The sequence below is a fragment of the Paenarthrobacter sp. genome (assembly GCF_031180005.1).
Taxonomy (GTDB): Bacteria; Actinomycetota; Actinomycetes; order Actinomycetales; family Micrococcaceae; genus Arthrobacter.
In genome coordinates this window covers 1-111,405 of sequence record NZ_JAPSHI010000015.1, presented here as the reverse complement: position 1 = coordinate 111,405, position 111,405 = coordinate 1, and the positions used below count along the sequence as shown (strand labels likewise).

The 111,405-nt window shown below is 62.4% G+C and carries 96 protein-coding genes, 5 tRNA genes, 1 pseudogene and 1 riboswitch; of the genes and pseudogenes, 58 read left to right on the top strand and 44 right to left on the bottom strand.

What is annotated here, in order from left to right; genetic code table 11:
* Positions 1–156: 156 nt before the first annotated feature.
* From RIF72_RS12705 to RIF72_RS12700, 5 genes and pseudogenes are all read left to right on the top strand, one after another.
* A tRNA-Thr gene (locus RIF72_RS12705) sits at positions 157–229 on the top strand.
* Complete coding sequence (locus tag RIF72_RS20135; protein WP_375164224.1) at positions 205–537, top strand: helix-turn-helix transcriptional regulator; 333 nt, start codon at positions 205–207, stop codon at positions 535–537. The genes RIF72_RS12705 and RIF72_RS20135 overlap by 25 nt, the downstream gene beginning before the upstream one ends.
* Entirely contained in the window at positions 538–798 is a 261-nt protein-coding gene (locus RIF72_RS20130; RefSeq protein ID WP_375164223.1) for a HipA N-terminal domain-containing protein, read from the top strand.
* Positions 732–1,088 (top strand): annotated as a pseudogene (locus tag RIF72_RS20125) (HipA domain-containing protein); the annotation flags it as partial. The gene RIF72_RS20130 and the pseudogene RIF72_RS20125, both read left to right, overlap by 67 nt.
* Positions 1,007–1,288 carry a hypothetical protein gene (locus RIF72_RS12700; RefSeq protein ID WP_309075236.1) on the top strand — a complete coding sequence of 94 codons (282 nt, stop codon included), beginning with the start codon at positions 1,007–1,009 and terminating at the stop codon, positions 1,286–1,288. The pseudogene RIF72_RS20125 and the gene RIF72_RS12700, both read left to right, overlap by 82 nt.
* A 10-nt stretch (positions 1,289–1,298) precedes the next feature.
* Here RIF72_RS12700 and RIF72_RS12695 read toward each other — a convergent pair whose 3' ends face one another.
* From RIF72_RS12695 to RIF72_RS12675, 5 genes are read right to left on the bottom strand one after another with little or no spacing between them, the layout of a single operon-like run.
* Positions 1,299–2,798 carry a carboxyl transferase domain-containing protein gene (locus tag RIF72_RS12695; RefSeq protein WP_309075235.1) on the bottom strand — a complete coding sequence of 500 codons (1,500 nt, stop codon included), beginning with the start codon at positions 2,796–2,798 and terminating at the stop codon, positions 1,299–1,301.
* Entirely contained in the window at positions 2,799–4,016 is a 1,218-nt protein-coding gene (locus RIF72_RS12690) for a CoA transferase (protein WP_309075234.1), read from the bottom strand.
* 21 nt (positions 4,017–4,037) lie between these two features.
* Positions 4,038–5,267 (bottom strand): amidohydrolase, encoded by a 1,230-nt coding sequence (locus RIF72_RS12685; protein ID WP_309075233.1) that lies wholly within the window; start codon positions 5,265–5,267, stop codon positions 4,038–4,040.
* Between the two features lie 48 nt (positions 5,268–5,315).
* The gene (locus tag RIF72_RS12680) at positions 5,316–6,047 is read right to left on the bottom strand and encodes a hypothetical protein (RefSeq protein WP_309075232.1); all 732 of its coding nucleotides are present in this window, start codon (positions 6,045–6,047) and stop codon (positions 5,316–5,318) included.
* A gap of 49 nt (positions 6,048–6,096) precedes the next feature.
* Complete coding sequence (locus tag RIF72_RS12675; protein WP_309075231.1) at positions 6,097–6,843, bottom strand: DUF5058 family protein; 747 nt, start codon at positions 6,841–6,843, stop codon at positions 6,097–6,099.
* A gap of 273 nt (positions 6,844–7,116) precedes the next feature.
* Between RIF72_RS12675 and RIF72_RS12670 the strand changes: the two genes are divergently transcribed.
* Positions 7,117–8,565, top strand: a complete 1,449-nt coding sequence (locus RIF72_RS12670) for an amidase (RefSeq protein ID WP_309075230.1) — start codon at positions 7,117–7,119, stop codon at positions 8,563–8,565.
* On the opposite strand, the gene RIF72_RS12665 is transcribed toward RIF72_RS12670, so the two are convergent.
* The 8 genes from RIF72_RS12665 to RIF72_RS12630 form a co-directional block, all read right to left on the bottom strand.
* Positions 8,546–9,502 (bottom strand): Lrp/AsnC family transcriptional regulator, encoded by a 957-nt coding sequence (locus RIF72_RS12665; protein ID WP_309075229.1) that lies wholly within the window; start codon positions 9,500–9,502, stop codon positions 8,546–8,548. The genes RIF72_RS12670 and RIF72_RS12665 overlap by 20 nt on opposite strands.
* Positions 9,503–9,643: 141 nt before the next feature.
* Positions 9,644–10,483, bottom strand: a complete 840-nt coding sequence (locus tag RIF72_RS12660; RefSeq protein ID WP_309075228.1) for an aldo/keto reductase — start codon at positions 10,481–10,483, stop codon at positions 9,644–9,646.
* 137 nt (positions 10,484–10,620) lie between these two features.
* A complete protein-coding gene (locus RIF72_RS12655; protein WP_309075227.1) occupies positions 10,621–11,061 on the bottom strand; it encodes a hypothetical protein in 441 nt (146 codons plus the stop codon).
* A gap of 8 nt (positions 11,062–11,069) precedes the next feature.
* Entirely contained in the window at positions 11,070–11,723 is a 654-nt protein-coding gene (locus RIF72_RS12650; protein ID WP_309075226.1) for a bacterial proteasome activator family protein, read from the bottom strand.
* A gap of 91 nt (positions 11,724–11,814) precedes the next feature.
* Positions 11,815–12,006 (bottom strand): YbdD/YjiX family protein, encoded by a 192-nt coding sequence (locus RIF72_RS12645; RefSeq protein ID WP_309075225.1) that lies wholly within the window; start codon positions 12,004–12,006, stop codon positions 11,815–11,817.
* Between the two features lie 15 nt (positions 12,007–12,021).
* Positions 12,022–14,292 (bottom strand): carbon starvation CstA family protein, encoded by a 2,271-nt coding sequence (locus RIF72_RS12640; RefSeq protein ID WP_309075224.1) that lies wholly within the window; start codon positions 14,290–14,292, stop codon positions 12,022–12,024.
* A gap of 146 nt (positions 14,293–14,438) precedes the next feature.
* Positions 14,439–14,987 (bottom strand): PadR family transcriptional regulator, encoded by a 549-nt coding sequence (locus tag RIF72_RS12635; protein ID WP_309075223.1) that lies wholly within the window; start codon positions 14,985–14,987, stop codon positions 14,439–14,441.
* Positions 14,988–15,035: 48 nt separating this feature from the next.
* Positions 15,036–16,019: an NAD(P)H-quinone oxidoreductase gene (locus tag RIF72_RS12630; RefSeq protein WP_309075222.1), complete on the bottom strand. Its 984-nt coding sequence runs from the start codon at positions 16,017–16,019 to the stop codon at positions 15,036–15,038.
* A gap of 101 nt (positions 16,020–16,120) precedes the next feature.
* Between RIF72_RS12630 and RIF72_RS12625 the strand changes: the two genes are divergently transcribed.
* From RIF72_RS12625 to RIF72_RS12615, 3 genes are all read left to right on the top strand, one after another.
* Positions 16,121–16,208: transfer RNA gene (locus tag RIF72_RS12625), tRNA-Ser, on the top strand.
* Between the two features lie 217 nt (positions 16,209–16,425).
* Positions 16,426–17,211: a VOC family protein gene (locus RIF72_RS12620; RefSeq protein ID WP_309075221.1), complete on the top strand. Its 786-nt coding sequence runs from the start codon at positions 16,426–16,428 to the stop codon at positions 17,209–17,211.
* A 211-nt stretch (positions 17,212–17,422) separates the two neighbouring features.
* Positions 17,423–21,943: an ExeM/NucH family extracellular endonuclease gene (locus tag RIF72_RS12615; RefSeq protein WP_309075241.1), complete on the top strand. Its 4,521-nt coding sequence runs from the start codon at positions 17,423–17,425 to the stop codon at positions 21,941–21,943.
* Positions 21,944–22,024: 81 nt separating this feature from the next.
* Here RIF72_RS12615 and RIF72_RS12610 read toward each other — a convergent pair whose 3' ends face one another.
* The gene (locus RIF72_RS12610; RefSeq protein ID WP_309075220.1) at positions 22,025–23,974 is read right to left on the bottom strand and encodes an FAD/NAD(P)-binding protein; all 1,950 of its coding nucleotides are present in this window, start codon (positions 23,972–23,974) and stop codon (positions 22,025–22,027) included.
* 60 nt (positions 23,975–24,034) lie between these two features.
* On the opposite strand from RIF72_RS12610, the gene RIF72_RS12605 reads away from it, so the two are divergent.
* Positions 24,035–26,245 (top strand): prolyl oligopeptidase family serine peptidase, encoded by a 2,211-nt coding sequence (locus RIF72_RS12605; RefSeq protein ID WP_309075219.1) that lies wholly within the window; start codon positions 24,035–24,037, stop codon positions 26,243–26,245.
* 64 nt (positions 26,246–26,309) lie between these two features.
* Positions 26,310–26,397, top strand: a tRNA-Ser gene (locus RIF72_RS12600).
* A 37-nt stretch (positions 26,398–26,434) separates the two neighbouring features.
* On the opposite strand, the gene RIF72_RS12595 is transcribed toward RIF72_RS12600, so the two are convergent.
* Together RIF72_RS12595 and RIF72_RS12590 are read right to left on the bottom strand one after the other, a co-directional pair.
* Positions 26,435–27,865 (bottom strand): MFS transporter, encoded by a 1,431-nt coding sequence (locus RIF72_RS12595; protein WP_309075218.1) that lies wholly within the window; start codon positions 27,863–27,865, stop codon positions 26,435–26,437.
* A gap of 143 nt (positions 27,866–28,008) precedes the next feature.
* Positions 28,009–30,174 carry a RecQ family ATP-dependent DNA helicase gene (locus RIF72_RS12590; protein WP_309075217.1) on the bottom strand — a complete coding sequence of 722 codons (2,166 nt, stop codon included), beginning with the start codon at positions 30,172–30,174 and terminating at the stop codon, positions 28,009–28,011.
* Between the two features lie 125 nt (positions 30,175–30,299).
* Here RIF72_RS12590 and RIF72_RS12585 point away from each other — a divergent pair, with 125 nt between their 5' ends.
* The 4 genes from RIF72_RS12585 (at position 30,300) to RIF72_RS12570 (ending at position 33,981) form a co-directional block, all read left to right on the top strand.
* The gene (locus tag RIF72_RS12585; protein ID WP_309075216.1) at positions 30,300–31,718 is read left to right on the top strand and encodes a phosphomannomutase/phosphoglucomutase; all 1,419 of its coding nucleotides are present in this window, start codon (positions 30,300–30,302) and stop codon (positions 31,716–31,718) included.
* An 8-nt stretch (positions 31,719–31,726) separates the two neighbouring features.
* On the top strand, positions 31,727–32,179 hold the full coding sequence (locus RIF72_RS12580; RefSeq protein WP_309075215.1) for a hypothetical protein: 453 nt from the start codon (positions 31,727–31,729) through the stop codon (positions 32,177–32,179).
* Between the two features lie 22 nt (positions 32,180–32,201).
* Entirely contained in the window at positions 32,202–32,672 is a 471-nt protein-coding gene (locus tag RIF72_RS12575; RefSeq protein WP_309075214.1) for an Rrf2 family transcriptional regulator, read from the top strand.
* A 151-nt stretch (positions 32,673–32,823) separates the two neighbouring features.
* Positions 32,824–33,981 carry a globin domain-containing protein gene (locus RIF72_RS12570; protein ID WP_309075213.1) on the top strand — a complete coding sequence of 386 codons (1,158 nt, stop codon included), beginning with the start codon at positions 32,824–32,826 and terminating at the stop codon, positions 33,979–33,981.
* A 116-nt stretch (positions 33,982–34,097) separates the two neighbouring features.
* Here the strand turns inward: RIF72_RS12570 and RIF72_RS12565 are convergent, their stop codons facing one another.
* A complete protein-coding gene (locus tag RIF72_RS12565) occupies positions 34,098–35,924 on the bottom strand; it encodes a phosphoenolpyruvate carboxykinase (GTP) (RefSeq protein WP_017198121.1) in 1,827 nt (608 codons plus the stop codon).
* A gap of 283 nt (positions 35,925–36,207) precedes the next feature.
* Between RIF72_RS12565 and RIF72_RS12560 the strand changes: the two genes are divergently transcribed.
* Positions 36,208–36,281, top strand: a tRNA-Arg gene (locus tag RIF72_RS12560).
* A gap of 223 nt (positions 36,282–36,504) precedes the next feature.
* Here the strand turns inward: RIF72_RS12560 and RIF72_RS12555 are convergent.
* Positions 36,505–37,233: a FadR/GntR family transcriptional regulator gene (locus tag RIF72_RS12555; protein WP_091465427.1), complete on the bottom strand. Its 729-nt coding sequence runs from the start codon at positions 37,231–37,233 to the stop codon at positions 36,505–36,507.
* Between the two features lie 324 nt (positions 37,234–37,557).
* Between RIF72_RS12555 and RIF72_RS12550 the strand changes: the two genes are divergently transcribed.
* The 12 genes from RIF72_RS12550 to RIF72_RS12495 all read left to right on the top strand — a co-directional run bounded on the left by RIF72_RS12550 (position 37,558) and on the right by RIF72_RS12495 (position 51,859).
* Entirely contained in the window at positions 37,558–39,195 is a 1,638-nt protein-coding gene (locus RIF72_RS12550) for an ABC transporter substrate-binding protein (RefSeq protein WP_309075212.1), read from the top strand.
* A 106-nt stretch (positions 39,196–39,301) separates the two neighbouring features.
* Positions 39,302–40,258: an ABC transporter permease gene (locus RIF72_RS12545; protein WP_309075211.1), complete on the top strand. Its 957-nt coding sequence runs from the start codon at positions 39,302–39,304 to the stop codon at positions 40,256–40,258.
* Positions 40,259–40,261: 3 nt separating this feature from the next.
* Positions 40,262–42,373, top strand: coding sequence for a dipeptide/oligopeptide/nickel ABC transporter permease/ATP-binding protein (locus tag RIF72_RS12540; protein WP_309075210.1), 2,112 nt, complete (start codon positions 40,262–40,264; stop codon positions 42,371–42,373).
* Positions 42,370–43,176, top strand: a complete 807-nt coding sequence (locus tag RIF72_RS12535) for an ATP-binding cassette domain-containing protein (protein WP_309075209.1) — start codon at positions 42,370–42,372, stop codon at positions 43,174–43,176. Before RIF72_RS12540 ends, RIF72_RS12535 begins: the two co-directional genes overlap by 4 nt.
* Positions 43,177–43,213: 37 nt before the next feature.
* Positions 43,214–44,131, top strand: coding sequence for a dihydrodipicolinate synthase family protein (locus tag RIF72_RS12530; protein WP_309075208.1), 918 nt, complete (start codon positions 43,214–43,216; stop codon positions 44,129–44,131).
* 17 nt (positions 44,132–44,148) lie between these two features.
* Complete coding sequence (locus RIF72_RS12525; protein ID WP_309075240.1) at positions 44,149–45,135, top strand: ROK family protein; 987 nt, start codon at positions 44,149–44,151, stop codon at positions 45,133–45,135.
* A gap of 11 nt (positions 45,136–45,146) precedes the next feature.
* Complete coding sequence (locus RIF72_RS12520) at positions 45,147–45,833, top strand: N-acetylmannosamine-6-phosphate 2-epimerase (RefSeq protein ID WP_309075207.1); 687 nt, start codon at positions 45,147–45,149, stop codon at positions 45,831–45,833.
* Between the two features lie 243 nt (positions 45,834–46,076).
* On the top strand, positions 46,077–47,534 hold the full coding sequence (locus RIF72_RS12515; protein ID WP_309075206.1) for an NAD(P)/FAD-dependent oxidoreductase: 1,458 nt from the start codon (positions 46,077–46,079) through the stop codon (positions 47,532–47,534).
* 70 nt (positions 47,535–47,604) lie between these two features.
* Positions 47,605–48,396 carry an ABC transporter ATP-binding protein gene (locus RIF72_RS12510; RefSeq protein WP_309075205.1) on the top strand — a complete coding sequence of 264 codons (792 nt, stop codon included), beginning with the start codon at positions 47,605–47,607 and terminating at the stop codon, positions 48,394–48,396.
* Entirely contained in the window at positions 48,393–50,429 is a 2,037-nt protein-coding gene (locus RIF72_RS12505; protein ID WP_309075204.1) for a YhgE/Pip domain-containing protein, read from the top strand. Before RIF72_RS12510 ends, RIF72_RS12505 begins: the two co-directional genes overlap by 4 nt.
* Positions 50,426–51,079, top strand: coding sequence for a TetR/AcrR family transcriptional regulator (locus RIF72_RS12500; protein ID WP_309075203.1), 654 nt, complete (start codon positions 50,426–50,428; stop codon positions 51,077–51,079). Before RIF72_RS12505 ends, RIF72_RS12500 begins: the two co-directional genes overlap by 4 nt.
* Before the next feature lie 144 nt (positions 51,080–51,223).
* On the top strand, positions 51,224–51,859 hold the full coding sequence (locus RIF72_RS12495; protein WP_309075202.1) for a hypothetical protein: 636 nt from the start codon (positions 51,224–51,226) through the stop codon (positions 51,857–51,859).
* Positions 51,860–52,393: 534 nt separating this feature from the next.
* Here the strand turns inward: RIF72_RS12495 and RIF72_RS12490 are convergent.
* Genes RIF72_RS12490 through RIF72_RS12465 form a run of 6 tightly spaced genes read right to left on the bottom strand, consistent with a single transcriptional unit; the run spans position 52,394 to position 60,714 of the window.
* Positions 52,394–53,812 carry an FAD-binding oxidoreductase gene (locus RIF72_RS12490; RefSeq protein WP_309075201.1) on the bottom strand — a complete coding sequence of 473 codons (1,419 nt, stop codon included), beginning with the start codon at positions 53,810–53,812 and terminating at the stop codon, positions 52,394–52,396.
* Between the two features lie 37 nt (positions 53,813–53,849).
* The gene (locus RIF72_RS12485; protein ID WP_309075200.1) at positions 53,850–55,454 is read right to left on the bottom strand and encodes an ABC transporter ATP-binding protein; all 1,605 of its coding nucleotides are present in this window, start codon (positions 55,452–55,454) and stop codon (positions 53,850–53,852) included.
* Positions 55,451–56,308, bottom strand: a complete 858-nt coding sequence (locus tag RIF72_RS12480; RefSeq protein ID WP_309075199.1) for an ABC transporter permease — start codon at positions 56,306–56,308, stop codon at positions 55,451–55,453. Before RIF72_RS12480 ends, RIF72_RS12485 begins: the two co-directional genes overlap by 4 nt.
* Positions 56,305–57,333, bottom strand: a complete 1,029-nt coding sequence (locus RIF72_RS12475) for an ABC transporter permease (RefSeq protein ID WP_309075198.1) — start codon at positions 57,331–57,333, stop codon at positions 56,305–56,307. Before RIF72_RS12475 ends, RIF72_RS12480 begins: the two co-directional genes overlap by 4 nt.
* 1 nt (position 57,334) lies before the next feature.
* On the bottom strand, positions 57,335–59,020 hold the full coding sequence (locus RIF72_RS12470) for an ABC transporter substrate-binding protein (protein WP_309075197.1): 1,686 nt from the start codon (positions 59,018–59,020) through the stop codon (positions 57,335–57,337).
* Positions 59,017–60,714 carry an amidohydrolase gene (locus RIF72_RS12465; protein WP_309075196.1) on the bottom strand — a complete coding sequence of 566 codons (1,698 nt, stop codon included), beginning with the start codon at positions 60,712–60,714 and terminating at the stop codon, positions 59,017–59,019. The genes RIF72_RS12470 and RIF72_RS12465 overlap by 4 nt, the downstream gene beginning before the upstream one ends.
* Positions 60,715–60,893: 179 nt before the next feature.
* Between RIF72_RS12465 and RIF72_RS12460 the strand changes: the two genes are divergently transcribed.
* A complete protein-coding gene (locus tag RIF72_RS12460) occupies positions 60,894–61,580 on the top strand; it encodes a TetR/AcrR family transcriptional regulator C-terminal domain-containing protein (protein WP_309075195.1) in 687 nt (228 codons plus the stop codon).
* A 125-nt stretch (positions 61,581–61,705) separates the two neighbouring features.
* Positions 61,706–63,184 carry a gamma-aminobutyraldehyde dehydrogenase gene (locus tag RIF72_RS12455; protein WP_309075194.1) on the top strand — a complete coding sequence of 493 codons (1,479 nt, stop codon included), beginning with the start codon at positions 61,706–61,708 and terminating at the stop codon, positions 63,182–63,184.
* Positions 63,185–63,258: 74 nt separating this feature from the next.
* Here RIF72_RS12455 and RIF72_RS12450 read toward each other — a convergent pair whose 3' ends face one another.
* Positions 63,259–64,224: an EamA family transporter gene (locus RIF72_RS12450; protein ID WP_309075193.1), complete on the bottom strand. Its 966-nt coding sequence runs from the start codon at positions 64,222–64,224 to the stop codon at positions 63,259–63,261.
* A gap of 21 nt (positions 64,225–64,245) precedes the next feature.
* On the opposite strand from RIF72_RS12450, the gene RIF72_RS12445 reads away from it, so the two are divergent.
* Positions 64,246–65,163, top strand: a complete 918-nt coding sequence (locus RIF72_RS12445) for a LysR family transcriptional regulator (RefSeq protein WP_309075192.1) — start codon at positions 64,246–64,248, stop codon at positions 65,161–65,163.
* A gap of 123 nt (positions 65,164–65,286) precedes the next feature.
* Entirely contained in the window at positions 65,287–65,613 is a 327-nt protein-coding gene (locus RIF72_RS12440; RefSeq protein WP_309075191.1) for a hypothetical protein, read from the top strand.
* Here the strand turns inward: RIF72_RS12440 and RIF72_RS12435 are convergent, their stop codons facing one another.
* Positions 65,614–66,138: a histidine phosphatase family protein gene (locus RIF72_RS12435; protein WP_309075190.1), complete on the bottom strand. Its 525-nt coding sequence runs from the start codon at positions 66,136–66,138 to the stop codon at positions 65,614–65,616.
* Between the two features lie 493 nt (positions 66,139–66,631).
* Positions 66,632–67,498: a winged helix-turn-helix domain-containing protein gene (locus RIF72_RS12430; RefSeq protein ID WP_309075189.1), complete on the bottom strand. Its 867-nt coding sequence runs from the start codon at positions 67,496–67,498 to the stop codon at positions 66,632–66,634.
* A gap of 674 nt (positions 67,499–68,172) precedes the next feature.
* Between RIF72_RS12430 and RIF72_RS12425 the strand changes: the two genes are divergently transcribed.
* The 3 genes from RIF72_RS12425 to RIF72_RS12415 all read left to right on the top strand — a co-directional run bounded on the left by RIF72_RS12425 (position 68,173) and on the right by RIF72_RS12415 (position 71,563).
* Positions 68,173–68,913: a response regulator transcription factor gene (locus RIF72_RS12425; RefSeq protein ID WP_309075188.1), complete on the top strand. Its 741-nt coding sequence runs from the start codon at positions 68,173–68,175 to the stop codon at positions 68,911–68,913.
* 3 nt (positions 68,914–68,916) lie between these two features.
* The gene (locus tag RIF72_RS12420) at positions 68,917–70,413 is read left to right on the top strand and encodes a HAMP domain-containing sensor histidine kinase (protein ID WP_309075187.1); all 1,497 of its coding nucleotides are present in this window, start codon (positions 68,917–68,919) and stop codon (positions 70,411–70,413) included.
* Between the two features lie 108 nt (positions 70,414–70,521).
* A riboswitch (cyclic di-AMP (ydaO/yuaA leader) is annotated at positions 70,522–70,707 on the top strand.
* A gap of 1 nt (position 70,708) precedes the next feature.
* Entirely contained in the window at positions 70,709–71,563 is an 855-nt protein-coding gene (locus RIF72_RS12415) for a hypothetical protein (RefSeq protein WP_309075186.1), read from the top strand.
* A gap of 105 nt (positions 71,564–71,668) precedes the next feature.
* On the opposite strand, the gene RIF72_RS12410 is transcribed toward RIF72_RS12415, so the two are convergent.
* The 6 genes from RIF72_RS12410 to upp all read right to left on the bottom strand — a co-directional run bounded on the left by RIF72_RS12410 (position 71,669) and on the right by upp (position 76,514).
* Positions 71,669–73,060 carry an aminotransferase class V-fold PLP-dependent enzyme gene (locus RIF72_RS12410; RefSeq protein ID WP_309075185.1) on the bottom strand — a complete coding sequence of 464 codons (1,392 nt, stop codon included), beginning with the start codon at positions 73,058–73,060 and terminating at the stop codon, positions 71,669–71,671.
* Positions 73,061–73,113: 53 nt separating this feature from the next.
* Complete coding sequence (locus tag RIF72_RS12405; RefSeq protein ID WP_309075184.1) at positions 73,114–73,800, bottom strand: HAD-IA family hydrolase; 687 nt, start codon at positions 73,798–73,800, stop codon at positions 73,114–73,116.
* Positions 73,801–73,845: 45 nt separating this feature from the next.
* Positions 73,846–74,223, bottom strand: coding sequence for a VOC family protein (locus RIF72_RS12400; RefSeq protein ID WP_309075183.1), 378 nt, complete (start codon positions 74,221–74,223; stop codon positions 73,846–73,848).
* Positions 74,224–74,280: 57 nt separating this feature from the next.
* Positions 74,281–74,751 carry a hypothetical protein gene (locus tag RIF72_RS12395; RefSeq protein ID WP_309075182.1) on the bottom strand — a complete coding sequence of 157 codons (471 nt, stop codon included), beginning with the start codon at positions 74,749–74,751 and terminating at the stop codon, positions 74,281–74,283.
* A 17-nt stretch (positions 74,752–74,768) separates the two neighbouring features.
* A complete protein-coding gene (locus tag RIF72_RS12390) occupies positions 74,769–75,239 on the bottom strand; it encodes a hypothetical protein (RefSeq protein WP_309075181.1) in 471 nt (156 codons plus the stop codon).
* A 639-nt stretch (positions 75,240–75,878) separates the two neighbouring features.
* The gene (gene upp / locus RIF72_RS12385; RefSeq protein ID WP_017198151.1) at positions 75,879–76,514 is read right to left on the bottom strand and encodes a uracil phosphoribosyltransferase; all 636 of its coding nucleotides are present in this window, start codon (positions 76,512–76,514) and stop codon (positions 75,879–75,881) included.
* A gap of 22 nt (positions 76,515–76,536) precedes the next feature.
* Here upp and RIF72_RS12380 point away from each other — a divergent pair, with 22 nt between their 5' ends.
* Complete coding sequence (locus tag RIF72_RS12380; protein ID WP_309075180.1) at positions 76,537–77,073, top strand: nucleoside deaminase; 537 nt, start codon at positions 76,537–76,539, stop codon at positions 77,071–77,073.
* A gap of 34 nt (positions 77,074–77,107) precedes the next feature.
* Here the strand turns inward: RIF72_RS12380 and RIF72_RS12375 are convergent, their stop codons facing one another.
* The 3 genes from RIF72_RS12375 to RIF72_RS12365 all read right to left on the bottom strand — a co-directional run bounded on the left by RIF72_RS12375 (position 77,108) and on the right by RIF72_RS12365 (position 79,513).
* Positions 77,108–77,938, bottom strand: a complete 831-nt coding sequence (locus RIF72_RS12375) for a glycosyltransferase family 4 protein (protein ID WP_309075239.1) — start codon at positions 77,936–77,938, stop codon at positions 77,108–77,110.
* 171 nt (positions 77,939–78,109) lie between these two features.
* Positions 78,110–78,508, bottom strand: a complete 399-nt coding sequence (locus RIF72_RS12370; protein ID WP_309075179.1) for a 6-carboxytetrahydropterin synthase — start codon at positions 78,506–78,508, stop codon at positions 78,110–78,112.
* A 3-nt stretch (positions 78,509–78,511) separates the two neighbouring features.
* Positions 78,512–79,513 (bottom strand): zinc-binding alcohol dehydrogenase, encoded by a 1,002-nt coding sequence (locus RIF72_RS12365; protein ID WP_309075178.1) that lies wholly within the window; start codon positions 79,511–79,513, stop codon positions 78,512–78,514.
* Between the two features lie 127 nt (positions 79,514–79,640).
* On the opposite strand from RIF72_RS12365, the gene RIF72_RS12360 reads away from it, so the two are divergent.
* The 9 genes from RIF72_RS12360 to RIF72_RS12320 all read left to right on the top strand — a co-directional run bounded on the left by RIF72_RS12360 (position 79,641) and on the right by RIF72_RS12320 (position 88,092).
* A tRNA-Ser gene (locus tag RIF72_RS12360) sits at positions 79,641–79,730 on the top strand.
* 505 nt (positions 79,731–80,235) lie between these two features.
* A complete protein-coding gene (locus tag RIF72_RS12355; protein WP_309075177.1) occupies positions 80,236–81,903 on the top strand; it encodes a 4-alpha-glucanotransferase in 1,668 nt (555 codons plus the stop codon).
* On the top strand, positions 81,900–83,156 hold the full coding sequence (locus RIF72_RS12350; RefSeq protein ID WP_309075176.1) for a hypothetical protein: 1,257 nt from the start codon (positions 81,900–81,902) through the stop codon (positions 83,154–83,156). Before RIF72_RS12355 ends, RIF72_RS12350 begins: the two co-directional genes overlap by 4 nt.
* On the top strand, positions 83,153–83,683 hold the full coding sequence (locus RIF72_RS12345; RefSeq protein WP_309075175.1) for a deoxycytidine deaminase: 531 nt from the start codon (positions 83,153–83,155) through the stop codon (positions 83,681–83,683). The genes RIF72_RS12350 and RIF72_RS12345 overlap by 4 nt, the downstream gene beginning before the upstream one ends.
* Positions 83,680–84,243 (top strand): dCTP deaminase, encoded by a 564-nt coding sequence (locus tag RIF72_RS12340; RefSeq protein ID WP_309075174.1) that lies wholly within the window; start codon positions 83,680–83,682, stop codon positions 84,241–84,243. Before RIF72_RS12345 ends, RIF72_RS12340 begins: the two co-directional genes overlap by 4 nt.
* Positions 84,224–85,129, top strand: a complete 906-nt coding sequence (locus tag RIF72_RS12335; RefSeq protein ID WP_309075173.1) for a methyltransferase domain-containing protein — start codon at positions 84,224–84,226, stop codon at positions 85,127–85,129. The genes RIF72_RS12340 and RIF72_RS12335 overlap by 20 nt, the downstream gene beginning before the upstream one ends.
* Positions 85,126–86,112: a hypothetical protein gene (locus tag RIF72_RS12330; RefSeq protein WP_309075172.1), complete on the top strand. Its 987-nt coding sequence runs from the start codon at positions 85,126–85,128 to the stop codon at positions 86,110–86,112. Before RIF72_RS12335 ends, RIF72_RS12330 begins: the two co-directional genes overlap by 4 nt.
* On the top strand, positions 86,105–86,593 hold the full coding sequence (locus RIF72_RS12325) for an NUDIX domain-containing protein (protein ID WP_309075171.1): 489 nt from the start codon (positions 86,105–86,107) through the stop codon (positions 86,591–86,593). The genes RIF72_RS12330 and RIF72_RS12325 overlap by 8 nt, the downstream gene beginning before the upstream one ends.
* Positions 86,590–88,092 carry a hypothetical protein gene (locus RIF72_RS12320; protein WP_309075170.1) on the top strand — a complete coding sequence of 501 codons (1,503 nt, stop codon included), beginning with the start codon at positions 86,590–86,592 and terminating at the stop codon, positions 88,090–88,092. The genes RIF72_RS12325 and RIF72_RS12320 overlap by 4 nt, the downstream gene beginning before the upstream one ends.
* 190 nt (positions 88,093–88,282) lie before the next feature.
* Here RIF72_RS12320 and RIF72_RS12315 read toward each other — a convergent pair whose 3' ends face one another.
* Positions 88,283–89,299 carry an NINE protein gene (locus RIF72_RS12315; RefSeq protein ID WP_309075169.1) on the bottom strand — a complete coding sequence of 339 codons (1,017 nt, stop codon included), beginning with the start codon at positions 89,297–89,299 and terminating at the stop codon, positions 88,283–88,285.
* A gap of 369 nt (positions 89,300–89,668) precedes the next feature.
* Between RIF72_RS12315 and RIF72_RS12310 the strand changes: the two genes are divergently transcribed.
* From RIF72_RS12310 to RIF72_RS12285, 6 genes are all read left to right on the top strand, one after another.
* A complete protein-coding gene (locus RIF72_RS12310) occupies positions 89,669–90,217 on the top strand; it encodes an SRPBCC family protein (protein ID WP_309075168.1) in 549 nt (182 codons plus the stop codon).
* A gap of 104 nt (positions 90,218–90,321) precedes the next feature.
* On the top strand, positions 90,322–90,942 hold the full coding sequence (locus RIF72_RS12305) for a hypothetical protein (RefSeq protein ID WP_309075167.1): 621 nt from the start codon (positions 90,322–90,324) through the stop codon (positions 90,940–90,942).
* Positions 90,943–91,062: 120 nt separating this feature from the next.
* On the top strand, positions 91,063–91,797 hold the full coding sequence (locus RIF72_RS12300) for a YcnI family protein (protein WP_309075166.1): 735 nt from the start codon (positions 91,063–91,065) through the stop codon (positions 91,795–91,797).
* A 104-nt stretch (positions 91,798–91,901) separates the two neighbouring features.
* On the top strand, positions 91,902–92,543 hold the full coding sequence (locus tag RIF72_RS12295) for a DUF4232 domain-containing protein (RefSeq protein WP_309075238.1): 642 nt from the start codon (positions 91,902–91,904) through the stop codon (positions 92,541–92,543).
* 55 nt (positions 92,544–92,598) lie between these two features.
* Positions 92,599–97,539, top strand: coding sequence for an ATP-dependent helicase (locus RIF72_RS12290; RefSeq protein WP_309075165.1), 4,941 nt, complete (start codon positions 92,599–92,601; stop codon positions 97,537–97,539).
* Positions 97,532–98,362: a DNA-formamidopyrimidine glycosylase family protein gene (locus tag RIF72_RS12285; protein WP_309075164.1), complete on the top strand. Its 831-nt coding sequence runs from the start codon at positions 97,532–97,534 to the stop codon at positions 98,360–98,362. Before RIF72_RS12290 ends, RIF72_RS12285 begins: the two co-directional genes overlap by 8 nt.
* 181 nt (positions 98,363–98,543) lie before the next feature.
* Here the strand turns inward: RIF72_RS12285 and RIF72_RS12280 are convergent, their stop codons facing one another.
* Positions 98,544–99,806: a ricin-type beta-trefoil lectin domain protein gene (locus tag RIF72_RS12280; protein WP_309075163.1), complete on the bottom strand. Its 1,263-nt coding sequence runs from the start codon at positions 99,804–99,806 to the stop codon at positions 98,544–98,546.
* Positions 99,807–100,149: 343 nt separating this feature from the next.
* Between RIF72_RS12280 and RIF72_RS12275 the strand changes: the two genes are divergently transcribed.
* Genes RIF72_RS12275 through RIF72_RS12265 form a run of 3 tightly spaced genes read left to right on the top strand, consistent with a single transcriptional unit; the run spans position 100,150 to position 103,741 of the window.
* Positions 100,150–102,033, top strand: a complete 1,884-nt coding sequence (locus tag RIF72_RS12275) for a glycosyltransferase (protein ID WP_309075162.1) — start codon at positions 100,150–100,152, stop codon at positions 102,031–102,033.
* A gap of 47 nt (positions 102,034–102,080) precedes the next feature.
* Positions 102,081–102,518 carry an STAS domain-containing protein gene (locus RIF72_RS12270; RefSeq protein WP_309075161.1) on the top strand — a complete coding sequence of 146 codons (438 nt, stop codon included), beginning with the start codon at positions 102,081–102,083 and terminating at the stop codon, positions 102,516–102,518.
* Positions 102,509–103,741 carry a glycosyl hydrolase gene (locus RIF72_RS12265; RefSeq protein WP_309075160.1) on the top strand — a complete coding sequence of 411 codons (1,233 nt, stop codon included), beginning with the start codon at positions 102,509–102,511 and terminating at the stop codon, positions 103,739–103,741. The genes RIF72_RS12270 and RIF72_RS12265 overlap by 10 nt, the downstream gene beginning before the upstream one ends.
* Before the next feature lie 21 nt (positions 103,742–103,762).
* Here RIF72_RS12265 and RIF72_RS12260 read toward each other — a convergent pair whose 3' ends face one another.
* Positions 103,763–104,392: a hypothetical protein gene (locus tag RIF72_RS12260; protein WP_309075159.1), complete on the bottom strand. Its 630-nt coding sequence runs from the start codon at positions 104,390–104,392 to the stop codon at positions 103,763–103,765.
* Between the two features lie 61 nt (positions 104,393–104,453).
* Between RIF72_RS12260 and RIF72_RS12255 the strand changes: the two genes are divergently transcribed.
* Positions 104,454–105,908, top strand: a complete 1,455-nt coding sequence (locus RIF72_RS12255) for a PLP-dependent aminotransferase family protein (RefSeq protein ID WP_309075158.1) — start codon at positions 104,454–104,456, stop codon at positions 105,906–105,908.
* Between the two features lie 110 nt (positions 105,909–106,018).
* On the opposite strand, the gene RIF72_RS12250 is transcribed toward RIF72_RS12255, so the two are convergent.
* Positions 106,019–106,501, bottom strand: a complete 483-nt coding sequence (locus tag RIF72_RS12250; RefSeq protein ID WP_309075157.1) for a DUF4188 domain-containing protein — start codon at positions 106,499–106,501, stop codon at positions 106,019–106,021.
* An 88-nt stretch (positions 106,502–106,589) separates the two neighbouring features.
* Between RIF72_RS12250 and RIF72_RS12245 the strand changes: the two genes are divergently transcribed.
* Positions 106,590–107,165 (top strand): TetR-like C-terminal domain-containing protein, encoded by a 576-nt coding sequence (locus RIF72_RS12245; RefSeq protein ID WP_309075156.1) that lies wholly within the window; start codon positions 106,590–106,592, stop codon positions 107,163–107,165.
* Between the two features lie 9 nt (positions 107,166–107,174).
* Here the strand turns inward: RIF72_RS12245 and RIF72_RS12240 are convergent, their stop codons facing one another.
* A complete protein-coding gene (locus RIF72_RS12240; RefSeq protein ID WP_309075155.1) occupies positions 107,175–107,867 on the bottom strand; it encodes an SRPBCC domain-containing protein in 693 nt (230 codons plus the stop codon).
* Entirely contained in the window at positions 107,860–108,495 is a 636-nt protein-coding gene (locus RIF72_RS12235) for a helix-turn-helix domain-containing protein (protein WP_309075154.1), read from the bottom strand. The genes RIF72_RS12240 and RIF72_RS12235 overlap by 8 nt, the downstream gene beginning before the upstream one ends.
* A gap of 152 nt (positions 108,496–108,647) precedes the next feature.
* Between RIF72_RS12235 and RIF72_RS12230 the strand changes: the two genes are divergently transcribed.
* The gene (locus RIF72_RS12230; RefSeq protein WP_309075237.1) at positions 108,648–109,580 is read left to right on the top strand and encodes a pseudouridine synthase; all 933 of its coding nucleotides are present in this window, start codon (positions 108,648–108,650) and stop codon (positions 109,578–109,580) included.
* A gap of 67 nt (positions 109,581–109,647) precedes the next feature.
* Here the strand turns inward: RIF72_RS12230 and RIF72_RS12225 are convergent, their stop codons facing one another.
* Positions 109,648–110,187 carry an O-acetyl-ADP-ribose deacetylase gene (locus RIF72_RS12225; RefSeq protein ID WP_309075153.1) on the bottom strand — a complete coding sequence of 180 codons (540 nt, stop codon included), beginning with the start codon at positions 110,185–110,187 and terminating at the stop codon, positions 109,648–109,650.
* 54 nt (positions 110,188–110,241) lie between these two features.
* Here RIF72_RS12225 and RIF72_RS12220 point away from each other — a divergent pair, with 54 nt between their 5' ends.
* Positions 110,242–110,886: a VTT domain-containing protein gene (locus tag RIF72_RS12220; RefSeq protein WP_309075152.1), complete on the top strand. Its 645-nt coding sequence runs from the start codon at positions 110,242–110,244 to the stop codon at positions 110,884–110,886.
* Positions 110,887–110,900: 14 nt separating this feature from the next.
* Here the strand turns inward: RIF72_RS12220 and RIF72_RS12215 are convergent, their stop codons facing one another.
* Positions 110,901–111,206, bottom strand: coding sequence for a hypothetical protein (locus tag RIF72_RS12215; RefSeq protein WP_309075151.1), 306 nt, complete (start codon positions 111,204–111,206; stop codon positions 110,901–110,903).
* Positions 111,207–111,405 lie beyond the last annotated feature (199 nt).

The window sequence follows — 111,405 nt, the reverse complement described above, 5'->3', positions numbered from 1 at the left end:
CTTCCGGCTGCCGGGAAACCACCGCCTGAACCCGGTCCGACGCGTGGGTGAACATCCCCGCAACGGCCGCCACCGCCCTCGTTTTGACCCGGGTACGCTGCCTCTATTACAGTTATGTCTTGCGTGACCGCCCGGGAAACCGGTGATGAACGCGGTGCTTCCTTAGCTCAGTCGGTAGAGCGTTTCACTCGTAATGAAAAGGTCATCAGTTCGATTCTGATAGGAAGCTCGGTAGAGAACCCCCGGAAATCAAGGATTTCCGGGGGTTCTTCTTTTCCGCTCTCATACGCTGAGGCGACCCCCTTCTACCGCGCTGTCGACGGGCCTTCCTTAGGCCGCGCGATCAGCGAGTTACGCAAAGAAGCCGGACTGACCCAGCAGGAGCTTGCGGGGCGGCTAAAGGTCACTCGGGGAACGATTGTCCGGCTGGAGCGAGGAGAAGCCGTATCCCTCGTGGTCGCCATGAACGCCATCAGGACTCTCGGCCGGGACGTGGCACTGGTACCCCGGTTCTCGAAACTTCAGATCCGCCCATGAATCCAAGGAAAAAACTCAACGTCGCCGGAGGGACAGGTACGCTCGCACCTCGCAAAGGAAAACAGCCTGTCGACACCCGACGCCTTCGGTCTGCTGCGCGTCCTCGGGGCAGACTGTGCCGGGGCAGTCCAGGTTCTCCCGCCCGGCGAAGCACCTGAGGTCCCGGGCGCAGTCATTCCCATGACCGGGCACCCGACGGCAGCCGCATACACCAGGAAGACTTCCCCCAGGCATTGGCGCTCGGAAGCGAAGCGAAGCTAAATATGAAGGCACTTCGGCCCCACCCTCCCCGGCTGACCTGGTTGGCCAACGCGGCCGCTCCTCACACCCGCGATGAGTCCGCATTCCGAAGGGCACTGCTCAGAGCTGTCACTTTCAACGTGGCGATCGGAAACGGCGATGCACACTCGAAAAACTATTCCTCACGCTCCTCGACGGCGGTGAATTGCGCCTTGCCCCGCTATACGATGTGGCTACCACCTTGCTGCTCTATGCACCAAGCAACAACGCGGGCCACACCGTTGGCGGGCAGATCCGGCTGGGCTATATAACTCTGGAACACGTGATTCGTGAGGGTGTGGTTTGGGGCATGGACGATGAGGACTCGCGACAAACAGCAGTGTCGGCATTGGAAGCGCTGGGGGCCGCGGCTCACAGTTCCAAAACACCGGAACGCTTGGATTTCCTGCGAAAACTGGTTCCTGCACGAGTGGATGATCTATTGAGCGGCGGCCCGGCCAGGCGGCAATGACCCGAGCATTCTAGCCAATCAGGGCCCGGTACCGGGAGCGGCGCCCCTGGCCATCCGTGCGGCCCCGGTTGGCCAGGACTTGAAGTTCGACGGCGATCACGTCACCCAGGCGGCGGCAGAACTCACCCGGTTCGGCCGCAGCATCCGGGTCCTCCTCCATCACCATGTCCACCACGCCACTGGCCGCGAGCGCAGCAGCGGTAATGCCCTGACTTTCTGCGAGCGCCGCGGCGTGCGCAGTAGTCCGGTGCATTATTGCGCTGGCGCCTTCGGGTGGGAGCGGGGCGAGCCAGGCGTTCCGTGCGGCGATGGTCCGGTCGGCGGGCAGGAGGGCGAGTGCCCCTCCCCCGGTGCCTTGCCCCAGCAGGACTGACAGCGTAGGGGTTGCCAAGCCGAGGAGGTCGTATAGGGACCGGGCGATCTCGGCGGCGAGCCCACCTTCTTCGGCGTCCTTGGACAACGCCGCGCCAGGCGTGTCGATGATCGTAACAAGTGGAATGCGGAGTTCCTTGGCCAAACGCATCCCGCGCCGGGCATCGCGCAATGACGCCGGCCCCATCGCATTGTTCCGTTGATGGCCCACCACCACACAGGATGTGGTTCCGAACCGGGCAAGAGCCACCAGCATTCCGTCGTCCTTGGTGCCATCCCCCGCACCGCGCAGCAACACCACGCTGCGAGCGGAGTGTTGAAGAAGTTCGCTTGTGGATGGCCGCTGAGTGTCCCGCGAGCGGACTACGGAGTCCCAGGCAGTTCCCTCAGCGGATTCGGAGAGTTCGCCGATGCTGGTTGCCTGCGCACCAACGAAGTCCTCAGTCGGCCGCAAAAGGTCCAGCACCCGTCCGAAGTAGTCACGGGCCCCTTCGGGCGGAACCACGGCATCAACCAGCCCATGATCGAACAGGTTCTCCGCGATCTGAACCCCGGAGGGGAAGGGTTCACCGTGCAGGGCCTCATAGACACGCGGTCCAAGGAATCCCAACAGTGCCCCCGGCTCCGCAGCGGTGACGTGCCCCAGTGATCCCCACGACGCCATGACCCCGCCGGTGGTCGGATGCCGCAGGTACACCAGGTACGGCAGTCCTGCAGTGCGATGCGCCTGCACTGCGGCCACGATTTCCACCATGGCCAGGAACGCATTGGTTCCCTCCTGCATGCGGGTCCCTCCGGACGCCGGCATTGCCACCAACGGCAGCCCAAGGTCTGTGGCGCGTTCGACGGCGGCTACCAGCCTTTGCGCTGCATCCCGCCCGATTGAGCCGGCAAGGAATGCAAAGTCGGACACCACGACGGCGATGCGATGGTTCCGTATGCGTCCTTCGCCTGTGAGGACAGATTCGTCGCTGCCGGATTTCTCCCGGGCCGTGGTCAGGTCGGCAGCGTACCCGGCGTTGGCAGAGCCAGCCACCCCCCGAACCGGACCATCCCAGGAAACGTATGTCCCGGCGTCGAGCACGTGATCCAGCAGTTCGTGGGCACCGAGCCGCCGGTGCGTGGCAGTGGCCGCCATTCAGTCCACCTCCGTTGAGGCCAGCCACTCCCGGACACCGTCGCCGTGCTGGTTCAGTAGCGGCGGGGCGGTGTGGGAGCGGCGGGTGGATTCGGCGCCAGCGGCATTGTCGAAGAAGCGAAGCGGTGGCCCCGGCAAAGTCACAGATCCCAGGCGTGGATGCTCGACGTCTACCAACAACCCTTGGGATACCAGTTGCGGCCATTCATAGACTTCCTTGAGGGTGCGCACTTTACCGGCAGGAACTCCGGCGGCTTCAAGCTTGGCGAGCAGCGGCTCTGCGTCATAGTCTGCGAACACGGTCTCCACCACTTCAATGATGCGGGTCCGGTTACGGACTCGGTCGGCGTTGGTGTTGAGGCCGTTGGTGTCGATGCCGAAAGCGGAGGTAAAAGCAGCCCATAGCTTTTCGCTGCCGACACTGATCTGGACACTCCCATCCCGGCATCGGAACAGGCCGTACGGTGCGATGGATGGGTGATGGTTGCCCTGAGCCTCAGGTTCCTCCCCTGCGACTGTGACCTTGGTGCCTTGGAACGCGTGGACCCCAACGAGCGACGCCAGCAGCGAGGTTCGAACCACTTGCCCCCTGCCGGTGTGTTCACGCTCCAACAGGGCGGCCACCACCCCGTACGCCCCATACATGCCGGAGAGCAGATCTGCGATGGGCACCCCAACGCGCTGTGGATCGCCAGGACCGGATCCCGTCAGCGACATTAGCCCGGCCTCGCCTTGAAGAATCTGATCGTAGCCGCTGCGGTGCGACTCCGGGCCGTCGTGGCCGAAGCCCGTGATGGACAAGATGACCAGGCGCGGGTTGATGCTGTGCATGGCATCAGTGCTGAAGCCTAGCCGTTCCAGGACACCAGGCCGGAAGTTCTCCACCACAACATCGGCCCGCTCCAGGAGCTGGCGGAGGACGGTTCGGCCGTCCTCGCTCTTGAGGTCCAGTGCCAGGGATTCCTTGTTGCGGTTGCAGGACATGAAGTACGTCGCCTGCGGCTCGTCCGCGGGTCCCACGAAGGGCGGTCCCCAACCCCTTGTGTCATCGCCGGAGCCCGGGTTCTCTATCTTGATGACCCTCGCTCCGAGGTCTCCCATCATCATGGCCGCGTGCGGGCCTGCGAGCGCCCGGCTGAGGTCCACCACCAGCCTTCCTGCGAGGGGACCCTCGGATGCGTGGAGAACCGGGGCTGTTTCTGTCAGTGCTGAAGTCATGGAGTTTCCTTGATATGAAGTTCAGTTGCCCAGCCGGGACAGGAGGACGGCGACGGCGGCAGAGACTCCCCCTGCCAGCGACCCTTCCAGCTCGGGAGCGAAGAACGGCGAGTGGTTGACGGGGACGGGACCTGGCTCTTCGTGGCCGGCTATGGGGGTGCCGCCGAACATCCAGAACACGGAAGGCACTCCAATGGCGGTGCCCAAGTGCCCAAAGTCCTCGCTGCCCATCATCGGTGGGGTGATTTCGACAGCTTCGGTCCCCAGTGCAAGCCGCAGGGCCTCCACAACCGAAGGAACGGCGTCGGGATCGTTGAAGCACTGCGGGAAGCGGTACATTTCCTCGATGTCCGGTTGCGGCGCTCCGGAGGCGGCGGCTTCAGCCATGATGATGCGGCGGACTGCTGCGAGAACCTGGCTGCGGACGTCCTCGTCGAAGGTACGGATGTTGAGGGTGAACTCGGCCGACGCCGGGATGATGTTCTCCTTAAGACCAGCGTGGAAAGTGCCTACGGTCACGACGGCGGACTTCCGCGGGTCCAGCTCACGGGACACGATGCTCTGCAACCGGGTGACCATATGCGCGGCCATGACGATGGGATCGATGGAATCCTGCGGCTGCGAGCCGTGCGACTGCTGGCCGTGGACGGTGACCCTCAGCGAATCCGCCATCGCGGCCACCGGTCCGCTCGAAATGGCGACCGTACCCACAGGCCGGGGCATGACGTGCTGGCCGAAGACCACTTCCGGCCGCGGGGCCTTGTCCCACAGCCCGTCGTCGAGCATCGCAAGTGCACCGGCGGCAGTCTCTTCACCGGGCTGGAAGATCAACACCAGCGTCCCCGACCAAGCGTCCAGGTTGCCGGCAAGCACTTCGGCTGCGCCCAGCAGGCTGGCTACATGGGCGTCATGGCCGCAGCCATGCATCACCGGGACCGTAGTGCCGTCCGGCAGGGTGCCTGTGTCGGTGCTGGCATATTCCAAGCCTGTGGCTTCCTCAATGGGCAGGCCATCCGAGTCCGCCCGGAACGCCACCACGGGACCAGCACCGTTGCGCAGGATTCCCACAACACCAGTGCCCCCGCAACGGAAATGCTCAATGCCAAGGCCGTCCAGTTGTTCCTCGATCAGCGTGGCGGTGGCAAACTCCTGCATGGACAGTTCCGGATGTGCGTGGAGGTGCCGGTAGAGGGCATGGAGCTTGGTGGTCTGTTCTGAGTCGAGTCGGAGGGCGGTCACTGTTGAAGTCATGGGTCTTGTCTTCCTCTTGGATGCTGTATTCGAGCTGGCGTGGCTTGGCTACTCTTCACGGATTGCAGGTGCCGCAGGGGATTGCGCCCCACGGAAGAACCACGCCAGCATGATGGTGCCTAGGACAGCGATGGCGGTGGATACCATGGCGAGCGAGGGCACCAGCGGCAGCACTACGAAGACCACCACGGCCGAAACCAACAGGGCGAACACAGTGGTGCGGGGCTGCTTCATGGACACGATGGCCTGCACCAGGACGGCGCCCAACACGGCGGGCAGTACGTAAAGACGCGTGACGAGCAGTACCGATGGCGGGATGACGCTGATCAGCCAGGTGCCCAACAATCCCACGAAGAGTGCCAGCGAAAACAGATGGACCACTGCTGCTCCGCAGATGGCAACGACGGCGGCAAGTTCGGCTCGTTTGCTGCCTGCCTTGGCACCGATATTGGTTTGTGCGATCAGTGCCGCGGGGAGCAATTTGCTGGAAATGTTGCCGATCATGAACGCTTGGTACATGCCGGCGGGTCCTAAAACCGGGTAGTACGTGAGGGGTTCCACGATCCAAATGATGCCGAAAGTGGCGGCAACGGCGGCGAAAGCGATCCACAACTGGGCGGCACCTATGTCCAGGCCGCCGAAGAACACCAAGTACAACGGACCTGCAAGGGAGATCAAGAGACCGGCGATCATGGTGATCTGGCCCCAGCGGGAGGTTGTGCGGTTGAAGTCCGCCATGCCAGTGCTGCTGGAGGTGGGAGCGGAAGTGATGGAAGACATTGTGATGATCCTTTCGTGCTCAGAGAAATGACGGCGGCAGTCGTTTGCCTCAGGCGCCGACAGCGAAGTAGGCAGCGACAAGGCCGAAGACGATCGAAAAACCGAGCCCCCATTCCCGGAGCCAGCTCCTGCCGAGTCTCTTGGCCAGCAGAAGGCATATCCCCATGACTGCCGCGGAGACAACGAAGGAAAGGACGTGTGTCCCTGACTTGGGCAGTTCAGTGAGCCCGAGGCAGGAGAACGCTCCAATAAGTGCTGCCGCTGGAACAATCGCCATGGCGGCCGGATTCACGGAGCGGATCTTGGCGTCGCCCTTGCGGAGCAGCGGTGTCAGGATCAAGGTAGCGAGCATCCACATGGCGCCCCCGATGCTCATGACGAAGAACGCCACAGCAAAAACGCTCTGGGTGTAGCTGGCATCACCCAGCTTGGCCCCCATCGTGCCAGCGGAAACGCTTGCCGCTGATACCTCGTAAGCCGCTGACCCTATGAGGCCGATCCGCACAAGAACTGCCGGCGCACCAAAGAGGCCCAGTAATGCAATGGCAACGAGGCACACCGCCAGGGAGGGACCGATGGCCGATACAGCGCCGGAACGGAAGGACGTCTTGATGTCCTGCGTGCTCATGTCCACGGAGGGGGCCGCCCGTCTGGCGGCTTTCATGAAGATAACGGACTGAATGATGATCACGCCGAAGACGCCTGCCACGCAGATCCACAGGACTGGGTTGTTGGCGACGGCCATGATGTTGGTGGGGTCGTTGGCGAGCGGTTGAAGAGCCAGGGGTTGGTGCAAGGGAACCTCCCAGGTGTTGGCCCCTCGACAGGTCCTTAACCGGACTACTCTGTGCGGCTTGGGTATGCTGGGGGCTAATCCTTACCACCGACCAGATCGGCCAGTGGATTACTAACACCCTCCGCTATGAGCCGCATCACACACAATAGCTGACGGAATCAGCCGAAAGTTTGGCCGAATCAGTCAAAGCTTGCCCTTGGTTGTTTCGAGGCTTCCGTCGCCTTCTGTGACCGGGCACACTTTCAGGCAGTAGCAATCCAGCAAAGGAGCACCATGCCTGACACCCTTGGCGAGCTGTCCGCCGTCGAACTCTCCGCAGCAATCCGCGACAAAAAGGTTTCGGCGCGCGAAGCCCTGGCCGATCACTTGGAGCGTATTTCCGAGGTTAATCCCGCGATCAACGCCGTGGTAACCCTCGACCCTGAGGGTGCCCAGGCCTTGGCGCTTCGCGCGGACCAACTCACGGCTTCAGGGGCCGCGTTGCCGCCCCTCCACGGCCTGCCCATGACACACAAGGACACCAATAACACCGCCGGGATGCGTACCACCCAGGGCTCTCTCGCCCTGCGTGATTTTGTTCCCGCCGCCGACGACCTCATCATTGCGCGCTTGAAGGCGGCCGGCGTGGTGAGCACCGGAAAGTCGAACGTTCCCGAGTTTGGTGCGGGCTCCCACACTTTCAACGATCTCTTCGGAACCACTACCAACCCTTACGCTCCCACCCTGAGTGCCGGCGGCAGCAGCGGCGGAGTGGCCGCCGTCGTCGCCGCCCGGGTCCAGAGCATCGGCGACGGCAGCGACATGGGCGGATCGCTCCGTATCCCGGCGTCCTTCTGCAATGTGGTGGGCTTCAGGCCGTCGACGGCGGTGATCCCCATGCCGTCCGACGCCAACGCCTATGCGTGGCTGGGGAGGACTGGACCAATGGCCCGAAGCGTGGAGGACATTGCGTTGTTCATGTCAGTCACGGCAGGCAAGGATCCGCGCGTGCCGCATCCGGCAGGGCTGGATCCCGAAGTTTTCCGTGCCAGCCTGGAGGCCGACATGCGGGGAGTCCGGATCGGCTGGTCCCGCGACTTTGGCATCGGCGTGCCCGTGGAAGCCGAAATCCTGGAGCATTTGGAACGTCAACTGGCGGTCTACGAGGACCTTGGAGCAGTCGTCGAAGAAGCCACCCCGGACTTCAGCGAAGCGGACCTGGTGTTCGGCAACACCCGTGCCTTGGACTTCGCCGCGGGCCTTGGGCCGATTCTGGAGCGAGCTGGCCATGTCATCAAGCCTGAGGTGCACTGGAACGTGGAGAAGGGATTCGCCCTCACGGCGCGGGATTTGATTGAAACCGCAGCCGCCCGCAGCCGGTTGGAATTGAGCGTCCAGGATTTCTTTGGCCGGTACGATCTCTTCGCCAGCCCCTGCGCCCAGGTACTCCCCTTCGACGCAACGCTGAGGTACCCCTCTGACATTGCAGGGGTACCTTCGGAGACATACCTGGACTGGATGCGATCGGCTTGCCTCCTTTCCGCGACGGGACTTCCCGTACTCAGCGTTCCGGCCGGTTTCAGCTCTACAGGCCTGCCCATCGGCCTCCAGCTCGCCACCAACCACTACGCGGATATGCAGTTGCTCCGTTATGGCCGTGCTTTCGAGCAGCAGACCGGCTACGCCGCCGTTGCCCCCGTGATGACGGCTGAAGCGGCGCCGCTTACGACGGTGAGCGCATAACCCGCCCCCCGCGTTTGCGGGCGTCGAGAAGGATGGAAACGTCTACGCCCGCAGCGCTCTGAGCCCACTCCGAGTCGGTGATGAAACGGTAGAGGGACGTCATGTCCTCCACGGTCACATCCGCCATGATCTGATAGTCACCGGCGATTGCCACGGCGTAACGGACAGTGTGAAGCTCGGCAAGACTTTGCCCAACGTGCTCAACATGCTGCGGCGAAGCCCGTATCCAAAGGAGCGCTTCAACACCCAAGCCGAAAGATGACGGTTCAACGATCGCCCTCAAATGAACTTGGTTATTGGCCAACAACCATTCACTGCGTCGGCGGGCAGTGGCTTCCGAGACTCCGACTCTGCGTCCCAGTGCTTCGTAGCTCATCCGCCCATCAGCACAAAGTGCATCAACGAGCTCGTTGTCCTGCCGGCTCAGGTCTTGCCGCGGGACCAGGACGCCGGAGTCTTGCGTGAGACCCGAGCGGAGGGCCTCCGCCTTGTCTGCGGGCAGAATCTCCGGCCGCCACCCCCGGATGGTCCGGAAATAGCGGAGCACAGGGTAACTGGTGGAATCCCGCAAGCCGAGGGTAGATGGCAGCTCATCGGACAAGACGTCGCCCATGCGTGCCGGTTCAGTGAGGATTTCTGCCACGCAATCACCGGTTCCGGTGGTGGTGTAGACAAACGTCGTGTCTGCCCGCTGCGACAGAGCATGGGCAGCCGCCCGCACCGTTCCCGGCATGCACCGCATCTCCACCAGCACCACCGCTTGCTTTGGCCTGATTCCCACCACGGCTACCGCTCCGGACTCCAAGAGCTGAGAGCCCCGGCGCGCAACAGTGCGCTCCGCTTCCCCTAAAACGGCAGCGATCTTCCGCCAAGGGCATCGCGGATCCAGTTGCAGCGCAGCAACAATCTGCCGCTCCAATGCGTCAAAAGCCACCATGCCAACTCCGTCCGTCCGCGTCGATCAATTTCAACACAGACTTCGGCGCGCTTCGTCACTATGGCCGAGTATCGCCGTCGAGCGTTAACGGCAGGTGCCCCGCCCCAAAGAGGGACGGGGCACCGCGGTAAGGCTCGGGAGTTAGGCGAAGTCGGAGACTGCCGGGTCCGGACCGATGCGGCCTTCAGCGCCGCGGTCCAGGCCGTTGATGGCCTCGACGTCGGTGGCGTCCAGCGTGACGTTGAGAGCTGCGAAGTTCTCCTGGATGCGGGACTCGGTGACGGACTTGGGGATCACCACGTTGCCGATGGCCAGGTGCCAGGCGATGATGACCTGGGCCGGGGTGGCATCATGCTTGGCGGCGATCTCAGCCACGGTAGCGCTTTCGAGGAGCTCGCCACCTTGGCCCAGCGGGGACCAGGCCTGCGTCAGGATGCCCTTGGACGCATTGAATTCGCGAAGGTCAGCCTGGTTGAAGAAGGGGTGCAGTTCCACCTGATTGATGGCCGGAACAACGCCGGTTTCATCGATGATGTGCTGCAGTCCCTCCTTGGTGAAGTTGGAGACGCCGATGGACTTGACCCGGCCCCTCTTCTTGAGCTCGACGAGGGCCTTCCAAGTATCAACGTACTTTTCCTGCTTGGGCTGCTGCCAGTGAATCAAGTACAGGTCCAGCGTCTCGAGGCCGAGACGATCCATGGACTCCTCGAAGGCAGCGAGCGTGGATTCGTAGCCTTGGTCGGCGTTCCACAGTTTGGTGGTGATGAAGATTTCCTCGGCGGAAAGGCCCGAGGACGCAATGGCACGGCCGACGCCTGCCTCGTTGCCGTAGATCTTGGCGGTATCGATGTGGCGGAACCCGGCCTCGAAAGCCTGGCGGACCACCTTTTCGGCTACATCGTCTTCAACCTGCCACACCCCGTAGCCGAGCTGGGGGATGGTGTTGCCGTCGTTGAAAGTAAGTGTTGGTGACGAAGTCATGTCTGCCATCCTTCCAGCACCCGCCCCCAAAAGCGCCGAATGTAACGCAGATAAGCTATCCGCTTAACTTGTTGCTTGGGGGGAATAAAGGCGTGCGCGGGTAGTTGCGAACGCGTTGCATTTAGGTTGGCTATAGTTCAGGCGACGAGTTGGCGCTCCGCGTCAGCAACCTGTTCAAAAACAGACTCCGCCCGCCGCCGAACCGACAAAGCACCCACTGGGACGGGTCCAACAGCCAACCTCAACATGGCCGCGGCCTCTGCCGTGGTGGCGAGGGAATTTCCTGCTTTGGACAGAGCCCGGTGCACGCCAGCAAGCCCTCCCGGGACGTCCAAGCCGTCGCTGGGAGACCTTTTCTGCGCCTCGACGCAGATGATCCTGACCCGGGGCGATAATTCGGCGAGGTCATTGGCTATTTGCACGAGCTCGTTGTAGAGCTGCTCATCATCCACGCCCTCAAGAACCTGGTGGTACCGATCCAGTCCCCGATGAAAACGGTCATGGGCACGGCGCCACAGCCCCTTGCCGAGCTCCAGATCATCCTTCCGCCCTTGCCGGACGGCCCCAAAGAAACCCACCCGGGAACTCAGAGGTACTGACCCGGACCGTGGTCGGGGTCTTCCCTGCGGCCCTGGGCAGCAGCGCCGGGCGTACCGGGTGCAGCCGCCCGTTGGGGCTGTCCGTTCTCACCAATGATGATGCCCGGCGCAATCACCGTACCCGGCGGGAGTTGACGGAGCTGCATCTGCGCGGCTGCGTGCTCTTTGGCAGCCTGCTGAGCGGCGATCGCAGCCTGGATGCCATGGAACAAGCCCTCCAGCCAGCCAACGAGTTGTGCCTGGGCGATGCGAAGCTCCGCATCGGAAGGCGCCTTCTCGTCAGGGAAAGGCAAGCTGATTCGTTCCAACTCCTCAATAAGTTCCGGCGCCAACCCGTCTTCGAGTTCCTTAATGGAGCGCTCATGAATCTCCGCCAGGCGGCCGCGTGCAGCGTCATCCAAAGGTGCGGCCTTCACCTCTTCAAGGAGCTGCCGGACCATGGTGCCGATCCTCATCACCTTGGCCGGCTCGTCAACGAGTTCATGAAGGCTACCTCCCTTGGGCTTGGCATCCTTCTCCACCTCTTCCGCCAAAGGTTGCTGTCCCGTGGGCTTCTCAAGACCCTCGTCCAGCATGGTTCCCTCCACGGGGGTGTCGTCCGAAGCCTCATCCGTGGGCTGAATGTTGTTCAGATCGCTCATTCGTTCATACTCTCATGTGGTTCACGCGAACCCCTGTCCGAGCCTTGATTTTGGACTTCGTCCGTAGCGAAATTTCGTCCTGGGTGCGACCTCAGCAGCACCTGCCCTGAGGGTTGCTGTCCTGCCGGTCCATCCGGTCCCGCCAAAACTCACGTTCAGTCATGGCGGGACCGGAATGGGCCGTAGTTTCAAAATGCTCCAGGTACTTCTGGTACGCGTCCGCCCCCATGAGCGAGCCGATGTAGGTGGCGAAGCCCCGAAGGCCCTTAACGACCGTGTTCATCAGTGCTGGCGTTCACTAGTGGTGGCCGACCTTCTCTGTCCGTTTCTCTGCAGGTAGGGCGTTCCATTCTGCGAGCAACGTCTTCTCGGCAGTCGTCGGGAAGAGCCCCGCCGGTGCGTACACCTTGGAAGGAACAGGCGGGTCTTCGTGGTCCTGACCGCCGCCGGTGCGGACTGCTTTGATGGTTGCCAAGAGGGCGGCGACGATCACGATGATGCTCAGGGTCACGAAGATGACGGAAAGCACGCCCTGGATCATGGTGTTGCGGACCACGGCCTCCATGGCTGCGACGGTCTTGGCCGTACCAAACTCCGTCTTGCCGTCAGCCAGTGCTTTGGAGAACGCTTGATTGTTGGCGAAGTAGCCCACAGCCGGGACTGGCGAGAAGATCTTGTGGAAGCTGGCAGTGATGGTCACTACGGCCGCGAAAGTCAGCGGAACTGCCACGATCCACAGCCATTTGAACACTCCACGCTTGGCCGTGATGGCAAGGCACACAGCCAGTGCAATGGCTGCCAGCAACTGGTTGGCGATGCCGAACAGCGGGAAGAGCGTGTTGATCCCACCGAGCGGATCGGTGACGCCCATCAACAGCACAGCCCCCCAGGCACCCACCATGATCGCCGTGCAGAGCCAAGCTCCGGGCCGCCAGGAGGCTTCCTTGAACTTGGGAACAAAGTTGCCGATAGAGTCCTGCAGCATGAAGCGGGCAACACGGGTGCCTGCGTCCACTGCGGTAAGGATGAAGAGGGCCTCGAACATGATGGCGAAGTGGTACCAGAAAGCCATCATTCCGGGTCCGCCGATGAACTGCTGCATGATGTGCGCCAAACCGACTGCCAGCGTGGGAGCGCCACCTGAACGGGAGATAATGCTTTCCTCACCCACGTCCTTCGCAGTCTGCGCCAGTAGGTCCGGGGTGATGTTCACATTGGCCAGGCCAAGGCTGTTAACCCACTGCGCCGCGGATTCCACGGTCCCGCCGGTAAGGGCCAGGGGCGCGTTCATGGCGAAGTAGATGCCACGGTCGATCGAGATCGCAGCCACCAGGGCCATGATGGCCACGAAAGATTCCATCAACATGCCGCCGTAACCGATGAAGCGGGTCTGCCGTTCCTTCTCAATCAGCTTGGGTGTGGTTCCCGAAGAGATGAGCGCGTGGAACCCGGACAGTGCGCCGCAGGCGATAGTGACGAACAGAAACGGGAACAGGGCGCCGGAGAACACGGGGCCGTTCTCCCGGCTGGCGAACTCGCTGAACGCAGGGACTGTGATTTCCGGGCGCACCACGATGATGGCTACCGCGAGCATCACGATCACGCCGATCTTCATGAAGGTGGAGAGATAATCGCGCGGAGCCAGCAGGAGCCAGACCGGCAGGATTGCGGCGATGAAACCGTATACGATGATGCCCCAGGCAATGGTGACCTTGTCCAGGTGGAAGAAGGCCGCACCCCACTCGGTGCCCGCGACGGCGCCGCCACCAATGATCGCTGCCATCAGGAGCACGAAGCCGATGATGGACACCTCCATCACCTTGCCTGGCCGGATAAAGCGCAGGTAGACACCCATGAACAACGCGATGGGAATGGTCATACCCACCGAGAACACGCCCCACGGGCTTTCACCGAGGGCGTTGACCACCACCAAGGCGAGGATGGCCACAATGATGATCATGATGAGCAGCGTGGCCACGAGGGCTGCCGTACCGCCAATGACGCCGAGCTCCTCGCGCGCCATCTGGCCGAGTGATCGGCCACCGCGGCGCATGGAGAAGAACATGACCAGATAGTCCTGTACCGCCCCTGCAAGAACGACGCCGATGATGATCCAGATAGTGCCTGGAAGGTAACCCATCTGGGCCGCGATAACAGGTCCCACCAACGGTCCGGCACCGGCAATGGCCGCGAAGTGGTGGCCGAACAACACGTTCCTGTCAGTACGGACGTAGTCCTTGCCATCGGCTTTGTACTCGGCCGGGGTAGCGCGGCGATCGTCCGGTTTGAGCAGGTAGCGCTCAATGACTTTGGAGTAGAAGCGGTAGCCGATCAGGTACGTGCAGACAGCGGCGAAAACGAACCAGATGGCGTTGACGGTTTCACCGCGCACCAGTGCGAGCATGAACCATGCCACTGCTCCCAGCAGGGAAATGGCAACCCAAAGACCGATCTTGGCGGGAGTCCACCTGCGATCCTCCGCTTCGCGCACCTCGTCATCCACAGCCGGTTCGGGCAGCGTAGTATCCAGTCCTTCCGCGAGCCCTGCCTGGTTAGGAATCTTTCCCATATCTCCTCCTTGAGAACTGCTGCGCTGCCGTGGCACGGACGCGCGTCACGGGCAAGCTAGCAAGGAGGTTCCCCGGTGCATGGCGAAACTCACCGCAGAATGGGTCAACTGCGGTGAACGGTAGCTATTGTGCGATCAACGGTTATCTAAGCAATTCCGGTCGCGCCGTTACTGCGGCCTTGCACCATGCGGGCCTCACAGAGATCCAACCAGCGAACTTCCGCTTCTGCCTGGAAAATCAACGAATCGAGCACCAGCAGCCAAGCAGTATCCGACGATCTTTGGTTGGCAGAAACCGCCTTTCTCGCCTGCGTATGCTCTTGCAGGGCCTTGACCGAGACCTCGCGCTGGGACTGGATCACCACAGAAGTATCCACATCAGGAAGCGTCACTGCGAGCGCCAGCTTGATAGCAATTTCGTTCCTTGGTGGATTGCCCCGGTCCACTGCACCAGCGAACCAGGCCTCCACCTCCTCCGCCCCCGCGTCAGTGATGCTGTAAATCACGTGGCCGCCGCCGTCGTCGCCGTCCTTGCTGACTAAACCGTCGCGCTCAAGCCTGTCCAGGGTTGTATAAACCTGGCCGATGTTCAACGGCCAGGCGGCACCGGTACGGTCCTCGAATTCGACCCGCAGCTCATAGCCGTACCGCGGCTGGTCCTGGAGCAGGGCCAGCAGGCTGTGCCGGATGGACATATGGCTCCTCGCTGCAGTTGGGCGGCTAAATACAGTTTGGCGCGCGTTTCAGAGGAGCAGGAGGACCTTGCCCACATGCTCCCCGGAATCGAAATACTCGTGCGCTTCCCGAACATTCTCCAAGGGGAAGGACTTTGCGACGAGGGGCCTGATCCTGCCGTCGGTGAGCATGGGCCACACGAACTCGCGCACGGCGGACATGATGATTCCCTTTTCGGCGACCGGTCGGGGCCGGAGGGCTGTTCCGATAACGGCTGCACGTTTGCTGAGGAGTTGGCCCAAGTTGATCTCCGCTTTTGTTCCGCCTTGCAGGCCGATGACGATGAGTCGCCCGTAGTCGGCGAGCGCCTCGACGTTCTGTTGCAGGTATTTGGCACCCACGACGTCGAGGATCACGTCGGCGCCTTTTCCTCCGTTGTGCGCCTTGAGGCTTTCAGCGAAATCTTCTTCGGTGTAGTTGATGGCGATATCGGCGCCGAGGAAGGCCTTGGCCGTGCCGACTTTCTCGTCACTTCCGGCCGTGGTGGCCACCTTTGCGCCATAGGCTTTGGCCAGCTGGATTGCCATGGTGCCGATGCCGCCTGTAGCCCCGTGGATGAGTACGGTCTCTCCGGGTTGCAGCTGTGCCGTCATGATCAGGTTCGAGTACACGGTGGCGGCAACTTCTGGCAGGGCGGCGGCTGTAACCAGGTCCACGCCTTCGGGGATGCGGAGTACCTGCTCTGCGGGGACGGCGACCTGTTGGGCGTAGCCACCGCCGGACAACAGTGCCACTACTTTGTCTCCGACGGAGAATGCTTTGGTGACACCGGGGCCGAAAGCTGCAATGCGGCCGGAGATTTCCAGGCCGGGAACTTCCGATGCTCCTGGCGGCGGCGGGTAGAAGCCGCGCCGCTGCTGGACGTCCGCACGGTTCAAACCCGCAGCCACTACGTCGATCAGGACCTCGCCCTCGCCCGGCACCGGTGACGGGACCTCGCGGACTTCGAGGACTTCGGGTCCGCCTGGCTCTGAGATGTAGACGGCTTTCATGAAGAACTCCCGGTTTCTTGCTAGTTTTCCAGCCCCGGGGCAGGGGCTGGAATACGTGATGTTTTGGAACAGCCAACTCCCTATGAAACACTACTAGGCGAGGAAGGTTGTCCGAGCGGCCTAAGGAGCTGGTCTTGAAAACCAGTGTGCGGTAACCCCGTACCAAGGGTTCAAATCCCTTACCTTCCGCGAATAAGATGCCCCGGGTTCCAGGACCCGGGGCATTTTTTGTGTCCTGGTCCCTGTGTTGTGCACGTGCGCCTGCAGCGATACCGCCCGGAACTGAGAACTGACAACCGGAAAATCATTGAAAAGTGTCAGAGGCCCCGCATAGTGTTCTTCCTGTCTTCACACCACAGACATCAGCCGCAGTTTTGACCGCGGCATAACAACAGGAGTCTCACCTATGCCCACGCCTGACATCACTCCCGGTTCCCCCTGCTGGATCGACCTCATGACGTCCGATACGGAGAAGGCCAAGACCTTTTACACGGCACTTTTCGGCTGGACCTATGAAACCGGAGACCAAGAGAAGTACGGCGGCTACATCACAGCTTCCAAGGACGGCCGGATGGTAGCGGGCATCATGGAGAAGCAGGCGGACATGGGAGCCATGCCGGACGTCTGGTCCACTTACCTCCGCACGGATGACATCAAGGCGACCACCGAGGCCGCTGCCGCCAATGGCGGCCAGGTGTTCCTGGAGCCCATGGAGGTCCCTGAGCAAGGCAGCATGGCCATGTACGGTGATGCCTCAGGCGCCGCTATAGGCGCCTGGCAGTTCGGTGAAATGAAGGGCTACGAGGTCGCGGCGGAGGCAGGAGCTCCCGCTTGGCATGAACTGCTGGCCAAGGACTACGATTCCGCGGTCACGTTCTACCAGCGTGTCTTTGGCTGGGACACGGAGGTCATGAGCGACACTCCCGAGTTCCGTTACACGACCCTCGGCGCCGGTGACGACGCCAAGGCAGGCATCATGGACGCGTCTGGATTCCTGCCCGAACAGATCCCCTCCATGTGGAGCGTTTACTTCGCGGTGGAGGATACGGATGCCGCCGTGGAGCAGGCCTCGGCCCTCGGTGCCACGGTCATGCAGCCCGCCGAGGACACACCGTTCGGGCGTTTGGCCACGTTGTCCGACCCCACGGGAGCTGTTTTCAAGGTCATTCAGGACTCGGGGCAAACCGCCTAACCGGCCGCTTTCCGGATCCGCTTTCAGGATCCTTGTCCGGACCCTCATTGTTGACCCAGGGTCAACCCTCTATTCATCCGTTCGTGTTCAGCTAGGCCCGAGGCAGCTTTACCCGGGAGTAACTTCCGGTACCCGCCCACTTCATAAGACAGTGGGCGCCATTCATGGAGCCCACAGGGCTTACTGATGAAAGTTCGAGCGGATGAAAATTATGCATTGGAAATCGTTGGCGGGCACTGTCCTGTCGGCTGGGTTAATCACCGCCCCGTTGACGGCCGTGCCGGCCTTTGCAGCTGATGAGCTCGCCGTCGGCCCTTCCCCGGTGGTGATCAACGAGGCCTATCTCAGCGGTGGCAGCAGCGGTGCCGCCTTCAAGAACAAGTTCGTTGAACTTTACAATTCCTCGGACGCACCGGTCAGCTTGGCGGGCTGGTCGCTGCAATACCGGGCAGCCACGGCTACAGCAGCACCCACAGGAATCACTCCCCTGACGGGCAGCATTCCCGCGAAGGGGTACTTCCTGGTCCAGGGTGCCACCAATAGCGGTACTTCCACGGCACCGGCGCTTCCCACGGCCGATGTGCAGGCCACAGGAACGCTAAATCCCAGCGGAACCACTGGAACACTCGTCCTGGCCAAGCAGGCCACTGCTGTCTCTCCGCTTCCGTCGGGGTCGGTGACGGGCAACGCCGCCATCGCTGACCTCTTGGGCTATGGCAGCTCCAACACCTTTGAGAATGCCGCTGCCACCGCACCTACCAGCAACGCAGACGTCAAAAGCTTGAACCGCGCCAACGGTGTGGACACCGACTCCAACGCCGCCGACTTCAGCCTCAGCACAACCATCACCCCCACTGCCTCCAACGGTGGCGGAACCCCGCCGGTGGACCCCCAACCGGAGCCCGGCGTCAAGACCATAGCCGAGATCCAGGGCACCGGTACGGCCAGTCCCTTTGTCGGCAGCACCGTAACTACCAGGGGCAAGATCACCGCTGTCTACGCAACTGGCGGCTTCAACGGCTACTACGTCCAAACCGCCGGAACCGGCGGTGAAAGCGCGGGGGCGGCAAGGACGGCGTCGGACGCTATGTTCGTTTATTCGCCCTCGACGACGTCAGCGGTCCAGCCCGGCGACTACGTGCAACTCACCGGTGTCGTCAGCGAATTCGCCAACCAGACCCAGCTCACCGTTGAGGCGGCAGGGTTGCAGAAGCTCACCGAGGCTGCACCGGAGGTGAAGTCCACGCCGTTCGCGCTGCCCGCCAATGAGGCCGCAAGGGAAAGCCTGGAGGGCATGCTCCTGGCTCCCCAAGGTGACTTTACGGTCACGGACAACTACTCCCTGAACCAATACGGCGAGATCGGTCTCGCGGCCGGTACGTCGCCCTTTGTACAGCCGACGGCGGTGGCTACCTACGGTTCGGCGGAGTACGCCGCTGTGATGGCGGATAACGCTCTGCGCGGCATCAAGCTCGACGACGGCGCGTCCACCAACTTCCTCAAGGACGCCACCACCAAAGCCCAGCAGTTGCCGTACCTGACCGCGTCGGATCATGTACGCGTTGGCTCCCCGGCGCAGTTCCGGACCGACGTCATCCTGGGCTACGGCAACAACTCCTGGAAGTTCCAGCCACTTACCGCCCTGACCGCGGCCAATGCTGAGTCGGTCCAGCCGGCGAGCTTCACCGCTACCCGGCCTGAAGGTCCTGCGGAGGTAGGGGGCAATCTCAAGCTGGCTTCCTTCAACGTACTGAACTACTTCCCCACCACAGGCGACCAGCTCGCCGGCTGCGTCTTTTACACCGACCGAGACGGCAACCCCATCACGGTCAAGGAAGGCTGCAACGCCCGCGGTGCTGCCAACGCCGAGAACTTCGAGCGCCAGCAAAGCAAGATCGTCGCCGCCATCACCAAGTCCGGCGCCGACGTCGTATCCCTTGAAGAGATCGAAAACTCCGCACAGTTCGGCAAGAACCGCGATGACGCCCTCTCCAAGCTGGTGGACGCCCTCAACGTCAAGACCCCCGGGGTCTGGGACTATGTGCGCACACCCGCCAACGCTCCTCCGCTCAGCGACGAGGACATGATCCGCACCGCGTTCATCTACAAGAAGGCAGTGGCCGAGCCCGTGGGTGAGTCCATCATTCACAACGACACCGTGGCCTTTGCCAGTGCGCGCAAGCCCCTCGCACAGCTCTTCAAGCCGGTTGGCGGAGACGATGACAAGAAGTTCATCGCGATCGTGAACCATTTCAAGTCCAAGGGCTCCGCCGCCACCCCGGATGACACGGACAAGGGCCAGGGCGCCTCGAACATTGCCCGCACCAAGCAGGCTGAATCGCTCCTTGCCTTCTCCAAGGATCTCCAGGCCTCCAAGGGCACGGACAAGGTCTTCCTGATCGGCGACTTCAACGCCTACGCCAAGGAAGACCCCATCAACGTCCTCACCGCAGCCGGCTACACCGACCTCGAGGCGGGTACAGGCAAGCACTCCTACCTCTTCGGCGGCATGGTGGGCTCCTTGGACCACATCCTGGCTTCCCCGGCCGCCCACAAGGTGGTCACCGGAACCGACATCTGGAACATCAACTCCGTGGAGTCCGTCGCGCTGGAGTACAGCAGGTATAACAACAATGTGACCAACTACTATGCCGGGGACGAGTTCCGGGCCAGCGACCACGATCCTGTGGTGGTGGGCCTGAACCTTACTGCTGACCAGCCGGCGACAGTTGACTTGCAGTTCCTGGGTATCAACGACTTCCACGGCCGGATCGATTCGAACACAGTCCTTTTCGCCGGAACGGTCGAGAAGCTCCGCGCTGCGGCTGCCCCCGGCGCTACCGCTTTCATTTCCGCCGGTGACAACATCGGCGCTTCCCTCTTCGCTTCGTCGGTAGCGAAGGACCAGCCAACCATCGACGTCCTGAACGCGCTCGAGCTGCAGGCTTCGGCAGTGGGCAACCACGAGTTCGACGGCGGTTGGGCAGACCTGCGCGACCGCGTCGCAGCAGGCGGCACCAACGCGAAATTCGCCTACCTCGGTGCGAATGTCTACCAGAAGGGCACCACCACTCCTGTCCTGCCGGAGTACAAGGTCCTGGACATGAACGGCACTCGGGTGGCAGTGATCGGTACTGTCACGCAGGAAGTTCCTTCCCTGGTGACGCCGGCCGGCATTACCGACCTCGAGTTCGGCGACCCTGTGGAAGCCATCAACAGGGTGGCCGCGAAGATCAAGGCTGACAACCTGGCGGACCTCATCATCGTGGAAAACCACGACGGCGCTGCTTCAGGAACGCCTGAGGGCGCCACATTGGAGCAGGAAGTCGCAGCCGGCGGGCCATTCGCCAAGCTCGTCAACGAAACCTCTCCTGACGTCGCCGCTATCTTCACAGGTCACACGCACAAGGAGTACGCCTGGGACGCTCCGGTACTGGACGCCAGCGGCCAGCCAACCGGGAAAACCCGACCCATCGTACAGACCGGCAACTACGGCGAGAACGTGGGCAGCGTGACCCTCACAGTGGATACCGCAAGCAAATCAGTCACTGCTTACAATGCCGCCATCGTGGACCGGACAACCGATACCGCTGAAAGCCTCGTCGCTGCCTACCCGCGAGTGGCGACTGTGAAGACCATCGTGGACAAAGCACTCGCCGAGGCTGCCGTCATCGGCAACCAGCCGGTGGGCGCAGTGACCGCTGATATCACCACAGCCTTCACTCCGGATCCTGCCGGCGGCGCACCCAAGCGGGACGATCGCGCGAACGAATCCACGCTCGGCAACCTGGTGGCGGACTCCCTGGTGGATACGCTCAAGGCGCCCGAACTGGGTGCAGCCGAAATCGGCGTCGTGAACCCCGGCGGGCTGCGTAACGAGCTGTACTACGCGCCGGACGGCACCATCACTTACGCCGAGGCCAACGCGGTCCTGCCGTTCGTGAACAACCTCTGGACCACGTCGCTCACAGGTGCGCAGTTCAAGACACTCCTCGAGCAGCAGTGGCAGACCAATGCCGACGGGACCATCCCCAGCCGCCCCTACCAGCAGCTGGGAGTGTCCAAGAACGTCAACTACACCTATGACGACGCCCGCCCCGCAGGTGACCGCATCACCGGCATCTGGGTCAACGGCGCTGTGATCGATCCTGCCAAGCAGTACAGGATCGGAACGTTCAGCTTCCTGGCTACCGGCGGTGACAATTTCCGGGTCTTCAAGGAGGGCACGAACACCAAGGACACGGGCCTGGTGGACCGCGATGCGTGGATCAAGTACCTGCGCGAGCACAATCCGGTTTCCCCCGACTTCGGACGCCGTTCCGCGGCCGTGGCCAACACCACGGCGGCTGAGGTCAAGGCCGGCGACCCCATTACCTTGGCCGTCACTAAACTGAACCTCACGTCGATCGGCAGCCCGGGCAACGCGACGCTGAACGCCGTGTTCGTGGATGCCAAGGGCGCCGCCGTGGCGCTGGGTTCCGTCCCCGTGACCTCAGGGGAAGCCACAGTGGACCTCAGGGTTCCCGCCGCGGCGGCTGCAGGCACCGGCACAGTGGTCCTGACCGCCGTCGAAAGTGGAACCGTGGTGAAGGCCCTGGTGACGGTGGCTGAGAGCGGTCCGAACCCGCCGCAGTGCACCGCCCCTACCAAGCCGACCAAGTGGTACGACGTCGCAGGATGGCTCCGGTACGCCTTTGCATGGCTGGAGTATCAGCGGTGCCTGAGGGGCTAACCCCCTGAGTCACCCTGCCCGCCAGTAGCAACAGCAGGGCCCCTCACGATCTCCTTCGTGAGGGGCCCTGCTGTTTCTGACTCACCGGCCAAGAACGCTCCGCGCTATTTCATCGGCATCGCGTAGGGTCCGCTGGCCGCTCGCGTAGGCGGGTCCGGTGCGCGGTCGGGCCTCAGCGGCTATGGCTGTCCCCCACTGCGACGCAGACAGTTGGAGGCCCAGGACATACAAGTTCCTGGTGATCGAGCCGTTCGCCGCCAGAGGTCTGTAAGGATGCGGTTCAACGTCCAGGCCAGTGGTCTGCATGGGCGTGCCCTCAACACTCATCATGATCTTGGTGCGCACCAGCCCATCGGCCATGAGCTGTTCCAGCAGAGGCGACAAGTTGATGCCCACCCTGTTGGCCGGCGACATCGCCTCCACAAGAGTCCTTGCTTCAACCGGAGCGTCGTGTACCCACGGCGAAACTGCCCGGAACACCTTGGCACCGCGGTCCACGCTGAACTTCGGGTCCGGTCCCACGAAACTCACGACGCCGGCACGCGCCAAAGCGGCCAGCTGCTCCGATCGCAGTGCAGGCGCTCCGCTTGCCAGACCTTCAACAAAAGATTCGAACCAGCCGCGCAAACCAGCCAGCCAGGATTCATCGGTGATTCCCCCGTCCGCTACCACGGATTTGAGGATCGCCCGCCCGGTGTGGAGGGCACCGATCGCCATCTTGACAGGGTCCGCTTCGCCCAGTGCTGATCGTCGGGCATCATCATCAAGGTAGGCCGTGATGGCGGCATCCAGTTCGCGCCGGGAAGCAAACGTCCGCCCAGCCAGCGGCGCCGCGAGCCCCCTCAGGTTCAGTCGGCGGGAGGCGATCACGTGTTTTTCCACGACGTTCCCCACCTCGATTTCCCAGTTCGCGGTGGTGTGCGCATGCGGTTGGAGCGCATCCTCAAGGTCGGCGAGGAACTGCGCGGGGTCCTTGATCGCTGCGGGTTGGGACCGCGCAAGTGTCGAATAATAGGCCCAAAGTGCATCACGGTGAAGCAACGGCCACAGATCATGGTCGAACCCCGGCTGGATACCGGCTGCGCGGAAACGGTCCACGGCGTCTTCTGTCAGGTAGCGCATGGTGATGCTGCTGGGGTAGTAGCCCGCCAGCCCGGCCTTCGCACGGTAAGGGGTGCCCCTGCGGGACGCTGCAATGATCCTGGGCTCCCGGCCCGAGGCCCGGTACTCGAGGACACCCGCGCCGGGCGTACCAGCCTCGACGAACTTACCGCCGCGCCCCTCCGTCAACTGGCCCATGACATCGAAGAAGTTCAGACCCATTCCGCGGACCAGCACGGGTTCGTTGTCCGGCACGGCCTGCCAATCAACATCTGCCGGCGGCGCGGGCGGGAAATACCTCAGGCCTTGTTCCTCCGCGGCGCGCTTGAAAGACCTCTGCTCGGGGTTCAGCCGGGACTCGATGTGGCCCAGAGCGAGGACCACGGAACCGACGGTGAGCGTCTCGCCGTTGTCGAGTTCGACGTCGAACCCGTCTTCCTTTTCGCCCTTCACGGGCTGCGCGGCGACGGCGAGCGCCTCATGAAAGGTGACTTCGACGCCGTCGGGAAGCCTTTCGAGCAGCCCTGCCAAAGTTTGGCGCAGGTACCGCCCGTACAGCGCGCGGCTGGGGAAATCGTGCGATTCAAGGGTGGCCAACTCCGCCTTTTCGGCTTCGTTCAGTCCCTCGCCATCACGACGACGGGCCTCGCGCCACTGATCGAACGATCCACCCGCGAGCGGCGGGGCGAGCTGGGGGTCCTCGGGGATGAGGGTGGGATAGAAGGACTGCGTGTTCATCAGGTAGAGGCGTGACTGCTCCGGCTGCCACACGTGCCCCGAAGCGGCCGGGTAAGGATCCACAACATCAATGTGAAGGGTGGTTCCTGGCGGGCTGTCCGCAGCCCAATTCGCGAGCAACCGCTCAAGGACACTGGTGCCCCGAGGGCCGGCCCCGATCAGGGCAACACGGTTGGTTTGCGATTTAGCCACGCTCAAGCCTAACTTCCGCGTGACTTGCTTACTGTTGAAGAGTGTTGCTTGGATGGGGCGATGACCACCACAGAAGCTGATCAGTCGCCACTTCCCGAGAATGAGACTGCAACGGCCCCCGGCCCGCGGTATGCAGCGGACGTCGCGCCGGAGCCCACGGATGAAAACGTTTGGCTTGAGGACATCCACGGCGAAGAGCAGCTGGCGTGGGTCCGCGAGCAGAATGCCCGCACGGAGGAATTGCTGGAGGACGCCGAGTACGCGGCCGTTGAGGCTGGCATCCTGGAGGTCCTCGACTCCACCGATCGCATCGCAATGGTGTCCAAACGCGGCGATTTCTACTACAACTTCTGGAAAGACCAGGAACACCCCAAGGGCCTCTGGCGTCGAACTACGTGGGAAAGCTATCTCACTGAGGAGCCGGAGTGGGACGTCCTGCTGGATATCGACGCCCTTGCCGCCGCCGAAGGCGTTGAGTGGGTATTCCATGGTGTCGGCTTCCTCCGTCCTGCCGACGGCTCCGAGTACCGCCTGGCCATGGTTTCGCTCTCCCCCGACGGCGGCGACGCGGACCGCCACCGCGAGTTCGACGTCGAGTCCCGCACCTTCGTGGAGGGTGGCTTTGACGTGCCGACAGCCAAAGGCAATGTCAGCTGGTTGGATGCCGACACTTTGCTGGTGTCCAGCACGGCGGACGGGCTCCCCGCAACTACGTCCTCCTATGCCCGTACCGGAGTGAAGCTTCGCCGCGGCCAATCGCTGGCGCAGGCAAAGCGCCTCTTCGAAATCCCGGAGGACCACATGTTGGCCATGGTGGCCCACGATTCCACCCCGGGCTATGAGCGGACCTTCGCCGTGGATTACATCGATTTCTACAACCGGAGTACGTCGCTGCTGCGTGACGACTCCTGGGTGGTCATCGACGTCCCGACGGATGTGAACATCAGCGCCCACCGGGATTGGCTGCTGTTCCGTCCGCAGAAGGACTGGGATGTTGCCGGTGTTGTATACCCTGCCGGTTCCTTGCTGGCTGCGGACTTTGAGTCTTATCTGGCGGGTTCCCGGTCATTGCTGGTCCTGTTCACGCCGGATGCCCACACGTCGCTGCAGTCCTGGAGCTGGACCAAGGACTACCTCCTGCTGAACCTCCTGCGCGATGTGTCCTCCGAAATCCTGGTGTTGGATCCAGCCCGTCCCGATTCTGAAGGCGGCTGGGCCTCCACCGTCCTGGACGCCTGCCCTCCCCTGCATGACGTCAATGCCTATGCGGTGGACGATGAAGACCCCGGCGCTGAAGGCAACGACTTCTGGCTGGTGGCCACCGGCTTCACTACGCCCACCACCCTGACCAGGGGGACGCTGGTTGATGGCGCGGCGAACCGGCACGCAGAGGTGAAGCGATCGCCGTCGTTCTTCAACGAGGCCGGCTACGAAGTCCAGCAGCACTTCGCTGTTTCTGACGACGGGACCAAGGTTCCCTACTTCCAGGTCGCCTCCGAGGACCTGGTGTTGGACGGCCAAAACCCCACCCAGCTTTCCGGCTATGGCGGGTTCGAAATTTCCAGGACTCCGGCCTACAACGGAACAATCGGGCGGGCTTGGCTTGAGCGCCGCACCCTGGGCGCTTCCTCCGACGACGGAGCTGCCGCACACTCACGCGGTGGCGTCTATGTTGTTGCCAACATCCGCGGCGGTGGCGAATACGGTCCCTCCTGGCACCGTGCAGCACTTCAGGAGAACCGGCACCGTGCATACGAGGATTTCGCCGCCGTGGCGAAGGACCTCATCTCGCGAGGCGTCACCAGCCGACGTCGACTCGGCTGTGTGGGCGGTTCCAACGGCGGCCTCCTGGTGGGCAACATGCTGACCCGGTACCCGGAACTGTTCGGGGCTGTTTCATGCGGGGTGCCGCTCCTGGATATGCGCCGATACACCAAGCTCTCCGCTGGTTACTCCTGGATCGCCGAATATGGTGACCCGGACGTCCCGGAGCAATGGGAGTTCATCCGCACTTTCTCGCCGTACCATTTGCTGCACGACGGTGTGGAATACCCTGAGACTTTCATTTGGACAGCCACCTCCGATGACCGTGTGGGACCTGTCCAAGCCCGAAAAATGGCGGCGCGCATGCAGGCCATGGGGATCCCGAACGTCTGGTTCCATGAAGCTCTTGAAGGGGGCCACGCTGGCGCATCTGACAACAGGCAGGCGGCAGCGCTTCAGGCCCGGAGCAACCACTTCCTGTGGCGTTCCCTGGCTGGAAGCAACTGACAAGTTCCTGTTTTGCGCTAGACGGCACCTTCTGCGTATCCTTGGTGGGCTAGCAATAGCAAAGGGAGACGTGCCAGAGCGGCCGAATGGGCTTCACTGCTAATGAAGTGTGGGGCACAACTCCACCGGGGGTTCAAATCCCCCCGTCTCCGCGAATAGGTCCCGGTTTTCGAACCGGGACCTTTTGCGTTAAGCCCTCTTCACTCCGCCGCTGACTTCGGCTCCGGCATGACGATGAAGGGCCAGGCTGTCCACCGTGCTGATCAGCATCAGGAGGGCCATGGCAATGAATGCGCCCTTGTAAGCCGCCACCTGGTCCGCCCCGAACACCTGCGTGGTTTCGAACAGGCGCAGAAACAGGGCACCCACCGCTATTCCTGCCGCCGCCGCCAATTGAACGAGCGTCGCGGAGATCGCATTGGCTGAGGGCAGCTGGCCCGGGACGATGTCTGCGTACTGTACCGAGGCGTACGCGGAGAACCCGATGGAACGGAATGCGCCGCTGAACAGCAGCAACGCAAAGATCAGTGGCTCCGGCGTTCGGGCGTCCAGAAAGGCGCACAACGCAAATGTCACGGCTGACGCAAACGATGCAAAGACGAGCACCGGTTTGAACCCAAATCGCCTTATGAGTGGCGTGGTGGCCGGCTTGATTCCGATGTTGCCCACGAACACGGCGGCGACCATGACTCCGGCTTTGAGGGGATCCCAACCAAAGCCGTCCTGGAACATCAAAGGCAGCAGGAAAGGGACCGAGCTGATGGTCAGCCGGTAAATGAAACCACCGGTGGACGTCGCCCTGAAAGTCCTGGTACCAAAGACGCTGAGATTGAACAGGGGAAGGCGGGCTTTCCTCATCCACCACACGGCACCGGCCAGGGACAGTGACCCGGCAGCAACCACCGCCACGGCAAGCACATTGGACGCGTGTCCACCCAAGGTCTCCAGCCCAACTACCAAAGCACCCACGCCCAGTGTGGTCAGCAGCAGCCCGAACCAGTCCAACCGTCGTTTGGCATCAAATTGTGTTCGCGGCACCAGCCTGTGGGCGGCAATGAAAGCGGCCAGGCCGAGAGGCACGTTGATGATGAAGATCCAGTGCCACGACAGGAAGGTGGTGAGAGCACCACCCACCATCGGGGCCAATACCGGAGCCAGCAAGCCCGGCCACACGAGATACGCGGTGGCACGGAGAAGCTCTGACTTGGGAGTGCCCCGCAACACCACCAGGGTGCCAACCGGAACCATCATGGCGCCGCCCATGCCCTGGGCCACGCGGCTTAGCGTCAGCATGGTCAGGTCCGTGCTGATGGCGCACAGCAGGGAGGCAATGGTGAATACCGATATCGCCAGGCAGAAGATCCGTCTGGCACCGAATCGCTCAGCAAGCCAACTGCTCAGGGGAATCCCCATCGCCACCGTCACCAAATATGCGGTCATGGTGATGTTGATGTCTGCCGGTGCTACCCGGAAATCGGAGGCGATGCTGGGAATGGCAGTGGTGAGAATTGTCCCGTCGAGGAACTCCATGAAAAACGTTGCCGCTACCAACAAGGCAAGCCGTGGACGCCAACTGGTCTCGTTGGCCGATTCGACGTCCGTGTTGGGTTTTGTGCTCATGGCTCCGGTCCAAGTTCTGGCTGGTGGCCTGCGACAGGCGAGCAGGCGTATTTGCTCGATCCTATAGACGCAGGGTGGGAGCGATCACAACATGACGTAGTTCTACTGACGTTGGCCGGCCCGCACTGGCCCGTGTTGCCGTCCTATCCGGCTTGGGCCAGCGCCAGCGGTAGAACTGCGCCCACTCCGGCCTGCCGCAAGGCGCGTGCAGATACGGTCATGGTCCAGCGGCTGTCTATGAGGTCGTCCACCAGTAACACAGGCTGCCCGCCCGTGCCTGCCAGGGCCTGGGCAAGTTCGGGCCCAACAACAAGCCTGTCCCAAACACCGGCCAGCCTGTAAGCGCTGTTGCCTCCACGTGCCCCGGTCGGCCCTCCGTGCTGGGGCTGCAGCTGGCCGAGGTAGGGCATGCGTCCTATTCCGGCAATTCCCTGCGCCAAGGACTCCACCAGCTGCGGCTTGCTCCGCGACGGGATGCTGATGACCGCCGCGGGTCGGCCGACACCGCTCCACGGAGTTCCGCCCTCAGCCCCCGACCACTCGCGGAGGACTTGGACGCAGGCCTGCAGCATGGCGGGATCCACAGCGCGGTCCGGAGCCCCGGCGGCGAACAGCTCCCGTAGAGCGCCGCCCCAGCCCAAGTCGGTAAGCCTAGCCAGTATCCGCCCCTCGGAAACGCTCTCGTCGGGCTTGATCTTTCCCTTGACGGCCACACCGAGCCGGTCCATGCCACTGGGCCACTGAAGGCGCGGCTCCACGGCTATGCCCGCCCGCCGGAGGGTCTGGCCGGCAGCGTCGGCTGCCGACGCTGCCACGTCCACCGGGAACCAGCGGCCGGCGCAGTTGTCGCAGCGCCCACAAGCCGCTGCCGTTTCATCGTCCAGGACCGAGGTGATGTATTCCATGCGGCAGCCGGCCGTGTCCTGGTAGATCACCATGGAATCCTGCTCATCCACACGGGCCTCGGCGATGCGTGCATATCGCTCGGCGTCATAGTTCCACGGCATGCCAGTGGAACGCCATCCGCCTCCAACACGCTCTACGGCTCCATCAACAGCCAGGACTTTGAGGAGGAGTTCCAATGGCGTGCGACGGAGGTCCACCCGGGCTTCCAGCGCGACGGTGGACAATGCGGAGCCTGCTTCCCCAAGAGCCCTCAACACAGCTTCAGCTTTCTCGGCCGACGGCATGGATGCTGTGGCGAAGTACTGCCAGATTTCGCGGTCTTCGGAGCCCGGCAGCAGCAAGACGTCGGCGTTGGCTGTTCCACGGCCTGCACGGCCAACCTGTTGGTAGTAGGCAACTGGTGACGACGGAGCCCCAAGATGGATCACGAAGCCCAGGTCCGGCTTATCGAATCCCATTCCCAGGGCGGAGGTGGCCACGAGGGCTTTAACCTGGTTGTCCTTCAACATTTGTTCAGCGCGTTCTCGATCCGCCGGGTCCGTCCTCCCCGTGTAGGACAGGACGTTGTGTCCGGCCTCCGCAAGAAGCCTTGCTGTGTCCTCCGCCGCCGAGACGGTCAGGGTATAGATGATGCCACTGCCGGGCATATTGGCGAGGTGTGTCAGCAGCCACCCCAGCCGGTCCCTGGAATCGGGCAAGGTAAGGACACCTAGCCGCAGCGATTCGCGCCCGAGTGCACCCCGTATAGTCAACACGCCGGCGCCAAGTTGTTCTTCAATGTCATGAACCACCCTTGAATTGGCGGTGGCTGTGGTGGCCAGAACGGGAACCGACTCCGGCAACTGTGCAATGAGGTCCGCTATGCGGCGGTAGTCAGGACGGAAGTCGTGTCCCCAGTCCGATATGCAGTGTGCCTCGTCAATCACCAGGAGCCCGGTGCGACGAATGAGCTCCGGAAGCTGGTTCTCCCTGAAGGAGGGGTTGGTGAGCCGCTCCGGGGAAACCAAAAGGACATCGACCTCATCCGCGGCAAGCTGGGCCAGGACTGTGTCCCATTCCAGGGCATTGGCCGAGTTTATGGCGACCGCCCGCACACCTGCCCGGGCCGCTGCGGCCACTTGGTCACGCATGAGCGCAAGCAACGGCGACACAATCAGCGTTGGACCTGCGCCCCGCCGACGCAACAACAACGACGCCACGAAGTAAACCGCCGACTTCCCCCAACCTGTGCGCTGGACTACGAGCGCCCGACGGCCCGCATCCACCAACGCCTCAATGGCCTCAAACTGTCCGTCGTGAAACCGCGCTTCGGGGTGGCCCACCAACTCACGAAGGCACGCCAGCGCCTGCTGGTGTGTAGGCGATTGCACGGAAACGGCAGTGTTTGGGGAGTTGTTGGCCATCAACCCAGTATCCCAGCCGACCCTGACAGCCAGAACCTGGATGTCCCGCTATGTGGATAACGGCTATCCACAGATCATCTATTCACGTTCAACCCCAACTGCCTTGCCACAGTAGGATTGAGCCCGTGACTAGCGAGCAGAACAAGACATTCGACCTCTCGGCTTCCTTCAAGGCGTACGACGTCCGGGGCATCGTGGGTGAAACCATCACGGCTGAAATCGTCGAGGCCGTTGGCGCTGCCTTCATCGACGTCCTGGGCTTGGAGGGTGAAACGGTACTGGTTGGCGGCGACATGCGTCCCTCCTCTCCGGAGTTCAGCCAAGCCTTTGCCAACGGGGCAGCCACGCGTGGCGCGAACGTCCAGTTGCTGGACCTCATCTCAACCGACGAGCTCTACTACGCATGTGGAGCCCTGAACGCTGCAGGCGCAACGTTTACCGCAAGTCACAACCCGGCTGCCTATAACGGGATCAAGATGGCCAAGGCCGGCGCCCAGCCCATCTCGTCTGAGAGCGGCCTCAAGGAAATCCAGGCCCTCGCGGAGCAGTACCTGAACACCGGCATCATCCCCGCGGCAGCCACCCGGGGCGAGATCGGCGTCCATGACGTTCTGAAGGACTACTCCGAGTACCTGCGGAAGCTCGTTGACCTGTCCGGCTCCCGTCCACTGAAGATCGTGGTGGATGCAGGTAACGGCATGGCCGGCCTCACCACACCCGCCGTGCTCGGCGACAAACTCCTCCCGGCGCTGCCCTTCGAAATCGTTCCCCTCTACTTCGAACTCGACGGCTCGTTCCCCAACCACCCGGCCAACCCCTTGGAGCCGGAAAACCTGCGCGACCTCCAGGCCGCCGTCGTCAAGCACGGTGCCGACATCGGCCTCGCGTTCGACGGCGACGCAGACCGCTGCTTCGTCATTGATGAAAAGGGCGAGCCCGTTTCCCCGTCTGCGATCACCGGCATGGTGGCCCGTCGTGAGATCGCCCGCGCCCAGGCCGCAGGTGAAGAGACCCCGGTGATAATCCACAACCTCCTCACCTCCAAGGCCGTGCCCGAACTCGTAGCCAAGGATGGCGGACGTGCTGTACGAACCCGGGTGGGACACTCCTTTATCAAAGCCGTCATGGCCGAGGAAGGTGCCGTGTTCGGCGGTGAGCACTCAGCACACTTCTATTTCCGGGATTTCTGGAACGCTGACACCGGCATGCTTGCCGCCATGCACGTCCTCGCTGCTTTAGGTGAGCAAGACGGCCCCCTCTCCGAACTCGGACGCCAATACGAACCTTACGTTTCCTCTGGCGAGATCAACTCCGAGATCGAAGACAAGGCCGGCGCCGTCGAACGGGTTCGCGTTGACTTCGAAACCGAAGACATGGACATCGACCACATGGACGGCAGCACGTTCACGGCCAAGGACGGCAGCTGGTGGTTCAACCTTCGCCCGTCCAACACCGAGCCCTTCCTGCGCCTGAACGCCGAGGCCAAGGACCAGGCGACCATGGAGAAGATCCGTGACCGCGTCCTTGCCCTGGTTCGGGCCTAGGACCAAGCATGAGCGAGCCCACCAGCGCGCAGGGTGAGGGTGAAACAGTTCAGGACCGCGAACTCCGCGAGACCTTGGGCACTGCACTCGGAACCGCTCAGGAGCACATCCAGCAGAACGGCGGATTTTTCCCGTTTGGCATCACGCTCTCGAACGATGATGAACTGCGGATAGTGATGATTGCCCCGGGCGAGCCGGACGAAAACGGCGACGTGGATGCGGGGCAGATGTTGACCGACATCCATGAACTGCTGCGTCAAGGCCGTGATGATTTCAAGGCTGTGGCTGTTGTGAGTGACGTCAGCCTGCCGGATCATGGTACTGACGGCATCCACGGTGCAGCCGAGCACAGGGATGGCGAAGTCCGTGCAGCAATCATTCCCTACACTCCAACAGTGGACGGTTTCGCGTTCAGTGCCATGGAGCCCGATACCCACGAACCATCCATCTGGGTGGACTAGACCTTATCCGTGAGCTGATCCCATGAAAATCAACGCCTTCGCAGATGTCAGCCTCCGCGCCATCATGGTGTTGGCCGCGGCTCCGGAAGGCATGCTGCTGACTACCCAAGCGGTGGCGGATGCCGTAGGGACACCGTACAACCATGTCAGCAAGGCGATGGTCCGCTTGCGTGCACTGGGTTACATCGACGTTGAACGGGGACGGCTGGGCGGTTCCCGGCTCAATGAAACCGGCCGGAGAGCCACAGTCGGCGAAATCCTGCGGCATCTGGACAGCCGGCAGGATCCGGCGGAGTGCCAATCCCCTACCAAAAATTGCCCGCTCATCAATGAGTGCGGGCTGCGCCACGCGATGAATCGGGCCAGGGAAGCGTTCTACACCGAGCTCGATAGCGTGGTTATCGCTTCCCTCCCTCACGCGCGCCAGATGAACCCGGTGTTCCAGTCCATAGGGTTGCGGCCGGAGTTCAGGACACCCGCGACGCAGTCGTAGCAAAGAAGGCAACAACAGCACCTCCGCAATGCCGTGATTCTTCTGGCTTGCACAACTCTTCTACACCATGTAGAAATTGGGATATAGATATAAGCATTTGAGATGCTTATATATTCGGTCGGACAACCCGCCCCCTACAGCCAGGAGAATCATGCTCTCGGAGAAGTCCCGCCCCATCATTGAAGCCACGCTGCCGCTGGTTGGTTCACGGATCGGCGCGATAACCGTCGACTTCTACAATCGGCTCTTTGGGGCGCACCCCGAGTTGCTCGATGGACTCTTCAGCCGTTCCAACCAGCGTTCCGGAGATCAGCAGCGGGCACTTGCCGGAAGTATCGCCACCTTCGCGACCCACCTCATCAACAATCCGGGCACCCTCCCCGAAAAAGTACTTTCCCGCATTGCGCACAAGCACGCCTCCCTCGGAATCACCGAGGAACAGTACGGCGTGGTCTACGAGCACCTCTTTGCAGCCATCGCCGCCGATTTGACCGATGTCATCACTCCGGAGATCGCGGAAGCATGGACAGAGGTGTACTGGCTCATGGCAGACGCCCTGATCAAACTTGAGAAGGACCTCTATGCATCTCAGGCGAACCATAAAATGTGGATGCCGTGGCGTGTGACCAGCAAGAAATCGGCGGGCACTGATGCGGTGACGTTCACCTTGGAACCAGCGGACGACACCCCGGTTACGCCAGCAGAACCCGGTCAGTACGTCAGCGTAAGGGTCCAACTTCCGGATGGCTTGCGCCAGGTGCGCCAATATTCGCTATCCGGCGACACAGGCAGGAGCCGGACCTTCACTACCAAGCTGAACGACGGCGGCGAGGTGTCCACCGCCCTTCACACCGGCGTCGAACCCGGCGATATCCTCGAAATTTCGAACCCGTACGGGGAAATTACCCTCAGGAACGGTGACGGCCCAGTCATCTTGGCCTCTGCGGGGATTGGCTGCACCCCAACGGCTTCCATTCTGCGGTCGCTCGCGGAGACGGGCACGGATCGGCAGGTCTTGGTCCTTCATGCTGAGAAGGCCATGGAGAACTGGGCGCTCAGCGGCCAGATGACCGCCGATGCAGCGCGAATCGACGCAGACCTGAAGCTGTGGCTTGAATCTCCCCATCCTGGAACCAACCACGGCTTCATGTCGCTGGGTGAACTGGACATGCCCGCCGATGCTTCGCTTTACCTTTGCGGCCCCCTCCCTTTCATGAAGAAGATCCGCGACGAAGCCATCGACGCAGGGATTCCAGCTACCCGGATCCACTACGAAGTGTTCGGCCCGGACGTGTGGCTCGCCAACTAGGGCAGGCACCCACAACGGCGACAACAACCCCAAGCACGACGGCGGCCCGCCACCTTTCATTCAAAAGGTGACGGGCCGTCGTCGTTCACTTAAGAACGCCGTTGTTCCTAAGAGGTCTAGCCCAGACGGGTCTTGAGACCGTCCAGCTCGGACTGAAGTGCCGCCGGGAGCGACTCGCCGAAGTTGGCGAACCATTCCTCGATGGACGCCAGCTCGGTTGCCCATTCCTCGGGGTCGACACGAACAGCCGACTCAACCTCGGCCGGGGTCATGTCCAGGCCCTCGAGGTCGATGGATTCACCGGTCGGCACGAAACCGATCGGTGTTTCCACTGCGTCAGCCTTGCCTTCGAGGCGTTCGATGGCCCACTTGAGCACACGGGCGTTGTCTCCGAAACCAGGCCAGGCGAAGCCGCCTTCAGCCGTGCGACGGAACCAGTTCACCAGGAAGATCTTGGGCAGACGCTCCGGGTTGGCCTTGGCGGACAGGTTCACCCAGTGGTTCAGGTAGTCACCTGCGTCGTAGCCGATGAACGGCAGCATGGCCATCGGGTCGCGGCGGACCACGCCAACAGCACCGGCGGCAGCAGCCGTGGTTTCGGAGGACAGCGTGGAACCCATGAAGATGCCGTTTGACCAGTCGCGGGCCTCGGTGACCAGCGGGATGGTGGTCTTGCGGCGGCCACCGAACAGAATCGCGGACAGCTCAACGCCTTCCGGGCTGAAGTACTCTTCGGCCAGCATGTCGATCTGGTCGATCGGCGTGCAGAAACGCGAGTTCGGGTGCGCAGCAGGAGCGTCCGAGTCCGGAGTCCAGGACTCGCCGCGCCAGTCAGTGAGGTGTGCCGGGGTTTCCTCCGTCATGCCTTCCCACCAGACACCGCCGTCATCGGTGAGCGCAACGTTGGTGAAGATGCTGTTGCCCTTGGCGATGGCGCGCATGGCGTTCGGGTTGGTGCCCCAGCCGGTGCCAGGAGCGACACCGAACAAGCCGGCCTCGGGGTTGACGGCGCGGAGCTCGCCTTCCTTGCCGAAGCGCATCCAGGTGATGTCGTCGCCAAGGGTCTCCACCTTCCAGCCCTTGATGGTGGGGTCCAGAAGGGCAAGGTTGGTCTTGCCGCAGGCCGACGGGAAGGCAGCAGAGACGTAGTAGGTCTTCTGTTCCGGGGACGTCAGCTTGAGGATGAGCATGTGCTCGGCAAGCCAGCCTTCGTCGCGGGCCATCACCGAAGCGATGCGCAGCGCGTAGCATTTCTTGCCCAGGAGGGCGTTGCCACCGTAACCGGAGCCGAACGACCATATGGAGCGCTCTTCGGGGAAGTGCACAATCCACTTGTCGGTGTTGCATGGCCATGCGACGTCGGCCTGGCCGGCTTCCAGCGGTGCCCCCAGCGAGTGGAGGGCGGGAACAAAGAAAGCGTCGGTCTGCGTGATGCGGTCCAGGACGTCCGTACCAATGCGCGCCATGATGCGCATGGAGGCAACAACATAGGCGGAGTCAGTGATCTCAACGCCAAACTTGGGGTCCTCGGCATCGAGGTGGCCCATGACGAACGGAATGACGTACATGGTTCGGCCGCGCATGGAGCCGGCGAAGAGCCCGCGCAGCTTCTGCTTCATCTCGGCCGGGGCCATCCAGTTGTTGGTGAAGCCAGCGTCGCGCTCGTTCTCGGAGCAGATGAACGTCTGCTCTTCTACACGGGCAACGTCAGCGGGGTCAGAGAACGCCGCGAAGGAATTCGGGAACGTTTCCGGGTTCAGCCGCTTCAGCGTGCCGGCCTCGACGAGTTCGTCGGTGAGCTTCTTGTTTTCTGCTTCGCTGCCATCGACCCAGTGGATGCGGTCCGGCTGAGTCAGCTCGGCAACTTCCTCAACCCAGGCCAGCAGGCGTGCATGCGTAGTAGGTGCCTTCTCAAGCAGCGGCAGTCGCGCCAGATCGCCCATTGCGGTTCCCTTCCTCGGGTTCAGTGGTGTGTCCTAAACGATAGGGGCCGCGGACCAGACCAATCCGCTGTCAGACATCGGACAACCATGGGCGCATGAAGCTAAATCCCCTAGAAATCAGGGTTTACTGATCGAAGAAGCGGAATTTAAGTGACGAAGGTCACGTAGACCGGTCTAGTTGCCTAGATTACAGCTTTTCGATTTGGAAGTTCACATGAACTTCTGTAAAGTTTATTGAGGTTCGAGGGGGTCAGAGAAACAGACCGCCGGAAATCACGCGAATGCGCCCATAGCTCAGCTGGATAGAGCGTCTGTCTACGGAACAGAAGGTCAGGGGTTCGAATCCCTTTGGGCGCACAGATCAAGACCCGCACCGGTTCGCCGGTGCGGGTCTTTTGTGTTGCCCGGTTGAACCCAAGTAAGTAACAGTTCAGGTCGTTTCACGAGCTCAGAACGACGTCAACTGCGACCCAGTTGGGCAAGCCCCGGCGAAAGGTGACCCGCACGCAGGAACGGGAAGGGCCGCCGTCGTACTTTCTCAAAGAAGTACGACGGCGGCCCTTGCGTTCGGCGCGGGGGCCTACTCCCCTACGGCCTCGCTGATGCGGCGACGGATGCCGTCGAAGTGCCGGTTGAGCAGTTCAGAAGCCGAAACCTTGTCGCCGGCAGCAACTGCCGCGTAGATACCGCGGTGCATCGCAGCGGTTTTTGCCAGGTCCTCGTTGCCCGGGCCGATCTCCACGTGGATCTTCCGGTAGACCTTCCAAAAGACACCCATGAGGTTGATCAGGAGTTCATTGTTGAGGGGTTCGAAAAGCCGGCGGTGGAACTCGGCATCTGCGGCGACGAAGTTTTCGCCTGCTGCAGCCAGATCTTCCATCTGCTTCACGGCTTCCTCGATGGACGCGAGCTGTTCCTTGGTCATGACATCCATGGAGGAGCCAATCAATCCGGATTCGAGAGCCTGGCGTACATCTACCAACTGCAAAGCTTCAAGTCCCTGATGGCGAAGCGAAAGCCGGCCGCGGAACGTCAGCCCGTCCGCCAGGGCGTCAAAATTGCTCGGCGCCACGAACATGCCGAAGCCATGCCGGATCTCAATGACACCCAAGGCTTGGAGCACTTTGAGGGACTCGCGGAGCGTATTGCGCCCCACGCCGAGGGCGACGGAGAGCTCACTCTCCGTCGGCAACGGGTCGCCTGCCTCAAGCTCACGCTCAAGGATCAATTCCATAATGTCCGACTGCAAGGCGCGCAGGCGGGCCTGTGCACTGAACCGCGCCTGCGGAACGACACCGGAAGTTGTCATGGCTTTCTCCTTGCCGATGCACTTGCCCCGAGCCACGGCGGAGGCCAGCTTGGGAACATGTGCAGTATTAATATTGAGGCGAGCTTAGCGCCCACCCATGAACGGGTGACTCGCAACATACAATATCGGATGTCCCACCTCCCCGATAGCGAACAGTCGGGAAATCCTTGAGATTTCCAACACGGACCGGCCGCCGCCGGCAGTACTGCGGCACAGAGCGGCTAATCCGAAGCGCTTCTTCTCACTTGACGCCTCCTTGTGACCGCCCTTACAGTTTCATTACGAGCATCGGACGTCCTACATCCGATAACCCACGAAACGCGAATGGTGAGGCACCTCATGAGCAAGACGATCCAAAGCCTGCCGCTGGTCAACGACGCCAGCCGCCGGAACTTCCTCAAGCTAAGCGGCGCAGTTGGTGCAGCAGCCGCCTTCACGGCAACCCTCTCCGCGTGCGGTGGCGCTGCCAGCACCACCACCGGGTCGACCGCCAACACTGCGGCCGTCAACAAGGACCTCATTATCGAGGCAGGCATCTCCTACGCACTGTCCACCGGCTTCGATCCCCTGAGCTCGTCCGGAGCCACACCGATGGCAGCGAACCTGCACATCTTCGAAGGCCTCATTGAACTCCACCCGGCCACGCGTCAGCCCTACAACGCCTTGGCAGCTACGGATCCCAAGAAGGTCAACGACACCACCTATCAGGTGACCATCCGCGACGGCGCCAAGTTCCACGACGGCTCCCCCGTCACCACCGAAGACGTGGCTTTCTCCTTCACGCGCGTGATGGACCCGGCGAACAAGTCACTGTTCTCCCAGTTCATCCCTTTCATCCAAGACGTCAAGCCGCTCGATGCAAAAACAGTGGAGTTCACGCTCAAGTACGCTTTCCCCGGTTTCGGACCCCGTATCTCCGTAGTGAAGGTCGTCCCCAAGGCACTCGCCACCGATCTGAAGGCGTTCGACGCCGCACCAGTCGGCTCCGGCCCCTACAAGCTCGTTTCAGCCGTCAAGGACGACAAGATCGTCTTCGAAGCCTTCGCCGACTACAACGGTCCCAAACCTGCACTGGCCAAGGGCATGACCTGGCTGCTGCTCTCGGACGCCGCAGCCCGCGTCACAGCTGTCCAGTCCGGCCGCGTCCAGGCCATCGAAGACGTTCCCTACCTGGACGTCGACGGCTTGAAGTCCAAGGTCAAGGTTGAATCCGTCCAGTCCTTCGGTCTGTTGTTCCTCATGTTCAACTGCGCCAAGGCCCCGTTCGACAACAAATTTGTACGCCAGGCACTCCATTACGGCATGGACAAGGAATCCATCATTAAGAAGGCCCTGTTCGGCAACGCCAAGGCCGCCAGCTCCTACTTCCAGGAAGGCCACCCGGATTACGTCAAGGCAAAGAACGTCTACGGTTTCGATACTTCCAAGGCTGAGGAACTGCTGAAGCAGGCGGGTGTCACCAACCTGGAGTTCGAGCTCCTCACCACGGACACCGCCTGGGTCAAGGACGTTGCCCCGTTGATCCTCGAATCCTGGAACAAGATCCCGGGCGTCAAGGTCACAGTTAAGAGCATCCAGTCGGGCGCTTTGTACAGCGACCGCGTTGGCAAGGGCGACTTTTCCGTGGTGGCAGCCCCGGGCGACCCCTCGGTGTTCGGCAACGATGCTGACCTTCTTCTTAGCTGGTTCTACTCAGGCGCAACGTGGATGGACAAGCGCGCGTTCTGGACCACCCCTGAGCGCACCAAGCTGCAGGAACTCATGAACAAGGGCTCGCAGGCTTCCGGTGACGAGGCAAAGAAGATCGTTGGCGAAATCGTGGATATGGTCTCGGACGAAGTTCCGCTGTATCCGGTGTTCCACCGCCAGCTACCCAGTGCCTGGGACGAGAAGAAGCTCAACGGCTTCCAGCCCCTGCCCACCACCGGTATGTCGTTCATCGACGTCGGACGTACTGCCTAAGCAGCCCCTGCGTTGTGAGGCCTGCTCTGCGGCCTAAATCCCCCGAATAGCCCACAGAGCAGGCCCCACAACGGGTCGAAAGCACCCCAACCAACCGGAGAACAAATTGGTCACGATATTGCGTTTGCTTGGCCGCAGACTTGCAGCATTGCCATTGATGATCCTGGGCATCACGTTGCTCGTCTTCCTCGTCCTGCAGGCCGCCCCCGGCGATCAAGCAAGTTCGGCTCTGGGCGACGGCGCCAGCGAAGAAGCCAAGGAACAGTACCGCCAGGACAATGGCCTGAACGATCCCCTGGTCCTGCAGTACTTCCGGTTCCTCGGCAAACTCCTGCAGTTCGACCTCGGCGTCACAACACCGCCCGCCAAGTCGGTAGCTTCCATGATCGGCTCAGCATTCCCGCTGACGTTGCAGCTCACCTTCCTGGGTGTCCTCATCGCGATAGTGCTCTCGCTCGCATTCGGCATCCTCGGCGCCCTTTACCGCGACAAGTGGCAGGACCAGTTGGTCCGTGTCTTCTCCATCGCCGCGATCGCTACGCCATCGTTCTGGCTGGGAATCCTGCTGATTCAGTGGTTCGCGCTCGGTGCCAACCCGATGTTCCCCTCAGGTGGAATTGCGACGCCGGAGTCCGGCTTTGGCGGTTGGCTCAACTCCATGGCCCTCCCGGCTTTGGCGCTCGGCATCCCTGTGTCAGCGTCGCTGATCCGCGTGGTCCGCACCTCGATGGTGGAAGAACTGGACCGAGACTATGTCCGCACCGCAATCGGCAACGGCGTCCCCTACCGCGAGGTTGTCTCCAAGAACGTCCTCCGCAACGCGCTCGTCACCCCGGTGACCGTTCTGGGACTCCGCGTTGGCTACTTGCTGGGTGGCGCCGTCGTGATTGAAATGATTTTCGCCCTGCCGGGCATGGGCCAGCTGATCCTCAACGGGATCACCAACCTGGACGTCAACCTGGTCCAGGGCGTGGTGCTCACCATCTCGGTCACCTTCGTTCTGGTGAACATCGTGGTTGACCTTCTCTACCTGCTCATCAATCCCCGAATCAGGACGGTATAGCTCATGCGCAGCAAGCTCGCAGAACGGCTAAGTGCCCCGGGCATTCGTTTCAAGGCCCTGCCCTGGGGCTCCCGTATCGCCCTGCTCTTCCTCATCATGATTGTCCTGGCGGCATTCTTCGCGCCGGTCATCGCCCCGCATGATCCGCTGGAGACCTTTATACCGGCCACGCCGCCTGGCGCTGAGCACTTCTTCGGCACCGACCGACTGGGCCGCGACATCTTTTCGCGACTCCTCTTCGGTGCACAGTCATCGCTCTTGATCGGCCTCGGCGCGGTTGCGCTGGCCATCCTTGCCGGCGCGCTCCTGGGGTCCTTCGCCGCGACGTCCAGCAAGTCCGTGAACGAGATCATCATGCGGCTCATGGACATCCTCATGGCGTTCCCGGGCATCGCGCTAGCCGCTGTGTTACTGGCCGCTTTCGGCAACTCGGTCCCGACAATCATCATCGCGATCGCCATCATCTACACTCCCCAACTGGCACGTGTGGTCCGCGCCAACGTGCTGGCACAGTACGGCGAAGACTACGTCCGTGCCGAACGCGTGATCGGTGCCGGCCGGTTCTACATCCTGGTCAAGCACATCGTCCGCAACACCGCAGCTCCCGTGCTGGTGTTCGCCACGGTCATGGTTGCCGACGCCATCATCCTCGAAGCCTCGCTTTCCTTCCTGGGCGCCGGGGTGCAGGATCCCGCGCCGTCGTGGGGCAACGTGATTTCCTACGGCCGTAACCTTGTCCTGTCCGGCGGCTGGTGGGCAACCACCTTCGCTGGCGTGACCATCCTGCTCACCGTACTGTCCCTGAACATCCTGGCCGAGGGCCTCACAGACGCAATGGTGAACCCGAAGCTGAGGCGCGCGCCGGTAGTGAAGGACGACGACGGTGCTTCTGCCGCCGTTGCTGTCGACACCGAGGTTGCAACGTCCGTCGCCCAGCCCTCCGTGGTTGAGGAACACGAGCTCGACGGCGTCCGTGCGGCTCTCGGCGACACCGTCACTTCCGATGTCGGCACCTCGCCCGTCCTCACCGACGTGAAGCTGGCTGCCGCCAACCCGCACCTCCTCCTGGACCATGAACTGGAACTCCTGGCAGCCATCGAAGCGAAGCGCACCGACCGTCTCCCGCAGGTTTCGGCAGATTCACGCAACGTCCTTGAAGTTAAGAACCTGTCCATCAAGTTCCCGGGCCGCTTCGGCGACATCGCAATCGTGGACGACGTCTCCTTCACCGTTCGCGAAGGCGAAACCATGGGACTGGTGGGTGAGTCTGGGTGTGGCAAGTCCATCACGTCGCTGGCTGTCATGGGCCTTTTGCCTAAGACAGCCCAGGTCACCGGATCCATCAAGTTCGATGGCAAGGAACTGCTGGACTCCACCACCAAGCACAGCAATCCCAAGGCGTACGAAGGCCTGCGCGGCGAGCAGATCGCCATGGTCTACCAAGACGCCCTGAGCTCCCTGAACCCGTCCATGAAGATCAAGGACCAGATGCAGCAGCTCACCAAACGCGGCGGCCGCAAAACTCCTTCCGAGCTGCTGGAAATGGTGAAGTTGGATCCCGTCCGTACCCTGGCCAGCTACCCGCATGAGCTCTCCGGTGGCCAGCGCCAGCGTGTGCTGATTGCCATGGCGTTGTCCCGTTCGCCGAAGATTGTTGTGGCCGATGAGCCCACCACTGCCTTGGATGTCACCGTCCAAAAGCAGGTCGTGGATCTGCTCAACGAACTCCGCGAACAGCTCGGCTTCGCGATGGTGTTCGTCAGCCACGACCTCGCCCTGGTGGCCTCGCTGGCACATCGGATCACGGTCATGTACGCCGGCCAGGTGGTGGAATCCGCACAGGCCTCCGAACTCCTGCAGAACCCCAAGCACGAGTACACCCGCGGCTTGCTCGGCGCCGTTCTTTCCATCGAGGCAGACGCGGTCCGGCTGCACCAGATCCCCGGCACTGTCCCGTCCCCGCGCGACTTCGCCACGGGCGACCGGTTCGCGGCCCGCTCGTTGCGACCCGACGCCGATCCCCGCCAGAAACTGGTACTCACCACAGTTTCCTCGGCGAACGGGGACGATGCCGACCACTACTGGGCGAGCCACTTGAAGGAGGACGCGAAATGAGCGATTCAACCGGAAAGCCGGTCATCGAGCTCAAGGACGTCAAGGTCTACCACCATGCACGGACGGGTGGCCTCTTCCGGCCGAACATGGTCAAAGCGGTGGACGGCGTGGACTTCACCATCAGCCGCGGCGAAACCGTGGGCATCGTCGGTGAGTCCGGCTGTGGCAAGTCCACGCTTGCTTCAGTGCTCGTGGGACTCCAGCCGCCGACGTCGGGCAAGGTCCTGTTCCATGGAAAGCCTGCCATCAAGCGGAACGCGGCCATGCGCAAGCAGTTTGGGCGCTCCGTTTCCGTGGTCTTCCAAGACCCGGCGACGGCACTGAATCCGCGTATGACCATCCAGGACATCCTCACGGATCCGCTGCAGATCCACGGCATCGGCAATGCGGCCTCCCGCGCTGCCAAGGTCAAGGAACTCTTGGCGCTGGTTGGCTTGCCGCAATCGGCAGCCGAGGTGACGCCGTCGCAGGTTTCCGGAGGTCAGCGCCAGCGTGTGGCGATCGCCCGTGCACTGGCGTTGGATCCGGACATCATCGTGGCGGATGAACCGACGTCGGCGTTGGACGTTTCCGTCCGTGCGCAGGTCCTGAATCTGCTGTCCGACCTGAAGAAACAGCTCAACCTCGGCATGGTGTTCATCTCGCACGACATCCAGACCGTCCGCTATGTCTCGGACCGCATCTGCGTCATGTACTTCGGCAAGATCGTCGAACAAGGCACAGCCAGCCAGGTTTTCGACAACCCCAGCAACGAATACACCAAGAAGCTGCTGGGCGCCGCGCCAAGCCTGCTCCACATCTAGTTTTTCCCTTCACAAGCTACAAACAACGGAGATTTCTGTGTCCACTCAATTCCAGGGCGTCATCCCCCCGGTCATCACTCCCCGCCACGCCGATGGCAGCATCGACACCGCGTCGCTGAAGAACGTCACCAAGCACCTGATCGACGGCGGCGTGTCCGGCCTGTTCGTCCTGGGCTCCTCCGGCGAAGTCCCCTACCTCACCAACGACGAACGTGAGCTGGTGGTCTCCACCATCGCCGATGCCAACGCAGGTGCTGTCCCGCTGATCGTGGGCGCCAACGAACAGACCACCAACCGCGTCATCGAGGAAGCACGCAAGGTGATTGACCTCGGCGCCGACGCGATCGTTGTCACCTCTATGTACTACGCCATTGGCAACGCCGCGGAGACGGAAACCCACTTCCGCAGCATCCACGACGCCATCGAGAAGCCGATCTTCGCCTACGATGTCCCGGTCCGCACGCACTTCAAGCTGTCCACGGACCTACTGGTCCGCTTGGGCCGCGACGGCGTGATTGCCGGCGTCAAGGACTCGTCGGGTGACGACGTTTCCTTCCGCCAACTGCTCCTCGCAGCCAAGGACATCCCCAACTTCGACATCTTCACGGGTCACGAAGTGGTGGTGGACGGTGCCCTCCTGGGCGGCGCGCAAGGTGTAGTCCCGGGTCTCGGCAACGTTGACCCGGCCGGCTACCGTCGCCTGTTCGACGCGGCCCAGTCCGGTGACTGGGCCACGGCTTCGCGCGAGCAAGACCGCCTGGCTGACGTGTTCGAGATCGTCTACGCCCCCAACGGACGCGTCTCCGGTGGCGCTGCAGGCTTGGGGGCTTTCAAGACCGCCCTTCAGATTATGGGCGTGATCGAGTCCAACACCATGAGCTCACCGATGCTCTCTTTGAATGACTCCGAGACAGCTCTGATTCGTTCAATCCTGGAGCGGAACGGGCTGGTCTAGCTTTCATGACCGCTTCCATGACCCACGTGATCGGCGTTGACCTCGGCGGCACCAAAACTGCCGCCGGGGTTGTTTCCCCAGCTGGTGTTGTGCTGATGTCGGAGACCATTCCGACGTTGAACCTGGCCGGTGGAGATGCAATCCTCGACGCCACCGCTGCGCTGATCGCGGGCTTGGTGGAGCGCGCTGCCGACGCCGGAATTTCGGTTTCCGGCGTCGGCGTCGGCTCCGCTGGGGTGATTGACGCTGTTGTTGGGTCCGTTGTTTCTGCGACCGATGCGATTCATGGTTGGGCCGGGACTGCGCTGGTTTCGGGCTTGTCCTCGCGACTTTCCCTCGCTCCTTCGATGATGCGCGCCATCAACGACGTCCACGCACATGCCCTAGGTGAAGCGTGGCTGGGTGCGGCCGCCGGCTCCTCAAGTTCGCTCATGGTGGCGTTTGGAACGGGAGTTGGCGGAAGTTTTGTGCTGAACGGCGCTCCGGTTTTGGGGCACCGCTTTGTTGGCGGGCATGTGGGGCACTTTGCTTCTGCCTATGCCTCTTTTGACGGGTCACCGCTGCCCTGCGTGTGTGGTGGTTCCGGGCACGTTGAGGCGATCGCTTCCGGGCCTGCTTTGTATGAGTCTTTCCTCCGGTTTGGAGGGTCTGCCGTGGAGGCTTTGGACACGCGAGGCGTGTTTGCGCTTGCCGCTTCCGCTGCTGACGCGTTCGACGGCGGTGCTGCCACAGCCTCTGCGGACAGTCGCGCCGCCGCGTTGCGGGCCATTGAAGTTGGCGCAGCAGCCGCGGGCCAAGCCGTGGGCGGACTCATCAATGTCCTCGACCCCGAAACCGTGGTGATCTCCGGTGGCTTGGCCGACGCCGGCGAACTCTGGTGGAAACCCATGGAGTTTGCCTTGCGACAGGAACTGCTGGCTCCCTTGGTTTCCGTGCCCGTTGTTCGGGCACGCCTCGGCAACACCGCTGCCATTGTCGGCGCCGCAAAACTCGTCCTTAAGTAAAGGGAGACATCATGATCCTCACCACCGAAGGTCTCGAAGCACTCCGCTCCCAGTTGATCGTCTCTTGCCAGGCTTATCCGGGAGAGCCCATGCGCGATCCCCGGACCACAGCGCAGGTGGCCGCGTCAGCGGTCATCGGTGGGGCTGCGGCGATCCGCGTCCAAGGGTTAGCCGACGTGCAGTTCACGCGCACCGCCGTCGAGGTTCCTGTCATTGGTCTCTGGAAAGATGGTCATGCCGGGGTCTTCATCACACCAACGCTGCGGCATGCCCTTGCCGTGGCGAACGCCGGGGCTCATGTGGTGGCCATTGATGGAACCCGGCGGGAGCGGCCGGACGGGCTGTCCCTTGCCGAAACGGTGGCCCGTATCCACGCGGAATCCCACGCACTGGTCATGGCTGATTGTGGTTCCTTCGACGACGCCGTGGCAGCCGTGGAGGCGGGTGCGGACTTGATCGGGACCACATTGGCCGGCTACACCGGCGAGCGCCCCAAGACCGACGGCCCGGACCTTGAGTTGCTGGAGCACATCGCGTCGGCGGACCTTGGCAAGCCGCTCATCGCTGAAGGGCGGATCCACACGCCCGCCCACGCCCGCCAAGCACTCGACGCCGGCGCCTTTGCTGTGGTGGTGGGCACCGCGATCACGCATCCGGCGAGCATCACGGGCTGGTTCAAGGGCGCGATGCACGCGTAGTTCCTGCGTTGCGGGGCCCACTCTGCGCCCCAAAACCCACCCAAAGCGCGCAAAGCGGGCCTCACAACGAACGAGGAGCGCGTTGCGGGGCCCACTCTGCACCCCAAAACCCACCCAAAGCGCGCAAACCGGGCCTCACAACGAACGAGGAGCGCGTTGCGGGGCCCACTCTGCACCCCAAAACCCACCCAAAGCGCGCAAAACGGGCCTCACAACGCTCGGGGAGCGGCGTAGGCTTTCCCCATGACTGCCGAGAGCTCCCGGGAATTCGACGTAATCGTGATCGGCGCGGGCGCCGTAGGGGAAAACGTGGCGGACCGGGTGGTTCGCGGCGGCCTGACGGCGGTGATTGTCGAGAGCGAATTGGTGGGCGGGGAGTGCTCTTACTGGGCGTGCATCCCGTCCAAGGCGCTGCTCCGTCCGGGGAGTGTGCTCCACGCCGCCCAAGTGGTGCCGGGCTCAAAGGAAGCGATCACGGGAACCATTGATGCAGGGGCCGCGCTGAAGCATCGGGATTGGTTCACCAATAATTGGCAGGACGGCAGCCAGGTCGAGTGGCTGGACAGCGCTGGCATTGAGTTGATTCGTGGACGCGGGCGTATCACAGGCCCGCGTGAGGTCCAGGTGGATGGGCTCGATGGCAACAGCTATGCACTGAAGGCCCACCATGCCGTGGTGATCGCGACCGGATCGACCCCTACCATTCCGGACATTGACGGCTTGGAAGACGTCCCGTTCTGGACAACCCGCGGCGCCACGGCTGCCAAGGAAATTCCCAAGCGTTTTGTGGTGCTCGGCGGCGGCGTTGCTGGCGTGGAAATGGCGCAGGCATTCGCCCGGCTCGGTTCGGATGTCACGCTGATCGCCCGAGGCCGATTGCTGAGCAGCTACCCGGAGGAAGCCGCGAACCTGGTCTTGGCCGGGCTTCGGGCCGACGGCGTCACTGTCCACGTCCACACGGACGTGGAGAAAACGGAGAAGAACGACGACGGCTCGGTGACAGTTACGTTCGACGACAAAACAACCACTGCCGACAAACTACTGGTCGCCTCGGGACGGCATCCCGCTTTGGCCAATTTGGGCCTGGAAAATGTGGGCGTTGAAGCGCAGGACGGCAAGCCCCTGCGACTCACAACCGAAGCCAGCGGTTTGGTGGAAGGCCCCGCGAGTGATGGCACCAGCGGACTATGGCTTTACGCTGCCGGCGATGCGGCCGGCAAGGTGCTCCTGACCCACCAGGGTAAATACGAGGCCCGTGCCACCGGTGACGCGATCGTCGCCCGCGCCAACGGCAAGCTCAAAGGAATTCCCCGGCCTTGGAGCCCTTGGGCCCAGACCGCCAATCAGCATGCCGTCCCCAGTGTCGTCTTCACCGATCCCGAGGTTGCCTCGGTGGGTCCAAGTCTGGAGCAGGCTTTGTTGCAGGGCAAGAACGTCACCGGCGTGGAGCTGCCCATAGATGTGTCCGGCTCTCAGCTGCACTCCCCCGACTACAAAGGCTGGGCGCAGATCGTGGTGGATGAGGACCGGAAAGTGATCCTCGGCGCCACCTTTGTGGGCCCCGGCGTCGCTGAGCTCCTCCACTCTGCAACCGTCGCAATTGTGGGCGAAGTCCCGCTGGACCGTCTTTGGCATGCAGTTCCGTCATACCCCACCATCAGCGAAGTGTGGCTGAGGCTCTTGGAGAAGTACGGCCTCTAATTCCTATTTGAACTGACCGGTCAGTTTAGTTAGACTTTCAGCAGACACCATTTCTGCGAAAGGCTTCATTGTGCTGTCCGTACAGCAACTCCAGATCAACGGCCGCCGGGACGCTCTCCTACCGGCAACATCACTCCAAGTCCGGCGCGGCGAACTCCTACTCGTCGCTGGAGAGGGACAGGACCAGCGGACCGCTTTGGCGTTGGCCTTGAGCGGCCGGATGAAGCCAAGCAACGGGGTGCTGAGTTGGGACAACACCATCAAGACCAAGAAGATCCGCCTCGCAAGCGCCCTGGTGGACTCGCCCGGCGTCAATGAACCCGAGCAACACCTCAGCGTCCGCGACCTGGTCACCGAAGACCTCTCCCTCATCCCCCGCCGTTACCGCGGCGCACTGCTGAGCAAGCCTTGGCTGAAGGTCAACAGCTTCGAGGACATCGCCGGACTCTGGATAGAACAAATTCCGGCCACCCGCCGGCTCGAACTCCTCACCGCGCTCGCCCTCGCGGATCCAGCCACCGACCTCCTTGTTGTCGACTCCCCGGATCGCCACAGTGCTGATTCCGCGTCGTGGTTACCGCGACTTCAGGCATTGGCTTCCGACGCCGGGCGGCCACTTGCCGTCGTCGCCGTCGTGGGTGCCCTCCCGGAGAACTGGACCGGCCCCGCGGCGGTCATTGGCAATTCCGTCTCGCACCCGCCTGAACCGCAAGCGGAACCCGCGCCCGCCCAGCCCAAGCCAGCGGCCGTCGTCGAGCCCAAAGCCAAGTACGCTGCCGAACCGGCATCTGAAACATCCGCAACCGCACCCGACGTGACCGAAGAACCTGAATCCGTAAACCTGCAAAGGACTGCAAAGTGACTGTTCTGCGGCTCGCCCGCTCCGAACTCAAGCGCATGACCGGCGGGCTCCTGCCCAAGCTGACCATCCTCGCCCTGACTATGGTCCCGCTGCTGTACGGCGCCGTGTACCTTTATGCGAACTGGGATCCGTACGGCAACCTGAACCAGATCGACGCCGCCCTGGTGGTCCAGGACACGGGGGCAACGTCGTCGGACGGCACCGAACTGCAGGCCGGCAGGAAGGTGGCAGACAGCCTGGTTGAGGGCCACGTCTTCAATTGGAAGCAGGTGTCCAGCGCCGAGGACGCCGATGCGGGTGTTCGTACGGGTGAGTACGCCTTCGCGCTGCGCATTCCCAAGGATTTCTCGGCCAACCTGGTCTCCCCGGGCAGCTTCGACGCCGCCAACCAGGCCATGCTGCACGTCACCACCAACGACGCCAACAACTACCTCCTGAGCACCATCGTGGACAAGCTCACAACAGCCGTCCACTCCACAGTGGCCAAGGAAGTGGGCGAGGAAACCGCCAACCAGCTCCTCACCGGCTTCGGCACCATCCATGCGTCCATTGTGAAGGCTGCTGATGGCGCCTCGGAGTTGGCCACGGGCGTCGGCAAACTCAGTGACGGTGCCGCAACCCTGCACGACGGCACCACTCAGTTAGTGAGCGGCGCCGACCAACTCGTGGCCGGCCAGACCCAATTGCGGGATGGCGCGGTACAACTGAACACCGGTGCCGGCCAGCTGAGTTCGGGACTGACCGAGCTCAGGAACAAAACCGCCACCCTTCCAACTGATTCGCAGAAACTCGCCGACGGCGCAGCACAAGTAGCCGCCGGAAACGCCGAGCTGAACGCGAAAGTCCAGGACGTCGTCGGGCAGCTCGAAGCGGCAGACAAAGGCCTCCGCAACCGCGTGGTGGAATCCAACGCACGACTGGTGACTGCCGGTGTCCTGACACAAGAGCAGGCCGACAAGGTTCTGGCGGACTTTGACGCCGCCGCAGCATCAAGCCCGGTAACGGATGCGAAGACCAAGATCACTGGCGATGCTGCCAAGATCCAGCAGTTATCAGACGGTTCAGCTGCTGTCAGTGCCGGAGCATCCAAGCTCGCCGCCGCAACACCAGCCCTGACCGACGCGATCTCGAAGGCTTCCGACGGCGCGGGGCAGCTAAGCACGGGCGCATCAACGTTGGCCGCGGGGCAGCAAACCGCCCTGGAAGGGGCCGGCAAGCTCGACGACGGCGCCCGCCAACTGGACAACGGCGCCAGCCAGCTCGCCAGCGGCGGAGTCACAGCCTCCGACGGCGCCCACACCCTGGCCAAGGAACTCGCCAAGGGCGCGGGAGACATCCCCAACCCAAACGATGAACAAAAGAGCAGCGTGTCCAAGGTGATCGCGGATCCAGTGGCGGTGGACAATGTTTCCCAGGCGAAGGCAGGTTCCTATGGAGCCGGGCTGGCACCGTTCTTCCTGACGCTCGCACTGTGGATTGGCGTGTTCATGCTGGTCCAGGCCATGCGCCCCATCACCCAACGGGCACTCGCCTCGAACGCCCCCGCGTGGAAAATCGCCGTCGGAGGCTGGCTGCCGTTCTTCGTGGTCTCGGTCCTGCAGGCCACCATCCTCACCCTGGTAGTGAACCTTGGCTTGGGCTTGAACCCCGCACACCCCATCGGAATGTGGCTGTTCATGTTGGCCGCGGTGATGGCGTTCAGCGCGATCATCCAAGGCATCGTGGCGCTCATGGGGACGCCCGGCAAGTTTGTGGTGCTGATCCTGTTGGTCCTGCAGCTCGTTTCCTCGGGCGGAACGTTCCCGTGGCAGACCACGCCCATGCCGCTTCATGTTGTTCACGAGGTCCTGCCTATGGGGTACGTGGTGACCGGTATGAGGCACCTGATCTACGGCGGGGAGCTCAGCATGATCTGGCCCACCGTACTTGGCCTGCTTGGATACACTTTGCTGGGAGCGGCACTATCAACGCTCGCCGTCCGCAAGCATAAGATGTGGACCCTCAAAACGCTGAAGCCGGAGATCGCAGTATGAGCACCACGGAGCCGGTTCCTTCCGAGGCAGATCCGCAGGAACGCGGCCCAGCAGAGAAGAAACTCCGCCCGGGCCGCACCAACGCAACTAAACAACGCCTGTTCGAGGCCTCCATGGAGCTGATCGGCGAGCGCGGCGCTGCGGGGGTGACCGTGGATGAAATCGCGGCCGCCGCCGGGGTGTCCAAGGGAACCGTCTACTACAACTTCGGCAGCAAGTCCGACCTCATCGCGCAGCTCTTGCGGCACGGTGTGGACATCATGCTGGTCCGGCTCCAGGACGTCCGCGGACAGGCCAATGACCCGCTGGAGTCCATGACCAACATGGTGGGCCAGGCCATGGAGTTCATGGACGACTACCCTTCCTTCGCCCGCCTGTGGGTCAGCGAAAACTGGCGCACTCCCGGCGAGTGGAGTGCTGTGTTTGCCGAGCTCCGCGCCGAACTCCTGGCCGTGATCGGCTCTGCGGTGGAGAGCGTTGCGGCCGGGTACAAGGTTGACGAGAGCATTGCCCGCGGCTCCTTGGAGGCAGCGATTTTCGGTGCCATTTTCGTGGTGGGCCTGGACCGGCAGACGTACAACCCTGAACGCACCCGTGAGCAAAGCGTCGCTGCTGTCATGACCATCATGCATGGGTACCTCATCAAGTAGGTCTGCCTGGCCCGTTGTGAGGCCCGCTCTGCGTGTTCTTTGTGGCTTTCAGGACGCAGAGCGGGCCTCGCAACGGTATCCAACTGCAATGTACGACGGCGTGGCGTGGCCACTTAGTCGGCGATGATTAACCTCATGCGTCACATGGGGAACAGTGGGAAGCTTGCGGTGGTGTCCGCCTTCGTCTCGCTCGGGCTGTTGGTGCTGGCCGCTGTGGTTCTGGAGGAACTGGTGTTGTACCTGTTCCTGGGTGCCGTTCTGATCTGCTATTTGGCGTCCGTAGTGCAGGTCTTCAACCGACGACGCTACTTTGTGGTCCTCCTTGGCGCAGTGGGCACCAGCCTTTTCATCGGTTGCAGCATCGCCTTCCTGCGGATGTGGGGCATCGCGTTCAATCAGGACGCCAATGCTCTGGGCAGTGCCGTGAGCACCCAGGATTCAGACATCTACTTTTACTTGGCAGCCATTGCAGGGTTTGGGACGCTGGGCGTGCTTTTTCTAGGTGCGGTGGTGCCATCGTTCGGTTTGCGAACCGCGGCTCCCGCTCGACTTCCCTCAGCTGTAAAGCGCACCCCCGCAGCGCGCAAACCGGCTTCGCGTGCTGGGCTCCCCACCAAGCGCCCTGCCGCTACGGTCCCGCGGTCGTCCGGCGCGGCGAAGGCGTCCGCCGCAGCAAAGGCAACTCCCGTGAAGCGTCCCGTTCCTCGTACGCCGACAGCGCCGGCCAAGCGTCCGGCGTCGAACACTTCCACCCAACGAAAGCCGGCCCCTAAACGCTAATCACCACAACACCCCTGCGTTGCCAGGCCCGCTCTGCACGCTAACACGGGATCTAAACGTGCAAAGCGGGCCCCACAACAAAACCACCCCGCGTTGCGAGGCCCGCTCTACACGCTAACGCAGGACCTAAACGCGCAAAGCAGGCCCCACAACAAAACCCGCCCTGCGTTGCGAGGCCCGCTCTACACGCTAACGCAGGACCTAAACGCGCAAAGCAGGCCCCACAACAAAACCCGCCCCGCGTTGCGAGGCCCGCTCTACACGCTAACGCAGGATCTAAACGTGCAAAGCAGGCCCCACAACAAAACCACCCTGCGTTGCGAGGCCCGCTCTGCGCCCTAACCCGGGACCTTAACGTGCAAAGCAGGCCCCACAACAAAACCCACTCAACGTTGCCAGGCCCGCTCTACACGCTCACGCGGGACCTTAACGTGCAAAGCCGGCCCCACAACAAAACCCGCCCTGCGTTGCGAGGCCCGCTCTACACGCTAACGCAGGATCTAAACGTGCAAAGCCGGCCCCACAACAGGCGGGTCAGGAGTCGAACCCCAACCCGACGGCGTCGAGCGCTTTGAGGATGAGGTTCCGTTTTCCCTGATTGTGATCGGCCCGGTCCATGGACCAGCGCGTCAGGTTGATGCCCAGGGAAGCCAGCGGCTCAGGAGGGAAGGGCAACGGGCGTTTCCGGACCATCTCCACCCGGGTGCGCTCGGTGTCCAAGCCGGCCAGGAGATCCAGGAGGACGTCGGCTGCAAATGCCGTGGCTCCTACGCCGAGTCCGGTGAATCCTGCCGCATACGCCACCCGTCCCTTCCGCGCCGTGCCGAAGAACGCGCAGAACTGGGTGCTCGAATCGATGGGTCCGGCCCACTTGTGGGTGAACTTCAGGCCCTCGAGCTGCGGGAACGTCGTGAAGAAGTGCGAGGCGATCTTCTCCCACGTCGCTGGCTGGTGCTCGTGCCGCTGGTCCACGCGCCGGCCCCAGAAGTAGAGGGCGTCGTAGCCACCGAACAGGATCCTGTGGTCCTTGGTAATGCGGTAATAGTGAAATTGGTTGGCAACATCCCCGATCCCTTGCCGCTGGGACCATCCGATGGACTCCAACTGCTCGGCAGTAAGTGGCTCGGTCATCAGCGCGTAGTCATACACGGGCACCGTCATCAACTGGTTCCGCTTGAGCAGTGACGGAAACACGTTGGTGCCGAGGACCACGTTGTCCGCTTCCACGTTGCCTCGCTCCGTAACAACGGTGACGCCCTGTTCGTGGTCCTTCAACTCGCGCACGCGCGTGTCCTCGTAGATCACCACGCCCAGCTCCGTTGCCACCCGAGCCAGCTCAAGTCCCAGCTTGTATGGGTGGACCATCGCCACGGAGTCTTTATGCCAGCGGCCGGCCAGGTAGGTGGGAGAGTTGAGCTCTGCCCTCACTGCTTCCTGGTCCAGAAAGACGCTGCCGGGGCTTTCGTCCTCCTTGAGCCAAGCCACCTGGTGCGGTTCCACCGCAACGTTCAGTTCACCGGTACGCTCCCACTCGCAATCCATGCCGTACTTCTCCACGGCTTCCTGCATGCGGTCCAGGTTCTCCATGCCCAGCCGGTCGAGGGTCTCCAGCTCATCAGGCCAGCGGTTCTTGCCATTCTCATGGCCGTGGGTGAGGCTCGCCTCGCAGAAGCCGCCGTTGCGGCCCGAAGCTGCCCATGCCACCCGCTCCCCTTCCAGCAGGATCACTGTCCGGCCGGGATCGCGTTCCTTGGCACGCAGCGCCGTCCACAATCCGGTATAGCCGCCACCGACGATCACGAGGTCCGCGGCAGCGTCGCGGTCGAGTTGCGTATAGCGTGTGGCTGAGTCCTTGAGGTGGTCGATCCAGAACGGCCGGTGGGCCGCGCCTTCCAAGGCACGGGATACGACGGCGGCCTGCGGGACATTCCGTTCGAAAACGGTGGTATTCACGGAAATTCTCCTATTTCAATGGTCAATCTCTCACCGGTCAGGCAGTGACCGGCTCGGCGTCCCACAATGGCCGGGGACGGGAGGCTATGAGGTTCCGCGTGTAGTCGTCCCCGGGGTCCTCAAGGATTCGAGCCGTTGGCCCCTGCTCCACGATCCGTCCCTGATGCATCACCAGGAGCTCGGAGCAAAGACGCGAGACCACAGCCAGATCGTGGGTGACGAACAAGATGGTCAGTCCGAGCTGGTCGCGCAGTTCCTCCACGAGCTCCAGAACCTGGGCTTGGACAGAGACATCCAAGGCACTGGTGGCCTCGTCCAGCACCAGGAGGCGGGGGCGGGCAGCGAGCGCTTTGGCCAGCGCAACCCGTTGCCTCTGCCCACCCGAGAGTGCGCGCGGCCGTGCGTCGAAACGTTCCTGTCCGATTCCGACCCGCCCCAATAAGGCTCGGGCGCTGTCTTTGGCTTCCTTGCGTCCCTGCTTCTGATGCAGTCGGAAAACATCTGCCACAGCGTTTCCTACAGGGATGCGCGGGTCCAAAGAGAGGTAGGGATCCTGGAAGACAATCTGGACGTCCTTGGCCAGGACTTTCCGTTCAGACGCTTTCAGGGCCCGGTTCGGCCGGGGGAGGTTCCGCAACAGGAGTTCGCCCGATGTGGCAGTTTCCAGGGCCACCACCAGCCGGGCGAGGGTGGACTTTCCGGAACCGGATTCTCCCACGATCCCCAACGAGCCACCCTCAGGGAGGCTGAAACCGGCGTCGTCCAAGGCGGTGATGATTTCGCCGCGGGGCAGTTGGTACGTTTTTGATAGCCCCGAAATCTTCAGCAGAGGGGGCCCCGCGACCACAGGCGCAGCCAAGCCGCCCACTTCAATAGCGGGGGTAGCCTCAACCAACTGCCGGGTGTAGTCCTGCTCCGGCGTCAGGAAAACTGTTTGGGTTTTCCCGTGCTCCACCACTTCGCCCCGGCGAAGCACGTAGACGCGTTCACACAAGCTGGCCGCAAGATTGAGGTCGTGCGTTATGAAGAGCATGCCCATTCCCCGTGACTGCTGCTCATCGCGGAGGAGCCTCACGATCCCCGCCTGGGTAGTGACATCCAAGGCCGTGGTGGGCTCGTCGCACAGCAACAGATCCGGTGAATTCAGGAGGGCTGCTGCGATCATGACACGTTGGAGCATGCCGCCCGAGAGCTGATGCGGGTGCTGTTCCATGAGCTCCTTGGCCCGCCGCAGGCCCACCTGTTCCAGTTGCGTCACGGCCCGTTCCGTGGCCTCGGCCCGAGACAAACCATCCAGTCTCACCAAGGTTTCAGTGAGGAAGTCCCCCACGGTCCGGACGGGATTGATACCCGCCCGCGGGTCCTGGAAGATCATGGAAGCGTGTCTCCGCCGCAGTTCCATGAGCTGTTTCCCGGTGGCCGTCAGAGTGTCCAGACCCCGAACCGACACGCGGCCGGAGGACTGCGAACCATCTGGAAGCAAACCCAGGGCGGCACGGGTAGTCAGCGATTTGCCTGAGCCGGACTCCCCCACCAAGGCGACCGCTTCGCCGTCGTTCACGTGCAGGGAGACGCTGTCCAGCAGGGGCGGCCTGCCCGGAAAACCGAGCGTAAAGTTTTCGATCTGCAAGAGCTGGCTCATGAAAGTTTTCCTCCGATGCGGTCTGAGAGTTCCTCGCCGATGACGTTGACGGCCACTACCACCAGGACCACTACCAACGCGGGCCAGAAGGCCGGCAGGATGTAGCCGCCCAGCAGCGCGCCGCGGGATTCCTCGATCATGGCGCCCCAGTCGCTGGTGGGTGGCTGGACCCCGAGTCCGATGAAGGAGAGTGCAGCGAGGTCGGCCAGCACGTAGCCGAAGTTCAGTGTTGATTGGGCGCCAACAGTGGGAATCAGGTTGGGAAGAACCCGTCCCAGCACCACCCAGGGCGTCCGGAATCCGAGCACCCGGTACGCCTGGACATACGGCCTGCCCCGCTCAGCCACCACCAACGACTGCGCGAGCCTTGCAACATACGGAACGTAGGCGATGGTCATGGCCAAGATCGGCGCGAGGAGCCCCTTACCGAACAGCGCGATGGCAAGCATGGCCATGAGCAGCGCGGGGAAAGCAAAGAGGAGATCGAAAAGGCGACCCAAAACCTTGCCTAGCCAGCCCTCGGACCAGCCGGCGACCAGGCCAAGCAGCAAGCCCAGGACAGTGGAGCCGATCACCACGACGGTAGGCCCCAGCAGGGAGGTCCGCCCGCCGTGCATGAGCCGGCTAAGCAGATCGCGGCCCAGCGCGTCGGTTCCCAGCAGGTGTTGGCCACTAGGACCGGCAAGGACGTTGTTGAGGTCCACATAGTCGGGGTCGTACGGCGCCAGAACCGGGGCGAAAAGAGAGAGAAGTACGACGGCGGCGGCAACAGCGAGCGCGCCCCATGCCATGGGTGACAGGAGGCTGCCGTAACGGCGAAGACCTGCCTGCGGCAGTCGGATGGCTAACGTCATCGGGACTCCGTTCCGGCCGCGATACGCGGATCAATGAGTGGTTGGATGAGGTCTACCACGGTGTTGACCAGGACGAAGGCCGCCACCACCACCATGACGATCGCTTGGACAACGCCGAAGTCGAGCCTGTCGATGGACTGCACCAGGAGCTGCCCGATTCCTGAGAGGCCGAACGTCCGCTCGATGATGGCGCTGGAGACCAGAAGCCCGGCCACCAGTACGCCGCTCACGGTCAGGATGGGTCCCAGGGCATTGCGTAGGACGTGACGTGCCACCACGGATCCGCGGGTGAGGCCCCGGCTGGTGGCCACTTCCACGTGTTCGCGGAGCAGTTGCTCGTTCATGGAGGAACGGGTCACTCTGGCCACCATGGCGATGTAGGTGATGCCCAAGGCGAGCGCCGGGAGGGTGAGATGCCAGATCCGATCCCATCCGCCGTCGCCGCTTCCAAAGGAGGGGAACCAGCCCAAGCCCACGGAGAAGAGCGCTACCAAAGCGATGGCTGCCACGAACGGCGGCACTGCCCCCGCAGCGGTGAGCGTGATGAGGATGAAGCGGTCACCGAAGCCCTTGTTCAGGCTGGCCGCAATGCCGGCGAACAATCCCAGGACTGTGATGAAAACTGCCGCGAGCGCCACAAGTTGCAGGGTGGTGGGCAGCCGTCCCAGTAAGACGTCGGAGACGTCCTGGCGGTAGGTCAGCGAGCGGCCCCAGTCCCCTTGGAGAATTCCACCTAGCCAATTCAGGTATTGTTCCCATGCCGGTTTATCCAGGCCGAACTGCCGGGTGATTTCTTCGAGTGCCTCAGGCTTGGGGCTGCGTCCCCTTAGCAGGAAGCGTGCCGGGTCGCCGGGAACAAGGAATCGTGAGAAGAACACGGCGAGTGAGGCAACAAACAACGTCAGCACCAGGGCCAGCAGTTTCTTCACGATGTACACCGCCGGTTGGACTGCGCTGCGTTTATCCCGCTGGCGGGTGGGAGTGCCCGGCGCGGTGGTGGCTTGGACTTGATCTGTAGCGGTCATGTCAGCGACCTCCTATCTGGGCTGCCCACGGGAAGTACATGTAGTTGATGGAGGGGTCCGCCCCGGTGATGCGTTTGCCCAGCCACATGGACGTGACGGTCTCGTAGAGTGGCCCCCACACCACTTCTTCGCTGGCCAGTTTGGCGGCCTGGCCCGTCAGTTTGCCCCGGGCGTCGGGGTCCTGCACGGTGTAGGCGGAGTTCACCAGGTCATCGAATTCCGGGTTGCTCCAGCCGCCGTAGTTGCTGAAATCCCCTGTGCGCAGCACGCTGTACATTTCCAAGGGCTCGGTGCTGGAGAGATACCAAGAGGTCACCAGGAGGTCTACGTTCTTGCGTGCCTCGGGGTCTGAGAACAACGTGGTGTATTTGTCGTTGGACATGGTCTGGATTTCGGGCTCCAGGCCAATCTCTTTAGCCGCGGACGCGATAGCCCGTGCCGTGATGTCGAAGGCTGCGTTCAGTGAGGCAGTGGCAAAGACAAACTTGCTGCTCTCGGCCCCTGCTTCCTTGATGAGTTTCTTGGCTTCTTCCAGGTCATAGGGCGTGGACAACAGACCGTCAAAAGCCCCGTCCGTAGTTTGCGATGCAACGTCCTTCCACACACTCTTGGTGGTCAAGGCGTCCGTCCTCTTCGCGTAGCCCTGTTCAGCCGCCTTGATCAAGGCTTCACGGTTGATGGACATCATCAGCGCCTTGCGGACCCTGACGTCTTGGAAGGTGCCGGCGAGGTTGGTGAAGACCAGGCTTTGCACCGACGTGTCCTCACCGAAGTACAGGTCTCCGGCGTCCCTATTTGCTTTCAGGATGTCCATGGCATTGGAAGGGATCGCGAAGCCGCCATCGATTTCGCCGGTCTGGAACGCATTGATACGCGACGTGGCATCGGGCAGCATCTTGAAAGTGACCTGTTGGGACTTGGCTTTGAGTTCCGGGTCCCAGTAATCATCGAAGCGTTTGAGGGTGATGCTTTCACCGGCTTCCCATTGCTCGAATTGGAAGGGGCCGGTGCAGTTCACGCCGGTGCTTGAGTTGCCATAGTCCTTGCCGGCATCTTCCAGTGTTTCGGCGGACTCCACCACACCTGTTGCTCCCACCAAGGAGCTGTTGAACACGTAGTCCGGCCGGGTGGTGGTCACCGTGACCTCGAAGTCGCCGGTCTTCTCGATGGACTCCACGTTTTGGTAGGCCGATGCCCAAAAGGAACCTACTTCGGGATCGACGTGGCGGCTCAGGGAGGCCACGACATCGTCAGCTGTCATCTCGGTTCCGTCGTGGAACTTTACGCCCTGCCGGATGGTGTAAATCCAAGTCAGCGGATCCGGGTTCTCCACTCCCGTGGCCAGGCCCGGCGCCGTGGACAGGTCAGCGTTCCAGCGGAACAGCGACTCGCACACGTTGGACAGGACAGTGTTGTCCGGGTAGTCGAAGGCGTACGCATAATCCAGTGAAAAGGGCTCCGCGTACATGGCCCAGTTGAAGTTATCGATCTCCTGAGCGGGGGCCGGCGTGGAGTCGGACATGGTGAACTTGGCTCCGCCGGCGGCGTCAGTAACGCTGGCGGGCCGGACACCGCAGCCGCCCAGGACCAGCCCGGCCACGACGGCGGCGACCCCAGCCGCGGTGATGCGCGACGGCGTCGTCCGCTGTTTGAAACGCACGGCACCGCGCTCTTTGGGCGGCCTCATGGCATTACCGGGGCGGGTTGAGCTTGACTGTCTCGGGTGAGCGCGCGGTCATAGACGCATTCGCCCCCAATCCACGTCTGCGTCACCACCGCCCGATGCAGTTCTTCTGCGGGGAGGTCGAAAACATTGAGGTCCAGGACGGCGAGATCGGCGAGTTTTCCCGGTTCCAGGGTTCCCGTTTTCGTGTCCAGGTGGTTGATCCACGCTGATCCCTGCGTGTAGGCATCCAGGATCTGCTTGACGCTGAGCTTTTGCGATTCCGGGCCGAGCGGGGGCAGGTCCTCCCCGGGCGCTATACGGTTTACTGCGACGTGAATGGCCGCTACCGGGTCCGCCGTGGAAACAGGCCAGTCGCTCCCGGCCACCAGGCGCGCTCCTGCGGAAGCAAGCTCACCAAAGGGGTAGTGCCTGTCCTCGGCACCCGGCGCCAGGAACGGGAGGGTCAGGGTGTCCATCTGTTCTTCGTGGCATGCCCAGAGAGCCTGCACGTTGGCCGCTGCGTTCAGCCCGGCGAAACGGGGAACATCTTCGCTGCGGACCACCTGAAGGTGCGCCAGGTGGTGCCGGTTATCGTTGGCCCCGTTGCTTTCGCGCGCTGCCTCAAGTGCGTCCAACGCGTCAGTCACGGCGCGGTCGCCGAGCGCATGGAAGTGGACCTGCATGCCGGCCGCATCTATCGCGGTGACGAACTCCTTCAGCTCCTCGGGCTCGAAGAATTCGATGCCACGGTTATCCGTGTGGTGGCCGTGGTGATCGAGGTAGACGTGATGCATTGCGGCTGTGTAATTCTCTGCCACACCGTCCACCATCACCTTCACGGTGTTGGCGTTGAGCTGATGGTGGTCGAAGGAATCGGCCACCCTGTCCCGGCGATCCGTGATTGCTTCCAGCTGGGCCATTCCGGCTGTCCTGTCCCACCATTGGCATGCGGTGACCCGGACTTTCAAGTCTCCCGCCTTCGCCGCGTCCGTGTAGACGTCCAGATGATCGGCATGTTCGCCCTCGGGAATGGGAACCCAGGCGTCCTGCCAGGCCGTGATGCCCTGCGCTAGCAGAAGTTGCTGGGAGGCGAGAAGGCCTTGGTACGCCAACTCGTACGGCACCGCTGGCTTGACCGCATTGAACAGATCCATGGCCCCCTCATGAACTGTGCCGGCAGGCGTCCCGTCTTCTTCGCGTTCTAGCCGTCCGCCCTCAGGGTCAGGTGTTCCTGCGCCGATTCCTGCTGCTTCAAAGGCGGCCGTGTTGGCCCACGCCCCGTGATGGTCCCTATTGAGGAGGTAAACGGGCCGGTTCGGCACCACGGCGTCCAACAGTTCCCGGGTTGGAGTGCCGCCCGGGAAGAAATCCAAGGACCACCCGGCCCCCAATATCCAGGGTTCGTCCGGGTTATCAGCTGCATAGCGAGCAACAGTTGCCACGGCTTCTTCTGCGCTGGTGGCCTCCGTCAGGTCACACTGAAGCAATTCGATCCCGGCGAAGATGGGGTGGATGTGGGCATCCTGGAAGCCTGGCACCACCAGTTGCCCTTTCAGGTCCACCCTGCGGGTCTCCGGCGTGAGCGTTCCGTTGATGGCGTCGGGTGTTCCGACGGCGATGATGCGGCCTCCGGTTATGGCAAGGTTTGCGCGGAGGGGGCCGGCGTCATTGCCGGTGTACACCCATCCGTTCTCAAACAAAATCTCGGCGTGCACTTTCGAGTCCTTTCGTGGGGAAATTCAACTCTGCGAGACACACTATGAGCCGGATCACACTTAAGTCAACAGTGTTGACATCACTGCTGACAAACACTTTGACTGGACCTTGAAAGGAGGACGCCATGAATCATGTAGGTTGATAATCAACCCGGGATCGCATGGAAGGCGGACAACTGATGGTGCAGCCAGCACAGTCGACGGACCGCCGAACGCGCCTTGACCCGGCCACCATCATCGACGCCGTACTGCGAATTTCCAGCCAGGAACTCGGGGAACGGCTGACCGTGCGGCGATTGGGACAGGAACTTGAGGTGGACGCGACTGCCGTCTACCGGCATTTCAGGAACCGCGACGCGATCATCAGGGCAGCATTGGACCAGTTATTCATGATGTCCGTCGAGCGCACACTGGCCACGGCCAGCGGCAAGGACTGGCGCGCAAGGCTGGAGGCTTACCTTGACGAACTCCTCAAAGCCTTCATGCAGCACCCTTCACTGGGCAGCGAGTCATTCGCCACGGACACCTACGGCCCCGGCGAGCTGAAAGCGATCGAGTTCGTCCTGCAATGCCTCACCGACGCCGGGCTGGAAGAGGACCGCGTGGTGCACTACTACGCGGCGCTGGAAAGCTACACCCTTGCGCTCGGGGCCGGCATTGCGGTCGAAATCCAGCGGCTCCCGGACTCCGAGGGCCACGATCCTTGGCTCAACCCACGAGTTTTCACGCGTATCACCGGTCGCCCGCTCCTTGAAAAACACCACGCTGCACTGCAAAACCTCGACTCCCTCAAGGCGTTCCAGGCCGGTCTCTCGGCCATCCTGGACAGCGCCGAACGCGAGAGCACCCGCCGACCGCAGGCCTGACCACCTGCCTCACAGTCTGCTGGCCAGCAACGCAACCCACCTTCCCCGCACGACGCCACCATCCGGCGTCGTCCATTCAGCACTGCCCGGACAGCGACGCCCGGCAGGGAAAGCACGGCACTCTCATGCATCAGTTCATCAACGGAAAACTGCTGTCCGGAACCTCTGGAAGCAGCCTCGACGTCATCAATCCGGCTACCTCGGAGGTGGTGGAAACGGTGGAGTTCGCTTCCCTTGCGGACCTGGAGTCGGCAGTGGCAGCGGCCCGCGGCGCCTTCCCGTCATGGTCCCGCATCGCGCCGGCTGAACGCGCCGGGATCCTGCAGAATTTCGCCCGCATCGTCGAAGACCGTGCGGAGGAGTTCGCACGGGTTGAGAGTTCACAAACGGGCAAACCTCTGCGGTTGACCCGTGAATTCGACGTCCCCGGCACCATCGACAACATCGACTTCTTCGCAGGCGCCGCACGACACCTCGAGGGCAAAGCGACCGCCGAGTACTCTCCCCAGCACACCTCCTCCATCCGAAGGGAAGCGATTGGCGTAGTGGGATCCATCGCACCCTGGAACTACCCCCTGCAAATGGCCGCATGGAAGATCCTTCCCGCCATTGCCGCAGGCAACACAATCGTTCTCAAGCCTGCCGAGATCACTCCGTTGACGTCGCTGATGTTCGCACAAGCGCTCAGCGACGCCGGACTGCCCGACGGCGTGGTGAACGTGGTGGTGGGCGACGGCGCCACGGTTGGAGCTGCGCTCATGCGGCACCCCGACGTGGACATGGTCTCTTTTACGGGGTCCACCGCGGTTGGCCGCACAGTTTTGGAGGCCGCAGCCGTCAACGCCAAGCGCGTGCACTTGGAGCTGGGCGGCAAGGCCCCCTTCGTGGTGTTCGACGACGCCAACCTGGACGCCGCCGTTCATGGCGCCGTGGCCGGTTCAATGATCAACACCGGTCAGGATTGCACCGCGGCCACCCGGGCAATCGTGCACCGGAGCGTGTATGAGGAGTTCGTAGCTGCGGCCGCCGCCCGCTTTGATGGGATCGTCCTGGGTGCACCCGGGGATACTGATGCAGACCTCGGCCCGCTCGTTTCCTTCAAGCAGCGCGACCACGTAGCCGGGATGGTGGACCGGGCCCGCACTTACAGCAAGGTGGTGGCAGGTGGCTACGCTCCTACGGATACGGGCTTGGAAAACGGCGCCTTTTACCGCCCCACGCTGGTTGTTGACGCGGCGCCGGACTCGGAAATCGTGAAGGACGAGGTGTTCGGCCCGGTGCTGGTGGTTCTCCCCTTCGAAACGGACGACGAAGCGATCCAGCTGGCCAACGACACCGTCTACGGGCTGGCCGCCTCAGCCTGGACGGACAATCTCCAGCGGGCCTTGCGGGCAACCCGCGAGATCAAGGCCGGCTGCGTGTGGGTCAACGACCATGTCCCGATCATCTCCGAGATGCCCCACGGCGGCTTCAAGCAATCCGGCTTTGGTAAGGACATGTCGGCCTATTCCTTTGAGGAGTACACCCAGGTCAAGCACGTAATGTTCGAGCTGGACGGCGTTACCGAGAAGGACTGGCACCGGACCATCTTCAAGCTGCGCTGAGTCTTCGCGTTGCGGGGCCCGCTTTGCGCTAACGCCCAGCGTTGCGGGGCCCGCTTTGCGCGCTTGCGCGCGATCTAGAGACGCAGAGCGGGCCTCACAACGGGCGTTTCCGGAGGAATTTTACGTCCAGCACCGAGCACCGCGATGCCAACTCCGAGGAGCAGGATCAGTCCGCCCAGGATCTCGGTCAGCGTGGGAATCTCGTTCAGGACCAGCCACGCGGCCGTCATCCCCACCACGGGGACCAAAAGCGTGAAGGGCACGACGTCGGAGCTCGGGTACAGCGACAACAAACGGTTCCAGATGCCGTACCCAATCAGCGACGCGAACACGGCAGTGTAGATCGCGCTCAGTATGGTGGCGGGTTGCAGGTCCGTGAGCGTAGTCAGCACAGTGTCGGGCCCGTCCACTACCAGCGATAAGCCAGCCAACGGAACCGGCACCACGGCGCCGGACCACACCACCAACCCCAAACCGGAAGCGGCCTTCGTATGCCGGGCCACCACATTCCCGACGGCCCACGACAACGCCGCGGCCAGAACGATCATGAGCGGCAGTACCGGAGCCACGGCACTTCGCCCCAATGCCACCACCGCCAAGCCTGCGATGCCCAAAGCTACGCCAGCCAATTGGCGCCGGCCCGGCCTCTCGCCAAGGAATCCCGCCGCAAGCAAGATCGTGAACAACACCTGCGCCTGAAGCACCAACGATGCCAAACCGGCCGGCATGCCAAGTGCCATGCCCAGATACAGGAGACCGAATTGGCCGGCACTCATGAAAAGCCCGACGCCGACAATCGCCTTCCAGCCCACGTCTGGTTTGCGGATGAACAGGATGAAGGGAAACACCACCAGCAAAAAGCGCATGGCGACGAAGAGCAGGGGCGGGACTTCCCTGCCATTGGTATGCAAACCGAGGTCGATTGCGACGAAGTTGATGCCCCAAAGAACAGCAACCATGAGGGCGAGGGCAGAGTGGCGAAGGTTCACAAGGACACTCTGGACCACTTTTGGTTGAAGCACCAGCGTTGAATTCGACACAGAACAGCGTAGATTTGCTTCATGATCGACATCTCAGCACTTAGGGCCTTAGTGGCCGTCGATCAGCACGGCTCAGTGGTGGCGGCATCGGGCGCCATGGGCTTCAGCCCTTCGGCCATTTCGCAACAAATCAAGAAACTTGAGAAGCAAACCGGCGTCGCCGTGTTGGAACGCAGCGGCCGTGGGGTGCTCCTCACTGAGCGTGGATTGGCCCTTGCAGGTTACGGCCGGCGGATCATGGGTGAGCTTGAGGAACTGCAAGCCACCCTGCTCGCTGACCCCTCGAAGCCTTCAGGACTCCTAAGGCTCGTGGCATTTTCTACGGCATGCCGCGGTTTGGTGGGACCCATGCTCGGGCGCATAGCCGCTGCCCACTCGACTCTGGGCGTCACCGTCCTGGCCGAGGATCCTCGTGAGGCGGTGCAGAGGGTCGCCTCCGGCGAGGCCGAACTCGCGGTGGTTCACAACTGGAATTCTGTGCCCTTGGTAATCCCGGAGAACCTGGCGCATGAGGAACTCTGCATCGACCAAGCCGACGTCCTCGTCAACAGCACCCACGCACTCGCGGCGCGAACCGCCGTCGAGCCTGAAGACCTGCTGGACGAGACATGGATCAGCACCCCGGCAGGAGCCATCTGCAACGAAGCGCTCTTGCAGATTTTCGCTGGACTTGGCAGGGTCCCCGACATCCGTATCTACGATCCCGACTTCTCCACCCACATCGCCATGGTGGAACAGGGTGTGGCCGTGGCACTTGTACCGAGGCTCGGCAGGCCTCCGCTCCCTGATGGCGTCATAGCCATCCCCGTGATCCGCCCAGTCCAACAACGGTCCGTTGGTGTTGTTTACCGCAAGACGATGACAGCCAGTCCCAACATCCGACTTGCCGTGGCCATGTTGGGCGAAATCGCGGCTGAGCTACCGCTGCCGCGAAGCTGACCAAGAGCGATCAACGTCACACAGGGGAACATTCGACGTCAAGAAGTCTGCTAGCTTAGGCTAGCCTTACCTAACCGCGCCGCTTGGGGCGCGGGACTGTCGAATCTCTGAAGGGGCCCTACTGTGGAAGCAATCCTCTTTCCCACGGACATGAACCACCATCACGCGTATGGCTTGGTCAGCTACATCATGATCGACGACGGTCTCTATCCGAGCGCACACAACCGGCGCGATCCGTACGCGCTTCCTGCATTCGACATCCGTGGTCAATGGGTCTACCCCAGCCGCTACAACGAATACATGGCTCCGCAGTTACCGGTGTACATGTTCGACGGCGAATACCTCATCGCAACAGGTCACGGCGAAGAAGCGGCGGGCCTGCCGGTGTTCGAGATCCGCTGCATGTGCATGCCGCAGCTGGCCTACGGGGACTCAAACAACCCGAAGTGACTATTTACGGGGCACTGTGAAGTGCGTCAGCCTGGCATCCTGGCCATCAAGCTCAGCCCACGACTTTTCCGTTTCCATTACCGTCAACGCACTCGTTGGGTACCGGGTAGCAGCATCCATGTAAGCGTCATGGTCTGAATCACGGGAAGCCAGATGCATGGCAAGATCCTGAACTCCGGGCATATGCGAGATCACCATCAACGTGGTCACGGTGTCGGGGACGTGGTTGATCACCGTCAACATGCGGTTGGCTGAGGCGGAGTACAAGCCGTCCTCAAGCTTGGGCGTCGGCGCCTTGTCTCCCAACTCATCACACACCCAAGTGCAGGTCTGCCGGGTCCGAAGCGCTGACGAACACAGGATGAAGTCGGGCATCACGGCATGTTTGAGTAACCATTTCCCCGCCAACGGGGCCTCACGGTGCCCGCGCTCCTCCAAGGGGCGCTCATGATCAGGCACGCCCATGGGCCAATCAGCCTTGGCATGGCGCATGATTACCAGGCGCCTTATGTGATGGTCACTCATATCCCAACCCTATCCGCCGCACACCCCAGGGGCTTCCACCGGTCCGCCGTCACCAACGTTGAATTCGCGGCGCCCTGGACACGCCGTGCGGCGGGCGTGCCTACGGTATGTGGCGGCCAATGTGGGTGGTGGCCGCACACGGTTTCCGCAAAACAAGATGCCCGTGCCATCGCAGTTGCGGCTTCCCGACCTTCTTTGGGAGCAGATCAATCCTTGAGCAACCTGATGCGGTTGCGTAAGCGCTGTTGGCGTCTCAAAGAGGGTCGCGACCCCTCGCGTGCCGGTCCGCCGTCACCAACGTTAAATTCGCGGCGCCCTGGACACGCCGTGCGGCGGGCGTGCCTACGGTATGTGGCGGCCAATGTGGGTGGTGGCCGCACACGCTTTCCTCGAAATTAAAGGCCGAAAGGCGGCATATCCCAACAGCGCCGTTGTTGCGTGAGGAACGAGCGCAGGCGCAGAGGGATGATGCCGCCTTTCGGCGTAGTGCTACTTAGATCGAGTATTCCGGAGCAGCCCAAACAATAACTTCGGGGTGCTCGTAGAAACGGTAGCCCTGGCCTCGAACCGTACGGACGGTGTTGGCGAGGCGGCCGAGCTTGGAGCGGAGGCGGCGGATGTGGACGTCGATGGTGCGCTCGTTTGGCACCTCTTCGGCGTTGCGCCACAGGCCCTCAAGGAGTTCGTCTCGCCCCACGGTGCGGGTGCCGTTCTCGACGAGGTAGTTGAGGAGCTCGAATTCCTTGAACGTGAGGTTCAGCGATTCGCCGTCGAGGTGCACTTCGCGGCGGGCGAGGTCGATCAGAACGCCGGAAGGACGGGCTTCCTGTTGGGGCGCCGGGCGGGCGGCTTCGGTGCGCTGACGTGCGGCGACTGTGGGGTCGCCGAAGGTGGAACGCACGACGTCGAGCGCGGACCCGGGTGCCCCGGCGGGGGCAACTGCGACGGCGGCATAGCTCTCGGCACCGGTCACGAGTGACTGGGCGTAGGCCCGGATTTCCTGGGCAAGCTTGGCAATGGAGGTTCCGGCGGCAGCTGCGGTTTCTTCGTCAATGCCCATGTAGAGGACGAATCCGCGGGCCACGTTGTCGTTGGCAACAGGGCGGAGCTTGTCCGACTGGGCGATCACAGGGGTGGGCGCGGTCATGGGCGCCGGCTCTGCTGCGGGGACTGCGCGCAACTGACCATAGGAGTTGGGGTTGTAACCCTGCGGCACGTATCCGGGAGCCTGCTGACCTGCCCCTTGCGGAGCGGGCGAGTAACCGGGGCGGCTGCCGAAGCCGGGGCGGAGCCCAGCGTTTGACGCGGCCTTGTTGGCGTTACGGACGGAGATGTGGACGTATCCAGATGCAACTGACATAGAGTGCTTACCTCAAAAGTGAATAGCCGTCATCGCGGCTTCGAATGCTGGTTGTCCCCGCAATGAGTTTGGGGAGGGGCGCCCAACGCTGGGCTAGGGGGCGAATGCCTGAAACTTCTTTGGGGTGGAAAGTTAGGCTTGCATTCGACAACAGCGGTCATCATGGCCAGCGGGTGCGCTGGGCCAGGTTGCTGCGGCTGCAGGTGCTGTTGAGTTCTTGTTCACATTGGAAGTGTGCAACGTAACAATGGCAACACGCAAGTAACAAAGCGTCGAACCGTCCACATTTTGAGACACGGGGGTCTATTGTGTCGCAAATCACAATTCAGTAGGTCCTGTAAATGAACGCCATTTCATTCGGTTCGATCAAGAAATATTCGCCATCCGCTGAATATTCTTCGGCATAGGGCGGATGATGTGCATGCCCGTTCCTCCCAATCCTCTCCCGACGGAATCTCACGAACTGAAACACTTGTTGTCCAATCGGGGCCAACCTTCAGGGCCACTTTTCAGCACAAAATCTGCTACAAGCCGTAGAACGCCCTGAACCGGGGCGTCAAAAGTCCTTGGGCACGGAAGCGTGTCCAGTAGCCCCCTCCTCGATAGTCTGATCTCACAGCTTCCTCACAGGATGGGCAAAGTGTTGGCAAACCAGCAGAACGGAGAGTTATCCCATGGCCTCCTCGCACTCCACGACCAACAACCTTCCCCAGCTCTCCCATCCGGACGGCTCCCCCATCCGTGCTCTGGTGGTGGATGACGAACCCAGCCTTGCCGAGCTGATGAGCATGGGCCTGCGCATGGCAGGCTGGTCTGTTGCGATGGCCGGGGATGGTCCGGAAGCAGTGAAGCTGGCCAAGGATTTCCGCCCTGACGTGCTGGTCCTGGATGTCATGCTTCCCGGATTCGACGGCGTCGAGGTCCTGAACCGCATCCGCACCTTCGCCCCGGAGGTTCCCGCCCTGTTCCTCACGGCCAAGGACGCCGTACAGGACCGCATTGTGGGGCTGGCAGCTGGCGGCGACGACTACGTCACTAAACCCTTCAGCATGGAAGAAGTCCTCCTGCGCCTCCACCGCCTGGTCCAGCGCTCCGGCGTAGCTGCCATGGACACCGCCGAGCTGGTGGTAGGCGACCTCACACTCAACGTAGATACCCGGGAAGTAACCCGCGCCGGCCAGGACATCCCGCTGACCGCCACCCAGTTCGAGCTGCTTCGCTACCTCATGGAGAACCCAAAACGAGTGGTCAGCAAAGCCCAGATCCTGGACCGCGTGTGGGATTACGACTTCGGCGGCCAGGCCAACATCGTGGAGCTCTACATCTCTTATCTGCGCAAGAAGATCGAAGCCAACCATCCCCCAATGATCCATACCATCAGGGGTGCCGGATACGTCATCAAGCCTGCGGACTAGGCATTGAGCACCCTCCCAAGAGTGGCCGGGAAGTCCGGCCGCAGTTGGCTCGACCCCTCCACCTGGCACTTGCGTACACGCCTGGTCCTGGTGGCCATGGCACTGCTGATCGCCATTTGCGCTGCGGTGGGAGTTGTCAGCTACGCGTCCATGGACATGGTCTTCAACAGGCAGCTCGACAGGCAGTTGGAGCAGGCGTCCAGCCGGGCAAACGACTTCGGCAGGCCGCCGTCGAACTTTCCGTTATCCCCAGGCAGGCCGGATCCTTTGGAGGCGCGCGGGCAGGCTGCGGGCACGCTCAACGCAAGGATCGACGGCTCCCTGGTGCGTAGCTCGGGTTTGATCGACGCCCACGGTAACCGCGTCTCGCTCTCAGCCGACGACGAACAGGTCCTGGTATCGCTCCCCACGGACAATCAACCCGTGGATCAATCACTGTCGAACGGCGACTACCGGCTAGTGGCAGTCGAGACTACTTATGGCGACGTGATTGTGACCGGCCTGCCCCTCGCCGACAAACAATCTGCCCAGGCGTCCTTGGTGTGGACCATGGTGCTGGTCTCGCTGGCTGGGCTGGTAGTGATCGGGCTCGTAGGAACGGTCATCATCCGCCGGACCATGCGTCCGCTGGAGCAACTCTCCGAGGTTGCCATCAAGGTTTCGCGCCTACCCCTCGACGCCGGTGAGGTGGCACTGGCAGTGCGCGTACCGCCGTCGGCATCTCACCCTGGAACGGAAGTGGGCAGTGTCGGCTATGCCTTGAACCAGATGCTGAACAACGTTTCGAGCGCACTGGAAGCACGTCAGGAAAGCGAAACCAAAGTGCGGCAGTTCGTGGCGGACGCCTCGCACGAGCTGCGGACTCCCCTGACAGCCGTCCGGGGCTACACCGAGCTGCTGAGGATGACGGAGAATTTCACCGAGGATGGATGGAAGTCGCTGGCCCGAGTCCAAAGCCAGGCCGAACGCATGACCACTTTGGTGGAGGACCTTCTTCTGCTGGCGCGGTTGGACGAGGGTCAGCCCGTCAAAGTTGAGGACGTGGACCTGACACAGCTGGTGGTCGAAACGGTCAGTGACGAGAAAGTCATGGCACCGGACCACATTTGGCAGCTCCAGCTCCCCGATGAGCCCATCACCATGCGCGGCGACGCCACCCAACTTCACCAGGTACTGGCCAATTTGCTGTCCAATGCCCGCAAGCACACCGATCCCGGCACCACTGTGGTCACAGGCGTGATGCTCTCCGCCGATGGCAGCGCCGTGGTCACAGTGACGGATAACGGTCCCGGAATTACTGAAGACTTCCAAGGCAGGATCTTCTCCCGGTTTGCCCGCGCCGATGCGGCGCGATCAGGTAGCGAAGGCACCTCCGGACTCGGCTTGTCCATTGTGGAATCCATCATTTCAGCGCACGGCGGCAGCGTGGAGATGACCTCGCGGCCGGGGCATACCGAATTCGCCGTCCGACTCCCGGCGGTGAGCACCGAACGCCCATAACGAATCGGGCAAGGCGACTCACCGCCGCCGTGATCTCTGTTACCTAAATGTGACTTCTGCGGAAAGCTCCTGTACCGTCGAAAGGGTGGGTCGCCCCAACTGGCCCGCATCCGGGATGCGCCGAGCTCTGCCACTTCCCGGAGTCCGTTCTTTCACCGAGGCAGAGACGGGGGACCCAGAGTCTCCGGGCAAGGCCTTTTGGTCGGCCCTTGGGGTGAAGCCGCAGCGTGATGCGCGGCCGGATGACCTCATCCGAACCCGACAGCTAACTCCGCAGGCGCTGAGAGGTAATCACATGTCTGAATTTAACGATCAGACGCGCCCTTCCGCGCGTCACCGCGACGAACACAACGCACCGCACACCAAGTCGCAGTCCGTCCTCAAGAACGCAGCCCGCCAAGGTAAGTCCGGCCACCGCATGTCCGTAGTCGCCGGTGTTGTGGCAGCTGCACTGGGCGTTGCGTCGCTCGGAACCGCCGCCAACGCCGCGCTGACCCTCCCCGAGGCCAGCCGCGTAGCCGGAACCCAGGCCAGTGCGCAGGTCAACACCAACAAGTCGGCTGAGATCTCTGCTTCCCTGAATGCTGCCGCCGAAAAGGGCGCAGCCGACAGGGCCGCTGCGGATAAGGCAGCTGCTGACAAGGCTGCCGCCGAAAAGGCTGCAGCTGACCAGGCCGCCGCCGCGCAGGCCGCCGCCGAAAAGGCTGCAGCCGACCAAGCTGCCGCCCAGGCCGCAGCTGAGAAGGCTGCTGCTGACGCTGCCGCCAAGCAAGCCGCCGACGCCGCCGCTGCCGCTGCCGCCGCGGAAGCCGCAGCAGCTGCTGCCGCCCCCAAGGCCGTGGATGACCCCGCTGCTGCCAAGGCGTACGCCGCCAGCATCCTGGGCAACTACGGCTGGAGCCAGGCCGAGATGACCGCCCTGAACACGCTGTGGGAGAAGGAATCCAACTGGAAGACCACAGCTACCAACCCCTCCAGCGGCGCCTACGGAATCGTCCAGTCGCTGCCTGCTACCAAGATGGCCACGGCCGGCTCTGACTGGCAGACCAACTACCAGACCCAGATCAAGTGGGGCCTGAACTACATCAAGGAGCGCTACGGATCCCCGTCCGCTGCTCTGGGCTTCCACTTGGCCAACAACTGGTACTAAGCCAGACTGCTTGATTGCCGCGCCCGTTGCTGCCGTTCGCACCAGTACACACTGGAGCGGATGGCGGGAGCGGGCGCGGCTTTGTGTAAGCCGGGCTGCCCTTGCCTATGCCTCCGGTTCCGCCTCCATCGCAGCCCGCACGGCTGCGATGGAGGCGGCCACATCGCCGGCATCCGTGGACCAGTTGCTCACCGAGATGCGGAGTATTTCGCGGCCCCGCCACGACGAACCGGACATCCACACCGCACCTTCCGCCATGAGCCTCTGGGTGACGCGGTGCGTACGATTGTCGCTGCCGAAGCTCACCGAAACCTGAGTGAAGACGACGTCGTTGAGCACCTCCACACCCGGGATCGCCGCCAGTCCTTCTGCCAGGGCACCGGCGTTCGCTGCGAGGCGCTCCACCATCGAAATAACTCCTGAGCGGCCCAGTTGCCTGAGCGCAGCCCACACCGGGATGCCCCGGGCGCGGCGAGACATCTCCGGAACTTTCTCGAAAGGGTCCCCTGGCCCCGCATCAGTGGCAATGAGGTAACTCGTGTGAACGCTGAAGGCACGCCTCAAAGCTTCCGGGCGTGCCACTATTGCCAGGCCGCAGTCGTAAGGGACATTCAGGGTCTTATGGGCATCCGTTGCCCACGAATCTGCGTCCTCCACACCCGCCAACCGACCGCGCAGCTTCGGGCTCACGGCGGCCCACAGACCAAAGGCACCGTCCACGTGCACCCACGCGCCGCGATCGTGTGCCACGGCTATGGCTTCCTCCATGGGATCGAATGCCCCGGAGTGGAGGTTGCCGGCTTGCAGGCAGACCAACGATGGGCCGGGTTGCTGATCCATGGCATCAGCCAGGGCGTCGGGACTGATCCGCCCTTCGTCGTCGGCGTCTACCGGAACACAGGCGCCCAAACCGAGGTAGCGCAGCGCCAGATCCACTGCGGCATGCCGTTCCCTGCCGGCAAAGGTAGTGATCCGGGGCGCGCCGGTGAGGCCGAGCGCTTCGAGGTCCCATCCGGCCTCGTCCATCAGGTATTGGCGGCCCGCTGCCAAGCCTACGAAGTTGGCAGTCGTGGCGCCCGTGGTGAATCCGACGTCGGCTGTCGCAGGCAGGTGCAGGAGGTCCAAAAGCCAGGCGGCGGCGGATTCCTCAATGGCAGCGGCAGCGGGGGTGGCGAACCGGAGCCCGGTGTTTTGATCCCAGGCAGAGACGAGCCAATCGGCGGCCATGGCGGCGGGCAAGGTTCCTCCCATGACCCAACCGAAAAACCGTCCGGACTGGATCGCCATCAAGCCGGGCTCAGCCAGCGCGGCGAGTTCGTCCACTACCTCCGCGGCATCGGTTGCTCCGTCCGGGAGACGCGGCAGGATGGTCTTGGCCACTTGGTCGGCATCGGACGAAGGGCGGACAGAACGGGTGGGCACCGACGCAAGCCACTCACCGGCGTGGACCATGGCCCGCTCCAATGCAGCACCGTACGCCTCCGGCATCGCAGACATGCGCACAGCCTACGCCCGGTTCACCGCTTGGAACAGCCTTTAGCCGGGCGGTACTAGAGGGTGAGCGTCAGGAGGTGACCGCCGTCGTGATCCTTCACTGCGGTGACGGTGACCGCCGAGTAGTCCGGGATCCGCCACATGCCCGGCTCCAGCTCGCCGCCGGAGTCGCCCACCACAACGGTCCGCATCCCCGCCGCACGCGCAGCAGCGATTCCGGCAGGCGCATCCTCGAAAACCACGACGTCGGCCGGGTCGGCTCCCAAGAGTGCCGCCGCCTTCAGGTAACCCTCAGGATGCGGCTTACCGCGGGTGACGGACTCAGCAGTGACTGTTGTTGATGGCATGGTCAGGCCGGCAGCTTGCATGCGGATATCGGCCAAGATGCGGTCCGCAGAGGTGACCAACGCAATGGCGCCATCCGGGAGTCCCGCCAGCAGGGCTTCGGCCCCGGGAAGAGCGATGACGCCGTCTGTCCGGGAGCGTTCCATCTCGCCCAGCTCGGCGGTCAGGGCTTCGAAGTCAGCGCCGGCGGGCGCGTAACGGCGAACAGTGTCGCGGGCCTGGACGCCATGTGAGTTGCGCAGGATCTCATTGAAATCCAAGCCGTAGCGCTCGGCGAACTCAAGCCACACCTGCTCAACGATCGCCGTTGAGTCCACCAACGTGCCGTCCATGTCGAAAAGGACGGCCCGGACGGTCAAAACTGATGACTGGGACGTGGTAGCGGCAGGATGGCTCATGGTTCCATCCTGCCGCATGCCCGTGGGGTGGTGCTGAAGTGTGACTTAGCCGTTGGGTCGCTGAGGTAGGTACTGCACGGCCCACTGGTTGCCATCGGGGTCAGCAAAGTACACAAAGTGACCCCAATCCTGGATGTCGACGTCGCTGACGTCCACGCCGTTGGCCTTGAGGTGCTCGTGGGCCTTGTTGATGTCCGCCACCACCACTTGCAGGTTGGGCGCCGAACCCGGAGGGGCTTCGGTGAGACCCTCGCCGATAGCGATGGAACACGCAGAACCCGGCGGTGTCAGTTGAACGAAGCGGATGCCGTCGGTGGGACGCTCATCGAAATCGGCGTTGAAACCAACCTTGTTGACGTAGAAGTCCTTTGCGCAATCGACGTCGGAGACAGGGACAAATACCAGTTCAAGTTTCCAGTCCATGCGCCACAGGCTAACGGGGCGGGCCGGAAACCGGTAGGGGTCTTTGATTTCGGCGGCCTAAGCCTCCCGACGCGGTTTCTTTATCTTGACTCCGAGGGACATGACGAAAGCGCAGGCCAAAGCCCCCATGCCGCTGACAATAAGAAACTCGACCACGGGCGAATGCAAGACAGTGTCGTCTGTGAACGCCCGGACGTGCGAAACGGCGAAACCCATGGCTGCGTCTGGAAAAACCAGCAGGGCGGACGGAGTGCCGTAGCAGTACAGTGCGTGAGACGCGGATTGAATCGCTCCGACGGGGCCCGGTTTTCGTACCAGAAACCAACACACCGCAGCAGAGATCCCTGTCCAAAGAAGGAACCACAAGGCATTGCCCAGGTTGGAGCCGGCCTCAAATGCCCGATAAGACTCGAAGATGCCGAGACCGGAATACTGCGCCGAAGTGACGTAGACGGCGAAGGATCCGAGTGCCCACGGAAGCAAGACAGTTCCCAGCAGGGCCCACTTACGCACGGCATGTCTCGGCATCGTCGAGTCCTCTCTGGTTACCAGTTACAGGTCTGGGACACGGGCCACATTCCAATCCGACTACGCCAATTTGGATTTGAGTAACGCTCGTACTCTAAGTCGAAGGTTCCCCATTCTGCCAAGCCCCCGAGGACGTGGCATTCCCACTGCTGCCGCATCGAGGGTGTAAACATCCACCAAGAATGCTTTGACTGCAGGAGAGACCACCCGGAGCTCAAGAATTGTCCGGCGTTGAAGATCGCGTCGTACCTTCCCCACCCCGAGAGCTCCATGGAAAGCTGATTCATGCCGTAGTAGCTGTTCCAACGCCATTCTGACCAGGTGAACAACTGCCACCAGGCGTAGTAGACCTTCGGGTCGGCGACCACCGGGTATGCGAGACCTGGCGTGTTATGTTCCACGACTTGGGTCACAATATTCCCGGACACCTCATAGTGGGTACTCACAGCGGTGCCATTGGCATCCACTGCCCAAGCTGGAAGGATCATGCCCTGATCCGACCCATCCAGGCTCTTAATTGAAATAGCACCACCGTCAGCCGCGTGAGGACTACACCCTCAGGAGCATCAATTTTGTAGTCATAGCGGGTAGGCGCTTGCGGGTCATTTATGACGGTCGATTCCCTGACATTAGTTGTTACAGAATCGGACGACTCTGCGTCGGGTTGGACGACCGCAGCCGAGTCTTGACCCGCGGAGACCACAGCCTCCTGGATAACAGCGGCCGCCGTCTCGGCAGTTTCTTTTGCGGTCCTATCATGTTCCTTGGCTTGCGCGGCGGCTGGCACCAGAAGAGAAATGGCTATTGGCCGAAGCACTAGCGAGCGCAACGAATTGTTTCAATCTCATTCGTCCCCATCACAATTCGGGCAGAGGGTCCGCCCACTATGGAAGTGGACTCAGGACACGAAACCTGACGGGAACCACATTCAGGACCACTTAGTCTGCTATGACCAGACACAAGTTATAAGGCTCAGAATGACGAGGGATTGGCCGCCGCTTTAGGGTCATGGCACTCCCGGCGTGAACCGGCCAGCAAGAAAACGTCAGAGCATTGCTGCCGTAGGCCCACTGCAGTTACTACAAGCGGGCACAGCTAAAGATAGGGGAAACCAGGCCGAGTATGTCCTAGCCGGCCACACCGTACAAGCGGTCGCCGGCGTCGCCAAGGCCGGGCACAATGTACGACTTTTCGTTGAGTTTCTCGTCAATCGAGGCCAGGACGATTTTCACGTTGGCGTCGGAGAGCTCTTCTTCCAGCTTGGACAGCCCCTCCGGAGCAGCAAGCAAGCAGATGCAGGTAACGTCCGAGGCACCGCGCTTGAAGAGGAACTTGATGGCCTCGCGCAGGGTGCCGCCGGTGGCAAGCATGGGGTCCAGGACGAAGATCTGCCGGCCGGTGAGGTCCTCAGGGAGCCGCTCGGCGTAGGTGATGATGTCCAGGGTTTCTTCATCACGGGCCATGCCCAGGAAGCCCACCTCAGCTGTGGGGACCAGCTTGGTCATGCCCTCGAGCATTCCAAGGCCTGCGCGCAGAATCGGGACTACCAGCGGAGTGGGCTTGGTGAAAGCCGTGCCAATGGTGGTGGTGACGGGGGTTTCAATCTCGACCGGCTGCGTCTTGACCTCACGGGTGGCTTCGTAAGCCAGGAGGGTGACGAGTTCTTCAGTGAGCTGCCGGAAGACCGGAGAAGGGGTGTTCTTATCCCGCAGAACGGTGAGCTTGTGAGCGACCAGCGGGTGGTCCACGACGAGTGTGCGCATTCCCCAAAACTATCATTGAGACATGAGCGCCACGGAGCCGTATCACGCAGATCACCTGGCCTGGATGGGCCTTGCCCTGGACGAAGCCCGGTTGGCGCTGAAAACTGACGACGTTCCGATTGGCGCAGTCGTGTTGGGGCCCGACGGCGGAGTGCTGGGTTCCGGACGCAACGAACGGGAAGCGCTCGGAGACCCGACAGCCCACGCGGAGGTGGTGGCCATTCGCCAGGCCGCTGCTTCGCTTCGTCAGCGTGCTCACGATGCGGGCACCGACGGTGACGGCTGGCGGCTCGAGGACTGCACTTTGGTGGTCACCCTTGAACCCTGCGCCATGTGTGCCGGGGCGATTGTCCTGGCCCGTATTCCCCGCGTCGTTTTTGGCGCGTGGGACGAGAAGGCCGGAGCCGTGGGTTCTGTGTTCGATATCCTCCGCGAGCGCCGCCTCAATCACTGGGTGGAGGTGTACGCGGGCGTCCGCGAGGAGGAGTGCGCAGCGCTGCTGAGGGGCTTCTTCGCAACGCACCGCGTTCCTCTTTCTCCCCCGCGAGTTGGCACTTAATGCCGATCCGGGTGCCCGGGATGGGCTTTTACTGTCACCTTGGTGGGCGTTCCAGGGCTCTCAGGACAGTGGCCGCGGTGGTGTCCCAGCCTTGGAGACGCTCCCTGGCAGTCATGGCTGCGTTCCGCCAGGTTTGTTGCTGGGCGTGATCGGAGAGCCAGGTCCGGAGGGTGCCGGCGAGGTTGCCAGGGTCGCTGAGATCCAAGGCCGTGCCAGCCCGCGAGTCACCGAGCGCTTCCACTGCTCCCGTTCCCTGCCTCACAAGCACGGGGATGCCATGAGCCAACGATTCCGTGACGGACATCCCGAAGCTTTCGGAGCGTGAAATCAGAACACTCAGGTCTGCCCTGTGCCATTGCTCTTCGAGGGCATCGCCGGTCAGCTCGCCAGTGATGCTGATTCGGTTTTCGAGACCGTAATGCTCGACGGCGGCCCTCACCTCGGCCGCATAGCTCGGATCAGCGTCGTGGGAGCCTATGAGAGCTGCGGTCCAAGCGAGATCTTGTATTTCACTGAGCGCCTGCACCAGGATCGTCTGGCATTTATTGCGCAGCAACGCGGCAACCGCCACGATGTGCTGTGGTTCGGATCCTTTCGCCGGGTTTGCCTTCTCAGCACCGGGCGTAGCGACGACGATGTTTTGCATCCCGTGCTTTGCTTCAAGCTCCGACGCTGCATGGGCGCTCGGGCAGATGATCCCGGTTGCTGCTGCCAGAGCCTTCGCCTCAAGGTCGTGGTGGTCCGCCAACGCCATGTGCGACAGGACCCAGACCTTCGTCCCGGCATTGACCGCTGCGGCGATCTCGTCCGGCGCCCCACTGGCTACCAAGCCGTCGGCAATCACTGTTGTGCCGCCGTCGAGCATGTCAGCGAACCGCTGCCGGTCCGCCGGGCTCCCAACGGGCCAATCGCCGTCGACCGTTACTATCACAACGTTGACGCCGAGGGCAGTCAGATGCTCGGCGAGCTTGGCGTTGTACTTGTTGCCGCCGGAGCCGTGCCGGACATTCCCCGGGACCAGGAAGCGGATGGGCACTTACTTGACCGGGAGCTCCAGCGAGTAGCCAGCCCAGGCGTCGGGGTTCTCGCGGAGGACGACGTCAATGCCAGTGAGGGCCGGACCGTCCGCCGTGTCCTGGATTTGGGCGGCCATGGCGTCGGCGATGTGCTTCGCGAGAGCCTCCGTCGTGGAGAGCTTGCCCTTGAAGGCGGGGTGTTCGTCGAGGTTCTTGTAGTTCAGGTCGGCGAGCACTTCCTCAAGGATGCCGCCAGCGGCACCTATGTCCAGGACGATTGCGTCGTCGTTGAGGTTGGGCCGGCGGAAGGTGACTTCAGCAACGAACGTGGCACCGTGGAGGCCCTGGGCTGGGCCGAAGGCTTCCCGGGGAAGGCTGTGGGCGACCATGAAGTGGCGTCGGACGGTCAGGCTGAACATGAATTAATCCTCCGAGTTTGGGTAGGCGACCACATGGCAGAAACCGCCGGGCCGTTCGAACAATTGTGTGAGTGTGGTGGGCAGGTTCCGGAACAGGCATTCGCTGGTCAGGAAAGTGTCGAACAGCGGATCCCGCAGTTCGAGTGCGGCGTGTTCCAAGCGCTGGGCGTTGGTTCGCCGGTGCCGTCTGGGTAGGGCGACAGCACCCACCTGGCTCGAGCGGATGTTCAGCCTGCGGGCGTGGAAGTCCTCGCCGAGCGGCAGGGTGACTTCCTTGTCGGCGAACCAGGAAAGTTCGATGACATCGGAGTCGTCGCCGGCCAGCTGGAGGCTCAATTTGAGGCCCTCATTGGAGGCGGAACAGTGGAAGACGATGTCGTTGTCGTCCTTCGCTTCCTCCGGGAGGGCGAATTCGATGCTGAGCTTTTCGGCGAGGTTTCGCTTCTCCGGATCCGCGTCAACCAGTTGCAGTCGACCGAGTGGATACTTCCGGAGGAGCGTCGCCAGGACGCCACCCACCAAGCCACCACCGACGACGGCGACGCGGTCGCCCAGCCTCGGTCCGGCTTCCCAAAGGGCATTGATGGCCACCTCAACTATGCCGGTGAGCACAGCCCGACGTGCTGGTACGCCCTCAGGGATTGCGGTGAGGTGGCTGGTGGGGAGCACATAGAAGTCTTGGTGCGGGTGAAGGCTGAAGACGGTTTTTCCTCGCCATTCGTCCGGGCCTTCTTCAACAATGCCGACGTTCAGGTAGCCATATTTGACCGGGCCCGGGAAGTCGCCTTCCTGGTGCGGCGCCTGCATCAGGTCAGCCACTCGCTCCGGAACGCGGCCCTCGTGGACAACACGCTCAGTGCCGCGGCTGACCCCCGAGTACAGGGTCCTGACCAGCACTTCTCCTTCTTGCGTTGCTGGCAGGGCCTCCGGGCGCAGCTCGCCACTGCCCGTCTCCGTGACCCAATAGGCCTGGGCTTCGTGTTCTTGTTCGCGCGAGATAGTCATGGTGCTTACGAATCTATCGGTGGGGGGCTGCTGACGGAAGTTGGCTGTGTTTTGGCTTGTTCTTCCCCTTGGTCCGCGGGGCCTCGTTTTGGGGAACCGGGCTGAACTCCGGTACCCTATTTCAGTTGGTGACGTGTCCGAGCGGCCGAAGGTGCAACACTCGAAATGTTGTTTGGTGTAAAAGCCAACGTGGGTTCAAATCCCACCGTCACCGCCAATGAGAAAGGCCCTGCTTCCCTTTGTTTATGAGGGAGGCAGGGCCTTTTGCTTTGCCGTAATCAGGTCCAGCAGCCAGTCGGCAAACGCCACTCCTAATGCCGGGCGTGAGTAGCGCCTTGACTGCGAGCGACACGGCCAGAGACGCGCTCTCCGCACCCCAGCCTTGATTTCCTCGTCACGGTTTACCGTTCTGTCCCGCCACTCGCAACGGGGATCAGGGAGCCGAAGTGTACATGCTTTTTTGGATATGAGAGTGTCATATCAAAAGTTAGTCAATTCCATTGACTAACCCAGTAAAGCTCTCCTAGCCTTCCTCAGAAGGGTTTCATGGCTTTCGTCAACGGGTAGGAGCGACATGATAGGCGTGAGGGACCACACCGGCTTAAAGCGAGAGCTGGTGCAACGGCAGTTCTTCCCGTCTATGTGGATTCGCACACCGCCCCTTACTGTTCGTCACGCCGTCGGCATCATGCCTGGCCCGCGAATTGGACGGAGACTCACTGGTGATTCCTGAATCCGCGGTACAGAGGGAATATGAGAACCGCTACGGTGATCAAGTCGAGGTACCCGTTGCGGTGCAGCACACCGTAAGCCAATTGCTCAATGATGCCTGTAGTGACATCACGCCCTTTGACTTGGGGCCCAAAGCTGACGACCCTCCATTGGCACGACGTCGACGATGGGGTGTGCACCTGCAGTTGGCTCCCCTCGTTGACGATTCCACGTGGGGAATCGGCGACTACGGATCTCTCGTTCGTCTGGGACAGGAGGTGGTCACGCATGGCGCCGACTTCGTGGCCATCGGCCCTACCAACTGGGAGTCGATACTTCCTGATGGTGGACTTGATCCTTCTCCCTACTCACCGGTGAGTCGCCTGCTGTATAGCCTGCTGCATGTTGAGGTGACGACCGTGGCCGGATGGTCCTCAATCCCGCCAGCTGACCGCAAGGAGCTATGCCGCCGCGGTGCTCAACTAAGCGCAGGCTCCGCGGCAAGTCGCGATGACTTGGATGTATTGAAACTCAAGGCCGAGGCATTGCGACTCATCTTTGCGCATTACGAGGCCCCGGTATCCGGGATTGATCCACACTCATCGGATGGCATGCTGGCCTTCGCACTCGTGCAGTACCTACAAGAAAGAGGTGTCGCTGAACACTACTTCGGCACGCTTGACGAAAAGCAACACGTCGAATTCCTGGTTTGGTTACAGCACGTTGTCCTGGGTCAACTCACTGCTGCTCACGAGGAGCTCCGCGCGGCCGGCATGGATATCGGAATTATTGCAGATCTTCAGGTTGGTGCCTCTCAAGACGGGATCGACCACGAAGTTTTCCCTGGGTGCTATTCCCGTACATTGAGCATCGGTACCCCACCGGACGACTACGTTCCAGATGGTCAGAATTGGCGACTCGCCTTTCCCGTGCCGCATGGTGATCAACACCGTCCCTGCGCTCAGACGTTGGCTTTAGCCACCGCCGTGGTACCGGTCGGGGGCGTCCGCATAGACCACGTGTTGGGAATACAACGACTGTGGGCACGCCTCCCGGACGGGGCCGGGACCTACGTCCGCTTCGATGTTGGGGCCCAAATGGAATCCATCCGCGAGCTTGTTGACCGGGGAAAGTTGGTGGTCGGGGAGGATCTCGGCAATGTTCCAGACGGTTTGCGCGAAGTGCTTGCTGAGAGTGGCGTGTACGGCACCGATGTAGTTTGGTGGACCCGCGGCAGTGACGGATCGCTACGGACGGGTCTCACCACCGAAGGCCGTGAGCAATCGATGTTGCTGATTGCCTTCCACGACACGAGTTCCACGGCCTGTTTCATCACCGGCGAGGATTTACGCCTCCTGGACAGCATGGGTCGGTTGGGAAGGGACCTCACGCAGGCGGAGAAGCAGCGATTCAGCGACCTCGCCGAGTTTGGGGTTGGACCAAACAGTGATGTCGAGAACGCGCTGCTCTCGATCTATACTTTTGCGTTCTCCTCACGACCAGAGCTCGTCAGCATCTACTACCCAGACCTTCTTGGTCTTGATTGCACTGAGAACGTACCTGGTACCGGTCCCGAGGACCATCCAAACTGGGTGCTTACCTACGGCGATCCAGATCTGAGCATTGAAGAGCAACTAGGCGGAAAGTTGGCCCGTCAGCTGCTCGCCCTCAAACGATGAAGATTCGCGACCGCGGCTTTGCGCCCTTGGTGATCACGCAGGCTGCATCGAACGTCTGCACCAGCACGAACACGTTTATTGCCATCTGGCTCTTAAGCACGCCCTCGCTACCCACTCTCCTCCTCGGAGTGAATCAAGGCGTATTCCTGGCCACACTCATGCTCGGCACCCGGCTCAATCCGCTGGTCGTTAACTGGCTCGGACTGCGGCGCAGCACTCTCTTGCTGCTCCTGCTCGAGGGGCTCGGATTGGCTGGCCTTGGAGTTTGGATCGCCGGGAAGGCAACGCCCGAACCCAGCTTTCATGATGCTGTCGGCATTGTGGTGCTCGCCGGTATCACGACTTTTGCGGGCGGCCTGAACGGGCCATCTTGGGTCACAATTGTGGCCCGGTGGGGAGGCGACCCGGCAGGACGATCACGGCGTCTGATGGCCGACAGCGCGGCGTTCCAGTTCGCGGCGGCTGTCGGGCCCCTGGTCGGCTCGATCTTCGTCAGCAGCGCTTCACTCCTCTGGTTGCTGCCATGCCTGAACATGGCAACGAATGCGGCGGCGGCCGCCGTCGTCGGTTGGGGTACACGACGGTACCCCCTTACCGCGGCCACGTTGCCGGAGGAATCACAGTGCGCGAAGGCCAGCCCCGCGCGAACCAACGCAGACGACTCTTGGAAACCGAACCAAGGAGGTTTGCTGATAAGTGTTCGGTCGCTGCCGCTGCTCGCTTTGCTCGTACTTGCCGCATTTGCCGATCCACTACGAACCGTCTTACCTCTAATTGTGCGGGAGGCGGGGGGCGCGGCGGGGACCCTCGCTTCTACGTCGGCTGCGCTGGCGGTGGCCGCCGCTCTGGCAACGGCGCTGGCCGCTGATAGCGTCTGGGCAATCCGGATAAGCGCATGGATGCGGGCTGGCGGAACCTTCTTAGTACTCAGCCTCGGAGCGTTGACATGGCTGCTCGGGGGCAGCACCGTCGCTTTCGTCGCGGGAGCACTTCTGCTCGGGCTGGGGTCTGCCACGCTCTACGGTCAGTTTATGGCCGCTGCTTCCGAGGCCGACCAAGCCGAGGGCCGGGAGACGCGCTATGTTGCCGACGCCATCTTGCTCCGAGCTCTGATCTCATCTCTCTTCGCATTCATACTTACCAGCGGTTGGGGTGACACGGCACGCGTGGCCGTCATCGTCGGAGCCTCAGCGCTGTCTGTGATGGGCGTCTACGCCGTTGGTCGGAGCATTCAACGGAGGCTCACCTCATGATTCTCACCGCCAACGAGATCCGCACCCAAGTAGAGGGAGGCAATATCACTATCTCCCCCTTCGAATCTGCGATGCTGAACCCGAACAGCTACAACTACCACCTAGGCCCGACATTGCGCGTCTACCCGCCGGGTGTTCACGACTCCCTGCGTCCGCCGTCGCCCGAGGAAGTCGTCATTCCTGCAGAGGGTCTGGTTCTACAGCCGCGGCAGCTCTACATTGGCAACACCGTAGAACGCATCGGGAGTTCTTGTTACGTCCCTTCACTGATCGGTCGATCCAGCCTTGGCCGACTTGGGATGTATCTGCAACTGTCTGCAGACCTGGGCAACCTAGGCGCGTCACACCAGTGGACTCTCGAGATCACCGTCGTTCAACCTCTGCGTGTGTATCCAGGGATGGCGTGTGGGCAGGTCTCGTTCTGGGTTCCACTCGGAGACGTGTCCCTGTACGAGGGACTTCTAGGGACGTTGTCCCCGCCCACTGTGCCCTCGGCCACCACGATGAGGAAGGCGTTCGACCGATGATTCTCACAGGACCTGCGATCGAGCAGGAAGTACGCGACGGGACGATTCGAATTGCGCCCTTTGCGGCGAACCAAGTCAATCCCAACAGCTACGACTTGCGATTGGCACCTCAGCTCCTCGTGTATCGCGACCGACTGCTTGATGTTGCGCAGGATAACCCGGTGGACAAGATCACAATCGGCCCTGACGGCGTGGTCCTGCAGCCGGACCGCATCTACCTGGGTGGCAGCATCGAGCACGTCGGCAGCGACCATTACGTGCCGATAGTACGAGCAAAATCAAGCATCGCTCGCCTTGGCCTGTTCGTCCACGTGACAGCTGATCTGATCGACCTGGGATCGCACGGTCCTACCACCTTTCAACTGCACTCGGTTCTGCCGCTGCGCGTGTACCCCCACATGCGGATTGCACAAGTCACCTATTGGGTCCCGAGAGGAAGGATCGAACTTTACGACGGCAAATACAGCCTTGCCAAAGCGCCAATGGCCTCACAGGCCTACCGCGATTTCACCACAACAGGAACCGAGGAGAACACCGTTGATGACAAATCAAACCGTTGACAATGAGGAACGTGCCCGTTACTGGATGTCTGTGCTGGGAGATGACTACCTCCGCAGCCATTTCAGCACCGATCAACCACTGGCGATCCAGCAGTTGACGCATAATCGCTACCGAACCAACCCCCGTACCCTTGTGGACCATACCTTGGCCTGTCTTGATCTCGACGGTACTGAGGCGGTCCTCGACGTCGGGTGCGGCAACGGATTTGTCTTGCGGGATGTCGCTTCGCGAATGCGCTATCCCGGGAATATCACAGCTATAGACCAGTCGGCGGAGATCCTCAACGTCGCGAAGGAGAATGTGAACTTCACTTGGGTTCCGGTGGATTACATCAATGGCGACGCCCGGCAATTGGATACCCTGATCGAGACGCAGTTCGACTGCGTCATGGCCAATTTCCTCTTTCACTACATTGATAACCCGGCTCAGATGGTGAGCCAGTTGCGAAGGGCCACCGCCGAGGACGGGCTGACCGTAGTGACTGTTGAGGGTCTGGACTCGATGCCCGAAATGTACCAGCTGCATGAAGAGGCGATGCACGCGGTGGGCATTCCCGCAGACGTTATCGAGCGTGCGCCGAAAGGCCGACGCGGCACCCTGTCACCGCATAACGGCAGGGCCATACTGGAGCAGGAGTTTCCCCACGTGGCTGAGCACCCCTATGAGGACTGGTTACGCTTCGACGAAGCACGGCCCTTCATGGAGTTCTATGCCTCGGGTCACCGGTACGCAGGTTTGGAGAAGGTCGCCGGGGATAGCGTCAGCGAGGAGCAGTTCACAGCACTGTTCCTCGACGTGCAACGGCGGGTCGAGGAGATTATCGACCAGCAGGGGTTCTTTCGGTTGTCCAAGGTGAACGTCGTATTCGTGGCCCGGGCCTCATGACCGCAAGAGTTGCTCTGGTAGGGCGGCCGGGAGCGGGAAAAACCTCTTTGGCCGCCGCTTTGAAGGCAACGGATGGTCACTGGTTGCAGCTCAGTATGGCGAGACCGCTCTATGCCGCACAGGCTGCGCTTTTCGATCGGATGGGTGTTCCTCATCACGAGCTCGGACAGGACGGTGAGCTGCTGTCCTTCCTGGGCGGGCACATCCGTCAGCGCGATCCACAGGCACTAACGCGGCGGGTGATTGAACGAGCGGACTGGTTACAGGCACTCTCGAGCGAACGATCGGTTGTCATAAGCGATGCCCGACCTGTGGACTTGGATGAGTTGCGCGACGCCGGCTTCACCGTAGTGCTGGTGCGGGCACCAGAAGAACTTAGGCTTGCCCGCTTGCAGGCCCGTGATGATCTAACGGAGAATCCGGACTCGGCGGGCGTGGAGCTCAAAGCTCAGGAACCTACCGCCGACCTCTATGTGGACACTGCTGGATCGCTCGCAGATCTCGAGGCCAGCGCCGAGACTCTGCTGAGAGACTTGCCCGCTGCTCCGTATCCGGCTCAGGCCGGGGCGGTAGCTCTGAAAGAGCTCGGACGAACTCTCTACAGAGAGGCGAGCGCGGCAATCACGGGTGTTTACCGGCCATCGCGGCATCAACTCGGATGCGCGATGCTCGGCGATGACGGGGAGTTGGCCACCGGCGTTCACGTAGAGGCTGAGGTGGGTCGTGCATCGACTTGTGCCGAGAATGGTGCACTGGCACAAACCATTGCCCGTGGGGCCAAACCCGTCGCCATGATGACGGTGCGTCATCCTCGTCCGGAGGAGACCCGCGATGTGGAGATCATGCCGCCCTGCGGCCTGTGTCGCGAGCTGCTTTGTGGTTATGGGCCTGACGCCATGGTCTGGTTGCCCTCTGGACAGGTCCGTCTGAGAGATCTACTTCTGCACAGGTACATCGGAACGAAATGGAGAAATCATGGTTGAGCAGCTAGTACTCACCAACGTCTATGCGCTGGTTCGCGACCGCCACAACCCAAGTCGCATCCTGCTGCAGCAACGGTGGAAGCCCGAATCAGATCCGGTAAACAGCGGACGTTGGGAGTTGCCGGGCGGTAAATGGCGCGCCTTCGAGCCTTTGGCCGCATGCGCCGAGCGTGAGGTGGAGGAAGAAACCGGCCTCAGCGAGGTGGAGGTGCAGGTCAGCCAGACCGACCACGAGCTGCTGGGGGACAGAGTACAGGTCAGCGAAGCGATTCAGCTGGTACAGATGCTCCAGGGGCCGTATCCCTCACTCCTGGCGATTGTGGACGTCCTGGCCTCCGGGTTGCCCCACTCGACTGGCGACGGATCTCGTGAAGTGCAATGGATCGATCAGGAAGCGCTGATAGAGATGATGCAGAATGAGCCTCACACGTTTACAGCGCTCAGCTTCGCAGCCCTTCAGCACCGGCTCTTGGCGCAATGACGGTTGGCTCTGCCTGGCTGGGGCGTGTTTCGGCGGCGGACGTAGCCGACTTGGCGTACGTGCAGGCTTGGTCACCCAAGCAGCGCGGTGTCACCGCAGAGATTGCCGGGGAGCTTGCGTTCTTCGGTCGACAGGCTCCTCAGCGTCGTAGTGTTTTGGGGTGGACCAGCACACGGGACACTGCCCTGGTTGAAATCGACGATTCGACCTGGATTGCTCCCCAGGTCCGTCTGCGACAACAACTGCTTTCGGCTGCCGCCGGAGGCGATCTCCTGGAGGAAGGTGGTGTACCAACAAGCAACGTTCCCAATATTGCTGCCGTCACAGCATCGCTGGTCGCCCAGCGCCGCTGGGCGCTTGTACCATCGGGGCGCCATGATTTTCGGAGTCCGGACAGGCGGGATCCGGAGGTCTCCTGCGCGGTGCCTGTCAGTAGTCGGCTGGGGCGGATTTCGGAGTTCGGGGCCAGCTACGGCCTGTGCTTCAACAGCGGCTACTACATCTGGCTGGAGGAAGAGTTCGCCGACGGATTTGCCAGTAGCGGCGACCCGATCGGACTGGAGGTGGTTGACGGCGTGATTACGTCGCCGCCCACGGCCTCACGCTCGGCGCTGCTGAGGGTGCTGGATGCCTCCGGCAGGGACAAAATGATCATAAGTCAGGTGGACGTGTGTGACCTCACCATCACCCTCCCCGGGGGACTTGTCATCCATGGCGAAAGGGCTGTCTGCCGGTGTGTTCGTTCAGTTGACTGCCTCGCCGCCGCTGCAGGCGAGGTTCACATCCTTACACGGACACGGGGTGCTGACGCCGCCGTCCCAGTGCCCCCGGGTTTCGTCGGGCTGACACTGTACGGGCGCCAAGTGGTCCAGATTAGTCGCCAGAGCTCACCCTGCCCCGCCAATGGGCTCGTCCTTCTCGTTCCAGTTCCATCTGCCAAGCGTTTGTTTGAGGAGGTTGGAGACAGTGCTTGGGTAATTTATGACCTCGAACTGGCTGGTTCCCGCGTCTTATCAGGTACTCAAGTGGGGCCCACCGTGCTTCGCGGCTCTGAACCCATCGACGTCGCCCGTGAGGTTGCCGACGGGCACGAGGTGTACCGCCCGACAGAGGAGTTCGGCCACGAGGCTGTACCGCCAGTGGCTCTGACAGTTGAGAAGATTGTGGACGAGCCGCGTGGCAGGGCCGCCGTCGGACTTACTCCTGCGGGAGACGTGTGCGTGCTCGTTGCCGAGGGCTGTGAGCCTCGCTCCATCGAGCCTGGTTTTGACATCTTGGGCGCAACCTCAGCGGATATGACGACGGCACTCCTCGAAGCGGGGTGTTGCGACGCCGTTTTGCTCGACAGCGGCGGAGCGGCAAACATCTCACAATTCGGACGCCTTGCCCTACCGCCTGCTGACCGTAACGATGTGGTCGGAGTGGCCTTCGAGCGCTACGTCCCCGGGGCATGGCGCCTCGCGACGTCGGCCGAATCCGGCATGTCGCGAGCTTGGTAGTTAACTGCCGTTGGACGCTGGGATGTAGCGCCATCTGGCGTGTACCGTGTGGTCCGCTGATGGCTGCATATCAGAGCGAGATTGATCTGATACGCAGCCATCAGCGGACTTGTTCCGGTGGATCTCTTGCAATGACGGAGTGATTCCGCCAAGTGCTAAGAGCTGAGATCCTGGCCCTCAGCGCACGAGATTAGAACTTGTACTCAAAGCCACCCTTGAGGCCGGACTCGAAAACCAGAAGCCCGGTGGCCGCTGGCACGTCCAGCACAACTTTTCCGGTGACTTTCTCGCCGGGTCCCATGCCAGCGCTGGGGAACTGCTCTGCGTCAGGAATGCACGAATACGTCGCGATACTGGCAAGGGAGCCATTGAAGGTGGTGCCGTTGGCTGCAATGTACTTGAAGTCGAAACCGCTCAAGGTGAACTTCGGGTAGGCAGACTGAGCCAACTCAGGCGTGGTCTCAACAGTGATATCAACCGCCACCACGTTGCCATTCTCGGAGGGACGAGCATACGGTTCGGTGCAAGTGACCGGCGTGATGCTGTTGACGGTGAACTTGGTGTGGACGTCGCCGCTCTTGCCGTCACTGATGGTACCGATATCGCCAAAGGCCATCACGAGGTTTCCACGGCTGTTGGTTTCCACATCGTCCGCAGGTGCGGGCGTCGGGGTTGACTTGGTGACAGGTTCAACAGACGGAGCAGTTACCGGGGCAGTGAGGGCTGCGGTTGTTGCGATGCCCTGGCTTACGTTGAACGCGATGCTGGCAAGGATCACTACAGCGGAAACGATGAGGGCGACCAGCTTGTGCCGGTCGTAGCCCTCCAGCGGGCGACGATACTTATCAGTCTGCTTGTTGGCCAGAACCAGGATGAGGTCCACCAATGCCCAAATTCCGAGGCCACCAAAGGTAAGAAGCTTGGCAATACCGGTGCCGATCTTGCCAAGGTAGAAGCGGTCAACGCCGAGGACGCCCACCAGCAATGCCAGGAGCCACGTCACAAGGAAGGACTTGGGCGGCGTGGATGGAGCTTCGTATTGCTGCGCGAATCCCTGTGGCGGTTGGAAAGGCTGGCCGTACGGCTGCTGGAAACCCTCCTGCGGCTGCTGACCGTACGCCGGCGGCGGCTGGTACCCCTGGGGTGCGGGGGGCTGGTAGCCCTGGGGCACGGGTGGTGGCGTGTAGCCAGGCTGATCTTGACTCATGAGGGTCCTTTCAAACGCCGCGCTTTTAGGCGCGGCTAAACACAAGTGGGTTTGATGCGAGTGGGTTGCCTTTATGCTCTGGCAATGAGTGCGAGCTAAAACTGCGACGCTAGCCTGTCTAACGCCCCCAAAGTTGCTCCCCAAAGCACCGGCATATGCACGGTAATTCGGATTTTACAGGGTGGGAGAAGATTAGATTGAACACGACCGGGCTAATGAAACCCGGCTGCCAGGACGTTTGAGGGGCGGGATCTCAGCACTTTCGCAAATCCAAAGCCGCGAGACCTAACCCTTCGGCGAAGGCAGGCGTAGATTGAGCCCGGATGCCGTAAGACACCCTCGGAACCCCCACGGACCGCGGAGGCAGCAATGGCAAAGCGCACACAGAAAAGCACCGACTACGCGTTCGTCACGGTGTGGCGGGTGGCGGGCACACGCGAGGAAGTAGTGGACGTCCTGGGCGACGCCGCGGCTCTCAAACAGTGGTGGCCCTCCGTCTACCTCACGGTCACGCCCGTAGCCCAAGGCGGACCGGATGGAGTTGGTGCATGCTTTGACCTTCATACCAAGGGCTGGCTCCCGTACACCTTGCGTTGGCGACTCACCATTACCGACCCCGTGACCCTCGACGGCTTTGCGCTCACAGCCGAAGGTGACCTCAACGGCACTGGCCGCTGGACATTCGAGACTGACGGTCCGGAGGTCGTCATCACCTACGACTGGCGGGTCAGTGCCACCAAGCCCTTGCTTCGCCGTTTGAGTTGGCTCTTCAAACCGGCCTTCTCTGCCAATCATCACTGGGCCATGGCTCGCGGTGAGGAAAGCCTGAAACTTGAGCTCCGCCGTCGACGTTCCGGGTCCGCAGCGAATGTGCCCGAGCCACCGAAGCCAACTTTCGTTCGCTCCTCGAGGCGTTAAGCGGAGCTATCCACATAGGCACGCATCCGGGTCCTGCCCGGCACCGAACTCCCGATAGAATCAAGACGCCGATAATCAAGCAGCAACAGATGAGGGAGGGGCCCGTGCGCACATCGCAGTCCCGGGTGCCCTTTCATGCGTTGCGGTCGGCCGCCATCTCGATTGTGGTGGTTCTCCTCGCTGCAGTGGCCCACCTCGTGGGTGGCGGAGAACTTCCCAGCGCACCGGTCCTGCTGGCGCTCGTTGCGCTGACGGCTCTGGCTGCCACACTCGCCACCCGGTTCAAGCTGAACTTTCTCACCCTGACGGGACTCCTGGGCGCCGGACAGTTGGCACTTCACGAAGCCTTCACGGCTTTGAGCCCGATAGCCGCCAGCAAGCAGGGAACCAACCACCACCTCGCCGGCGAAGCGTTCAGCCCCGGGCTGGACATTGCGGCGACCCACACCCATGAGCTCGGCACAGCCTTTGGCACCATGATGTTTGTGGGCCACGTCCTGGCCACCATTGCGTCTGCCGTCGTCCTGGCAAAGGGTGAAGATGCATTGTGGCAGCTCGCTGCCTGGCTGCGGCCTCTGCTCGCCCTGCCCTCGTTGGTGTTCAGGCCCGACGCCGGTGCCTCGCCTGCCGCAGTAGGGGCACCCTACGTCTTCATCCCCCGCCCTTGGCGGAACCTTAGGCAAGACAGTCGCCGCGGCCCGCCCGCCGTCGTCGTACTTTCCTAGTTCCGCCCGGCACCTGCGCGCCACAAATCGAGCGCGCAACAGCAAAACCTTTGCATGGTGACGGGCTCCATACCCGTACCCCGCGCCGAATATAGCCGGCGCCCCCGAAAGGCAATTCCCATGAAAACCTCGACTCGCCGCACCCTGTCCGCAACCGCCGTCGCCGGTGGAACCGCTGTCCTGATGATGGCCGGCCTGGCCGGAGCATCCGCGCACGTTTCGGCCGATCCGAACAAGACCGCGGCCAATTCGTACGCGCTGGTGACCTTCGGAATCCCTCACGGTTGCGACACCTTCGGCACCACCAAAGTTGCCATTTCACTCCCCGAGGAACTGAACGACGCCCAGCCGACGGTCAACCCCAACTGGACCGTGGAGAAGGTCACGGAGACCCTCGCGGAGCCCAAGAAGCTGGATGACGGCACCTCCATCACCAAGCGCACAAGCCAGATCGTGTACACGGCAAAGGCCCCTTTGGACGCGCACCTGCGTGACGCCCTGGTTTTGTCGGTCAAGCTCCCGGACGCGGCGGGCAAGACCATCTACTTCCCCACGCTGCAGACCTGCGAACAGGGCCAGACCGACTGGTCCGAAATCGCCAAGGAAGGCCAGGACCCGCACGATCTGAAGGCTCCCGCACCGTCGGTCACCATCACTCCGGCAGATGCCGCAGGCGACCACGACGCTGCGACGACGGAATCCACCGAGCCGGCCTCCGCCGTAACTGACGACGGGTCGCAGGCGCGCAGCTGGGCCGGCCTGATCGCGGGCATAGCGGGCTTGGGCTTGGGCGGCGCTGCGTTCTTCCGCAGCCGCTCTGCCAAGCCGGCAGTGGCCAAAGCCGACACGAAGTAGTTGACATCGGATTGGTGCCCGGAAGATCACAATCCGGGCGCCAATCCGTGCTTCCAACCGTGGCTGAATTGACTCGCATCACGGCCGGAACAAAGCTGGTGCCCATGTGGACTCAGCGCATCAAAACCGGTCTTGTGACGACGACGGCAGCCGCTGCGCTGCTGCTTCTTGCTGCTTGTGGGCCAAGCCCCAGCCCGTCGGGAACCAGCAGTGCCCCGCCAACCTCCTCGACGCCGTCGGCCTCGGCGACGTCAAGCTCTCCTTCTGCCACGGCCACGACGACGCCCTCACCGTCGGCGACAGCAACGTCTGCGGCACCCGCTGCACCCGCGCTGTGCAAGGCCGCGTCCCTCAGCGCCGTAACCGACCCGACCGGCGGCGGTGCGGCCGGTAGCGTCTACGAGAAGCTGATTCTGACCAACACCGGCGCAGCCCCTTGTGTCCTGGAAGGCTTCGCCGGCGTCTCCCTGACTGCCGACGCCAATGGTGAACCAATCGGCGAACCCGCAACCCGCGAAACCACAACTCCGGTGACCAAGATTGAACTGGCCCCGGGAAAGTCGGCGTGGGCCGAAATCCGCTACACCCAAGCCGGCAACTACGGCGACTGCACCAAGGTGCCCGCCGCCGGTTTCCGGATCTACCCGCCGAACGACACCGCGTCGCTTTTCATCCCTGAGACACATGATGCGTGCAGCAACGCCGGTATTAAGCTCCTGACCATCACAGCATTCCAGGCAGTCTGACCGTCTCCCCACGGCTCCGGCTTATTCTGTCGGAGCCGTGGGGCATGATGGAGGAATGCAGGAGCCGCAGGCGTCGGATGGCGCCATCAGCCGATTCAGCCAGGCAACCAGGGAATGGTTCCTAGGCGCTTTTTCCGAGCCAACACCCGCGCAGGATGGGGCATGGAACGCGATTTCTTCTGGTTCTCATGCGCTGGTCGTGGCTCCTACTGGTTCCGGCAAGACACTTGCTGCTTTTCTCTGGGCCCTCGATCGCCTGCATTCCAAGCCCAGTGACACGCTGCCGGGACTGGAGACCGTGCCGGCCAATGGCAAGGGGCGGGCGAAGCGCCCCAAAACCAAGACGCGCGTCCTCTATATCTCGCCGTTGAAGGCCCTGGGTGTGGATGTGGAGCGAAACCTCCGCGCACCCCTGATCGGCATCACCCAAACCGCCAAACGTTTAGGGCTTCCCGCGCCGCTTGTGACAGTCGGCGTGCGTTCAGGAGATACGACGGCGGCAGATCGCCGCACGCTCTTGACCAACCCGCCGGATATCCTCATCACCACCCCGGAATCCCTATTCCTCATGCTGACGTCCCGTGCACGGGAAACGCTCAGCGAAGTGGACACCATCATCATCGACGAAGTGCATGCCGTAGCCGGCACCAAACGCGGCGCGCACCTGGCCGTTTCCCTGGAGCGCCTGGACGCCCTGCTTCCAAAGCCCGCCCAGCGCATCGGGCTCTCCGCCACAGTCCAGCCGCGAGAGTTGGTAGCCCAGTTCCTGGCAGGGCAAGCCCCAGTGGAAATTGTCGCTCCGCCATCCAAGAAGAACTGGAACCTCACGGTCACAGTCCCCGTTGAGGACATGTCGGATCTGCAGGGCGCTGCGGGAGCATTCGATTCCGGGCCGGCATCGGGCCTGCAACCCCAGGCTTCCATCTGGCCGCATGTGGAAGAACAGATCGTGGATCTGGTCCTGTCCAAGCAGTCCACCATTGTCTTTGCCAATTCCCGTCGCTTGGCGGAACGTCTCACAGCCCGACTCAACGAGATCTACGCTGAACGCCAGTTGATGGCGGTGGGCGGTAGCGAGTGGGCGGCTCCCGAGGCGACCGAAGCCAACCCCGGAATCCCGGCCTCCACGGCAACCCCGGCGCACATGATGGCGCAGGCCGGAAGCACTGCCGGAGCCGATCCTGTGCTGGCTCGGGCGCACCATGGTTCGGTTTCCAAGGACCAACGGGCCATGATCGAGGACGATCTCAAGTCCGGCAGGCTCCGCTGCGTTGTGGCAACCTCGTCGCTGGAGCTCGGCATTGATATGGGCGCCGTGGATCTGGTGGTCCAAGTGGAGTCACCCCCGTCCGTGGCCAGTGGGTTGCAGCGCGTCGGGCGTGCCGGGCACCAGGTCGGCGAGATCTCCGAAGGCGTGCTCTTTCCCAAGCACCGCGCAGATCTCCTGCACACCAGCGTCACCGTTGAGCGCATGCTGAGTGGGCAGATTGAACGCCTGAGCATTCCGGCGAACCCGCTCGATATCCTGGCTCAGCAAACAGTGGCGGCTACCGCCTTGGGCAGCATTGACGTCGAGGACTGGTTCAGCACTGTCCGTCGGTCTGCACCCTTTGCGAGCCTGCCACGCTCGGCTTTCGAAGCCACGCTGGACCTCCTTGCCGGAAGGTATCCTTCGGACGAGTTCGCTGAACTACGGCCCCGCATCGTCTGGGACCGGCACGCCGGGACCATCGAAGGCAGGCCCGGTGCCCAGCGCTTGGCAGTGACTTCCGGTGGAACGATCCCGGACAGGGGATTGTTCGGCGTGTACATCATCGGTACGGAAGTCGAGGGCTCAGCTTCCCCCAGCAGTGGGGACGGGAGTGAACCGACCGCCTCGGCCCGTGCCGCCAAGGGAGGACGCCGCGTTGGTGAGCTCGACGAAGAAATGGTCTACGAATCCCGGGTGGGTGATGTCTTCGCCCTTGGTGCCACCAGTTGGAAGATCGAGGACATCACCCATGACCGTGTGCTGGTGTCCCCCGCCTTTGGGCAACCCGGCAAGCTTCCCTTCTGGAAGGGCGATTCCCTCGGCAGGCCCGTAGATCTGGGCCGCGCGCTGGGGGCCTTCATTCGGGAACTCTCGGCCGCAGACGAAGCCCCGGCCATGGAACGTTGCCAGGCCAGCGGATTGGATGCCTTCGCCGCAAGCAACCTGATCCAGTACCTCCGTGAGCAAAAGGAAGCCACGGAAATTGTCCCCAGCGACCGAACCCTGGTGGTGGAACGCTTCCACGACGAACTCGGCGACTGGCGGGTAGTCCTCCACAGCCCGTTCGGCATGCCCGTTCACGCCCCCTGGGCACTCGCTGTAGGGCAACGACTTCAGCAGCGATACGGCTTGGACGGATCGGCGATGGCTGCGGATGACGGGATCGTGCTGCGCGTGCCCATGATGGAAGACGAGCCACCCGGCGCTGAGCTCTTTCTCTTCGACCCGGAGGAACTCGAACAAATCGTCACCGCGGAAGTAGGCGGCAGCGCCCTGTTCGCATCCCGGTTCCGCGAATGTGCAGCCCGTGCGTTGCTTCTCCCTCGGCAGAATCCGGCCAAGCGCCAGCCGCTGTGGCAGCAACGCCAGCGCTCCGCCCAGTTGCTGGATGTCGCCCGGAAGTATCCCTCGTTCCCCATCGTGCTCGAAACAGTCCGGGAATGCTTGCAGGATGTTTACGATCTGCCCGCACTCAAAGACATCGCGGCTTCCGTGGTGCGAAGGGAACTGAGGATCGTGGAGACCACCACGCAGCAGCCCTCCCCTTTCGCGAAATCCCTGTTGTTCGGTTACGTTGCACAGTTCCTTTACGAGGGCGACTCACCCTTGGCGGAGCGCCGGGCAGCTGCCCTCGCCCTCGACTCCACACTCCTTAACGAACTCCTGGGCCGCGTGGAACTGCGCGAACTCCTGGACGCCGCCGTCATCGATTCAACGGAGTTGGAACTGCAGCGCCTCGCCCCGGACCGACGGGTTCGTGGCATGGAAGGCGTCGCGGATCTACTGAGGCTGCTCGGTCCGCTCAGTGTTGAAGAAGTAGCTGAGCGGCTCCAAGGACTGGAGCAAAGTGAGCTCCAGGGAGTGGACGACCTCGAAAAGACCCCGGCGACTCCACATGGCAGCATCATGGACGCCGGGTCCCACCTCACTGCACTGCAGAAAGCCAACCGCGCCCTCAAGGTAACCATCGGCGGCGTCGAGCGTTTTGCGGCAATTGAGGACGCGGCACGGCTCCGGGACGCCATCGGTGTTCCGCTGCCCATGGGCGTGCCGCTCGCGTTCATTGAACCCGTTCACGATCCCTTGGGCGACCTCGTTTCCCGGTACGCGCGCACCCACGGCCCGTTCACGGCCGCCGAAGCTGCGGTGAGGCTGGGATTGGGCGTCGCGGTGGTCAATACTGCCCTGAAGCGCCTGGCTGGCGATGGTCGGGTTGTGGAAGGCGAATTCCGACCACACGCCGTCGCAGAGCAGCCTTTGCAGGCCGCCGACTCGGAGCTTATGAGCGTGGACGCCCCGCCGTCCAGCGAGTGGTGCGATGCCGAGGTCCTGCGGAGACTGCGGCGTCGCTCGCTCGCTGCGTTGCGGGCCGAAGTGGAGCCCGTGGACACCGCAGCCTACGGCCGGTTCCTGCCGGCATGGCAGAACGTGACCTCGCCGGGTAAGTCCCGAAGCCAGGCGTTGAGGGGGTTGGACGGCATCATCACGGCGGTGGACCAACTGTCCGGAGTGCCCATCCCGGCATCCGCTTGGGAGCCCTTGGTACTCGCGGGCAGGGTGGCTGACTACAAACCGGCCATGCTGGACGAACTCATGGCCGCCGGCGAACTCCTTTGGTCCGGCGCAGGATCGCTGCCCGGCAATGACGGCTGGATCAGCCTCCACGTAGCCGATTCCGCTGAGCTGACGCTCAACCCGGACCCTGAATTCGAACCCGGCGATGCCCAGCAGCGGCTCTTGGAACATTTCAGCGCAGGCGGTGGCTACTTTTTCCGGCAACTGACGGATGTGGCTGGTGGGATGGACGCGGTGCTGAGCGACGACGCCGTGGTGTCTGCCCTCTGGGACCTCGTCTGGGCCGGCCGCGTCACAGGTGATACTTTCGCTCCCGTGAGGGCCATGATCGCCGGCGGGAAAACCGCGCACCGGCAGGTCGCCAAGGCACCGCGGGCCCGGGCACCGCGCATGAGCAGGCTTGGCCGTTCCCACGGGACGGGCCTTCTGGGCTCGCCGGGGCTAACAGGTGGTCGCTACGGCTCGGTAACAGGTGGCATTGCGCCTGCCCCGCCCTCGGCAGTTGGCCGATGGTCGGCGCTTCCCGCGCCGGAGCTGGACCCAACCATCCACGCCCGCGGTACGGCTGAGCTTCTGTTGGACCGCTACGGCGTGGTGACGCGTGGTTCGGTCATGGCGGAAAACATCATCGGTGGATTCGGGCTCATGTATAAAGTGCTGGCCCGATTGGAGGAAGCCGGGCGTTGCCGCCGCGGCTACTTCATCGAGCATTTGGGGGCCGCCCAGTTCGCCGTCCCCGCCACGGTTGACCGGCTCAGGTCCTTCACCGAGGACGCCCGCATCTCCAAAGCCGAGCCCTCCGCGCTCGCACTTGCCGCGACTGACCCCGCCAATCCTTATGGCGCTGCCCTTCCTTGGCCTGCGCTCTCGGTCGACGCCGGATCCGGGCACCGGCCAGGGCGCAAGGCCGGAGCGCTGGTGGTAATGGTCGACGGCGCATTGGTCCTTTACGTCGAACGCGGCGGCAAGACGCTGCTCACCTTCAGCCAGGACGAAGCCGTGCTGACAGTTGCTGCCCAAGCGTTGGTGGACGTGGTGCGCCGTGGGGCCGTGGACAAACTCTTCATGGAGAAAGTCAACGGCCACGACCTCCTGGAAACCCCGATTGCTGTGGCCCTCGCGGCCGCCGGCGCCTACTCCACTCCGAAGGGACTCCGCATCCGTGCCTGAAGGCGATTCCATTTGGCGGGCCGCGTCACGGCTGCACGAGGCATTGGCTGGGAAGACCATCAAGACCTCCGACTTCCGCGTGCCGCGATTTGCCACCCTGAACCTGGCGGGCTGGACCATGGCCGAGGTTGTCCCCAGGGGAAAGCACCTGCTCATGCGCCTGACTGGACCTGCTGACGAGGAACCCGGCGCCAGCAGGAAACCCCGGGCCCTGACCATCCACTCCCATCTCAAAATGGAAGGGAACTGGATGATCTACCCACCGGGTGGTCGCTGGACCAAACCTGGCCACACTGCCCGGTGCGTGCTCCGCACGGACTCCGCGGACGCCGTCGGATTCTCGCTGGGCATCCTGGAAGTCGTACCCACAGCTGAGGAAGACAAAATCGTCGGACACCTCGGGCCGGACTTGCTCGGCCCCGACTGGGACGAGGAAGAAGCGCTGCGCAGGCTTCGCACCGAACCGGAGGTCACCGTGGGATTCGCTTTGCTGGACCAGCGGAAACTTGCGGGCATTGGCAATATCTATCGATGCGAGGCGTGCTTCTTGTCCGGCATTCACCCTGCCCTGCTTGTAGGGGACGTCCCTGACCTTGCCAAGACCGTCAACGACGCCAAACGGCTCCTCGGCGAAAACCTGGGTCCCGGGCGGAGGACCACCCTGGGGCCGCGCGCCATGCGCCCCGGGTATTGGGTGTACGGCCGGGAACGCCAACCCTGCAGGCGCTGCGGCACTGCTGTACGCCGCGGCCTCCTTGCAGGCCCGGACGGCACAGAAGAACGGGACATCTACTTCTGTCCGCGCTGCCAGCCGGCTCCATAGTCCAGCATAAAGCTCAACAAAAGGGCCGGACCTGGCCACTGAAAGCCAGCCAGGTCCGGCCAACAGCCGCCGCGACGGCTGCGCGCACCTGCCAGCCCGGCCCGCTACTCCAGGAAGCTCCCCAGCCGCCCCAGCAATAGCCGCCGGACACCGCAAGATGCGCGCCGCCGTCGGACGTTTTCTACGCCATCCGCCACCACTTTTGGTTGGTGGAACCGGCGCAATCCCACAACTGCAGCCCCGCACCGTTGGATGAATTCCAGTCAGTCACGTCCACGCATTTGTCCGCCTGCGGGTTCACCAGATCCCCGGCATTGTTCAGGACGAATTGCTGCGCCGGACTGCCATTGCAACTGGTGAGTTGGACTTGTGCACCGTTGGCCGTCGATCCCCACGCCACGTCCATGCACTTGCCCAATGACTGGATGGTGCCGTTGGCGGCGAAGGTCCACAGCTCTGACGCCGCTGTGTCGCAGTCCCACAGTTGCAGTTTTGCGCCGTCAGCCGCCTGCCGATCGGCCACATCAATGCACTTGCCGGCATAGCCCTGAATACGGGTGCCGGGTGCAGAGGAAGGCGTCGCCGGAACCGAAGCAAGCTCATAGACACGGACATAATCAACCAGCAGGGTCTGAGGAAGCGCCGTGCCCGAATCCGGCGCTCCCGGCCAGTAGCCGCCCACGGCAAGGTTCAGCAGGAGGAAGAAGTCGTGGTCGAACACCCACGGACCGGGGGTAGTGGCCTTGGTCTTTTGTGAGTAGGGAATTCCGTCGATGTACCAAGTAATGGATTCAGGCCCCCAGTCCACCGTGAACGTGTGGAAAGCATCGCCCAGAGCTTTATCGTCGGGCAGGGTGTAGCTGGCGTTGGAGGCGTTGGCCCCGGAGTAGCCGGGGCCGTGGATGCTTCCCCAGACCGTTCCAGGTTCCCTGCCAACGTTTTCCATGACGTCGAGTTCGCCGCTGGCGGGCCAACCTTCGGTGAAGACGTTGTCGCCGAGCATCCAGAAGGCGGGCCACATGCCTTGCCCCTTGGGCAGTTTGAGTCGGGCTTCGAACCGGCCTTGTGTTCGACTGAACTTGCCGGCGGTCAGGAGGCGCGCGGAGGTGTACTGGCACGTCCCGTAGTGGCACTCATATCCGGCAGGATTTTCCCTGCGGGCAGTGATGGCCATGTTTCCCTGACCATCTGCTGCAGCATTATTCATGCTGTTGGTGTAGTACTGCAGTTCGCCGTTGCCCCAGCCGGATCCTCCGGTGTCGTGAGTCCATTTCCCGCGGTCCGGTGCCGTGCCGGCGGGGCCATTGAACTCGTCGCTCCAGACCATTGCTCCGGGCGCGGGCATACTCGCGGCTGCCAGTGCTGACGGTTCCGGAGCTATGAGGGTAGCTGCGATGGTCAAGCCGGCGACGAGCATCGTCAGGGGCATGAGTCTTCGCTTCATGGTGCCACTCTGAAGGCGCATCCCTGATGCGCGCAAGCCTTTTCGGGGCGACACGCAAAACGTCACGGCAAGGAAATAATCAACGCGAATTTACTTTTCAAGTTTGTAACGAGAATGAAATGTCGGCGGGAGAAAGTGTAACCAGGAACCAATTGGCTTGACAGATTTCCTTCAAGTCCGTTGGCAAAAGGATATTCCGTTCGCAGCCGAATTCCTTCCCCTTTGAGCATCGACGATGCAGCTCCAGGCGCGTCAGCCGTGTCCTCCCGAACTTCGCTCTGAGGAGCGTTTGGACATACTGGCGTGCCTTGGCCTTTTCCCCAGCAGTTACCGGAGGCTAAAGATGGGCGTTTACAAACAAATACTGGTAAGGATCCTTGCAGTTCTTGTAGTTTCCTTTGGATTGATTTACATCAGCTGGCGTTGGTCGAGCACTGTCGCGTGGGATGCCTGGTGGATTTCGCTGCCCCTCGTGGCTGCGGAAACCTACAGCCTTGGCGAATCAGCGCTTTACGCGGTGACCATGTGGAACGCCCGACGACGACCACCTCCCCCACATGCCCTGCCGGGCAGATCGGTGGACGTGTTCATCGCCACTTACAACGAGCCACTGGAATTGGTGCTCAAGACGGCTATCGCTGCAAGGGATATGGAGTATCCGCACGAAACGTGGATCCTTGACGACGGCGATCGGGCTGAATTTGCCACCGCCGCCCGGCAGCTCGGCGTCGGGTATATCACCCGCGGTCCTGAGTGGGATGGTCGGCAGCGCTTCGCAAAGGCAGGAAACGTCAACAACGCCCTGTCCATGACAACGGGCGAGTTCGTGGCCATCTTTGACGCAGACCAAGTCCCTGAACCGCGTTTCCTGGACCGCGTCCTGGGCTATTTCGATGCCGAGGAAGTTGCTTTCGTCCAGACCCCGCAGCACTTTTGGAATGTTCCGGAAGCGGATCCTCTAGGAAGCCAGGCGGAACTCTTCTACGGCCCCATCCAACAGGGCAAGGACGGCTGGGACGCAGCGTTCTTCTGTGGCTCGAATGCCGTCCTTCGCCGTGAGGCCCTCATGGCCCTGGGCTTGACCCGCTACACGCGGACGGCAACTGAGCAGACCTGGCGTGCTTTGCGTCGGGGCCGATCGCGTTTGCAGGACCTTCACGGCGAACTGGGTAGGCGTCATCCCGCGGCCATGATCGTGGCAGAGCAGGCTTTGGAGGCAGTGGCACGCGCGGAGCACCAAGTCCGCAGGGGCGATGTCCTCGCCGAGATCACTTTCGAGCTCCGCGTCGCCTTCCATACAGCCGCTTTGGCAATCCCGGATGCCGTGGAGGACGTGGCGCCGGAGCTGGACGCCGTTCTGGAATCAGTGGATGTGGCCCACACGGACCAAGCACTGGCCATCCACCCCATGGACACCACCACCATCACCGAGGACATGGCAACGGCCATGCACCTTCACGCGATGGGGTGGGGCAGCGTCTACCACCACGAGGTCCTGGTCCACGGGTTGGCCCCTGAGGACGTGTCCACCATGCTCTCGCAGCGGCATCGATGGGCGGCCGGCACCATGCAGGTGTTTTTCAGTGACAATCCGTTGTTTCTTCGGGGCCTCACCGTGGCTCAGCGACTGATGTATCTGGGCACTATGACGAGTTATCTGAATGGCTTCGCGGCCCTGACCTATATCGCTGCGCCAGTGGTGTTCCTGGTGGCCGGTACCTACCCGCTGACTGCCAGCCCTGTGGTGTTCTTCTGCCTCTTCCTGCCCTTCTTCATTTCGTGCCAGCTGCTCTTCCAAGTCGCGGGCAACGGGTCGAAGGGATTGTGGCGCGGCCAGCAATGGTCCTTTGCGCTGTTTCCCACCTGGATCGCGGCCACGTGTTCAGGTGCGGCAGCGGTTTTCCTTGGCAAGCACCTCGCGTTCTCGGTGACGGCCAAGAGTAAACAGGTCACGGGCCGTGGATTCCAGCACGTCAGGATACAGGTGGCTGCCATGGCGTTGCTGGTCGCGTCCTCGTTCATCGGCGTTGCGCGCGTGTCGACCGGGGAAGCGCCGCTCTATCCCACCCTCATCACGTTGGCCTGGGTCGTCTTGGACCTGGCGCTTTTGAGCGTGGTGATCGGTGCCGCAAGATACCGGGGTCCCGGCGACCACCTCGTTGAACCGATGCCCACTCCCAAGGAACTCACCAGCGTTCTGAGCGCTCCGCCCCAAGCCGCACCCTAATAGCACATCAGTAAATGCCGTTCCAACCCCCAGCAAGGAGCGACCCCATGTCCATGCTCTCCCATGCCCCGAACACCACCTCCACCGCCTTGAAATCGTTGGAACTGACCATTACCGGCGCCTTGGACGCCGCTACCGTTCTCGCTATTCGCCAAGCATCGGCCCGAGCCGCCGCGGACGGCCCTGTCCTGATCCTGCTGGATGTCGCGGAGGTGACATCAGTGGGAGCATCAGGCGTAGTAGGGGTGCTTGAGGTGCTGCACCTGCTCCGATCGCGCGGCGGCGATCTCCGCCTCTTCGGCGATTCCAGCGAGCTTCAGGAAACCCGCCTCCAAGCCCATCTGGGTCACGTCGCGCGTATCTACGCAACGCGCCAAGATGCCATCGACGGCGGCGCAGCGCTCGTCCGGCCACGCGGGCTTGCGCCTCGCTTCAGTTGGCGGGCTCTCTTCAGACGTCGTTATCGCTCCATTGGATGGGGCTGACCGTGGCGCAGACTCCTCCTACCTTCACAGGGCATCCAAACAGAAAACGTCGGCGGGCCAGCCTGCTCATCCCCTTGGTGGTGACGGCCCTGGCCGCCACTGGATTGAGTTTTGCTTCCAAGGAGGTGGTGCCCGTAGTCCAGGCTCTGTCTCTCTGCCGGGCCGGAGATGCTTCCACCATGATCCCCAAGGATGGTGTGCTTCTGGGCGTAAACCTCGATTGGGACTCGGAGACTTTGGCCGAGCACCGGCAAAACCTCGGCCATGACCCGGCGGTGGTAGTGCAGTTCTCGGATATCCCCTACGACGACGAAACGTGGGCTCACACCACCAATGCCGTCACCCAGGTCCGCCCAACAGGCGGCGTGTTGCTCCTGACCTTGGAACCGCACGGTGGCCTGGAGACCATGAGCGAGGAAGTGATCGCCAAACTGGCTACCGACTTACGGGTCATCAACGATCAGGGGACGCCCGTCGTCGTACGTTTTGCGCATGAGATGAACGGGTCATGGTATTCCTGGGGCCAGCAACCGCTGCGTTATGTGGAGGTATTCCGCAAAGTGGCCGCTGCAATTCACGCTGGAGCGCCGGGCTCGTCCATGATGTGGGCCCCGAACTATGGTGGTGGCTACCCGTTTACGGGAGGCCAGTTCGCGGCCCGTCCGGGCACCGGCGATTTCGCTGCCCTCGACACGGACCATGACAGCACGCTGACCATGGCCGACGACACCTACGCGCCCTACTATCCAGGGGACGACGCCGTGGATTGGGTGGGAGTTTCCCTGTATCACTGGGGCAACCAGCGGCCGTGGGGAGACAACGACATTTCTGAGTCCGGCAAGTTCCTCGCCATGCTGACCGGCACCTATAGCGGCACCGCCGGCGACGACAGTTCCGTCCCGGATTTCTACCAGGTGTACGGGGTGGACCACAACAAGCCGGTAGCCATTCCGGAGACGGCGGCTATCTTCACCCCGGCCCGCGGTGGGGCGTCCGAGCTGGACGTCAAGCAGGCATGGTGGCGTCAGGTCTTCTCCACTGATACCCACCGGAAGTACCCGCAGTTGAAGATGATCAACTGGTTCGAATGGAAGAAGTACGAGATCGAGATTAACGACGACGTCGACTGGCGGAGCGCTGGATCGCCCGCCATCCGAGACGCCTTCAGTGAGGACCTGCCGGACTGGTTGCAGTATGGCGAGGACTTGGAGGCATGCCGCTAAGCGGCGCCAAAGTGGCGGCCGTCAGGCGGCCGGCGCGGCCTCCACGACTTCCGTGGGGGCCGTTGCTTTTGCCCGCTCCGGGACCATGAACTTCGGCAGCAACACCTGCACGATCGGGCCGATCGCCAGGGCGTAGACCACCGTGCCAACACCGACAGAGCCGCCCAGCAGGAAGCCGACAGCAAGGACAACTATTTCGATTCCCGTGCGGACCAGGCGGACTGACCAACCGGTGCGGCGGACAAGTCCAGTCATCAGGCCATCCCGTGCACCCGGTCCAAGGCGGGCACCGATGTAGCAAGCGGAGGCAATGCCGTTGAGGATCACGGCACCGGCGAGCATGGCGATCTGTCCGCCCAGATGTGAGAACTCCGGGATGAGCCACAGTCCCAGATCGGCGAAGAGACCCACAAGAACCGCGTTGGCGATGGTTCCGATCCCTGGCATCTGCCGGAGCGGGATCCACAGGAGAAGAACCAGGAAGCTGACCGCGATCACCACAACACCCATGCTGAAGCCGGTCTTTTCGGATACGCCTTGGTGAAACACATCCCAAGGGTCCAAGCCCAGGCCGGCGCGGATAAAGATGGCCAAGGAGATGCCGTACATCGCGAGGCCAATGAGGAGTTGAGTGATTCTTCGGGTCATCATGAAGTACATCATCCAAGGAAACTGGCCTTGTATTCCATAGCCAGTTTGGAATACTGGTCTTATGTCCGGCTCTCTGAATCCCACCGCACTCGTTCGCCTCCTCGGCTCTTGGAACTCCGGCGCCCTTCCCGCCTACCGTGAGCTGGCCGACGTCGTGCGTTTGCTGGTGATGGACGGCCGCATTCCGCTGGACATCGCGCTGCCTAGCGAGCGGGCGCTCGCCCAGACGCTCGGGCTCAGCCGGACCACGGTCACTGCCGCGTATGCGAGCCTGCGCGAACAGGGATTCCTCACGGCAGGTCAGGGTAGCCGCGGACGGACATGCATCCCCCACCGCACTGCACCAGTGAGCGCGCCCGGGCTCGCGGTCCCCGAGGGACTCCTGGATCTCGCCTATGCATCACTACCAGCGGCCGGCGAGGTGGTGCATCGCGCCTTCGCTGACGCGCTGACCGAGCTGCCTGCCCTCTTGCCCGGATTCGGGTACGACGCCGTGGGAGTGCCGGCCCTCCGCGAAGCCATCGCAGAGAAGTACACAGCGGAAGGGGTGCCAACGACGCCGGACCAGATCCTCGTCACGTCCGGTGCACAGCATGCCCTCAACATTGTGCTGCGCGCCTTGGCCGGAAAGCAGGACCGGGTCCTAGTGGAACACCCTACGTACCCCAACGCCCTGGACGCCATCCGGGCCGCGGGTTGTAAACCGCTGCCTGTGGCGCTGCCCTCGGGCACCTCGCCGGCCTGGGACATCGATGCGATGGTGGCCACAATGAACCAGCAGCGCCCCGCCATGGCCTACTTGGTGCCGGATTTCCACAATCCCACCGGGCGCATCATGTCCGACCTGCAACGCAGACGCCTTACGCGGGCGGCCGCTGCTTCCGGAACCGTGCTGGTGGTGGACGAAACGCTGCGTGGGTTGAATCTCGACGGCGTCCGCACCGCGCCGATGTCGTCGTTCAGTCCTGCAGTGGTTTCCATCGGGTCGCTGAGCAAATCGCATTGGGCGGGCCTCAGGACCGGGTGGATTCGGGCGGACGAATCCCTGATTACCCGCTTTATCGCGACGAGGACAGTTATGGATCTGGGCGGGCCCGTGGTGGAACAACTGGCGGCGGCGCGCCTGGTGCAGTCGTTCGCGGAACCGCTTGATGCCCGACTTGAGGAGCTTCGACATAACCGGGAATCACTGCTGGGGTTGCTCGCTGAGCACTTGCCGTCGTGGGAGGTGGAGCGGCCCCGCGGCGGACTCACTGTGTGGTGCCGCCTACCGTCTGCCTCAAGCACCGCGCTGACCGTGCTCGCGCCCGACTTTGGCGTTCGGTTGGCGGCCGGACCCCGCTTCGGCGTGGGTGGCGCGTTCGAGCACTACCTGCGTGTTCCCTACACCTTGTCCGCCGCACAGTTGGAGTTCGCCGTTGGTGCGCTCCGCGCCGCCCAGGACAAGCTCGACGCCGCACCCCACCTCCGCCGGACGCTTAAGACCGAGCGGCCAGCCGCCGTCGCGGTCGCCTAAACCGCCGCCCGTTTGGTCCCGCCCACCCCACCCAAGTAAGTCGCAGTTGAGGTCGTTCTGAGGGCTCAGAACGACCTGTGCTGCTACCTAGTTGGGGCTGGGTCTGCGGATCATGCCCGCCCGCCCATGCGTTGCTTCGCCGAGTTGCTGCCGGGTCCCACCGGCGTATGCGAGGTCGCCTTTGCCAAGCCGAACAGTGGCATGCCGTTGTACACCACTTCAATACCCGACGCCGGGACTTGGTAAGTCTCGTGCCACACGCCAACGTCGCCGCTGCCCGCGAACTCCTTCATGAATTTCCGCCACGGGCCCAGATGCGGCGAATCCCTGTCTGCGGCAAAGCGCCTCAGATGCTCCGGACTTTCCCAGTAGCTGAGCAGGACGGTAGTCCGCCCGAACCACTGCTCGCTGCCAAGGAAACCGGCGTCCGGGTTCTTGGCAAGGTGCTGCATCATGGCGGGCATGGCCGACGCCACTTTGGCGACGCGGCCCAGTTTCCACCACCGGTTTGCCCGCATCCCGATGAGGAAGACGGTCACTGTATCGCGCCCGATATCCGCAGTGAAGCGGCCGGGAAAGATCTCCTGTGCCATGTGAATCCTTCAGTTGGGGAACTCCTGAGTTCCTGAATCCAGGTTTCATAACGTTGTTATGAAACAATGTTATGAAACACTTGAGTGCATGGCAAGACCTGTAGTTCATGATCAGCACGTCCAGGACCGACTCCTCGCAGTGACCGCAGAACTGGTAGACCGCGAGGGGCCCGCCCGCGTAACTCTCCGCGATGTAGCAGCCGCGGCAGAAACGTCCACCACCGCGATCTACTCCCTCTTCGGCGGAAAAGCGCAGCTGTTGACGGCCGCCGTCGACGACGGTTTCCGCTCCTTTGGTGCGTCCCAACGCGATGCGGCCAAGGACGGGCTGTTGGGATTAGGCCGGGCCTACCGCATCTGGGCACTGGATCACCCGGCCCTTTACCGCCTCATGTTTGGCGGCGCGCTGGCCGCTTATGTTGATTGCAGCCCGACGCCGGAAATCGCCTCCGATTCAATGCTCCCCCTGGTGGAGGCGGTAGCCGCCGCCCAGTCAGCGGGCGCTCTGCGCAAGGACGACCCCGCGCTCATTGCGATGGCCATCTGGGGACAGGTCCATGGGCTCGTCAGCCTGGAGCTTGCGCAGATGAATGATACCTCCACCGATTGGGCCTCGATCTACGAGGCCGCCTTGGAATCCGTGGCGCGGGCCTGGGCGGCCTAACCACAACTGCTACGCGTACACCTTCTCCAGGAACGCACCCCAGGCCTTGGCCGTAAGTTCGGCATCGCCGGAGCCGCTGAAGTCGTGTACCGTCATCCCGACCGGAGCGCCGAAGGCGTTCCGACCGAAGAAGCGGTACATCGTATCCACGCCCCGGAGGCCCAGGAAGTTCTCGTTGGCAAAGTCCACTACCCCAGCCAGCTGCCCCACGCCGTCGACGTCAACATCCACTGCGGTACCGGCGGCTACACCGTCCACATTCAAGGCCTTTTTCAGCTGAACGAATCCACCCACCGTCTGCGAAGAAGCAGGCGCCTGAATGTCCGTGAAAACCACGGGCTTGCCGTCGAAGTACTGCAGGTATTGACCCAACGTGTGCAGGTAGAACTCCGTGTGCTTGCTGGCGCCGTCGTATTGCTCATCCCAGTTCTCGGCAAAGATCCCGCTGTGAACGTAGTGCAGCTTGGCGCGGCCACCTTCCAGCGGCTCAAGGATGTGCTCCAGCTGGTTGAACCACCCGTCCGGGCCGTCCATGCGGGATACCAAGTGGCTGGGGTATTCCTCGGTGGTCTTGACGTCCGGCCACTGATCCGTGGGGAACATCCATGCGGGAGTGTCCTTGGTGACCGCCTGCCACACACGCTCGGGGGTGCCGGGCAGCTCGACATCCGTCTCGATTTCGAATTTCCGTTTATCAATCATTGCCTTGATCCTTTTCTGCTGATTGCTGAGTTAGAGGGGCCTTGAGAGCAGGGTGAAGCACGACGACGAGCCGGTGTTTGCGTCCGCCGCCCGCCACGGCGGCAGCACCGCCGTCGTGGTACTTGTCCACGAGTTGGGTCACCGCCACGCCGAGTTCTTCCGCGAATGCTGCGCGTTCGGCAGCCGAGCGGAAGGTGATCTCGCCGTCGATCGCAAAGCTGGCCAGTTTCTTCTTTGCCACGGCAGCCCCAGCGATGAGCTTGCCCATCTCCTGCACAGTGCGGGAGGCCAATGACAGCAACCAGAAAGCGGAGAACCGGTCAGAGAAGCGCCGCGGATCCGGCGCCACAGACGCCAAGGCGCCGGGTGAGATCAGGTACGACGCCGCCGTCGCACGCAGTACGCGCTCAGTGACGTTGCCCTTGCGTCGCTCCTCCACCAGCTCCACTAGCCCGTGCCGTTCGAGGGCTTTGAGGTGGTAGTTCACTTTTTGCCTGGGCAAGCCAACTTTCGAGGCCAGCTGCGTGGCGGACGCCGGTTCGACGAGCTCCCGCAGAATACGGGTGCGGATCGGATCCAGCGACGCTTCCGCCGCGGCCGGGTCCTCGATCACTTCGATGTCCAACATGCTTCAAGTATGCTTACCGACAACTTTTATTGTCAAGAACTTTTTTATCGTCGGTTACCTAGTCCCCCTGTGGGGCCTGCTCTGCGCGCCTCGCGGGCTACTTGGGGCGCAAAGCGGGCCCCACAACGCGACGCCGGTAGAATTGTCCAGTGATGCAATCCCCCCTCCCCGTCCGCGACGGCGTGAACGCGACCCGCCTGCGCCTGCCGGATGAGGGACCGTGGACCACCGCAATGGACTATATGATGCACCGCTGGGGCCATATCGATCCGCAAGGCATCGAGGACCGCTTTGACGCCGGCGAGATTGTGGGCGAAGGCGGCGTACCGCTTAACCGCAGCACCAAGCTGGAGGACCACACCTTCATCTGGTACTACCGCACGCTCCCCCCGGAGACCCGCCTGCCCGTGGAAATCAACATCCTCCACCAAGACGAACACATCCTGGTGGTGGACAAACCGCACTTCCTCCCCACCACGCCCGGCGGCACCTACATCCAGGAATCCGCGCTGGTCCGGCTCCGGAACCTGCTCAACCTCCCGGACCTCATCCCCATGCACCGCTTGGACCGCATGACGGCCGGCCTGCTGCTGCTCTCCACCAACCCGGAGACACGCGGCAAGTACCAGGTCCTCTTCGAGAAGCGCCAGGTCCAGAAGGAATACGAGTGCGTGTCAGCCGCGACGCCGGCCGCAGGCTATCCCGCCGTCGAATTCCCGGTAGTGGTCCGCAACCGCATGACCAAGTCCCGCAGCTACCTGCTCGCCGAGGTCATCGAGGGCGAACCGAACGCGGAAACCCGGATTGAACAGACAAAAATGTTCGACGCCGGAACTCACCAGCGCGCCTTGTACCGACTGGAGCCGCACACCGGAAAGACGCACCAACTCCGCGTGCACATGGCTTCGCTTGGGCTGGGAATCGTCAACGACGCCTTCTACCCGGACCTGCTGGACAAAGCCCCGGACGATTACTCGAAACCCCTTCAATTGCTGGCCCGCGGGATCTCATTCGTGGACCCCATCAGCAAGCAAAGCGTGGAATATCGCAGCAAACTAGAGCTCAGCGAGGCCCACCCCTCTTAAAGCGACGCGGGGTCACTCATGGCCCAAATTTCGCCCCAGCAAACGCCATATCCGACGCCGCCATGCCTCAGGCGCCGAACACCGCCCGGAAGACCGCCGTCGTCTCTTCCGAAAACAGCACGAACTCCACCAGCTCAAGCGGGCTGCCCTCAGTGCCGCGGACTGAAACTGACGACGAAAACCACCGCACGGCGTCGAACGCTACCTCGGCGACCTGAGTGGCGTCCCAGCCATAAATTCCGGCGCTGATCGCAGGAAAGGCGATGGATCTGGCACCAAGCCCCGCCGCCACGTTCAGGCTCTCGCGGACGCACGACGCGAGCAGCGCCGGATCGGTTTGACCCGCGTGCCGGTTGGGTCCCACTGTATGGATCACCCAGCGTGCGGGGAGCCGGAAGGCGGGTGTGGCGACGGCGGCACCCACCGGAAGTCCGTCCTGCAGTTGCGTCCGGCGCAGTTCGCGGCATGCCTCAAGAAGTTCCAGGCCCGCGGCCCTATGAATGGCGCCGTCTACCCCCCCTCCACCCAGCAGTGACGAGTTGGCGGCGTTGACAATCGCGTCAACACCGCGGGTGGTGATATCTCCGCGCAGAATCTCGATTCGCATGGCGCCAGTCTCACTCCCGAGCGGGGGACGCGGCAAGTGCGGTACCTTTTGCCCATGGACATCACCGCTCCAGAGACATGGGGATCCGCAATTTACCTGTGGATTGTCCCCATAGTGTTGGGCGATGCCATCTTCCCGCCCATCCCCTCCGAGATGGTGGTGATCACCGGCGGGGCGCTTGCAGCCGACGGCCACGCTAACTTCTGGCTCATCCTCTTCCTGGCCGCGTTCGCGTCCTGGCTGGGTGATATGGCCGTTTTCATGCTGTTTAAACGGCGCATCAGCCACGTTCTGGACCGGTGGTCGTGGGGCCGCCGGGTCCACCGCGGAATCCATGAGGCCATCGCCAAAGCCGGCCGCTCATCAACCTACGGCGCCATCATTGGCGCTCGGTTTATCCCCGGTGGCAGGCTCGCTACTTCATCCGCGGCAGGCATCGCCAATGTTTCGGTCCGCGGTTTCAGCCTGTGTGCCGGCCTGGGCGCAGTGCTGTGGGCAGTGTGGCAGGTCGGCTTGGGCTACTTCACCGGCTCCACCACCAAGCTTCCCTTTTGGGCCAGCTCACTCATTGGGGTGGGACTGGGACTGGTCATCGGCGTGGTGGTTGGTTTGATCGTCACCCGGCGCCGCGGCAGCCGATCCCCCGTGGACGAACCGTTCGACGCCGACAAGCCCGGCGACGTGCCGCAGCCGGAGTAGCGCTGACAACTGTTCTAAACCGGCGACCAACGACCGCGGCTTCGGCGCAACACGTAGAGGCTTCCAGTGACCGCTACACGTTCGACGGCGTCACGCATCATGGCTGCCGATGTCCGGGCTTCGTGGTTCTCGCCCGAGTAATCCCGGTCGCCTACTGTGAAGCGGAGGCTGATCTGGGGTACTCCTCCCACGATGTCGAGCTGGTTCGATTCGACATGGTGGCGTGTTTCCAGTGCTTCCACCGCTGCGGCCATCACCGATTCGGGCGCATTGCCCGGCTTGAGGCCAGTGATCTTCAACTTGGTCTGGAACGACGGCATCCCACTACCCTAACGCTCTATCACATCCCGCGCCCTTGGACGGATCCCTCTCTCCCCTGGTGAGAGAGGGAGTGCGCTCGTCAAGTTTTTGAGACAGGTTTCGTTGTTGTTGGTTAGGCTGCCAGGGGTTGCTGGCGGCGGGGGTTGTAGGTGGTGTGGGCGGTTAGTGGGGCTGCGCCGCCGGCCCTTCTGTTGGGTC

Coding starts and splice junctions, on each gene's coding strand:
- RIF72_RS12695 (WP_309075235.1), bottom strand. CDS start 2,798: ATGGCGGCCACTGCCACGCACCGGCGGCTCGGTGCCCACGAACTGCTG.
- RIF72_RS12690 (WP_309075234.1), bottom strand. CDS start 4,016: ATGACTTCAGCACTGACAGAAACAGCCCCGGTTCTCCACGCATCCGAG.
- RIF72_RS12685 (WP_309075233.1), bottom strand. CDS start 5,267: ATGACTTCAACAGTGACCGCCCTCCGACTCGACTCAGAACAGACCACC.
- RIF72_RS12680 (WP_309075232.1), bottom strand. CDS start 6,047: ATGTCTTCCATCACTTCCGCTCCCACCTCCAGCAGCACTGGCATGGCG.
- RIF72_RS12670 (WP_309075230.1), top strand. CDS start 7,117: ATGCCTGACACCCTTGGCGAGCTGTCCGCCGTCGAACTCTCCGCAGCA.
- RIF72_RS12665 (WP_309075229.1), bottom strand. CDS start 9,502: ATGGTGGCTTTTGACGCATTGGAGCGGCAGATTGTTGCTGCGCTGCAA.
- RIF72_RS12660 (WP_309075228.1), bottom strand. CDS start 10,483: ATGACTTCGTCACCAACACTTACTTTCAACGACGGCAACACCATCCCC.
- RIF72_RS12650 (WP_309075226.1), bottom strand. CDS start 11,723: ATGAGCGATCTGAACAACATTCAGCCCACGGATGAGGCTTCGGACGAC.
- RIF72_RS12645 (WP_309075225.1), bottom strand. CDS start 12,006: ATGAACACGGTCGTTAAGGGCCTTCGGGGCTTCGCCACCTACATCGGC.
- RIF72_RS12640 (WP_309075224.1), bottom strand. CDS start 14,292: ATGGGAAAGATTCCTAACCAGGCAGGGCTCGCGGAAGGACTGGATACT.
- RIF72_RS12635 (WP_309075223.1), bottom strand. CDS start 14,987: ATGTCCATCCGGCACAGCCTGCTGGCCCTGCTCCAGGACCAGCCGCGG.
- RIF72_RS12630 (WP_309075222.1), bottom strand. CDS start 16,019: ATGAAAGCCGTCTACATCTCAGAGCCAGGCGGACCCGAAGTCCTCGAA.
- RIF72_RS12620 (WP_309075221.1), top strand. CDS start 16,426: ATGCCCACGCCTGACATCACTCCCGGTTCCCCCTGCTGGATCGACCTC.
- RIF72_RS12615 (WP_309075241.1), top strand. CDS start 17,423: ATGCATTGGAAATCGTTGGCGGGCACTGTCCTGTCGGCTGGGTTAATC.
- RIF72_RS12605 (WP_309075219.1), top strand. CDS start 24,035: ATGACCACCACAGAAGCTGATCAGTCGCCACTTCCCGAGAATGAGACT.
- RIF72_RS12595 (WP_309075218.1), bottom strand. CDS start 27,865: ATGAGCACAAAACCCAACACGGACGTCGAATCGGCCAACGAGACCAGT.
- RIF72_RS12590 (WP_309075217.1), bottom strand. CDS start 30,174: ATGGCCAACAACTCCCCAAACACTGCCGTTTCCGTGCAATCGCCTACA.
- RIF72_RS12580 (WP_309075215.1), top strand. CDS start 31,727: ATGAGCGAGCCCACCAGCGCGCAGGGTGAGGGTGAAACAGTTCAGGAC.
- RIF72_RS12575 (WP_309075214.1), top strand. CDS start 32,202: ATGAAAATCAACGCCTTCGCAGATGTCAGCCTCCGCGCCATCATGGTG.
- RIF72_RS12570 (WP_309075213.1), top strand. CDS start 32,824: ATGCTCTCGGAGAAGTCCCGCCCCATCATTGAAGCCACGCTGCCGCTG.
- RIF72_RS12565 (WP_017198121.1), bottom strand. CDS start 35,924: ATGGGCGATCTGGCGCGACTGCCGCTGCTTGAGAAGGCACCTACTACG.
- RIF72_RS12555 (WP_091465427.1), bottom strand. CDS start 37,233: ATGACAACTTCCGGTGTCGTTCCGCAGGCGCGGTTCAGTGCACAGGCC.
- RIF72_RS12550 (WP_309075212.1), top strand. CDS start 37,558: ATGGTGAGGCACCTCATGAGCAAGACGATCCAAAGCCTGCCGCTGGTC.
- RIF72_RS12540 (WP_309075210.1), top strand. CDS start 40,262: ATGCGCAGCAAGCTCGCAGAACGGCTAAGTGCCCCGGGCATTCGTTTC.
- RIF72_RS12535 (WP_309075209.1), top strand. CDS start 42,370: ATGAGCGATTCAACCGGAAAGCCGGTCATCGAGCTCAAGGACGTCAAG.
- RIF72_RS12525 (WP_309075240.1), top strand. CDS start 44,149: ATGACCCACGTGATCGGCGTTGACCTCGGCGGCACCAAAACTGCCGCC.
- RIF72_RS12520 (WP_309075207.1), top strand. CDS start 45,147: ATGATCCTCACCACCGAAGGTCTCGAAGCACTCCGCTCCCAGTTGATC.
- RIF72_RS12515 (WP_309075206.1), top strand. CDS start 46,077: ATGACTGCCGAGAGCTCCCGGGAATTCGACGTAATCGTGATCGGCGCG.
- RIF72_RS12500 (WP_309075203.1), top strand. CDS start 50,426: ATGAGCACCACGGAGCCGGTTCCTTCCGAGGCAGATCCGCAGGAACGC.
- RIF72_RS12495 (WP_309075202.1), top strand. CDS start 51,224: ATGGGGAACAGTGGGAAGCTTGCGGTGGTGTCCGCCTTCGTCTCGCTC.
- RIF72_RS12485 (WP_309075200.1), bottom strand. CDS start 55,454: ATGAGCCAGCTCTTGCAGATCGAAAACTTTACGCTCGGTTTTCCGGGC.
- RIF72_RS12480 (WP_309075199.1), bottom strand. CDS start 56,308: ATGACGTTAGCCATCCGACTGCCGCAGGCAGGTCTTCGCCGTTACGGC.
- RIF72_RS12475 (WP_309075198.1), bottom strand. CDS start 57,333: ATGACCGCTACAGATCAAGTCCAAGCCACCACCGCGCCGGGCACTCCC.
- RIF72_RS12470 (WP_309075197.1), bottom strand. CDS start 59,020: ATGAGGCCGCCCAAAGAGCGCGGTGCCGTGCGTTTCAAACAGCGGACG.
- RIF72_RS12460 (WP_309075195.1), top strand. CDS start 60,894: ATGGTGCAGCCAGCACAGTCGACGGACCGCCGAACGCGCCTTGACCCG.
- RIF72_RS12455 (WP_309075194.1), top strand. CDS start 61,706: ATGCATCAGTTCATCAACGGAAAACTGCTGTCCGGAACCTCTGGAAGC.
- RIF72_RS12445 (WP_309075192.1), top strand. CDS start 64,246: ATGATCGACATCTCAGCACTTAGGGCCTTAGTGGCCGTCGATCAGCAC.
- RIF72_RS12435 (WP_309075190.1), bottom strand. CDS start 66,138: ATGAGTGACCATCACATAAGGCGCCTGGTAATCATGCGCCATGCCAAG.
- RIF72_RS12430 (WP_309075189.1), bottom strand. CDS start 67,498: ATGTCAGTTGCATCTGGATACGTCCACATCTCCGTCCGTAACGCCAAC.
- RIF72_RS12425 (WP_309075188.1), top strand. CDS start 68,173: ATGGCCTCCTCGCACTCCACGACCAACAACCTTCCCCAGCTCTCCCAT.
- RIF72_RS12415 (WP_309075186.1), top strand. CDS start 70,709: ATGTCTGAATTTAACGATCAGACGCGCCCTTCCGCGCGTCACCGCGAC.
- RIF72_RS12410 (WP_309075185.1), bottom strand. CDS start 73,060: ATGTCTGCGATGCCGGAGGCGTACGGTGCTGCATTGGAGCGGGCCATG.
- RIF72_RS12405 (WP_309075184.1), bottom strand. CDS start 73,800: ATGAGCCATCCTGCCGCTACCACGTCCCAGTCATCAGTTTTGACCGTC.
- RIF72_RS12400 (WP_309075183.1), bottom strand. CDS start 74,223: ATGGACTGGAAACTTGAACTGGTATTTGTCCCTGTCTCCGACGTCGAT.
- RIF72_RS12395 (WP_309075182.1), bottom strand. CDS start 74,751: ATGCCGAGACATGCCGTGCGTAAGTGGGCCCTGCTGGGAACTGTCTTG.
- RIF72_RS12390 (WP_309075181.1), bottom strand. CDS start 75,239: ATGATCCTTCCAGCTTGGGCAGTGGATGCCAATGGCACCGCTGTGAGT.
- upp (WP_017198151.1), bottom strand. CDS start 76,514: ATGCGCACACTCGTCGTGGACCACCCGCTGGTCGCTCACAAGCTCACC.
- RIF72_RS12380 (WP_309075180.1), top strand. CDS start 76,537: ATGAGCGCCACGGAGCCGTATCACGCAGATCACCTGGCCTGGATGGGC.
- RIF72_RS12375 (WP_309075239.1), bottom strand. CDS start 77,938: ATGCTCGACGGCGGCACAACAGTGATTGCCGACGGCTTGGTAGCCAGT.
- RIF72_RS12370 (WP_309075179.1), bottom strand. CDS start 78,508: ATGTTCAGCCTGACCGTCCGACGCCACTTCATGGTCGCCCACAGCCTT.
- RIF72_RS12365 (WP_309075178.1), bottom strand. CDS start 79,513: ATGACTATCTCGCGCGAACAAGAACACGAAGCCCAGGCCTATTGGGTC.
- RIF72_RS12350 (WP_309075176.1), top strand. CDS start 81,900: ATGAAGATTCGCGACCGCGGCTTTGCGCCCTTGGTGATCACGCAGGCT.
- RIF72_RS12345 (WP_309075175.1), top strand. CDS start 83,153: ATGATTCTCACCGCCAACGAGATCCGCACCCAAGTAGAGGGAGGCAAT.
- RIF72_RS12340 (WP_309075174.1), top strand. CDS start 83,680: ATGATTCTCACAGGACCTGCGATCGAGCAGGAAGTACGCGACGGGACG.
- RIF72_RS12335 (WP_309075173.1), top strand. CDS start 84,224: ATGACAAATCAAACCGTTGACAATGAGGAACGTGCCCGTTACTGGATG.
- RIF72_RS12330 (WP_309075172.1), top strand. CDS start 85,126: ATGACCGCAAGAGTTGCTCTGGTAGGGCGGCCGGGAGCGGGAAAAACC.
- RIF72_RS12325 (WP_309075171.1), top strand. CDS start 86,105: ATGGTTGAGCAGCTAGTACTCACCAACGTCTATGCGCTGGTTCGCGAC.
- RIF72_RS12320 (WP_309075170.1), top strand. CDS start 86,590: ATGACGGTTGGCTCTGCCTGGCTGGGGCGTGTTTCGGCGGCGGACGTA.
- RIF72_RS12315 (WP_309075169.1), bottom strand. CDS start 89,299: ATGAGTCAAGATCAGCCTGGCTACACGCCACCACCCGTGCCCCAGGGC.
- RIF72_RS12310 (WP_309075168.1), top strand. CDS start 89,669: ATGGCAAAGCGCACACAGAAAAGCACCGACTACGCGTTCGTCACGGTG.
- RIF72_RS12300 (WP_309075166.1), top strand. CDS start 91,063: ATGAAAACCTCGACTCGCCGCACCCTGTCCGCAACCGCCGTCGCCGGT.
- RIF72_RS12295 (WP_309075238.1), top strand. CDS start 91,902: ATGTGGACTCAGCGCATCAAAACCGGTCTTGTGACGACGACGGCAGCC.
- RIF72_RS12290 (WP_309075165.1), top strand. CDS start 92,599: ATGCAGGAGCCGCAGGCGTCGGATGGCGCCATCAGCCGATTCAGCCAG.
- RIF72_RS12280 (WP_309075163.1), bottom strand. CDS start 99,806: ATGAAGCGAAGACTCATGCCCCTGACGATGCTCGTCGCCGGCTTGACC.
- RIF72_RS12275 (WP_309075162.1), top strand. CDS start 100,150: ATGGGCGTTTACAAACAAATACTGGTAAGGATCCTTGCAGTTCTTGTA.
- RIF72_RS12270 (WP_309075161.1), top strand. CDS start 102,081: ATGTCCATGCTCTCCCATGCCCCGAACACCACCTCCACCGCCTTGAAA.
- RIF72_RS12265 (WP_309075160.1), top strand. CDS start 102,509: ATGGGGCTGACCGTGGCGCAGACTCCTCCTACCTTCACAGGGCATCCA.
- RIF72_RS12260 (WP_309075159.1), bottom strand. CDS start 104,392: ATGATGACCCGAAGAATCACTCAACTCCTCATTGGCCTCGCGATGTAC.
- RIF72_RS12255 (WP_309075158.1), top strand. CDS start 104,454: ATGTCCGGCTCTCTGAATCCCACCGCACTCGTTCGCCTCCTCGGCTCT.
- RIF72_RS12250 (WP_309075157.1), bottom strand. CDS start 106,501: ATGGCACAGGAGATCTTTCCCGGCCGCTTCACTGCGGATATCGGGCGC.
- RIF72_RS12245 (WP_309075156.1), top strand. CDS start 106,590: ATGGCAAGACCTGTAGTTCATGATCAGCACGTCCAGGACCGACTCCTC.
- RIF72_RS12240 (WP_309075155.1), bottom strand. CDS start 107,867: ATGATTGATAAACGGAAATTCGAAATCGAGACGGATGTCGAGCTGCCC.
- RIF72_RS12235 (WP_309075154.1), bottom strand. CDS start 108,495: ATGTTGGACATCGAAGTGATCGAGGACCCGGCCGCGGCGGAAGCGTCG.
- RIF72_RS12230 (WP_309075237.1), top strand. CDS start 108,648: ATGCAATCCCCCCTCCCCGTCCGCGACGGCGTGAACGCGACCCGCCTG.
- RIF72_RS12225 (WP_309075153.1), bottom strand. CDS start 110,187: ATGCGAATCGAGATTCTGCGCGGAGATATCACCACCCGCGGTGTTGAC.
- RIF72_RS12220 (WP_309075152.1), top strand. CDS start 110,242: ATGGACATCACCGCTCCAGAGACATGGGGATCCGCAATTTACCTGTGG.
- RIF72_RS12215 (WP_309075151.1), bottom strand. CDS start 111,206: ATGCCGTCGTTCCAGACCAAGTTGAAGATCACTGGCCTCAAGCCGGGC.